The sequence below is a fragment of the Paracoccus sp. SSK6 genome (assembly GCF_039770665.1).
Taxonomy (GTDB): domain Bacteria; phylum Pseudomonadota; class Alphaproteobacteria; order Rhodobacterales; family Rhodobacteraceae; genus Paracoccus.
Genome location: NZ_JBDPNJ010000010.1, coordinates 1 through 106,897 on the forward strand (window position 1 = coordinate 1; position 106,897 = coordinate 106,897).

125 protein-coding genes, 1 tRNA gene and 1 pseudogene (1 of these 127 cut by a window edge) are annotated in these 106,897 nt (G+C 65.6%); 53 read left to right on the forward strand and 74 right to left on the reverse strand.

Annotated elements, in window-relative coordinates; genetic code table 11:
* Positions 1-516: 516 nt before the first annotated feature.
* A complete protein-coding gene (locus AAIL68_RS08865) occupies positions 517-1,383 on the forward strand; it encodes a DUF6232 family protein (RefSeq protein WP_347139416.1) in 867 nt (288 codons plus the stop codon).
* Between the two features lie 239 nt (positions 1,384-1,622).
* Here AAIL68_RS08865 and AAIL68_RS08870 read toward each other — a convergent pair whose 3' ends face one another.
* The 3 genes from AAIL68_RS08870 to AAIL68_RS08880 form a co-directional block, all read right to left on the reverse strand.
* Complete coding sequence (locus AAIL68_RS08870) at positions 1,623-1,940, reverse strand: hypothetical protein (protein WP_347139417.1); 318 nt, start codon at positions 1,938-1,940, stop codon at positions 1,623-1,625.
* Between the two features lie 174 nt (positions 1,941-2,114).
* Entirely contained in the window at positions 2,115-2,648 is a 534-nt protein-coding gene (locus tag AAIL68_RS08875; RefSeq protein WP_347139418.1) for a hypothetical protein, read from the reverse strand.
* A 2-nt stretch (positions 2,649-2,650) separates the two neighbouring features.
* Positions 2,651-3,274: an N-acetylmuramoyl-L-alanine amidase gene (locus AAIL68_RS08880; protein ID WP_347139419.1), complete on the reverse strand. Its 624-nt coding sequence runs from the start codon at positions 3,272-3,274 to the stop codon at positions 2,651-2,653.
* An 11-nt stretch (positions 3,275-3,285) separates the two neighbouring features.
* On the opposite strand from AAIL68_RS08880, the gene AAIL68_RS08885 reads away from it, so the two are divergent.
* Complete coding sequence (locus AAIL68_RS08885) at positions 3,286-3,609, forward strand: hypothetical protein (protein WP_347139420.1); 324 nt, start codon at positions 3,286-3,288, stop codon at positions 3,607-3,609.
* Positions 3,610-3,690: 81 nt separating this feature from the next.
* Here AAIL68_RS08885 and AAIL68_RS08890 read toward each other — a convergent pair whose 3' ends face one another.
* The 3 genes from AAIL68_RS08890 to AAIL68_RS08900 are packed head-to-tail and all read right to left on the reverse strand — an operon-like array spanning position 3,691 to position 4,528.
* On the reverse strand, positions 3,691-4,089 hold the full coding sequence (locus AAIL68_RS08890) for a hypothetical protein (RefSeq protein WP_347139421.1): 399 nt from the start codon (positions 4,087-4,089) through the stop codon (positions 3,691-3,693).
* Positions 4,080-4,259: a hypothetical protein gene (locus AAIL68_RS08895; RefSeq protein ID WP_347139422.1), complete on the reverse strand. Its 180-nt coding sequence runs from the start codon at positions 4,257-4,259 to the stop codon at positions 4,080-4,082. The genes AAIL68_RS08890 and AAIL68_RS08895 overlap by 10 nt, the downstream gene beginning before the upstream one ends.
* Positions 4,256-4,528 (reverse strand): hypothetical protein, encoded by a 273-nt coding sequence (locus AAIL68_RS08900; protein WP_347139423.1) that lies wholly within the window; start codon positions 4,526-4,528, stop codon positions 4,256-4,258. The genes AAIL68_RS08895 and AAIL68_RS08900 overlap by 4 nt, the downstream gene beginning before the upstream one ends.
* 599 nt (positions 4,529-5,127) lie before the next feature.
* On the opposite strand from AAIL68_RS08900, the gene AAIL68_RS08905 reads away from it, so the two are divergent.
* Positions 5,128-5,490 (forward strand): hypothetical protein, encoded by a 363-nt coding sequence (locus tag AAIL68_RS08905; protein WP_347139424.1) that lies wholly within the window; start codon positions 5,128-5,130, stop codon positions 5,488-5,490.
* 16 nt (positions 5,491-5,506) lie between these two features.
* Here the strand turns inward: AAIL68_RS08905 and AAIL68_RS08910 are convergent, their stop codons facing one another.
* From AAIL68_RS08910 to AAIL68_RS09050, 29 genes are all read right to left on the reverse strand, one after another.
* On the reverse strand, positions 5,507-6,652 hold the full coding sequence (locus tag AAIL68_RS08910) for a glycosyltransferase family 61 protein (protein WP_347139425.1): 1,146 nt from the start codon (positions 6,650-6,652) through the stop codon (positions 5,507-5,509).
* A 263-nt stretch (positions 6,653-6,915) separates the two neighbouring features.
* Complete coding sequence (locus AAIL68_RS08915; protein WP_347139426.1) at positions 6,916-9,336, reverse strand: metallophosphoesterase; 2,421 nt, start codon at positions 9,334-9,336, stop codon at positions 6,916-6,918.
* A gap of 58 nt (positions 9,337-9,394) precedes the next feature.
* Positions 9,395-11,449, reverse strand: coding sequence for a hypothetical protein (locus AAIL68_RS08920; RefSeq protein WP_347139427.1), 2,055 nt, complete (start codon positions 11,447-11,449; stop codon positions 9,395-9,397).
* Positions 11,449-11,841 (reverse strand): hypothetical protein, encoded by a 393-nt coding sequence (locus tag AAIL68_RS08925; protein WP_347139428.1) that lies wholly within the window; start codon positions 11,839-11,841, stop codon positions 11,449-11,451. Before AAIL68_RS08925 ends, AAIL68_RS08920 begins: the two co-directional genes overlap by 1 nt.
* Positions 11,838-12,425, reverse strand: coding sequence for a hypothetical protein (locus AAIL68_RS08930; protein ID WP_347139429.1), 588 nt, complete (start codon positions 12,423-12,425; stop codon positions 11,838-11,840). The genes AAIL68_RS08925 and AAIL68_RS08930 overlap by 4 nt, the downstream gene beginning before the upstream one ends.
* Complete coding sequence (locus AAIL68_RS08935; protein WP_347139430.1) at positions 12,425-13,084, reverse strand: hypothetical protein; 660 nt, start codon at positions 13,082-13,084, stop codon at positions 12,425-12,427. The genes AAIL68_RS08930 and AAIL68_RS08935 overlap by 1 nt, the downstream gene beginning before the upstream one ends.
* Positions 13,081-15,507 carry a hypothetical protein gene (locus AAIL68_RS08940; RefSeq protein WP_347139431.1) on the reverse strand — a complete coding sequence of 809 codons (2,427 nt, stop codon included), beginning with the start codon at positions 15,505-15,507 and terminating at the stop codon, positions 13,081-13,083. The genes AAIL68_RS08935 and AAIL68_RS08940 overlap by 4 nt, the downstream gene beginning before the upstream one ends.
* Entirely contained in the window at positions 15,500-15,670 is a 171-nt protein-coding gene (locus tag AAIL68_RS08945) for a hypothetical protein (RefSeq protein ID WP_347139432.1), read from the reverse strand. The genes AAIL68_RS08940 and AAIL68_RS08945 overlap by 8 nt, the downstream gene beginning before the upstream one ends.
* 35 nt (positions 15,671-15,705) lie before the next feature.
* Positions 15,706-16,092 (reverse strand): gene transfer agent family protein, encoded by a 387-nt coding sequence (locus AAIL68_RS08950; RefSeq protein ID WP_347139433.1) that lies wholly within the window; start codon positions 16,090-16,092, stop codon positions 15,706-15,708.
* Positions 16,092-16,544, reverse strand: coding sequence for a phage tail tube protein (locus tag AAIL68_RS08955; RefSeq protein ID WP_347139434.1), 453 nt, complete (start codon positions 16,542-16,544; stop codon positions 16,092-16,094). Before AAIL68_RS08955 ends, AAIL68_RS08950 begins: the two co-directional genes overlap by 1 nt.
* Positions 16,531-16,725, reverse strand: a complete 195-nt coding sequence (locus AAIL68_RS08960) for a hypothetical protein (protein WP_347139435.1) — start codon at positions 16,723-16,725, stop codon at positions 16,531-16,533. The genes AAIL68_RS08955 and AAIL68_RS08960 overlap by 14 nt, the downstream gene beginning before the upstream one ends.
* Positions 16,726-16,737: 12 nt before the next feature.
* Complete coding sequence (locus tag AAIL68_RS08965; protein WP_347139436.1) at positions 16,738-17,157, reverse strand: HK97-gp10 family putative phage morphogenesis protein; 420 nt, start codon at positions 17,155-17,157, stop codon at positions 16,738-16,740.
* Between the two features lie 2 nt (positions 17,158-17,159).
* Positions 17,160-17,546: a DUF3168 domain-containing protein gene (locus AAIL68_RS08970; RefSeq protein WP_347139437.1), complete on the reverse strand. Its 387-nt coding sequence runs from the start codon at positions 17,544-17,546 to the stop codon at positions 17,160-17,162.
* On the reverse strand, positions 17,543-17,872 hold the full coding sequence (locus tag AAIL68_RS08975) for a head-tail adaptor protein (RefSeq protein WP_347139438.1): 330 nt from the start codon (positions 17,870-17,872) through the stop codon (positions 17,543-17,545). Before AAIL68_RS08975 ends, AAIL68_RS08970 begins: the two co-directional genes overlap by 4 nt.
* Positions 17,859-18,209: a head-tail connector protein gene (locus tag AAIL68_RS08980; RefSeq protein ID WP_347139439.1), complete on the reverse strand. Its 351-nt coding sequence runs from the start codon at positions 18,207-18,209 to the stop codon at positions 17,859-17,861. The genes AAIL68_RS08975 and AAIL68_RS08980 overlap by 14 nt, the downstream gene beginning before the upstream one ends.
* Positions 18,206-18,562, reverse strand: a complete 357-nt coding sequence (locus AAIL68_RS08985) for a hypothetical protein (protein ID WP_347139440.1) — start codon at positions 18,560-18,562, stop codon at positions 18,206-18,208. Before AAIL68_RS08985 ends, AAIL68_RS08980 begins: the two co-directional genes overlap by 4 nt.
* A 53-nt stretch (positions 18,563-18,615) precedes the next feature.
* A complete protein-coding gene (locus tag AAIL68_RS08990; protein WP_347139441.1) occupies positions 18,616-19,923 on the reverse strand; it encodes a phage major capsid protein in 1,308 nt (435 codons plus the stop codon).
* 11 nt (positions 19,924-19,934) lie between these two features.
* Positions 19,935-20,777, reverse strand: coding sequence for a head maturation protease, ClpP-related (locus tag AAIL68_RS08995; RefSeq protein ID WP_347139442.1), 843 nt, complete (start codon positions 20,775-20,777; stop codon positions 19,935-19,937).
* Positions 20,774-22,024 carry a phage portal protein gene (locus AAIL68_RS09000; RefSeq protein WP_347139443.1) on the reverse strand — a complete coding sequence of 417 codons (1,251 nt, stop codon included), beginning with the start codon at positions 22,022-22,024 and terminating at the stop codon, positions 20,774-20,776. Before AAIL68_RS09000 ends, AAIL68_RS08995 begins: the two co-directional genes overlap by 4 nt.
* Positions 22,024-23,754 carry a terminase large subunit gene (locus tag AAIL68_RS09005; protein WP_347139444.1) on the reverse strand — a complete coding sequence of 577 codons (1,731 nt, stop codon included), beginning with the start codon at positions 23,752-23,754 and terminating at the stop codon, positions 22,024-22,026. Before AAIL68_RS09005 ends, AAIL68_RS09000 begins: the two co-directional genes overlap by 1 nt.
* Positions 23,754-24,251 carry a hypothetical protein gene (locus tag AAIL68_RS09010; protein WP_347139445.1) on the reverse strand — a complete coding sequence of 166 codons (498 nt, stop codon included), beginning with the start codon at positions 24,249-24,251 and terminating at the stop codon, positions 23,754-23,756. Before AAIL68_RS09010 ends, AAIL68_RS09005 begins: the two co-directional genes overlap by 1 nt.
* 198 nt (positions 24,252-24,449) lie before the next feature.
* Positions 24,450-24,698, reverse strand: coding sequence for a hypothetical protein (locus AAIL68_RS09015; protein WP_347139446.1), 249 nt, complete (start codon positions 24,696-24,698; stop codon positions 24,450-24,452).
* The gene (locus AAIL68_RS09020) at positions 24,679-25,026 is read right to left on the reverse strand and encodes an HNH endonuclease signature motif containing protein (RefSeq protein ID WP_347139447.1); all 348 of its coding nucleotides are present in this window, start codon (positions 25,024-25,026) and stop codon (positions 24,679-24,681) included. The genes AAIL68_RS09015 and AAIL68_RS09020 overlap by 20 nt, the downstream gene beginning before the upstream one ends.
* A 637-nt stretch (positions 25,027-25,663) precedes the next feature.
* Positions 25,664-26,374, reverse strand: coding sequence for a hypothetical protein (locus AAIL68_RS09025; protein WP_347139448.1), 711 nt, complete (start codon positions 26,372-26,374; stop codon positions 25,664-25,666).
* A 612-nt stretch (positions 26,375-26,986) separates the two neighbouring features.
* The gene (locus AAIL68_RS09030; RefSeq protein WP_347139449.1) at positions 26,987-27,313 is read right to left on the reverse strand and encodes a hypothetical protein; all 327 of its coding nucleotides are present in this window, start codon (positions 27,311-27,313) and stop codon (positions 26,987-26,989) included.
* Entirely contained in the window at positions 27,306-29,102 is a 1,797-nt protein-coding gene (locus tag AAIL68_RS09035) for a phage/plasmid primase, P4 family (RefSeq protein ID WP_347139450.1), read from the reverse strand. Before AAIL68_RS09035 ends, AAIL68_RS09030 begins: the two co-directional genes overlap by 8 nt.
* A 25-nt stretch (positions 29,103-29,127) precedes the next feature.
* Positions 29,128-30,291, reverse strand: a complete 1,164-nt coding sequence (locus AAIL68_RS09040; RefSeq protein ID WP_347139451.1) for a hypothetical protein — start codon at positions 30,289-30,291, stop codon at positions 29,128-29,130.
* Entirely contained in the window at positions 30,288-30,488 is a 201-nt protein-coding gene (locus AAIL68_RS09045; protein WP_347139452.1) for a hypothetical protein, read from the reverse strand. Before AAIL68_RS09045 ends, AAIL68_RS09040 begins: the two co-directional genes overlap by 4 nt.
* A 3-nt stretch (positions 30,489-30,491) precedes the next feature.
* Positions 30,492-30,749 (reverse strand): hypothetical protein, encoded by a 258-nt coding sequence (locus tag AAIL68_RS09050; protein WP_347139453.1) that lies wholly within the window; start codon positions 30,747-30,749, stop codon positions 30,492-30,494.
* A 459-nt stretch (positions 30,750-31,208) separates the two neighbouring features.
* On the opposite strand from AAIL68_RS09050, the gene AAIL68_RS09055 reads away from it, so the two are divergent.
* A complete protein-coding gene (locus tag AAIL68_RS09055; RefSeq protein ID WP_347139454.1) occupies positions 31,209-31,496 on the forward strand; it encodes a hypothetical protein in 288 nt (95 codons plus the stop codon).
* A 376-nt stretch (positions 31,497-31,872) separates the two neighbouring features.
* On the opposite strand, the gene AAIL68_RS09060 is transcribed toward AAIL68_RS09055, so the two are convergent.
* Entirely contained in the window at positions 31,873-32,151 is a 279-nt protein-coding gene (locus AAIL68_RS09060) for a hypothetical protein (RefSeq protein WP_347139455.1), read from the reverse strand.
* A gap of 16 nt (positions 32,152-32,167) precedes the next feature.
* Positions 32,168-32,431 carry a hypothetical protein gene (locus tag AAIL68_RS09065; protein ID WP_347139456.1) on the reverse strand — a complete coding sequence of 88 codons (264 nt, stop codon included), beginning with the start codon at positions 32,429-32,431 and terminating at the stop codon, positions 32,168-32,170.
* Between the two features lie 882 nt (positions 32,432-33,313).
* Between AAIL68_RS09065 and AAIL68_RS09070 the strand changes: the two genes are divergently transcribed.
* The 15 genes and pseudogenes from AAIL68_RS09070 to AAIL68_RS09140 all read left to right on the forward strand — a co-directional run bounded on the left by AAIL68_RS09070 (position 33,314) and on the right by AAIL68_RS09140 (position 38,830).
* Positions 33,314-33,583: a hypothetical protein gene (locus AAIL68_RS09070; RefSeq protein ID WP_347139457.1), complete on the forward strand. Its 270-nt coding sequence runs from the start codon at positions 33,314-33,316 to the stop codon at positions 33,581-33,583.
* Positions 33,580-33,828, forward strand: coding sequence for a hypothetical protein (locus AAIL68_RS09075; protein ID WP_347139458.1), 249 nt, complete (start codon positions 33,580-33,582; stop codon positions 33,826-33,828). Before AAIL68_RS09070 ends, AAIL68_RS09075 begins: the two co-directional genes overlap by 4 nt.
* Before the next feature lies 1 nt (position 33,829).
* Positions 33,830-34,549 carry a TerB family tellurite resistance protein gene (locus tag AAIL68_RS09080; protein ID WP_347139459.1) on the forward strand — a complete coding sequence of 240 codons (720 nt, stop codon included), beginning with the start codon at positions 33,830-33,832 and terminating at the stop codon, positions 34,547-34,549.
* Positions 34,549-34,707: a hypothetical protein gene (locus AAIL68_RS09085; protein ID WP_347139460.1), complete on the forward strand. Its 159-nt coding sequence runs from the start codon at positions 34,549-34,551 to the stop codon at positions 34,705-34,707. Before AAIL68_RS09080 ends, AAIL68_RS09085 begins: the two co-directional genes overlap by 1 nt.
* Positions 34,708-34,762: 55 nt before the next feature.
* Positions 34,763-34,993 carry a hypothetical protein gene (locus AAIL68_RS09090; protein WP_347139461.1) on the forward strand — a complete coding sequence of 77 codons (231 nt, stop codon included), beginning with the start codon at positions 34,763-34,765 and terminating at the stop codon, positions 34,991-34,993.
* Positions 34,990-35,283 (forward strand): hypothetical protein, encoded by a 294-nt coding sequence (locus tag AAIL68_RS09095; protein WP_347139462.1) that lies wholly within the window; start codon positions 34,990-34,992, stop codon positions 35,281-35,283. Before AAIL68_RS09090 ends, AAIL68_RS09095 begins: the two co-directional genes overlap by 4 nt.
* A complete protein-coding gene (locus tag AAIL68_RS09100) occupies positions 35,280-35,519 on the forward strand; it encodes a hypothetical protein (RefSeq protein ID WP_347139463.1) in 240 nt (79 codons plus the stop codon). The genes AAIL68_RS09095 and AAIL68_RS09100 overlap by 4 nt, the downstream gene beginning before the upstream one ends.
* On the forward strand, positions 35,516-36,154 hold the full coding sequence (locus AAIL68_RS09105; RefSeq protein ID WP_347139464.1) for an HNH endonuclease: 639 nt from the start codon (positions 35,516-35,518) through the stop codon (positions 36,152-36,154). Before AAIL68_RS09100 ends, AAIL68_RS09105 begins: the two co-directional genes overlap by 4 nt.
* On the forward strand, positions 36,151-36,549 hold the full coding sequence (locus tag AAIL68_RS09110; RefSeq protein WP_347139465.1) for a hypothetical protein: 399 nt from the start codon (positions 36,151-36,153) through the stop codon (positions 36,547-36,549). Before AAIL68_RS09105 ends, AAIL68_RS09110 begins: the two co-directional genes overlap by 4 nt.
* 10 nt (positions 36,550-36,559) lie before the next feature.
* Positions 36,560-36,772: pseudogene (locus AAIL68_RS09115) on the forward strand (repressor LexA); the annotation flags it as partial.
* Positions 36,773-37,010: 238 nt separating this feature from the next.
* Positions 37,011-37,280, forward strand: coding sequence for a hypothetical protein (locus AAIL68_RS09120; protein WP_347139466.1), 270 nt, complete (start codon positions 37,011-37,013; stop codon positions 37,278-37,280).
* Between the two features lie 125 nt (positions 37,281-37,405).
* Entirely contained in the window at positions 37,406-37,876 is a 471-nt protein-coding gene (locus AAIL68_RS09125; protein ID WP_347139467.1) for a hypothetical protein, read from the forward strand.
* On the forward strand, positions 37,876-38,091 hold the full coding sequence (locus tag AAIL68_RS09130) for a hypothetical protein (RefSeq protein ID WP_347139468.1): 216 nt from the start codon (positions 37,876-37,878) through the stop codon (positions 38,089-38,091). The genes AAIL68_RS09125 and AAIL68_RS09130 overlap by 1 nt, the downstream gene beginning before the upstream one ends.
* Positions 38,088-38,264, forward strand: a complete 177-nt coding sequence (locus tag AAIL68_RS09135) for a hypothetical protein (RefSeq protein WP_347139469.1) — start codon at positions 38,088-38,090, stop codon at positions 38,262-38,264. Before AAIL68_RS09130 ends, AAIL68_RS09135 begins: the two co-directional genes overlap by 4 nt.
* Positions 38,261-38,830 (forward strand): MT-A70 family methyltransferase, encoded by a 570-nt coding sequence (locus tag AAIL68_RS09140; protein ID WP_347139470.1) that lies wholly within the window; start codon positions 38,261-38,263, stop codon positions 38,828-38,830. Before AAIL68_RS09135 ends, AAIL68_RS09140 begins: the two co-directional genes overlap by 4 nt.
* A gap of 361 nt (positions 38,831-39,191) precedes the next feature.
* Here the strand turns inward: AAIL68_RS09140 and AAIL68_RS09145 are convergent, their stop codons facing one another.
* The 4 genes from AAIL68_RS09145 to gltX all read right to left on the reverse strand — a co-directional run bounded on the left by AAIL68_RS09145 (position 39,192) and on the right by gltX (position 42,041).
* Positions 39,192-39,620 carry a hypothetical protein gene (locus AAIL68_RS09145; protein WP_347139471.1) on the reverse strand — a complete coding sequence of 143 codons (429 nt, stop codon included), beginning with the start codon at positions 39,618-39,620 and terminating at the stop codon, positions 39,192-39,194.
* 441 nt (positions 39,621-40,061) lie between these two features.
* Positions 40,062-40,241 (reverse strand): hypothetical protein, encoded by a 180-nt coding sequence (locus AAIL68_RS09150; protein ID WP_347139472.1) that lies wholly within the window; start codon positions 40,239-40,241, stop codon positions 40,062-40,064.
* Between the two features lie 262 nt (positions 40,242-40,503).
* Positions 40,504-40,580 (reverse strand) — tRNA-Met (locus tag AAIL68_RS09155).
* A gap of 135 nt (positions 40,581-40,715) precedes the next feature.
* Entirely contained in the window at positions 40,716-42,041 is a 1,326-nt protein-coding gene (gene gltX, locus AAIL68_RS09160; RefSeq protein ID WP_347139473.1) for a glutamate--tRNA ligase, read from the reverse strand.
* Positions 42,042-42,119: 78 nt separating this feature from the next.
* On the opposite strand from gltX, the gene AAIL68_RS09165 reads away from it, so the two are divergent.
* Together AAIL68_RS09165 and AAIL68_RS09170 are read left to right on the forward strand one after the other, a co-directional pair.
* Entirely contained in the window at positions 42,120-42,527 is a 408-nt protein-coding gene (locus tag AAIL68_RS09165; RefSeq protein WP_347139474.1) for a metallopeptidase family protein, read from the forward strand.
* Entirely contained in the window at positions 42,524-43,492 is a 969-nt protein-coding gene (locus AAIL68_RS09170) for a 1-phosphofructokinase family hexose kinase (protein ID WP_347139475.1), read from the forward strand. Before AAIL68_RS09165 ends, AAIL68_RS09170 begins: the two co-directional genes overlap by 4 nt.
* Positions 43,493-43,549: 57 nt before the next feature.
* Here the strand turns inward: AAIL68_RS09170 and AAIL68_RS09175 are convergent, their stop codons facing one another.
* On the reverse strand, positions 43,550-43,876 hold the full coding sequence (locus AAIL68_RS09175; protein WP_042251710.1) for a DUF6280 family protein: 327 nt from the start codon (positions 43,874-43,876) through the stop codon (positions 43,550-43,552).
* 349 nt (positions 43,877-44,225) lie between these two features.
* On the opposite strand from AAIL68_RS09175, the gene efp reads away from it, so the two are divergent.
* Both efp and AAIL68_RS09185 read left to right on the forward strand, forming a co-directional pair.
* Positions 44,226-44,789, forward strand: coding sequence for an elongation factor P (gene efp / locus AAIL68_RS09180; protein WP_347139476.1), 564 nt, complete (start codon positions 44,226-44,228; stop codon positions 44,787-44,789).
* Positions 44,790-44,860: 71 nt separating this feature from the next.
* The gene (locus AAIL68_RS09185; RefSeq protein WP_347139477.1) at positions 44,861-45,421 is read left to right on the forward strand and encodes a hypothetical protein; all 561 of its coding nucleotides are present in this window, start codon (positions 44,861-44,863) and stop codon (positions 45,419-45,421) included.
* A gap of 146 nt (positions 45,422-45,567) precedes the next feature.
* Here AAIL68_RS09185 and AAIL68_RS09190 read toward each other — a convergent pair whose 3' ends face one another.
* Together AAIL68_RS09190 and AAIL68_RS09195 are read right to left on the reverse strand one after the other, a co-directional pair.
* A complete protein-coding gene (locus AAIL68_RS09190; protein WP_347139478.1) occupies positions 45,568-46,287 on the reverse strand; it encodes a folate-binding protein in 720 nt (239 codons plus the stop codon).
* Complete coding sequence (locus AAIL68_RS09195) at positions 46,284-48,032, reverse strand: ABC transporter ATP-binding protein (protein WP_347139479.1); 1,749 nt, start codon at positions 48,030-48,032, stop codon at positions 46,284-46,286. Before AAIL68_RS09195 ends, AAIL68_RS09190 begins: the two co-directional genes overlap by 4 nt.
* A 142-nt stretch (positions 48,033-48,174) precedes the next feature.
* On the opposite strand from AAIL68_RS09195, the gene AAIL68_RS09200 reads away from it, so the two are divergent.
* Positions 48,175-49,347: an aminotransferase class V-fold PLP-dependent enzyme gene (locus AAIL68_RS09200; protein WP_347139480.1), complete on the forward strand. Its 1,173-nt coding sequence runs from the start codon at positions 48,175-48,177 to the stop codon at positions 49,345-49,347.
* Between the two features lie 196 nt (positions 49,348-49,543).
* Here AAIL68_RS09200 and AAIL68_RS09205 read toward each other — a convergent pair whose 3' ends face one another.
* From AAIL68_RS09205 to AAIL68_RS09215, 3 genes are all read right to left on the reverse strand, one after another.
* The gene (locus AAIL68_RS09205; protein ID WP_347139481.1) at positions 49,544-49,915 is read right to left on the reverse strand and encodes a DUF305 domain-containing protein; all 372 of its coding nucleotides are present in this window, start codon (positions 49,913-49,915) and stop codon (positions 49,544-49,546) included.
* A gap of 79 nt (positions 49,916-49,994) precedes the next feature.
* Positions 49,995-50,582 carry a 16S rRNA (guanine(966)-N(2))-methyltransferase RsmD gene (rsmD, locus tag AAIL68_RS09210; protein ID WP_347139536.1) on the reverse strand — a complete coding sequence of 196 codons (588 nt, stop codon included), beginning with the start codon at positions 50,580-50,582 and terminating at the stop codon, positions 49,995-49,997.
* Between the two features lie 118 nt (positions 50,583-50,700).
* On the reverse strand, positions 50,701-51,903 hold the full coding sequence (locus AAIL68_RS09215; RefSeq protein ID WP_347139482.1) for an FAD-dependent oxidoreductase: 1,203 nt from the start codon (positions 51,901-51,903) through the stop codon (positions 50,701-50,703).
* A 90-nt stretch (positions 51,904-51,993) separates the two neighbouring features.
* On the opposite strand from AAIL68_RS09215, the gene AAIL68_RS09220 reads away from it, so the two are divergent.
* Positions 51,994-52,479, forward strand: a complete 486-nt coding sequence (locus AAIL68_RS09220) for a peroxiredoxin (protein ID WP_347139483.1) — start codon at positions 51,994-51,996, stop codon at positions 52,477-52,479.
* Between the two features lie 28 nt (positions 52,480-52,507).
* On the opposite strand, the gene AAIL68_RS09225 is transcribed toward AAIL68_RS09220, so the two are convergent.
* From AAIL68_RS09225 to AAIL68_RS09240, 4 genes are all read right to left on the reverse strand, one after another.
* Positions 52,508-53,638, reverse strand: a complete 1,131-nt coding sequence (locus AAIL68_RS09225; protein WP_347139484.1) for a GNAT family N-acetyltransferase — start codon at positions 53,636-53,638, stop codon at positions 52,508-52,510.
* A gap of 189 nt (positions 53,639-53,827) precedes the next feature.
* Entirely contained in the window at positions 53,828-54,580 is a 753-nt protein-coding gene (locus AAIL68_RS09230) for a glycerophosphodiester phosphodiesterase family protein (protein ID WP_347139485.1), read from the reverse strand.
* Positions 54,580-55,035: a RidA family protein gene (locus AAIL68_RS09235; RefSeq protein WP_347139486.1), complete on the reverse strand. Its 456-nt coding sequence runs from the start codon at positions 55,033-55,035 to the stop codon at positions 54,580-54,582. Before AAIL68_RS09235 ends, AAIL68_RS09230 begins: the two co-directional genes overlap by 1 nt.
* Positions 55,036-55,078: 43 nt before the next feature.
* On the reverse strand, positions 55,079-58,531 hold the full coding sequence (locus tag AAIL68_RS09240) for an AAA family ATPase (RefSeq protein WP_347139487.1): 3,453 nt from the start codon (positions 58,529-58,531) through the stop codon (positions 55,079-55,081).
* Positions 58,532-58,672: 141 nt separating this feature from the next.
* On the opposite strand from AAIL68_RS09240, the gene AAIL68_RS09245 reads away from it, so the two are divergent.
* The 4 genes from AAIL68_RS09245 to AAIL68_RS09260 all read left to right on the forward strand — a co-directional run bounded on the left by AAIL68_RS09245 (position 58,673) and on the right by AAIL68_RS09260 (position 60,327).
* Positions 58,673-59,050: a CidA/LrgA family protein gene (locus AAIL68_RS09245; protein WP_347139488.1), complete on the forward strand. Its 378-nt coding sequence runs from the start codon at positions 58,673-58,675 to the stop codon at positions 59,048-59,050.
* Positions 59,047-59,766 (forward strand): LrgB family protein, encoded by a 720-nt coding sequence (locus AAIL68_RS09250; RefSeq protein WP_347139489.1) that lies wholly within the window; start codon positions 59,047-59,049, stop codon positions 59,764-59,766. Before AAIL68_RS09245 ends, AAIL68_RS09250 begins: the two co-directional genes overlap by 4 nt.
* A gap of 211 nt (positions 59,767-59,977) precedes the next feature.
* Positions 59,978-60,139: a hypothetical protein gene (locus tag AAIL68_RS09255; protein ID WP_347139490.1), complete on the forward strand. Its 162-nt coding sequence runs from the start codon at positions 59,978-59,980 to the stop codon at positions 60,137-60,139.
* The gene (locus tag AAIL68_RS09260) at positions 60,136-60,327 is read left to right on the forward strand and encodes a DUF2513 domain-containing protein (protein WP_347139491.1); all 192 of its coding nucleotides are present in this window, start codon (positions 60,136-60,138) and stop codon (positions 60,325-60,327) included. The genes AAIL68_RS09255 and AAIL68_RS09260 overlap by 4 nt, the downstream gene beginning before the upstream one ends.
* Positions 60,328-60,422: 95 nt before the next feature.
* Here the strand turns inward: AAIL68_RS09260 and mog are convergent, their stop codons facing one another.
* Positions 60,423-60,959: a molybdopterin adenylyltransferase gene (gene mog, locus AAIL68_RS09265; RefSeq protein WP_347139492.1), complete on the reverse strand. Its 537-nt coding sequence runs from the start codon at positions 60,957-60,959 to the stop codon at positions 60,423-60,425.
* Between the two features lie 100 nt (positions 60,960-61,059).
* A complete protein-coding gene (locus AAIL68_RS09270; RefSeq protein ID WP_347139493.1) occupies positions 61,060-62,286 on the reverse strand; it encodes an argininosuccinate synthase in 1,227 nt (408 codons plus the stop codon).
* Positions 62,287-62,656: 370 nt separating this feature from the next.
* Here AAIL68_RS09270 and ilvA point away from each other — a divergent pair, with 370 nt between their 5' ends.
* A complete protein-coding gene (gene ilvA / locus AAIL68_RS09275; RefSeq protein ID WP_347139494.1) occupies positions 62,657-63,916 on the forward strand; it encodes a threonine ammonia-lyase IlvA in 1,260 nt (419 codons plus the stop codon).
* A 48-nt stretch (positions 63,917-63,964) separates the two neighbouring features.
* Entirely contained in the window at positions 63,965-65,254 is a 1,290-nt protein-coding gene (locus tag AAIL68_RS09280; protein WP_347139495.1) for a fused response regulator/phosphatase, read from the forward strand.
* A 300-nt stretch (positions 65,255-65,554) separates the two neighbouring features.
* Here the strand turns inward: AAIL68_RS09280 and AAIL68_RS09285 are convergent, their stop codons facing one another.
* A complete protein-coding gene (locus AAIL68_RS09285; RefSeq protein WP_347139496.1) occupies positions 65,555-65,998 on the reverse strand; it encodes an NUDIX hydrolase in 444 nt (147 codons plus the stop codon).
* 240 nt (positions 65,999-66,238) lie between these two features.
* Here AAIL68_RS09285 and AAIL68_RS09290 point away from each other — a divergent pair, with 240 nt between their 5' ends.
* The 6 genes from AAIL68_RS09290 to AAIL68_RS09315 all read left to right on the forward strand — a co-directional run bounded on the left by AAIL68_RS09290 (position 66,239) and on the right by AAIL68_RS09315 (position 72,634).
* Positions 66,239-67,255: an Hsp33 family molecular chaperone HslO gene (locus tag AAIL68_RS09290; protein ID WP_347139497.1), complete on the forward strand. Its 1,017-nt coding sequence runs from the start codon at positions 66,239-66,241 to the stop codon at positions 67,253-67,255.
* Positions 67,255-67,845, forward strand: coding sequence for a CoA pyrophosphatase (locus AAIL68_RS09295; RefSeq protein WP_347139537.1), 591 nt, complete (start codon positions 67,255-67,257; stop codon positions 67,843-67,845). The genes AAIL68_RS09290 and AAIL68_RS09295 overlap by 1 nt, the downstream gene beginning before the upstream one ends.
* Entirely contained in the window at positions 67,842-68,981 is a 1,140-nt protein-coding gene (locus AAIL68_RS09300) for a CCA tRNA nucleotidyltransferase (RefSeq protein ID WP_347139498.1), read from the forward strand. Before AAIL68_RS09295 ends, AAIL68_RS09300 begins: the two co-directional genes overlap by 4 nt.
* The gene (locus AAIL68_RS09305) at positions 68,978-70,822 is read left to right on the forward strand and encodes an ABC transporter ATP-binding protein (RefSeq protein WP_347139499.1); all 1,845 of its coding nucleotides are present in this window, start codon (positions 68,978-68,980) and stop codon (positions 70,820-70,822) included. The genes AAIL68_RS09300 and AAIL68_RS09305 overlap by 4 nt, the downstream gene beginning before the upstream one ends.
* Complete coding sequence (locus AAIL68_RS09310) at positions 70,819-72,057, forward strand: class I SAM-dependent RNA methyltransferase (protein WP_347139500.1); 1,239 nt, start codon at positions 70,819-70,821, stop codon at positions 72,055-72,057. Before AAIL68_RS09305 ends, AAIL68_RS09310 begins: the two co-directional genes overlap by 4 nt.
* Positions 72,058-72,118: 61 nt before the next feature.
* A complete protein-coding gene (locus tag AAIL68_RS09315; protein WP_347139501.1) occupies positions 72,119-72,634 on the forward strand; it encodes a L,D-transpeptidase family protein in 516 nt (171 codons plus the stop codon).
* A 58-nt stretch (positions 72,635-72,692) separates the two neighbouring features.
* Here the strand turns inward: AAIL68_RS09315 and AAIL68_RS09320 are convergent, their stop codons facing one another.
* On the reverse strand, positions 72,693-73,205 hold the full coding sequence (locus tag AAIL68_RS09320) for a CAP domain-containing protein (protein WP_347139502.1): 513 nt from the start codon (positions 73,203-73,205) through the stop codon (positions 72,693-72,695).
* Between the two features lie 217 nt (positions 73,206-73,422).
* Between AAIL68_RS09320 and AAIL68_RS09325 the strand changes: the two genes are divergently transcribed.
* On the forward strand, positions 73,423-74,082 hold the full coding sequence (locus AAIL68_RS09325; RefSeq protein ID WP_347139503.1) for a L,D-transpeptidase: 660 nt from the start codon (positions 73,423-73,425) through the stop codon (positions 74,080-74,082).
* Between the two features lie 51 nt (positions 74,083-74,133).
* Here AAIL68_RS09325 and hemH read toward each other — a convergent pair whose 3' ends face one another.
* Positions 74,134-75,174: a ferrochelatase gene (gene hemH / locus AAIL68_RS09330; RefSeq protein WP_347139504.1), complete on the reverse strand. Its 1,041-nt coding sequence runs from the start codon at positions 75,172-75,174 to the stop codon at positions 74,134-74,136.
* Positions 75,171-76,013: an SAM-dependent methyltransferase gene (locus AAIL68_RS09335; protein WP_347139505.1), complete on the reverse strand. Its 843-nt coding sequence runs from the start codon at positions 76,011-76,013 to the stop codon at positions 75,171-75,173. The genes hemH and AAIL68_RS09335 overlap by 4 nt, the downstream gene beginning before the upstream one ends.
* 31 nt (positions 76,014-76,044) lie before the next feature.
* Between AAIL68_RS09335 and AAIL68_RS09340 the strand changes: the two genes are divergently transcribed.
* The 3 genes from AAIL68_RS09340 to AAIL68_RS09350 all read left to right on the forward strand — a co-directional run bounded on the left by AAIL68_RS09340 (position 76,045) and on the right by AAIL68_RS09350 (position 77,662).
* Positions 76,045-76,782 carry a double zinc ribbon domain-containing protein gene (locus AAIL68_RS09340; protein ID WP_347139506.1) on the forward strand — a complete coding sequence of 246 codons (738 nt, stop codon included), beginning with the start codon at positions 76,045-76,047 and terminating at the stop codon, positions 76,780-76,782.
* A 29-nt stretch (positions 76,783-76,811) separates the two neighbouring features.
* Positions 76,812-77,081: a glutaredoxin 3 gene (grxC, locus tag AAIL68_RS09345; protein ID WP_347139507.1), complete on the forward strand. Its 270-nt coding sequence runs from the start codon at positions 76,812-76,814 to the stop codon at positions 77,079-77,081.
* A gap of 110 nt (positions 77,082-77,191) precedes the next feature.
* On the forward strand, positions 77,192-77,662 hold the full coding sequence (locus AAIL68_RS09350; RefSeq protein ID WP_347139508.1) for a MarR family transcriptional regulator: 471 nt from the start codon (positions 77,192-77,194) through the stop codon (positions 77,660-77,662).
* Positions 77,663-77,950: 288 nt separating this feature from the next.
* Here AAIL68_RS09350 and ubiG read toward each other — a convergent pair whose 3' ends face one another.
* Positions 77,951-78,697 (reverse strand): bifunctional 2-polyprenyl-6-hydroxyphenol methylase/3-demethylubiquinol 3-O-methyltransferase UbiG, encoded by a 747-nt coding sequence (gene ubiG, locus AAIL68_RS09355; RefSeq protein WP_347139509.1) that lies wholly within the window; start codon positions 78,695-78,697, stop codon positions 77,951-77,953.
* A 47-nt stretch (positions 78,698-78,744) separates the two neighbouring features.
* Between ubiG and pip the strand changes: the two genes are divergently transcribed.
* From pip to infB, 5 genes are all read left to right on the forward strand, one after another.
* Positions 78,745-79,731: a prolyl aminopeptidase gene (pip, locus tag AAIL68_RS09360; protein WP_347139510.1), complete on the forward strand. Its 987-nt coding sequence runs from the start codon at positions 78,745-78,747 to the stop codon at positions 79,729-79,731.
* A gap of 124 nt (positions 79,732-79,855) precedes the next feature.
* A complete protein-coding gene (gene rimP / locus AAIL68_RS09365) occupies positions 79,856-80,470 on the forward strand; it encodes a ribosome maturation factor RimP (RefSeq protein ID WP_347139511.1) in 615 nt (204 codons plus the stop codon).
* 3 nt (positions 80,471-80,473) lie between these two features.
* A complete protein-coding gene (gene nusA / locus AAIL68_RS09370) occupies positions 80,474-82,090 on the forward strand; it encodes a transcription termination factor NusA (RefSeq protein ID WP_347139512.1) in 1,617 nt (538 codons plus the stop codon).
* A gap of 18 nt (positions 82,091-82,108) precedes the next feature.
* Positions 82,109-82,729 (forward strand): RNA-binding protein, encoded by a 621-nt coding sequence (locus AAIL68_RS09375; protein ID WP_347139513.1) that lies wholly within the window; start codon positions 82,109-82,111, stop codon positions 82,727-82,729.
* Positions 82,730-82,737: 8 nt separating this feature from the next.
* Positions 82,738-85,344 carry a translation initiation factor IF-2 gene (infB, locus tag AAIL68_RS09380; RefSeq protein WP_347139514.1) on the forward strand — a complete coding sequence of 869 codons (2,607 nt, stop codon included), beginning with the start codon at positions 82,738-82,740 and terminating at the stop codon, positions 85,342-85,344.
* Positions 85,345-85,428: 84 nt separating this feature from the next.
* Here infB and AAIL68_RS09385 read toward each other — a convergent pair whose 3' ends face one another.
* The 4 genes from AAIL68_RS09385 to AAIL68_RS09400 all read right to left on the reverse strand — a co-directional run bounded on the left by AAIL68_RS09385 (position 85,429) and on the right by AAIL68_RS09400 (position 88,204).
* Complete coding sequence (locus tag AAIL68_RS09385; RefSeq protein WP_347139515.1) at positions 85,429-85,557, reverse strand: hypothetical protein; 129 nt, start codon at positions 85,555-85,557, stop codon at positions 85,429-85,431.
* Between the two features lie 121 nt (positions 85,558-85,678).
* The gene (gene mutT / locus AAIL68_RS09390; RefSeq protein ID WP_347139516.1) at positions 85,679-86,077 is read right to left on the reverse strand and encodes an 8-oxo-dGTP diphosphatase MutT; all 399 of its coding nucleotides are present in this window, start codon (positions 86,075-86,077) and stop codon (positions 85,679-85,681) included.
* A 22-nt stretch (positions 86,078-86,099) separates the two neighbouring features.
* Positions 86,100-87,353: a bifunctional glutamate N-acetyltransferase/amino-acid acetyltransferase ArgJ gene (gene argJ / locus AAIL68_RS09395; RefSeq protein WP_347139538.1), complete on the reverse strand. Its 1,254-nt coding sequence runs from the start codon at positions 87,351-87,353 to the stop codon at positions 86,100-86,102.
* Complete coding sequence (locus AAIL68_RS09400) at positions 87,353-88,204, reverse strand: peptidylprolyl isomerase (protein WP_347139517.1); 852 nt, start codon at positions 88,202-88,204, stop codon at positions 87,353-87,355. The genes argJ and AAIL68_RS09400 overlap by 1 nt, the downstream gene beginning before the upstream one ends.
* Positions 88,205-88,403: 199 nt before the next feature.
* Here AAIL68_RS09400 and secA point away from each other — a divergent pair, with 199 nt between their 5' ends.
* The gene (gene secA / locus AAIL68_RS09405; RefSeq protein WP_347139518.1) at positions 88,404-91,121 is read left to right on the forward strand and encodes a preprotein translocase subunit SecA; all 2,718 of its coding nucleotides are present in this window, start codon (positions 88,404-88,406) and stop codon (positions 91,119-91,121) included.
* A gap of 50 nt (positions 91,122-91,171) precedes the next feature.
* Here the strand turns inward: secA and fmt are convergent, their stop codons facing one another.
* From fmt to def (AAIL68_RS09420), 3 genes are all read right to left on the reverse strand, one after another.
* The gene (fmt, locus tag AAIL68_RS09410) at positions 91,172-92,065 is read right to left on the reverse strand and encodes a methionyl-tRNA formyltransferase (protein ID WP_347139519.1); all 894 of its coding nucleotides are present in this window, start codon (positions 92,063-92,065) and stop codon (positions 91,172-91,174) included.
* Positions 92,066-92,130: 65 nt separating this feature from the next.
* A complete protein-coding gene (gene def, locus AAIL68_RS09415) occupies positions 92,131-92,631 on the reverse strand; it encodes a peptide deformylase (RefSeq protein WP_347139520.1) in 501 nt (166 codons plus the stop codon).
* Complete coding sequence (def, locus tag AAIL68_RS09420; protein WP_347139521.1) at positions 92,628-93,152, reverse strand: peptide deformylase; 525 nt, start codon at positions 93,150-93,152, stop codon at positions 92,628-92,630. Before def (AAIL68_RS09420) ends, def (AAIL68_RS09415) begins: the two co-directional genes overlap by 4 nt.
* Positions 93,153-93,227: 75 nt before the next feature.
* Here def (AAIL68_RS09420) and AAIL68_RS09425 point away from each other — a divergent pair, with 75 nt between their 5' ends.
* From AAIL68_RS09425 to AAIL68_RS09435, 3 genes are all read left to right on the forward strand, one after another.
* Positions 93,228-94,412 (forward strand): MalY/PatB family protein, encoded by a 1,185-nt coding sequence (locus AAIL68_RS09425; RefSeq protein WP_347139522.1) that lies wholly within the window; start codon positions 93,228-93,230, stop codon positions 94,410-94,412.
* Positions 94,409-94,963, forward strand: a complete 555-nt coding sequence (locus tag AAIL68_RS09430; RefSeq protein ID WP_347139523.1) for a L,D-transpeptidase — start codon at positions 94,409-94,411, stop codon at positions 94,961-94,963. Before AAIL68_RS09425 ends, AAIL68_RS09430 begins: the two co-directional genes overlap by 4 nt.
* A 129-nt stretch (positions 94,964-95,092) precedes the next feature.
* Positions 95,093-96,055, forward strand: a complete 963-nt coding sequence (locus AAIL68_RS09435; protein ID WP_347139524.1) for an acetyl-CoA carboxylase carboxyltransferase subunit alpha — start codon at positions 95,093-95,095, stop codon at positions 96,053-96,055.
* Positions 96,056-96,070: 15 nt separating this feature from the next.
* On the opposite strand, the gene AAIL68_RS09440 is transcribed toward AAIL68_RS09435, so the two are convergent.
* The 4 genes from AAIL68_RS09440 to AAIL68_RS09455 are packed head-to-tail and all read right to left on the reverse strand — an operon-like array spanning position 96,071 to position 99,045.
* Positions 96,071-96,673: a pyridoxamine 5'-phosphate oxidase family protein gene (locus AAIL68_RS09440; protein WP_347139525.1), complete on the reverse strand. Its 603-nt coding sequence runs from the start codon at positions 96,671-96,673 to the stop codon at positions 96,071-96,073.
* Positions 96,645-97,454, reverse strand: coding sequence for a lysophospholipid acyltransferase family protein (locus tag AAIL68_RS09445; RefSeq protein WP_347139526.1), 810 nt, complete (start codon positions 97,452-97,454; stop codon positions 96,645-96,647). The genes AAIL68_RS09440 and AAIL68_RS09445 overlap by 29 nt, the downstream gene beginning before the upstream one ends.
* On the reverse strand, positions 97,451-98,377 hold the full coding sequence (locus AAIL68_RS09450) for a cell division protein FtsX (protein ID WP_347139527.1): 927 nt from the start codon (positions 98,375-98,377) through the stop codon (positions 97,451-97,453). Before AAIL68_RS09450 ends, AAIL68_RS09445 begins: the two co-directional genes overlap by 4 nt.
* The gene (locus AAIL68_RS09455) at positions 98,374-99,045 is read right to left on the reverse strand and encodes an ATP-binding cassette domain-containing protein (RefSeq protein WP_347139539.1); all 672 of its coding nucleotides are present in this window, start codon (positions 99,043-99,045) and stop codon (positions 98,374-98,376) included. Before AAIL68_RS09455 ends, AAIL68_RS09450 begins: the two co-directional genes overlap by 4 nt.
* A 108-nt stretch (positions 99,046-99,153) precedes the next feature.
* On the opposite strand from AAIL68_RS09455, the gene AAIL68_RS09460 reads away from it, so the two are divergent.
* Positions 99,154-99,912, forward strand: a complete 759-nt coding sequence (locus AAIL68_RS09460) for a zinc-ribbon domain-containing protein (protein WP_347139528.1) — start codon at positions 99,154-99,156, stop codon at positions 99,910-99,912.
* On the opposite strand, the gene AAIL68_RS09465 is transcribed toward AAIL68_RS09460, so the two are convergent.
* The 4 genes from AAIL68_RS09465 to argH all read right to left on the reverse strand — a co-directional run bounded on the left by AAIL68_RS09465 (position 99,913) and on the right by argH (position 105,252).
* Entirely contained in the window at positions 99,913-102,366 is a 2,454-nt protein-coding gene (locus AAIL68_RS09465; RefSeq protein ID WP_347139529.1) for a DUF4175 domain-containing protein, read from the reverse strand.
* Between the two features lie 74 nt (positions 102,367-102,440).
* Complete coding sequence (gene lysA / locus AAIL68_RS09470) at positions 102,441-103,706, reverse strand: diaminopimelate decarboxylase (protein WP_347139530.1); 1,266 nt, start codon at positions 103,704-103,706, stop codon at positions 102,441-102,443.
* Complete coding sequence (locus AAIL68_RS09475; RefSeq protein WP_347139531.1) at positions 103,706-103,852, reverse strand: hypothetical protein; 147 nt, start codon at positions 103,850-103,852, stop codon at positions 103,706-103,708. Before AAIL68_RS09475 ends, lysA begins: the two co-directional genes overlap by 1 nt.
* Positions 103,849-105,252 (reverse strand): argininosuccinate lyase, encoded by a 1,404-nt coding sequence (argH, locus tag AAIL68_RS09480; protein WP_347139532.1) that lies wholly within the window; start codon positions 105,250-105,252, stop codon positions 103,849-103,851. The genes AAIL68_RS09475 and argH overlap by 4 nt, the downstream gene beginning before the upstream one ends.
* 23 nt (positions 105,253-105,275) lie before the next feature.
* Between argH and AAIL68_RS09485 the strand changes: the two genes are divergently transcribed.
* Positions 105,276-105,824, forward strand: a complete 549-nt coding sequence (locus AAIL68_RS09485; protein WP_347139533.1) for a TlpA disulfide reductase family protein — start codon at positions 105,276-105,278, stop codon at positions 105,822-105,824.
* Here the strand turns inward: AAIL68_RS09485 and AAIL68_RS09490 are convergent.
* On the reverse strand, positions 105,799-106,377 hold the full coding sequence (locus AAIL68_RS09490; RefSeq protein WP_347139534.1) for a DNA-3-methyladenine glycosylase I: 579 nt from the start codon (positions 106,375-106,377) through the stop codon (positions 105,799-105,801). The two genes, AAIL68_RS09485 and AAIL68_RS09490, sit on opposite strands and share 26 nt — an antisense overlap.
* A gap of 102 nt (positions 106,378-106,479) precedes the next feature.
* Between AAIL68_RS09490 and AAIL68_RS09495 the strand changes: the two genes are divergently transcribed.
* Positions 106,480-106,897 carry part of the coding region annotated (locus tag AAIL68_RS09495) for an EAL domain-containing protein (protein ID WP_347139535.1) on the forward strand (this coding region is incomplete at its 3' end). The annotated region continues 298 nt past the right edge of the window, so 418 of the 716 annotated nt are shown.

Genomic DNA, 106,897 nt, shown 5'->3' on the forward strand with positions numbered 1-106,897 from the left:
GCATTGTCGCGGCGTGACGTTAGTGCGGTGTTCGGCAGGTCAACGTTGATATGTGGCAGGGTGCCCACCGCCCAGGTGAACCCCTACTCCTATCAAGCGACTCCTACCGATAAGGCGAGGCGGATGAAATACTGAAGCTGCTGAAAGCCTCCGAGCGCCATGCCAGCGACCACTATTTCGATGCTCTTGCGCTCGCCCGGCCCGAGCACCCACAGGAGATGCAAAGGTGTCTATCGGCGCTGCTCGATCCTGCCAAGCCAAGAAAGTTGCGCCGAGCCTCAAAGGCAGCCTGCCAGTCTGTTGTGGACGCTCTCATCACGGCACCTCCCGTGAACACCACCTAAAACTAACCCATTCTACTGGCAGAGTAGCACTACAAGTAGCCTCGGGGTGGACGCGATCGCCGCACCAAAAGCATCTAACCCGTCCCAAACTGGACATTTATTAGAACCTGTTGCTTTCACACAACTAAAATGCTTCATCGACTAAGAAGCTCAAGAAGAGAGGTGCTCGTCCATGCAGATAAACAGCGAAGCAATTGTTTACAATGATCGCATATACCCAATCAAGAATATCTCGTCGGCGGGGCTGATAGAGCGTCGACAGGATTACTACATGGCAAGTTCGGAATATAAGAAGCGTCGGAAGAGGCACAACCGTTTGGCGCTGATGTTGCTGGTTCTTCCGGTCCTATACCTTGTCCTAATTAACGGACCGCATGTGCTTGGCATTCCAGAATTCTACTGGATTGCATTATTTCCTGGTTTCGAGGGGTATTATTCAGAAAGCTACTCTTTGATAGCGTGGGGGATGCGCGCCATTGCAATAATTGTCTGGCTTCGCGGGCGCAAGCGTCCAATCGAGCAAGTTACAGAATACGGATTGGAGCTTCAGACAAACTCTGGCAGCGTCTCGCTTCTATGGTCGATCGACAAAGAATTCATGAGCAAACTAAAGGACGTAGTGTTTAAAGCACTATCCTCCACTGGCACTGCGATCAACTACAGCGTTAACATCGATAACAGGCAGTTTCAGGACAACAGTCACAATGTCCTAAATTCTACTACAAACATTACCCATGATTACTCGATAAACTTTGCCGAACACAAGGGATTGACTTCGGAGCAGATCATCTTTCTAACGAACGACTTCAATAAAGCTCTTCAGGAACTCGCTCGCATTTCGACCGAAAAAAATAACGAGGATGTGGTTGCCGAGCTGAAGGAATTGCGTGACGCAATTTCAAAACCCGACCCCGATCCGAACCTGGTGAAAAAAACCTATGGCCGTTTGAAAGGCGTTTGCGACGTTTACGACACATCGGACAAGGTCATGAGCCTGTTCAAAGTCATCGGTGCAGGAGTTGCCTATTTTCTGACGTGATATAGGTCACTTCGAGCGGTTATTCTGCCCATGGCCAAAAGGCGGGTGAATAGTCTGACGGAAAGCGCATTGAATCAGCGTGTGCTGATACGGCCCGGACCGCTACTATGCGATCCGGGCCACTTACATTTGGCGATGCAGTTGCCATTATAGTCAAGAATCCAGTTATAGCCGATGTCGCTCCGGCCATTATACGATGCCAGTGCCGAACCGCCGCGCGGCCTCTTTTTCAGACGGATTTATTCGCGGCATTCGTGCTGCACCACTTCATCAAGAAAAGTTTGGCCATGACTCATTTCCGCAACCTCAAATCGCTTTACAAACCGGAACAGGTCAGCGGCAGTTAGATCAAGTTCGACCTCCCTAATATAACTGGGATTGCCCGCCTGATCCGGTTCACAGACGTCCACAAAGATGCGGAGTCGTTGATCAGATTGACCATGATCTTCCGGAGTTTCGAAGCACACCTCCAGGATAAGGTCACTCTCGCTGATGCTGCCTTGCTTTCGCAAATAGCTTTCCAGAGACTCGTAATCGTCGCGTTCATGAGCGCGCATATGATTTACACGGCTATCCTGAGTAGATGTTACAAGAAGTGTCAATCTGACCTCCAGCGTCGGGTACAGAGACTAACTAAGCTTGCTGAATCCTGGAGTCTAGGATGCAGACCTCCCCTTGCTATCGGCGCCGCCGGCAGGACCAGCGGCGCCGATCGTGTCGTTGCCTACATCCTACCGCGCAGCCACCTCGGCCTTGACCAACGGCAGCGCCAACCCGGATGCCCGCGCCCGTAGCGCCCCTTCCACAATCGTGGCCAGCCGATCCTGGGTGATCTTGCTCTCGGCCACCGCATCCGGGCTTCCTGTCGTCACGTGCGCGATGCCGTCGGCGATCAGATCGCGAAGGTCCGGGTTCTGCGCATCCAGGTATCGGGCCTGCAGCAGATCGATGTTCGCGTTCGCGAAGTTGGTCACGGCCCTCAGGATGGCATCGCGGTTGAAGTATTCCACGACCTTGATCCGCAGCGTCTTGGCGATCCAGGCAAGAAAGCCGAAGAAGGCGGCGACGATGATCTCGGTCAGATAGGCCACCAGGATCCCTTGCGTCTGGTCGATCACGGTATTGGCCACCGGCGCGATCGACTGGGCGGCCGCCGGCAGCGCGGCCGCCAGCACCAGGATCAGGGACAGGACGGCCCCCGGCCGCCACAGGAACAGCACCGCCGCGACCAGGGCGGCGAACAGAAGGCATGCGAGGACGGTCATACTCACTTTCCTTTCATCCATGCGGGAACGTTGAAGCCAGGGCAGGCCTTGGCGGCGTATTCGTTGTGGCCGCTGACCCGCTCGATCTGCGTGCGCGCGCTGATCCCGTCGATCATCTGGCGCAGGGTCATGTCCTGTTGATGCGTGAAGTGATCGCCGAAGCTGTCGGTCTCGGCCGAGCCGTGGCCGCCGATCAGGCAGACATGGATCACGCCGCTGTTGTGGCCGGCCACCCCGGCGCCGATCACCGTCTCGGCCCGGCCCGCCAGGACCTTGCCATCGCGATCGATGATCCAGTGATAGCCGATGTCGCTCCAGCCGTTGGCCAGGTGCCAGCGCCGGATCTCGGCGACCTTCTCGGCGATCGGACGCCCTTCCATCCAGTCGGGCCGGGTCGCGCTGCAATGCACGACGATCTCGTGCACCGGGTGGCGCGCCGCACCCTGGTAGATCATCGCCGTGGTGGTGGGCTTGATCACGCCAGCCTCGGGCTTGGCCGGGGTCCCCTGCCCGAAGGCTAGGGCGGCCGCGCGGGTCTTCGGCCCGTCGATCCCGTCGATCGGCCCGGGCGCATAGCCAAGCGCGTGCAGTCCGGTCTGGATCGACCGGAAGGCTTCCTTCGTCATCTCGTTTCTCCATGAAAAAGCCCGCCGGTCAGGGCGGGCAGGTGATGCCATCAAAATTCGTGACTCGGCCGCTTTGTCGGCCTAACAGGCGGCAGACCCTGTTATCTGGTACGCACTTGTCCGAACGTTCTCTCTGCGCTGTGATCGAGCAACTCTTCGATCTGCTTCTTACTTCAGCTTCACCCGAGCAATTTCCGGGATCTGAAGGCGAACTTCAGCTTGCCTTGCTGATCAATGCTCGACGGTTGGAGCATCAAGACGACATGAAGGCCAGCCAGATCTTGCGGGAGCTTGCGGGACGGATCGAGGTTCCGACGAAACGGTTGATCCAATAGCCCATGTAGGTCAGCACCCTAGCTTCGGCCTTGTCCTGCCTGTGAGGCCAGACCGCGACCTGCCCTACGAAGTCGTCTTGGTCACCGGTACCACGGCAGCAGCTTGATCGCCTTGGGGTGCATCCACGCCTTCCACCAGGGCCACAGGTGGCGCTCCTCGGGCGGGATCAACTCCTTGCGGCACTTCAGCGCGCAGAGGAAAGCCGCCATCTTCATGAGGCTGAAGACGATGTTGATCGCCCGTCCCCGCGTCGCATCGCTCCACTGGACGGCGGTTTCGGGATACCAGAGCCGCAACAGCGGCATGCCGACATCCCAGTACATCGCGCGCAGGATGATGGCGCCTGCGAGGATCGCAAAGCCCATCGCGAACCACCAAGTGGCGCTTCGCAGTTCGCGAAAGCTCGCGCGGAAGGCATAGATCACGGCCAGATAGCCAAGGGTGATGATGATGGCCAGAAAGCCGCTGATCAGTGCCATGCCGTTACGTCCTCTTCCAACTTCCTCACGAGGCGCTCGACAGCTGCGACCCGCGCCTTGATGGCGCGCTTCTCAGGCGCGGTCTCGGCCTCATACTCGCGCATGATCTCGTCGGCCTTGGCCTCGCGGCGGCCATGGCCGGTCAACTGTCGGATGAGCCGCCCCATCATCGCCGATCCTCCAATAGCCGGCGCTCGTCCCGGCGATCTTCGAGCAGTTGCACGGCGCGCCGCATGATCTCGGTATTGGCACTGGTCGTCCGGTTGGTGTCGGTCAGCAGATCGCGGCTTTCCTTGACCGAGGTTTCAGCCATGGCCAGCATCTTGTCCTGCAGCTCGCTGTTGCGCTTGTACTGGATCCAGTTGAACCAGCCCTGCACCACGATGACGACGCCAGCCAAGCCGCCGCCGACTTCCTTGATGAATTCAGCGAGGTCCATCAGGCCGCGCCTCCGATAGTGGCGCACAAAAAGGCAATCGACGGCTGCGGCGTCGGACCATCCTGCATGATTTTATCCTGCTATTTGCTTGATTGGGCTACATGATCATCCGCGAGGAGAAACTTGCCAGGCAGTTTCACCGAGACGGCCCGGCATACGTTTGCCTAGCCTCTAAGAGCCCGACCCGCTGATTCGTCGCGGCGGGTGGTTCGGTTTCCGAGTACCTGGTTGTTTTTGCCCCGCCGCGACGATGACTATCCCGGATGATGCTGAAGAACTGGCCTGCTAGGCGCTTGGGCCGCTTGATTGCCATGCGTTCGACAGTCCGCCGATGGCATGGCGCGGATCGTCTCTGCCTGATGGCTCATACGGCGGCGCGCATGCGGATGGAGACAGGTGTCACGTTCCCGACCAGATCGGTTTCGGTGAACCGCCAGGGATCAGGGGCAGGAGCGTTAGATGCCGAACAGCAGCCCTTCAGGCCACCCTTCGGCCGTTGCAGAGTAGACGTAGATTCGTCCGGCTGCTTGGGCCGGATGACACGCGGCTCCGACCCGTCGAGGTGGAAGGGGTTGAGGGCCCGTATTCAGGAGAACTCAATGAACAACTCAACTGTGGAAAATGTGGCGATCGCCTTCACGAGCATTCTCGTCACCACTGTGGCGGCACTAACGCTTTTGCCCTCCGAGAAGCTGCTGCTCAAACCGCTCTTCAACGACAAGATCAACCACATGCTCGCCTGGGGCGCCTTGACCGTTCCTATTGCGTCAGCGCGGCCTAGCGCGATCCGATGGCTCTTCCCCGCAGCGGTGGGTGCTGGGGCAGCGGTTGAACTGATCCAGCCATCTGTGGATCGTGAACGGGAAGCAGGTGATCTTTTAGCTGATACATTCGGCGCAGCCTTGGGATGCCTAGCCGGCTGGCTGGTGCATCGAGCCTGCAGCCACCAAGCCAGCCTGTAACGCGAAAAGAAAGGCTTTATAGCCCGAAGTGCTCTATAGCCCCAGATTTAACATCCTCAATATCGACCGACCATGCACCGCTAGTGCGATGCCCATCGGTTGCAGGCTCGAATGGATCACCGAAAACGTATCCAAGCCTCCCCTCAACGGGAGAAATGAATATATCCGCAAGGTGCAACCATCCGGAAGATCCAATGATCAATATTTTCGTTTCTGGAGGAGAGAATACTGCGTTGTGCATAGCTGACCCGGCAGTACCGGCAATCATCTTAGCACCCGAAAACAAGGCAATTTGATCTTCTATCTTTAGATCCTGCGGATGCACGATTGAGAATCCGTTATCGGAGAACCAACGTTCAATTTCCGGTTCAACCCCCAGCTTCCTTCCCTTCGTTTTTGTTCTGGAAATGTAAAGTCGCTCAACTTTAGGCACATCAGAAAGATGCCTCAGGCGACAAATCTTATCATAAACCTCTAAAGCTTGCGGATAGACGCCGTCCCTACGCCCGAATGTTATTCCTGGGAAATAAGCAGACTGAACGACAGTTGGACGATCAATATGAATGACATTCCAAGGATCCATTCCTAGTGCCTCAAGCATCATTGCATAGGTTCGGTTCATCTTAACGGTGGTCGCAAGAGGTGTATTTTTAGGCACATGGTCGTAAGCCCAACATTTGGCAATAACATCGAACAAAACGTGTCCGTATACTTTTGGATGATCAGCGTCAGCAAAGTATACTGGATGAGGGACATGACGAACTTCTGCAGGAATATTTTTCAAGTATGAGTATGAATCCTCATCTTTCGAGGTTCGCTTCATGTACCCATGCCATTTATGCCTACCAAAATAGAAGCTGGGGTTGAGAACTGTGGGTGGGTCACCATCCTGAAGGACCACGTTGCCAGGGAGCAAAATACAGCCCTCAAATTTATTCAAATCAAGAGGTTTTTGCTCATATATATCTTTGATTGGCGCATCCGCCAAAGGCAATTCTTTCCTGCCATACACCTTAGGCATGGTAATCTTTTGTGGCGGTGGCGGAGGCATGCGAAGGACTCTTGTCACCCTGTCAGATTTCCCCCAGGAAAGGTATGGCCAAGGCTGCTTATGGATGCGGCAAATTAGTTCGATATCCTCATCCTGAAAACCATCATTCATTCTACATCCCTCTTTCCACAGTTTGTATGGATAGTTCAGCCGTTATCAATTACCTCAATGAATCTTGGAGATCACTGATGCCGTTCATGAGCGATCTGCGTTAGGACGCATTCGAGACAATCTTACTTTGGCGTGATCCATCTTGCCCCATCAAGAAGTACGGGACATTAGCTGCCACACCTCGCGTGTCAACCAAGCAGGCTTCAGGTGTGTCTATGAAATAGTATAGAGCCTATTAGGCGCAACCAGGTGCGCCGTTAGCCTCACCCCACTTTGATCAGAACGAACGTGCGGCTTCCTTCAACAGTATCCACAATGCCGCAGGAGTCGATGTAGTCAGCCAAGGTTAGTTCCGCTTTGGGAACCAGTTTGCAGGCAATGCCGTCTTCTGGCCCTTCGATCGGCACCACATACTTCCCCACATCTTCCGTCGTAGCGTTGATAAGCGTCGGAACTACGCCGCAAAACGCTATGCGGTCGTATTTGATGCGCTCCTGTTCCAGAACATCCGCCATAATTGCTCTGCGGCGTTCACGCGCGGCACGAGCTTCTTCAACCTGCGTTTCTCGCATTGCCAGTTCAGCTTTCCACTCAGCCAGCGCAGCTTCACGCTCCTCGTTGTAGATGAGAAGCGCCGCCTCTTGTTCAGGGGTCAACGGGCCCTCGGGAAGATCGGGGCCATCTGGGAACCGGAATGGCGGCATCGCTTCGATAACAGGTTCTTCGCCCACAGGCTCGACGCCATACTTGATGAAAAGCGCGTCTTCCGTCCCCCATCCATCATTCCCTACCAAGTTGGGATTGGTAGATTTGAAGAACACCCGACCCACAACCTTAGACCAGCGGTCTGTGAGCAAACCGTCAGCCGCCACCCCAAGCATCGCGCCTTTGGTAACCGCTCCGTAGAGGTGCGGCTTTACTTCACGGTATTCGGCATAGTCCGCACCGCTGGCGTTGATGGTGCCCCCGGCGTTGATTGATCGGCCTGCGGCAGTTCTGCCGATGCCCATAATTGCGAAGGCACTGTTCCATCCGGTCGTACCGCCTTCACCGCGAGGCATAATCGCACAGGATACGCCCCCAGTGCTCTGCGCGAAGTTCACACCGTGTTCGCCCGCGTTGCTGTGCGCCATGCGGAACGAGTAGTCAGTCCATTCAAGACGTGCATGATCGGCGCGGAACGTGATCGACCTGCGCAAGCTGTCGTAGTTCTTTCCTGCCGTGGATGCGTATATCGAGAAGCCTGCTGAATAGTCGGTGTCGTTGTCAGACTGCCGCTCGGCAGCCCAGCCTGCGCCGACACCATAGGCGTGGTTCAGGTCTGGAGAGATTTCACTTGCGCCGCCTCCAATGTCAGAACCGGGGACATGAACCAGAAAGCCGCCGCCCGATCCGGCATTGACGTCTTGGTTCAAGCGATCTTCCAGGATTGCCTCGTAAATCCAAGCGGGCGTGGTGTTTTGCACAACAGCACCTGCAGCGACCTGCTTCGGGATGTTGTATGCCTGCTTGATCGGCCCCTGCACGATCCCGTGTTTCGGATCGAATGCAGTCCGCCCGTCGAACTCGATCACCTCAGTCAGTTGCAGTGGGCGCTTGACCACTTTCGTCCAAGATTTAGAGGGACTTGGTTGACCGACCGCCCACCGATGAAATTCAACCGTATCACTGCCCTCTGTAAACTCCATCGTGACATAACTGGCTGGATAGTCTGGAAATCCAGTTTCGGCATCAAATGCGCCGCTGTTCATGTCCACGCCGATAAAGTGGCAGTTGAACCAGTCGCCGTGTCCGACAATTTCAGGGTCGTTGAAATTGCCGCCAGTATGACCTGAGAACCACAGGTCAGACTTGAACGCCGCAGAGGTCAGGATGTCGGTGAAGCGAGAAGACCCGATAAGGGAACCGCCGCTAGTGGTTGAGCCTGCCGTGGTATTCTGGATAGGGTGATGTGTGACATTGACGATCACGCAGTCCTGGTGACAGCGGACCAACTCTTTCCACCAATCAACAACATAGTCTGCAATGTGCCCACCAGTCGCGCGCGACATGGGCGACATGAAGACAAAAAGAATGTTGCCCATCTTGACGTGGTAGAAGTGCCGGTCAAACCATTTCAGAAACTCGTTCCAGGTGAATTCTTCCGGGACGCCGCCGCTTCCATAGTTAATGTCATGGTTTCCGGCGATGTAGAACGTCCGAGACTTCGGCGTCGGCAATGCCTCCAGGTCGCGCAACAGTGTATCATACAGGATCGGCGCTTCAGACCACCAGCCGTCACCCGTAGGCACGTTCCCCCGATGTGCGATGTCGCCCGCGTAGATCGTCGCGAAGGCGTCAGGATGCTTGGCGGCAATATCTGCAATGAGTCCAGTGACTCGTTCCCGCTGCATAGAAGTGGCCGGCTGGCCGTCTGCCATGATGACCCACTTCTGTTTGGCGGGCTTTCGCTTCAGCGCATTTCCTAGAACACCATTGGCGGCTGCAGCCGCAGCTGCAGCGTCGGCTGCAGCTTGGGTTGCACTTTCTGTCGCCGTCTCGCCTGCGAGGAAAGCCTCACGCAGATCGCGGTTGTAAATAGGCTTGCGGGCCGTGGACCGATCCCCCATAGGGTAAGTTGACGGATCGCCACCTTCGTGATCGCGCAAGATGCGATTGATGAATTCGCGATAAGTCTCGGGCATATCGGCCTCATGCAAAAAGACCCGCCTTGAGCGGGCCTGTGGTGTGTTAGTGCGGAGTTCAGGTCGTGGTAATCTGCACAGGGCCAGCAGCAGGCCCCTCAACGCCCGACACGTTGGCGGCGCGCACCCAATAGTAATAGGTGCCCGGCTCGACCGGATCGTTGTATTCCGAAAGTTGCCCCGACGCCCCGCCTGTCACGGGGTGGATGAAGGCTGCATTCGCCAGGTTATTCGTCGCACCGCGATAGATGCGGATGGCGTAGAAGCTGCCTGCCGGGTTGCGCCAACTGATGCCGCTGGTCCCGGCGGGCATGAGTTCGGTCGGCTGGCCCGGCGGCGTGGCGTCGATCTGGATCGTGATCGGTCCAAGCGGGATGCGCGGGGCCACGCCGTCAAAGACGCCCTTCCACCGGACCTGCACCTGATAGGTTGCCCCATCCTCCACGGCGCCGGATTGTGCCCGCAGATCGGTCGTCACCATCTTCTGCCAAGCGCTGTCACCGGCCTTGCGATATTCCGCCTCGATGGTCAGGTCTTCCCGCTCCGGGATGGCTGCTGCCTCCACTTGCAGGATGGCCTGCCGCGTCCCTGCGCTGACCTGGACGACGCGCTGCGTCAGGGTGGCAGTCATCAGCGGGGCCGGGTTGCCTTCGTCGTCAGGCAGATCGGCAGTGCTTTCGCCCTCATCGGCTGGCTCCCATGCTTCGGATGCCCGACTGACGCGCCCCAGTTCGATCCGGCACTTCATCTCCACCGGGTCAAATTCGTGATCCAGCACCTCGTATTCGCCCTGAATGATGCGGCCCGACCCATCCTCGGGCTGATAGTCCAACAGGATCGTATGGCGCTGCCCGTGGAAACGGGGCCAGCGTGCCTTGAGGCCGACAAGGTTGGTGATGATCGTGATCTTCTGGCGGTTGTCATCGTGCATCTGCCGCTTTGCCAAGCGCCGGGCTTGTGACAGGTTCGGGCACATCTCCAGCCGGTATTCCTGCGGGATTTCACCCTCGACTGCGAGGCGGCTTTCATCCCGCCATTCCGCCACTTCCATGATCTCGTAGTTTTGCTTCGGATCCAGGTGGAAGATGCGCAGGACGTTGTATCCCTCGCGTTCGCTGATAGCCTCGCTGGTCTGGATTTCCTCGATGTCCTTGGCCGTCAGCGTGCAGGCAGGCTCACCGAACGGCCCGCCGATCAGGCCAATGCGCCCATCCTGCATCTCATAGGGGCGGATGCCGCTGCTGGTGTGCATCCGGTCCAGAACCTGCGACGGCTCCTCGTCCAGCGTCCAGTAACCCCAGAGGCGCAGGTTGGGGGCAGTGCCTCCCTTCTTCTGCGGGATCGGGATGTCCGAAACATCAGCCATTGCCGAAAAGCTGGCCCAGTTCATTTCCGCAGGAGTCAGCCGGTATCCGTCTTGGTGGGTAAGATAGAATGCTTCGACAAGCGCCGCATTGTCCTTGTAGGCCGTCTGCCCGGTGCGAGGGTCATAGACCGCAGAACTGTCAAACTCCCACTGCCAGGACGTGTTATAGGACTTCGGAAAGACCTTCATGAAGTCCTCGGCCTTGGGCATCCACATCCGCACCAGGAACGTGGCCTGCCCTTGAATACGCCGGTTGGCGCTCCAATACCCGAAGTTGGCCGTCAGAGGCGTGTAGTTGCCGCCGAGCGCCGCGCCGTCGCGCGTATAGACCCGCGTCCAGTTGGCCGCATTCCCGCTGGTGACGTTGCCGTCCGAGTCTAGGCTGACCTTCTTCCCGTCCATCCAGAAGCTGATGAAGCGGTCGATCCGCCCGTGGTTCAGCAGGATCAACTGATACAGCGCCGCGCCCTTCACGTCGAAGAACGCCCGAATCCCGCCCGCCATGTAGCGGCCGACGTAGATACGCCGGGGCGCATCCACCTGATTGATGATCGCCTTGATTTCCGTCTGCGGAATGGTCGGCTTGGGGGCAAGTGCCCGTGCCACCAGGTTGAGAGAGACGGACCCGATGACGTTCGTGGCGACAGTGGCCAGCGACAGGATCGTGGTTGTCGATAAGCCCGCAGCGGCCCCGAGAAAGCCCACGGTGTAGCCGATGCCGTAGGCAATCGCGGAAAAAATCGCCATTACTTCACCATTGCCGTTTCCGCCGCCCGATATCCGGCCCGTTCAAGGATGCGTTGCGCTGTGCCGCCCTTGCAGGACATTTTCTTGAGGGTCGCGCCCTTGCGGTCGGCCCACTCCTCGAAAGCCTTGAGCAGTGACAACCCGTCGCGCTCGGCCCACCATCCTAATTCGACAGCGCACGGGTCGGGGCTGATAACCGTCTGCGTGATGGTTGCGGCGATGAAGCCGTGATCCGATACCGCTAAGAAGCCGTCAGGCGATGTTATAAGCCCCGCGAGCGTCTGGCCTGTCCTGATGCGACAAAGCTTCTGCGGGCCGTCCACAGCCGCCACCAGCCGCGCTACCATGTCCACGATGCGCGGAATGTCTGCTTCTGTTGCGGGCCGGATCACGACCCAGGAACCCAGACAACCGATTTATCCCGCAAGCTTGCCAGCAATCCCAGCCCCGTATCGCCGGGATACCGCGCCCGCTGGTCCGCATCGGTCCACCGGCCATAGGCAGGCTTGCCCTGCCGGGAGAGCCGCCCATAGGCTTCCAATTCAATGCTGCGGCTATCCGGCGTGGAGGTGCTGCGCATATCCCGCATCCGGCCTGTGAAGATGCTGATCGGGTCGCCAATCAGCCGCCCGGCGTGGTCATCGCCCCGCTCAATCGTGCTGAACAGCTGGTAGAAGATCCGGCACAGGCGATTGTTGACCTCGACGGCCTGGTTGTCGCACCGCGCCACCATTTCCGGTGAGGCATTCGGGATGCTGAATCGAACCATGCCAGCCGACATCCCGTAGGTGATGTTCATGGCGCTGATCTTGATCACGTCTCCCGTGCCCTGGTATTCCACGCCCCCGGCCGTCAGCGGCCCGTAGCCCAGCCACCACCGCTGCGGGTTGGCACGGAAATCCATCTGGCACAGGATCGTGCAGGCAATGTCGCCCCGACGCAGCTGCTCGTCAGGGATGTCGTGGATCGCAGACATCAGAAGGCCTCGATGAACGACAGCCGCGCGGTCTTGATGGGCGAGGTATCCAGCCCGATCTGGTCCCCGCTTTCCATTGCGCAGAGCAGCTTGAGTTGATCCACGACCACAACCGTTCCGGCGTCATGGTTGCCCCGGATCGGTGGCATGACGGACACGCGGCAGGCTGTGTCGCTTTCGTCAATGGCGCTGACGTTCACGACCTGGTGCAGCCGCTCCCCGATGGTGACGAACATGCCCGGCCAGAGATGCGACAGGGCGGGCTTGTTCACGTCGATAAAGCTGTCACGGCGCGACGCCGGGGCGCGCAGGGTGAAGCCGTCGAACGGATCGTTCACAAAGCCTACGTGATCCAGCGTGTATTCCGGAGCCACCCCGCCACGGGCCAGCGGACGGCCGTTCGCGTCATTCGGACGCCACGGCGTGCAGATCGGCACGACGCAGCAGGCATGGCCGGACATCGCCGTGACGAAGGACGACAGTGCAAGGTGGGCCTGCTTTTTTCGCGCCACGACCGACATCTCCACACGCCAGAAGCCGTTCAACGAGGGACGCGCGAAGGCCTCGCCGTCGATGTTCGTGAACGTGCCGAGCCGCTGGCCCTCCAGCCGGGGCAGCGAGGATTGCAGCCGGACGGGATAAGGGAACGCCACTCTCATCGGCCGTTCCGCAGATATTGGCTGTCCTGTTGCGCGCGGCTCGCACCTGCGACACCTTGGGCGACGATCAGGCGAACCCGATCTTCGGTGACGTATTCGGGTGTCACCTGAACGCCGGGGGCATTATTGATGATCTCGATCTTGGGGACGCTGCCGACTGATCCGCCCCGGTGCAGAGCTTCTAGCGTCGGCAAGCCTATGCGCTTCACTGCTGGAGCGGACATGACGTATTCCCCGCCGTGAACCACCCCTGCGACGGCGCTGCGAGGCATGTTTCCCGTATAGCCCCCAGCCTGGAAACCCAGAAGCCCGCCAATGCTTGCGGCCACACCGCCCATGCCGGGCAGGCCCATCATGCTCTTGATGAACTGCATCTTGGCGATTTCCATCAACAACTGGCCGACAGCTTCCTTGGCCGACATGGATCCGTCGAAGATCGAGCCGAATAAGTCGGTCAAGGCATCCTTGCCCGCGCGACTGCGTTCCTTGATCTGGTCCAGCTTCTCGGCGGCGCCTTCCGCCTTCAGACCTGCCTGGACATAGGCCTCTGCCATCTTGTCGATCTCTGCTTCCAGTTCAGGCGTGATCTCCTTTCCCGCCTGCGTTGCCGCGTGCAGCAGCTCTGCCTTCTTGCGGGCGAACTCCAGAGCGTCGCCGTATTCCTTTCCGGACGCCGCCACCGCCACCAGAACTGCCGCTTCAGCTTCGAGGGCTGCGGTGCGGTCGCGGATAGCCTGAACTTCCTTCGTGAACTCGTCGGCCTTGGCCTTGCCTTCTTTGCCGCTTTTCGAGCTGCCCTTCTTACCCGCAGCGCTACGGGCTGCGGCGCCCGCCAGAGAGGCTGCAGCAAGATCATTGGCCTGCTGGTGGGTCAGGGTGACTCCTGCCTCGCCTGCGCGCTTCCTGACGGCCTCGATCTCGCGTTGCAGGGCAAGCTGTTCCGCCGTGGCGCTGTTGCGAGCCTCCTCGGCTGCGGTGAAGCCTTCCAGGGCCTCGCGCTGCGCCTCCATGCTGTCCATGCTGGCAGCCTCGGCCGCATGCCGGTCGCGCATGGCCTGCGTGGCCTTCTGGTCCGGCGTTGTTCCTGCCGCCCGGGCAATGGCCGCGCCCATGCTGTTGGCTAGGCTGGTGACAGAAGCAATGACGCTCCCCAGACGGCCAAGCTGCGAAATGACGCCCTCGAACGTGGTGCGGTCACCTGCCTCCAAGGCACCGAAGGCATCAACCGCCGCCGCCTCAATCTCGCCCAGCTTGACAGTGAAATCCTCGCCGCTGATCTCGCCATCACGGAAGGCCTGGACGAGGTTCTGCATTTCCTCATAGGCCACGCGCAGGGCATCGGCTGCCGTGTCATAGCCCAAGCTGTCGAGCCTGCTGATGGCGTCGATCATCGCCACGCCTGCCCGGCCTGCTTCTTCGGCCAGGGTGGCATAGCGCTCATCGAGGCGGGCAAGCGCCTCTTCGTTCTGTTCCACCAGGTCGCGGTTTGCCGACAGGGCGTCATAGACTTCATCGCCCAGGATGGCCCTGCCTTCATCCTCGTTGGCAAAGATGCCATCGAGTCGGGCGCGCAGGTCGGTCAGTTCCGCTCCAGCCGCCACCAGGTTGACCACCGCAGCCTTGGCGAAGGTTGCCGCGCTTGCCGTCAGCTGGCTGAACTTGCGATCGATCTCATCCGCCTTGGCGATCAGTTCGGCGTCGAGGACAGCGCCGGTCTCATGCGCTTTGTCGATGGTCGCTTGCAGCGCGCCCTGACCTTGGCCCAGAAGTTCCACAAAGCGTTCGCCGCCGGTGCCGCCAAAGATTTCATCTGCGATCCGGATCTGCGCGGCCTTGTCGAAGCCTTGCAGCCGCCCCAAGATTTCCAGCATCAGGGCTGACGGATCCTGAAGCTTCTCCTTCAGATCTTCGGCACGATAGCCGAGGCGTGCAAAGGCTTCGGCAGCTGGTCCCGCCCCGGTCACGATCAACTCGTCGGCGCGCAAGGACAGCTCTTTGAAGCCGTCGACCAGGGCATCGACCCCGATCCGGTTTTGGTCGGCCACGAACTTCCATTCCTGGAACGCCTCAGCCGAGAGGCCCGCCCGCTGCGCCTCGTTGCCGATCTCGGCAATGCTGCGCACAACCTCCCGCGAACTGCGCACGATCTCGCCCACGCTGCCGACCGCAAACCCGCCGAGGAACGCCCCGCCAAGCCCGCCAAGCGCCGTCATTGCCTTCGGCAGGGCGATCTTGGACAGCGAGGCATTGGCACTGTCCCGCAGCTTGTCGAAATCCTTGGCGATCCGGTCATTGGCACGGGCGAATTCACGCTCCTGCTTTCGTGCCGCCTTCTGGAAATCATTCTCGACACGTGCGAGCTGCCGGTTCAGCTTCTGCATGGCCACGCCGATATCAATCGCCAGATCGCTCTGCTCATTCATCAGGGGCCTCGTTGAACATGTCGGTCAGTGCGCAGAGCGCGCCATAATCATCGGAGTTGAGGTCCGGTGCGGGGCCGGTCCCCTGGGCGCGGTTCCATCCCGCAACGCAAGCCGCGAACTCGTCCAGCGTCATCTCCTGCACCTCGCGCGGGGTGAACCCCATGACGGCACCGTTGCCGTAGAGCTCTTCCGCGTCGATCAGGGCTGACGGGTCACTTTTTTTTTCTGCTTGCTGTCCGCAGTGTCTCCGTCGTCTTCCTCTTCATCCCCGTCTGACTTGAGCGAGGCAAACAGGACGGACATGGCGGTCGGAGCAAGCGCCATAAGGCCAACGCGATCCACCGTGACGCTGACAATCTCCTGCGCCTCCTGCCGCGGGATGCCGCCCCCGATCATGCCAAGCCGCAGGGTCTCGGTGATATCGGCGACATGCCAAGTGGGCGCACCGGTCAGTGACGAACGCAGGCGTGCGAACACAGGGGCAATGCCCGAGCCGCAAGCCTTTTCCAAGGCGATCATCTCGCCGATGCGCAGCAGAAAGGGATGTTCCCCCCCTGCCCAGTTCAGGACGATCGGCTCACGCATCAGGCCGTGATCTCGTGATAGGTCATCTCGCCATCGGATGCGGCAGTCAGCGAGACCTGTGCCTTCTCGCCGCGATTGCCGGAGATCTCCAACTGCGAGACATGGATGTTGCCTGCCCAGTATCGACCGTTCGCGATGTCATCGATCTTGCCGATATACATTCGCGCCCGCACCGACTCGCTTCGGTTGAAGATGTCCCACCACTTGTCCACTGCGTCGGCAGCCAGGACCCCGGAGCCTGTGACCGAGAAGTCCAGTGACGACACCTCGCGTTCGATCCATGACGGCAGATCCGGATCATCGCAGTCCGGGACATCCACCTCGTTCATGTTCTTGGTGAACGTCGCCGTGTGTTCCGTCAGCCCGCAGGGCTTCAGGAACTGGCCGGCGCTATCAGGGTCTTCGAAGTACAAGGCGACGAGCGACCCACGGAACGTCTTAGGCTTTGCCATTGGTCTCTTCCTTCAGGCTGGGAATTTCCTCGAGTGCGCCCAGCTGCTGGCCACGTTCGATCATGGCGGCGGTAAGGCCCTCGTATTCCTTCCCGGCCTCGAACGTCTTCACGACGTTTGGGCGTGGGATGAAGTCAAACGACTTTGTCGCGCGAAAGCGCGTGCTCTTTGGCTGCGGCATGTGCTGCTCCTGTCAGATGGTTTTCACGGCATTGCGGACCGCCCGGTTGATGCCCGAGCGAAAGCTGCGGCGGTTGGCCCGCCAGACCACAAAGAAGAACGGGTTCGCGGGCATGTTCTTGGTGCCGAACTCCTGCCAGCGGGCATAATAGGCGTCCTGGTCTCCCAACGACTTGTCTCGCGTACCGACATAGATCGTGATGAACAGACCGGCGACTCGCCCCTTGACTGAAGCGATCGACAGCGAGCCTTTCGGCGCGTTACCCCACGTCCAGCCGATGCTGTCGCGTAGGGCGCCAGTCTCGTAAGGCGCAAGAGCCTTCATCTCGCGCACGATCAGGCTGGCCCCGTCTTCCATCTGCGCCCGGACGGCCTTCAGAACCACGTCCGGGACGGCGCGCAGCTTCCGCTTCAGGCCGCGATCATCGACCACGATCAGGCCTCTTCCAGCGAAACTTCGATCTGCACGACGCCATGCACATCACCGGACGGATCGTCCATGACGCGAACAAGCGTCACCCCGATCGGGTGCATGGCAAAATCGCCCTCCGCCTCGAAGTCACCAAGGGCGGCGCTGATCTCGTCGCACAGATCTTCAACCCGGCTTTTGCGCGAGCCTTCGTCCCAGACATCAATCTGCAAGGACCAGATCTTGCCTTTGATGCAGTCGCCATCGTCCGGACGCCAATCCGAGGGCCCGAGCGTGCAGTAAGGGTGCTCGTCCGTCGCGGTCGCCTGGTCGTAGACCTTGCCGGCCAGATCCGGCACCTGATCCTCGATCCGCGCGATCACCAGGCGGCGCAGGGCACGACCCGATTTCATTTCCGATGCCCCTCGACCTGCATGATGAGGAATTGGCGATCCTGCGAGAGAAACGGATTACCTTTGACCTCGTAGCGCCTGGTAGGCGTCTCGATCCGCCATTCCGAGGTGATGCGTTGTGTCAGCGAATCAACCTCAACAGCAATCGTGGCCGGGTCCTTCGCCTCCATGCGCGCCTGCTGAAAGGCTTCACTTCCGGGGCGATGCTGAATGTTCGCCCAGACGGCGCCGCGCTCCTGATAAAGCTGAATGACGCGACCGTCCTCGTCTTTGCTCTTGAACGGCTCGAGCAGGATCACGCGATCGCAAAGATCATTGCCCGTCATCACAGGTCCTCGCGAAAACACGATGGCCGGCCAGGAGCGCCTGTACGTCGGCTGGTGGAACCGCTGGCGCAACCACATCGCCATTGCCGCCGCGGCTCCAGTAGAGAGTGAAGGCGATCTTCATGATCGCCACCTTGATCGCCCCATCTGCGACGATCTGCATAGGATCGTATTCAGGATCGCCAGGCTGCGGCAGATCTTGCGTCTTTTCGTAGAAGGGCCGGCCAATCCAATGCCGCACCTGAACTTCAGCAGCTTCGCCGATGGTCTGCACCAGCATCAACTGGTCATCCGAGGCACGCAGATGGCGCTGTAGGTCAGCCGCCCCGACGATCATTTGTCAGCCTTCGCCGTCTTAGCCTTGCCCGAGGTTTCAGCTTCAGCCTTGCCCGGCGCCGCGGCGGCCGCATCAGCATCTGCCTTGGCTTTTTCCTCCTCAGCCAAGCGGGCAGCTTCTGCATCGGCTTGTGCCTGCTCCTCAGCCCGGACCTTGGCCGCGGCCTCATCGGCGACCCGTTGCGCCACGCCCTCTTGAAGGCGCTTCGCTTCATCGGTCAGGCCCTTCACCCAACGACCGGTCTTCACCAGCTGCTGAGCCTGTTCGGCATCGAGTTCCACAGGCTGGTGCGCGCGGACGGTGCCGTATACGCCGGTCTGCTGGCGCAGCGGCGTGATCGTGATCTTCGACATGGGATGTTCCTTCTGCCAGAGGGAGAGAGCGGGCGCCGAAGCGCCCGCCTGGATCACGCGCCGGCCGCGCTGAACTGGCCGTAGATCAGGGCCTTGGCCCGCTTGATCGCAAGGGCCAGGCGCTTCTCCGCACGAACCGTCAACATGTTCTTGACGAAGTTGTCGCGGTCCTCGCTGGAGATCAGCACTTCCGTGTCCATCCGGTCATAGATGGTCGCGGCAACCTTGAAGGCGCCGGTCAGGAAGTGGTCGGCAGCAATCTCGGTGGTCGGCACGACCGGACGGCCCCAGAGTACAGGCCCCGCCAGTTGCAGAGGATTCGCGAAGATGTAACGACCTTCGTTGTCCTTGGTGGTCTCGATCAGCGCCCAGTCGATCTCGTTGAGCACCATGCCATCGGCAGGATAGCCGGCAAGGCTGGCTTCCAGCAGCGAGAACCGCAGACGGTCGATCCGGCTCGACCCGGCAGGCTCGTAAGTGCCGAGATAGTCCGAAGCGTTGGTGATCAGACCGCTCAGGTTCTGGTTGGTGCCGTCGCCCGACAGGATCTGGTTCTCCTCGACCAGGTCGAGGCCATAGACCAGTTCGTTGTCGATCTCGCCCTGCAGCTGCGGAATGTCGTCCATCGTCTGACGGGCGACATGGATCCAGTGCGCGATCGTGCGGACCGCCGCCTCGGCCAGTTCCCATTCCAGGTTGCTTTCGGGCTTCAGGCCGCCTTCGGCGACCATGCCGGCGTTCAGGGTTCGCGTCTTCAGCTTCGCGTACTGGATCAGGTCGGTCGTGGTGGTGTTGCGGCTCAGCAGGTCGCGCACGAAGAACTGGCGACGCGGCAAGCCGACAATCTCGGTATCCCTCTGCGGCACCTTCAGCGTTCCGGCAGAGGCCGAGCCCGAGGTGATCGCATTCTGCACCGTGAAGGACATGGTGCCTTTGACGAAGCCTTTGACCCCCTCGTGGTTTGCGACGGCCATGCCGAGCGTCTGGCGGGGATCATCGCCGCCACCAGGACGGCGGCTGCCAAGGCGCTGCTCGATATCGAGGTTGCTGGCGTCCAGGTCTTCGACCTTCTTTTCCAGCTTGTCGAAGGCCTGCTTCAGCGCGCCTTGGGTGTTCAGCAGCTGATCGACGGCGGACTTGGTCTCGGCCGAGACCTCACCCGCCTTCTTGGCCTCGTTCATGGCCGTTTCGGCGGTCTTGTTCACGTCGCTGGTGATGCGATCGAGCTGCGCCTTCACGTCCTTCATCAGCTGGGCGACATCAGAGCCGCCAGCATCGGCGCGGACCGAGCCGATCACGGCGGCCGGGCGCGCAGCCATCATTGCTGCCAGCGAGGGCAGCATCATCAAGTGTTTGGACATTGCCAGTTCCTTCAAAGGGTTTTCAGGGAGGCGAGGAAGTTGCGAACCTCCTCCTCGACGGCAGCACCCGGCTTGCCATCGGGGGCAGCGCCAGGCTTGCCCCCTTTCAGTGCGGCCAGAAGCTCGCGAGCTTCCGAGCGCGAGACGCCCGCCTTGTGGGCCAGGACGTCAAATTTCTTCTCGGCGCGGGTTTCTCCCCCGCGCTGCTGGGCATCGCCGCCCGCGTCGATCTCGTCGGCGGCAAGGAGGGCATTGGCGAAGCCCTGTTCAACCGCGGCCGACCCGGAAATCCAGGTCTCGCGATCCAGCATGCCTGCGATCTTCTTCGCCTCGATGCCAGACCGGGCGGAATAGATGTCCGCCGACACCTCGTCGAACGGCTTCAGCCATTCCGCGACCTCGGTCAGAGCGTGGCGATCGCCGGCCGCAACGACCCAGGTGTTGTGGATCATCAGGAAGCCTGCCCGGGCGATCCGGATGTCATCGCCCGCCATCGCAATGACCGAGGCCGCCGAGGCAGCGACACCAAGGATCCGGACGTTGATCTTCGCCTTATGCTCGCGCAGGGCGTTGTAGATCGCCAGCCCCTCGAAGAAATCGCCACCCGGCGAGTTGATGTTGACCGTCACCTCACGATCACCGATCGCGCGCAGCGCGGCAGAGATGCGCTTCGCGGTGACCCCCTCGCCCCAGTAATCCTGCCCGATCACGTCGAGGACGGAGATGGTGGCATCCGAGTCACTGGCGGCGGAGCGCACATCCGGGTTCCAGCGGGTCAGGGCCTTCGGCGTCACATCGCTGCGAAGCCCGGGCCGGGCCGCAATGTCCGCCTTGGGCAGGTTCAGCAGCGTCATGGCGTGTTCTCCTGTTGGCCAAGATCCTGCACAGGGGCCATGGCCGTCTGTGCCGTGAGATCGTCCGCCCCGTCGCGGCGGGCGAGGTTCAGCTTTTCGCGGGCTTCGTTGCGCGACATGATCCCGTTGCTGACCAGCTTCGTCAGGAACTCGGCCTTTGCCTTGCTGTCCATCTGAAGGATGCCCTCGCGGTTGAACTCGGCGTATTGCTTTACACGCTGGCCCGCCGGGATCAGGTCTTTGCGGATCCGCCCCTCGATCCTGCGAAGGATCGGGTTCAGGCCCGTGTTCATCCAGGCGATCATGATCTGCTCGACGCCCGAGCCCCACATCGTCTGGCCCTCGCCCGCGTGGCCGATGACGATCGGCGGCGTGCCGAACCAACGGCAGATGTCCTCAATCGCGAAGCGGCGCGTTTCCAGCATCTGCGCGTCCTCGGGGTTGAGGGTCAGCGCCTGGAAGTCCATGCCCGCTTCCAGCAGCAGAACCTTCCAGGCGGCATCCGATCCGCGATAATCGCTGAGCATCTTGCGCATCTGGACGCGCTGCTCCGGTTTCAGCGTCTGGTTGGTCTTCATGAAGCCGGAGATCTGCATGCCGTTGCTGAACAGCTTGCCAGCACTCTCTTCCGCTGCGATCGCAGCGCCCATGCCTTGGACGCCGAAGGAAATGGCGGACAAGCCCATGTCGCCACCAAAGCCGAATCCCCGGACGTGAAAGACCTTCTCGCGAGGCAGAACCTCGACCTTGCCGCGGTCAGTTGTGCGATACATCAGATCGCCGTCTGCGTTCCGGAACGGGCTTGTGACGTTCGCGGGCAGCGTCCTCAGGCTGGAAAGTCCCCGCGGCGTATCAAATCGTTCCGCATAGCAGTTGCCGTTGGTCATCAGCCAGGCCGTCTGGCCTTCCCAGTGTTCCTGGGCGGTCTGGTCGATGTTTGGCGACACGGTCAGCACCTCGGCCAAGCGGTCCGAAATCGGTTCGCGCGATCCGTCTGTGCGCTTTTCGTAGACGCCCATCGGCAGCGAGGAAATGACCAGGGCAGTCTGCCGGACGCAGGCCCATACCGCTGACAGCTGCATGGCGGTGTCTAGCGTGACCCGCTTGCCCGCAGCAGACTCGCGGCCGAACAGGCTTTTCCATCCCCAGCTATCCGCAAGGCGCAGGCGCTTCTCTTTCTCAAGCTCGTAGGCCTCCGAGCGCACGCGCGCCGGAAGGGATGCGGCAAGCCGGGTCAGGAGCGACATCAGATTGCCATCACGGGGTCAGAGAGGAAGTCGCTCAGCGAGGCCGAGGCTTCGGGATGCCCTGACATCAACATTGCGGCGTTGAAGGTCGCCATCAGGGCGTCGATCTTCGCGCTTCCGGCTACCTGCTTGGTCACGATGTAGTTGCTCCCCTTGAGCTCTGTTTTGGCGTTGCTCACGGTCCACGCCATCATCTCGCTGGCCGCGTGGATCAACTTCCGGTCCTTCAATCGACGCGGAAGAGACAGCATCGCTGGTTGAAGCTTGTAGCCTTGTCCGACGCCGATCCAGCGATCGTCCCCGAACCCGGCGACATCGAGGCCGTCCAAAAGTTCGGCAATCCCGTAGACATCCAGCCCGATTGCCGGACTTGCTGTAGGCAGCAGGCCCGCTTCCTCAAGCCGCTCGATGATCGCGACGGCGCCAGCCACGTCGTCACCCACCGCCTTGCACCTGGTCAGGTCTCCGGCCTTCTCGAAGTCCAGCAGGCGCGGCGCGATGTCCTTGCGCTGCTCGAAGACCTCGTCGAAGGCCCAGACATGCGCCCAGTGCAGCCACTTCCGCGTCTCGCGTTCGCGGCCGATGACGGCCAAGCCGAAGAGGTCATCCAGGCCGCCGCCGTCCACGCCGACGACACAGACCTCGGACCGCTCGATCAGCGCATCCAGCGTCAGCGTCTTGTCGCCGCATTTCGTCCAGTGATCCGCCCCGGGCCAGCGGTTGGCATGCAGCCCCAGCCCGATCTCGATATTGAGGTGCTGGGAAGCCCAGCGAATCTCTTCCTCAATCCCCTTCTCGACCGCGCCTTGGTAGTCCTGCACCAGGCGCTCGATGGTGATTGACCGTCCGAGGTTTGGCAGGACCATCGGCCAGACCTTGGGATCGCGCCAGACCTTCGCCTCGGAGCGCTGCATCTCCTCCGGAAACTCGTAGAGGATCGGCAGCATCCGCACGCCGTTCGTGATCGAGCCGTCCCGCACCCCGCGAGCATATTGCAGCTCAGCCTTGAAGACGCCGGCCGGCGCGATCTCCGACTGGGTGGTGATGATGATCAGCAGGCTTTCATCGTTGGTGATCATCCCGCCCCTGATCTGACCGATCACACGGGCGGCGTGGTTCATCTCGGCCATCAGGTGCAGCTCGTCGATGATCGCAAACGCCGGGATGGAGCCGGTCACGACCTTCGGGTCGAAGCTCTTGATCTTCAGCTTGGCGTTCATGCGAACGCCGGTCTCCTCGTCCTTGTGCAGGTCGAGGATCGTCTTCTTGTGCTCGATGACCTTGAATCGCTTGCGCAGATAGGCATCGGCATCGATCATGCCGGCCGCCTGGGCGAAGCACTTCTCGGCCACCTCCTGGGTCGGCCCGATGATCACGCCATCGATGTTCGGGCGGCGGTTCATCAAGAGCGCGATCAGCCCCAGGGCAGCCGCATTGGTGGTCTTCGAGTTCTTCTTGGGGATGAGGTTGAAGATCTCACCCACGAAGCGCTTGCCGGTTACAGGGTCGATCGAGCCGAAGGCGGCCCGCACGATGTCCCGGATCCAGTCGCCCCCTGCCTCGGCCATCGTCGGCTGGCCCGGAATGTCCGGGACTCGCAGCAGGTTGAACAGATCGACCGCCGCATCCGCGACCACATCGTCGAGCGGCAAATCCGGGATCGGCGTCTGACCCTGGCGCAGCTTGTCCGCCCAGTCCAGGCAGGCAAAGGACACGGCGTCGAGCGGCATCAGTGCCGGCCCTTCAACCGGTCGAAGATGTCCCCGTAATTGTCAGGCACCTTCTGGGCTTCCAGGACGGCCTGTTCCTTCTTGCCCAAAGGCAGGTCTGGCACCTGGTCATCATCCTCGTCGCTGTCATCATCCTGGTTGGGTCTGTTGCGCGGCGCCTTGGTTCCCGCATCCTTCAGCTGCTCGCGCAGCTGGCGAACGGACGGCGTATGGCCCTCGCGCACCTTGCGGATCAGGACGTCCAGCATGACGCCCTCGATGAACGTCGCACCCATCTCCAGCTCACGGGAAAAATGTTTGCGCAGCGTCTTTTCGTCGATGCCCATATCCTCGGCGATCCGCTTCTGCGCCCACCCAGCAGCAACGCGGACCATAACAAAATCCTGATTTTCCTTATCTTTCCTGAAACACGGCCGACCGCGCCGATCCCGGATCGGCAGCAGCGGCTGACCGAACAGGTCGACCTCCTGCCCGTCTCCAGAATTTTTGCTTTCCACAGGAAAAAAATCTCCGACTGAGGGGGACGCGGGTCCAGCGCCAACCGACCCCCTGACTTTCGACCCACCCCCCCTTTCGGGGTTTTTCGGGTCGATCTGCCCGATTTTCGGGCATTTCGGGCCGAACCGCGCCGCTTTCGAGGGCGGATCGAGGTGACCCGCTGGATTTTTCGGGGATCTCGCGCCCGACGCGCGGGATCAGGCGGGCGGCTGCCCGACTTCGAGCATCACGGGCGGATGCTGGGTGCCGATCACCCGGAGGTGCACCGAGGCGCCTGCGTTCAGGCGGGCCAGTTCGTCCGGCGTCGGCTGCCATGCCGACACCATGGCCGGGGGGCCCTCGCCCGTGACGGCGCAGTTCAACACCTCGTCGCGCAGCGGCAGGCCCAGATAGCCCTGCGACTTGCCGATGATGCGGGTCACGCCTTCAATCATCGCGATAAGCATTGGCGCGCTCCTCTCTCTGCTTGTCCCGGCTGTGGCAGGCGGCGCACATGCACTGGACGTTGGTCCGGTCGAAGAACAGGTCACGATCACCCCGATGCGGGCGGATGTGGTCCCCGACCAAGTCGGCGCTCTCGAAGATCAGCCCGCACCTGACGCAGGTGAAGTTGGCATCCACCAGGACATCCCACCGGATTGTCCGCCATTCCGCCGTCTTGTACCAGGCCCGCCATGTATCGACACGATCCCGCGTGCGCACCGGCGCTGGACCCGACTGGCCGCGTGGCTTCAGCTGCCGCCCGCGCGGTGCGAGTTGCTTCATCCGTGCCATGACTGCCCTTCGCTATTCGTTGTGCTTAGGCTTGCTTGTCACCGGCTGCGACGCTTTGGGCTGCAAGGTCCCACAGCTAGACCCGCCTCGAGGAAGCGGCCCGTAGATGCCGGGCGTGGCCTGATAACCATCGACGATCATCCTCGGCTGCGCTCGCTCAGTTTCGGGATGTGACCGCCATGGACCACATCGACCGCACACGCACTCAAGACGCCAACCGCGAAACCATCTCTTGCGGTATTGCATCCGGTCACCGCACTGGCATGGGTGACTGACACGAACGATGGGTCCGGGCGGCATACCGTTCCTTTCTGCTGATGCGGGCATCCCACCCGCCTGGCTGCCGGGGCCCACCACCTCTTGAGGGATAGGCCTGTGCGTGGGCCGGGGCGCGGCAGCTTCCCCTGGTATCTCACGGGCCGCCCGAGGCGCGGCTCTTGCTCGGCGCTGTATTAGTCCCTCAGCGGCGCAGGCGGGTCGATTTGGCGTGCCCTCTGCCATTCATTCGGGCCGGTCGTTACATGGCCGCCTCCCTGAAATAGGAAGCGCCCGCGAGGGTGATGATCCCTGCGGGCGCAATTCCGGATAATATCCAGACGACTCGCACAGAGCGCCATAAGCGGTCAAGAACTTTTTTTTACCCTCGATATCCGATCATGGCGTCCAAGGCCCCTGCCAAGGCCTCTAGGGCGGCTTTGCCATTGCGACCATTGTCCTGCCAGTCGAACATGATCAGCGTCTGCTTGATGGTCTTGCCCTTGAGGCACACGGCATCGACCAGATCGCGCCTGGTGAAGATATGAGGAGCCCTTTCCTCAGGCATCAGCGCCCGCTTTCGCTGCGAGGGCCTGACGCGGCGCAGCACCATGGCCGGGCCCGAGCCGATGCGCCGCCGCAGACCTTCCAGTTCAGCCGCGAACTCCAGGCGGCGGTCCATCCAGTCGCGCCCTGCCCCACCGCCGAACGACGACTGCAGGCTGGACAGCTTGGTGCCGTCGGCCGACAGCAGCTCGGCCAGATCATGATATCGCCGCCCGATGGCGATCTGACCCGGCGTCAGCGGCACAGGGCGCTTGGCGCGCAGGGCGGCGGCGATCATGGCGTCGAAGACATCGGCCCGCCGGATGGCCGCGCGCCCGCCGAACCCGCGATGCACGGCCTCGACCTTATCGGTGCCCACCGGCAGCAACTCGACGTTGCGGACCAGGACGAAGCCACCGCGCGCCGGGGCTGGGGCGATGTCGGGCCCGCACTCTTCAGGGATCTGGGCCGCATCCTTGACCAACTGGACGCCAAGCTTCTCGGCATGCAGGGCAATTTTCCCGCTCCACTCGCCTTCAATCAACATCTTGTGGCCCCTTTCTTTCATTCTTCTATCCGTTGTTTTCGTTCGTTTCAGTTCAGGGACCATAGGGAGGATGACAAAGAGGAAGGGAGGTTAAAGGGAGGATGATAGGAGGTGATAAAGGGAGGAAGATCAGCAGGTTGAGAGGATCAGGGAGGATAGGGAGGATGTTTCCCAACCACCGCACATGAGAGGCTTACCCCCTGACCCCCTGTTGTCGCGCGCGCGCATACGCGAGGGTCCGCATTTATCCTCCCTATGCTCCCCATGATCCCCAAGCGCCCCCTAACCCCCTGATTTGTCGCGACCGGCCCCCGCACCCCGTATTCTCCCCATGCTCCCCACAGGGACGATGATCCTCCCTGATCGCAGCAAGCGAGAGAGGGGTGCGGGGATCCGCAAAGGCGCGGTCGAAGGCAGGCCAGTACCAGCGGCAGGCATCCTCCCTCGTGCGCCGGACGATCTCCTCGGCCGAGAGCGGCAGATAGCCCAGGCCGTGGCACTGGTTGCAGGGGATCGGATCGCGGAACACGGGCGCGGTGTCCTGTGCCTCGCGTCGCAGCTCGCAGGCTGGGCAAGGATCGTGGTTGCCATGAAGGTAGGGGGTTGGGGTAGTCATGCGTCGGGCTCTACCCTCGGCAGTGATCCTAGAAACGTATTGGCCTCGTCGGCCGAGATGATCGAGGCTGGAACCACATAGCCCCGCTCGCCGACACGCACGATACGGTCAGGTGACAGCGGCACGCCCGCTCTTCCAGCGTGTCGCTGGCTCCAATGCTCATCCCGGCGCCGACGTATAATCGCAATCAGGTCGGCCTTGGTGCCTCTCCAGTCTTGCCAACGCGGATGATCGGGATCCGCTTCCTGGGCAATCGACAGCAGAGCACCCTTTGTCATTCGATCGATAGGCGCGACAAGCCAGCGCTTGAAGTCATCACCCATTCCGCGCGCCCTTCCAGTTCACCCGGCCGGTGGTCGCGTCGATCGGCAGGTCGCGATAGAACACGTCGCTGAAGCGGATCCCGTCATAGCGCATGATCCCGCTCGACTTGCGGTCGGTGAAGCCCTTGCCGGTGACAGCGCTGCGCCAGGTGCGGGACTTGTCCTTCAGCCGCAGGCTGATGGTGCGGTCCTTCCACTGGCCCTCGCCCCGCTGGTCCATCCAGAAGTTGAAGGCGAGCACCAGGTCCTTCGTGGGCAGGCTGTCGGTCGGCTCGCCTGTGACGACGCAGGCGCTGTCCAGAAACAGCCCGATCGGATCGGACTGCTCGCGGTACTCTCGGGTGGCGTCCAGGACGACGTCAGGCTCTCGCAGACCGTCCTCCAGGTAGTTCAGCAGCCCTTCGATCATCCAGTTGAAGATGCCCGACCGTTCGGCCCACAGTTTCTCGCCCAAGGACTGGTCGCGTTCAGCCTTGGGGATCTGGACACCGAAGGGCACCAGCAGGACACGGCGCCAGATACCGTCATCGAGGCCGCGGATATCGGGCTTGTGGTTTCCACTGATCGTCAGCTTGAAACGGGGAAGGAACTCGAAGAAGTCCTTCTGGAACCCACGCGCCAGCATCGGCTCTCCGCCGGTCAGTTCTTTGACCAGGCCTTCTTTCAGCCTCTCGCCTTCATCCGGTTCCGACGCTCGAACGAACCGCGCAGCGACAAGCGGCAGCAAATCAGGGGTCGCGTCCGAGGCATTCCGGCGTCCAGAACCGGTCAGGGTCTCGATCTTGGCGGTGCTGGCATAGTCGCCCATAATCCGGGCGATTAGGTCTACCAATACTGATTTCCCGTTACCCCCGCCCCCATGGAAGAAGCACAGTTTTTGCTCCCCCGTCAGCGCTGTCATGGAAAGACCGAACCACCGCTGCAGAAAGGCGCGCATATGTTCGTCTGGCTGGATGCGGTTCAAGAAGGCGTGGAACAATGGTGCCTTGGCAGAAGGGTCGTATTTGACCGCCATCATCTTGGTCATCAACTGGTCACGGGCATGATCTAGCAGATCGACTTTCGCTGTGCGGCTGAACCCCTCACCCGCGCCACCTTCGACCGTGAAGCGCAATACCCCGGACCCGCAGTTCACGTCCAGGGCCGCAGCATCCAGCAGTTCCAGCTTGCGTGACAGATCGACGGTTGATTCCTTCATGGCCGCATCGATCTTGCCGCTGTTGCCCGACGACTTGGCGAACTTGCGGTGCTCGCCCTTCTTCGAGGACAGCAGGCGCTTCGTGGCCTCGATCTGGGACAGCTTGGATTCGAGCTTGTCGCGCTCGGCCCTTGCCTCCTCGGCCCCCTCGCCGCCTCCCTCGATCAGATCCTCGACCTCGCGCAGGCGGGTGCGGACCTGGGGCGCTTCCGCCAGAAGCAGGTTCTGCCATTCGTCCAGGGCCAGATACGGGATCTCCTTCTCGATCAGCCCGCCAAGGCGCTGCGCATGGCGCCGCACCTCGATCTCGTCGGGATCCTGCTCCCACCGCTGACCAGACCAGACGAACCAGCCGACGCGCGGCACATAGATCACGTCGTCCCCGAAATGCCGGACGAACCGCTGGCCGTTGCCGAAATCGTTCAACGGCAGGCCGGCGCAGTCTCGGGGCAGATCGTCGCCCTCGGCATCAGGGGGTGCGGGGGAGCCGTCATCCGGCGCCCGATCGTCAGGCTGGAACCCAGGATCGCCGTGATCGTCGGCGGGGATCTCCATGCCCTCGGGCAGGTCGACACTTTCCGGCTCGGCCATGACGGCCCGGATTTCTTCAATTCCATCAGTCATTGACAGATACGCTTTCCGTGCCATGGGCCGCGCCCATCAGCAGATCGTTCATGTCCCGCCCCTCGCCGGGGTGGACGATGCTGGCTTTCAGGCCGGGCCGCAGCGCCATGGCCCGACGCAACCCGGCCAGCAGCTTGGCGCGGGTCAGCCGGGGTTCGCTGTCCCCGTCCTGGATGAAAATCAGGTGACGCACCCACACGGGCGGCACGAAGGCGTCCCTGTCCGCCATGTCGGGAATGCCCGCATAGCGAAGACCGCGGCCCATCTGGCGCTGCCCGGCCATGTTGCCCAGATCGACCCCTGCCCAATAGGCGGTGCCCGGCATGGGCGCGCCGCGCAGAGCGGACAGGGTGGATTCGATCCCCTCGCCCATGACCATGATGTCGGCGCCGCGCGGCGTGAACAGGCGGATCGCGCCGCCCTTCTTGGAGCCATAGACCTTCTTGGTCGATACCGTCTCGTCATCCTTGAACGGATGGCGGATGAGCGGCCTGCCCTTGCGCTGCGACAGGTCGATCCAGGTGCGGTGCACCCCGGTCAGCTGGCCATCGGGCCCGTGGATCGCCGACAGCATCGCCGGGCCTTCATGGACCGTCTGGAATTCGTTCTGCCGGTTGGGCAGCGGCACGACCAGGCGCGCGGATGGCTCGAACCTGCACCACGATGGCATCGGGATGCCCGTCTTGGGCGGCAGGCCGCGCAAGGTCAGGTAATCGACGACGACGGTATCATCCGAAGGTTGCGAAGCGTCCCAGATGGACCGCGCCCGCCTGATCGCCTCCAGGCGGTGCCGGTCGGCGTCGGCCTCGCGCCTCCGCCTGTTCTCGTCCTCGCGGCGGCGCGCCTCGGCGCGCTGTTCGGGCGTCAGTTGCTGGGCGGGGCCCGCCAGCCATTCCAGCGCGGCGGGAAAATCCATCCCCAGCACCAGCTGCACCAGAGCGATCTGGTCGCCCTTAGCGCCGCAGATGCGGCAGTTGAAAATCTGCTTCTGCAGGTTGATCCCGAACCGGTCATTCCCACCGCAACCGGGACCAGGGCATGGCCCGACCAGCTCGCCCGAGGTCCGCACCAGGCCGCCGATCTGCAAGCGATCGACCAGATCGGCCATCGGGACGCGATGCGCCTCGGCGATGCGGGGGTCCGTCTCGCGCATCATCGCACCTGCAGGTAGCCAAGCGCGCGGGCCAGCTGCTGCCTGATGCTAGCAGTGCTGTTCGCCTTAGGCGCGCGGCAGGGACATTCTGCCAGGGCGACACGATAGCCATGCACTTCGTGCAGGGGGATGCGGATCACGGCGTAGCCCGCTTCGATGCGGACATCCGGCAGCGGAAGCTGTTCGTCGATCGACACCATGGATCAGCCCTCCAGGTCCGCACGGGCTGACGGCGCGGGCCAGCTGGCCCGCATCACGGCGCCGAACAGATCCTCTCCGGCCTGGCGCAGCATCGCCGGATTGCGGCGGGCCAGCGGGAAGCGGTCGGAAAAGCCCTTGATCGCCAATCGCATCGGATCGTCGGTCGGGAATGTCTCGCTGATCGCAATGACGGCCTGCCCGAGGATGCCCGGATCGGGCTCCTCCAGCTTGGCCTTCATGGCCAGGCCCAGAGCGATCATCAATGCCCCCTGTCTGCGTCTGTCATGTGCCATGGAAACTGTCCCTCGTGTCGTGATGCACGGGGCGCCTGAGAGGAGTTCGGGAGAGGCGCCCCGCGCGACCGCCTGCGTCGTGGGCAGGCGATGGCGGAATGAAAAGGACGGGGCGGCGGACATGGCCGCCCCGCCAAGTCAGGGGCAGCGGTCGTGACAAAACCGCCCCAGGGAACATGTGTGCCCCGCCGCCACAGGACGGCTCTCGGCCGGGCCAGCCGCAGGTTCCGCGATCGGGGTCGTGCAAGCCCGCCCGAGGCGGGCCCCGATCGCAGCGGGGTGGCGCCAGGTGCTGCGCCCCGACGTGTATCCCCCGCCCCGGGCAACCTGATACCCGTGTGCCATCACGCGCCCCGCATCCGGGATTTACGAATCCCGTCAATGCCGCGAGACTGCCGTGCGACCATCGAACCTGAAAGGAAGCCGATGCCGAAGATCATGAGCAGCGCCGAAGCGCTGGCTATCCAGGATGAATTCATCGCCCTCTCACCCGACACGGCAACGACAGAGGAAGTGCGCGCCGCCCTGGATGTCGTCTCGATCGGTGTGCAGCAGGGATACGACGGATTGTTTGTTCGGTTCGTCGGCCGCGACGGCCGAACGTCCGACGTCCGGTTCAACCCTGCAGCAGCGATGCTCATCAACGGCACCCTCGGCCAGGCCTTGTCGGAGGCAGGATGGGTTGATGATGAAGGCTTTGTCACCTCTGGATGATCGGCGGAGGCGGCATTGCTGCCCGTCTGCCTATCCCGGAAACGGATACCTTCGAACCACAGCACACCTTGAGACCTGCGTATCTGGAACGTCGCGCCGGTGGCACCGCTCCGCCACACTCCGGCCCTGCTCTTCAACCGATTGTGGACGGTTCTGTCCATCCAGCGGCTCTCACCCCGCTGCGCCAACCAGGCGTTGAAGCCGTCGACCAACTCTCTGGCGGAAAGGCTGTCAGAAGGATTGCCTGACACCTCGCACGCGCCGTCCAGGAACGCGCTAATGGGGTCTAAATTTTGGCAAGACTCATCAGCATCGGGCTCGATCGGTTCGCTTGTACGGACAAGCCTGGCGCCGTCGAGTTTCGTCAGAATGCCTGTCATTTCGACCCCCTCATGATTTCGGCGTAACGCGGCAGGCTTGCCTGCGCGAAATCGACGTGATCGCCGGACGGGCGGTGCAGCCCGTCGCGCCAGTTGCAGGCCGTCTGCAGCGTGACACCGAAGTGATCCTTGCAGGCTTCGGCCGTTGCGAAGCTCGCGATCATCAGCATCGACCAGCGGCGCAGGAATTCGTCACGATCCAGCCGATGGACATGGGCGCGGCGGATCGAGACGACGTTCCGCCCGCGACCGCCAGCAGGCGGGATCAAGGACATTGGAGCGGCCAAGCCGCTATGCCGCGTCTGTGGCGCGGTTCTTGGTGGGGTTGTCATGGGGATACTCTTGGTTGGAGTTGTCGGCCGGAATGGGCCAGTTCTGATCGAACCAAAGCATCGCCGCATTGAACCGACGAACGGTGATGTCTCCGCCTTCTCTCAGGGAAGTCAGTTTCTTCGAGTCACCAAACACACGATGAGATACCGTCTTATCCTCAAGGACACCGGCAGCCACCTTGTATTCGTCGGCACGATTAAGAAGGGCTTGTGTATCGATCATGAGGATTGTTTGCGGTTATTTTACCGCACTGTCAACGGTTTTCTAACCGCTAACCCTTCCGGCCTTACTTCGGTAATTTCCCCGCATGGACATGACCTCAGTGCTTGATCGCATCAATGATCGCATCGACCAACTTAAGGCGCAGGGCCAAAGCGTCAGTGAGCGTTCAATCTCTATGGACGCCACCGGATCGCCAGACACCATCAGGAATTGGCGTCGAGCTGCACAGTCCGGGAAGAGCGCGGGCGCTACTACAAGTAAGCTTCTGCAAGTTTCCAAAGCTCTAGGCGTTTCCCTTGAATGGCTTATGTCTGGTCAGCCTGAACACGAAGATTCGCGCGCTGAAACCATTGCAGAGATCGTGGGCCTTCTTCGTGAACTAGATCACGCAGAGCTGGAGATGCTGCGAGCTGCCGCACATGGCGTTCACGCTCGGCGCCGCGGGGAAGGCTAACGATCACCTGGAGCGATTTAAGTACTTGCAGCTCTACTTTCATTCTTCCCCCCTATCGGAACATTAGGAGAACAAAAAGGGCAGTTTCAACCCGCAAGTTGCGGCGACAGTCTGGCAGGGCAGAAATGCCGTGACCTAACTTTACGGTTAATTTACCGCACAACGTATTGACTACGGTTTTTTTACCGCATTATGGTGGCACATCGCAACCCGATGGAGCCACGCGCCATGCGCCCCAGCCTTACCGTCTCTCTTCCCGATGCGCCCGCCGCCTTGACCGACGCGATGGCGCTGATTGCCTCCCCTGACATCGCCGCCCGGGCACCTGAGCCGATCCGCCGTCTGGCCTGGGCTATCCTCGCTAGCCGTCATGGCATGACGGTCAGCCAGCGGCATCGCCCCGCCAACACCAGCAGGAGGCCCCGCTGATGCGCCCCGCCACCATGGCCCTCGCCTATCGCATCTGGGGCGACTGCCGCCTGCACGGCTGGTCGCGCACCGTGGCCGAGATCGCGGACAGCCTGGGCGAAGACCCGGCCCGCGTCCGCCGCGTGGCCCAGGTCAAGAACTGGCTGCCCCGGATGCGGATGACCACCGACCGCAGCTGCGACACGCCGCTGCTGACCGCCGACATGGACGGCCAGATCGACCGCCTGGCCGGAGACCGCCGCTACGGGGCCGAGGAGATCGCGGCATGATCGCGCGTCAAGCAGGTTACTGGGGCGTCGAGGCCTATGTCGGCCAAGCCCATAACGACCGCCGCATCCTGGTCCTTCTGGTCGCCGATGACGGCGTGACCATCACCGGGACCATGGACCTCAAGCCCTCCGAAGCCCGGCAGATGGCAAGCGCACTGCTGCGCGAGGCCGAGCGCGCCGAGGGCCAGGGCGCCCTGCGCACGGCATTCGAGGTGCTGCCCGCCCAGGCTGCAGGCAGGGCCTGACATGATCCCCTCGGCCGACATCACCGGCGACACGCGCGACATCACCGCCCTGTGGCGCCGGATGACCGGCAACAAGACCGAGCGGGCCACGGCCCATCTGCGCGGCGGCTCCCTGACCGCCGTGACGGTCAACACCAGGCCCCGGCTGGTCATGTGCCGGGCCGGGGCCTGCGCCCTGATCACCGGCGAGGCCGTGGCCGCCATCGAGGCAGGCACCACGCATTCCCCCCGCCCAATCTCATCCGCGCCCGGCGGCACCGGGCAATCAACCACAGGACATCACCGCATGTTTGGAAAACTTTTTGGCAAGAAGGCCGAGGCTGCCGTTCAGAAATTCTCGGGCCGCACGGACTTCCTTGAGGCCACCTGTGCCGCCGCCGCTCTGATCGCCGCCGCCGATGGCGAGATCGAGGATGCCGAGGTCACGGCGACCGTGAAGGCCGTCAAGGCCAACAAGTCTCTCGCGGCGGGCTTCGACGGCCCCACCATCGAACGCACCATCAACGCCATGCTGGACCGCGCCGGCGGCGGGCGCGTCGGTCGGGCCGGGCTGCGCAAGGAGATCATGGAGATCGCCAAGGATCCCGAGATGGCCGAAGGCGTGATCCTGACCGCCCTGGACGTGGCCGAGGCGGATGGCGAGATCGAGCCCGAGGAGCAGAAGATCCTGGACTCGCTTGCCAAGGAACTGGGCATCGACCTGGCGCGGCTGGCCGCCTGATGGACGCCATCCGCCGCCACATTCTTGGCTATGCGACCAGTGCCGCGATCACCCTGGCCGCGCTGCGCCTGATCACCCCGAACATCGTGGATCTGATGATCGACGGCCTCAGCGTCGGCCTGGTCTGGGCGGCGGTGCGGCTGGCCCGCCACGACTGACGCTTCGGTGTGCAGCCCTGCGGGGCTGCCATCCCAAGCGACAGAGGAGCACATCATGCACCGCTATCCCCTTACTGATTACGAAAAGCACGTCGTCCGAGAGACGCCGGAGCACGACTGGGGTGCCGAGAGACTGACCGAGGCACACGACGAAAAGCCGCTGCCGATCGACATGCCCGCCATCGATGACATCGCGCCGGCGTCTGAGGCGGTCAGCGTGGCCGTGTTCCGCGTCGTGATCGGGGCGGGGCTGCTGATCGCCCTGTTCGTCTGGGTGCTGTCATGACCGACCTGCGCACCATCATCGACGACCTGCGCGCCCGCCTGGTCGCGCTGCCCCGGATCGATAGCTCCCGCCGTATCGACATCATGGACCAGCACCGTGCTCTTGATGCTGCGGCAAAGGCTTTGGGCGAATACCTGGTCAAGACCTACGGAGCCCGGATCCAGGACAACTACAACGGCAGCGTCGTCTCCATTCTCAAGGTCAAGTCCTCCAGCACCATGGGCCTGCCCTACGCCCTGCAGAACTGGATCGCGGCGGCCGAGCGCTGCCTGGCGGAGGATCGGGCATGAAGAACAAGCTGGGCGACCTGAACAATCACCTCTTCGCTGCCCTGGAACGGCTGAACGAAGAAGGCCTGTCAGCCGAGAAGATCGAGAGCGAGGCCAGGCGTGCCGAGGCCATCGTGTCGGTGGCGGACCAGATCATCGGCAATGCTGACCTGCAGCTCAAGGCCGCGAAGCTGTTCGCGGAACACGGGCAGGCGGTCCTGCCCATGCTGCCCCAGATCGGAAAGTCGGACCAATGAAGGGCCAGGCAATCTACTACCTGCCCCAAGAACTGGCCTGGATCGAGGCGCACAGGTCGATGCCGCGCCGCGAGGCTCATGCCGAATTCTGCCGCCGCTGGGAACGCGACGACGTGTCCCTCTCGAACTATGCCGCGCTGTGCAAGCGTCACGGCTGGATGACCGGACGGACGGGACGTTTCGAAAAGGGACAGGCGGCGCACAACAAGGGCAAGCCCATGCCCTTCAACGCGAACAGCGCCGCCACCCGGTTCAAGGCGGGCCAGCGGTCTGGCAGGGCCGCGGCCCTCCACAAGCCAATCGGCACCGAACGGATCAGCAGGGATGGCTATGTCGAACGCAAGGTCAATGACGGCCTGCCCATGCAGCGTCGGTGGCGGGGCGTCCACCTGATCAGGTGGGAGGAGGCGAACGGCCCCCTGCCCCAAGGCCATGCCCTGAAGTGCCTGGACGGCGACAGGGCGAACACGGATCCGTCGAACTGGGAGGTCGTCCCCCGCTCGATGCTGCCCTTCCTGGCGGGCACCAAGGTCGGGCGCCACTATGACAGCGCGCCCGCCGCCCTCAAGCCAACCGTCATGGCCGTCGCCAAGGTCCGCCATGCCGCCAGCAAGGCACGAAAGGCGCAGGCATGATCCCCGCCGCCACCATTCCCCAGGTGCCGCAAACCCCCTGCACCTTAGAGAAAGCCTGCTGGATCCCCGGCACCGGCTTTCGCGTGATCGACGACACCGGCGCCACCTGCGCGCTGATCGACACACCGATGGAAGGCAAGGCGGCGTTCTACGCCAGAACAGATGAACACCACCCGCTGCGAAGCCTTTTCATCAACTGGAAAAGCGTGGGGGCGGCGGAGGCGGGAACGCTGCACATCACCGCGGCCGACAGCCCGGCGCCCGCACCGGTTCCGCTGCCAGGCGCAGGGGGAATGCTGGGCGCGGCCCTGATCACTGCCGCGCTGATCGCGGCCTTGCTGAAATTCGTCGCTGCTGACGAGGCCGTACGCGGGCTGGACAGCGGCAGGCCTTGAGAGGATCTCAATGACCGGCATCACCCTGACCGAACAGCAGCAGAAGCTGCTGGACATCATCAAGGCGCACATCGCCAACCATAACCGGGCGCCGACCTGTCAGCAGATGGCAGACGACATGGGCTTCACCTCCAAATCCGGCGTTCACCGCCTGCTGCTGGGTTTAGAGGAACGCGGCGCCATCCGCCGCCTGCGACACAAGCCGCGCGCGCTCCAAGTCGTCGATCGCAACAATGCCGCCGTGGCGCTATCAGCGCTGAAACAGATGTCTGCTATGACCGGCGCATTGGTGGCGAGCTACCGCTTCCTGGCCGAACTTCGCAATGACCTGCTGCACGACTTCTGCGCGGCCAACAGCGGCTTGGACCGATCGACCATGGACGCGGATGACGCCGCTTATGTTGCCGAGATCGAGGCGGTGATCGCCCAGATCGACGCTGCGCTGCCGGATGGGGTGTCCCATGACTGACCCCATCCAAGCGCAATACCTGGCGCGCATGAACCGGCTTGCCAGGCAGATCGACGAGGAACTCAACGGACGGCGCAAGCCGGGCAAGAAGCCAAAGCTGGGCTTCATCTTGCTGACGGCCGAGTTCGGCAAGATCGACGGCGGTCGGGTCAACTACATCAGCAACGGCGAACGCGCCGACATGATCGCGATGCTGCGGGAATATCTCGCGCGGGTTGACGGCCGCTATGTCGAGCCCAGCCAATCGGAGCAGCAGCAATGACGGTTTATGTCGATGACATGAAGCCTGAATGCCAAGTGCGGCTACGGCTGGCATCCGAACCCGTGGGTTGTCGCCGTCACTTTCGCGGTCCATCGGTGCAACATCGATCGGATGGAGGCGGCAGCATGAAGACCCGACAACCAATCAAGCACGGCACGTCCAATGCCTACAAGTGCGGCTGCCGCTGCACCCGATGCACCAAGGCAAACAGGGATGCTTGCCGCTCGTACCGGCGGAAGAAGGGCATCAAGGACATCGCCGAAACGGGCAATCCCTGCAAAATAAACTCTAAAGTCTACCAGAGCCAGACACAGGCAGCGGTCGCCGCAGGTGTTTCGCAGAGCACGATCAGCTGGCACCTCAACAAACACGGCAATCTTGATCGCCTTGGCGGCAAGCGCGGCAATCCGAACAACAGTCGCCGCAAGCCGGTTCAGATCGGGGAGCGGGAATGGCCCTCACGGTCAGCGTTGGAACGATACCTCGGCGTTTCGTCTGGGAGAGTTCACCGGTGGATAAAAAAAGGTCAAATGGATCTCCTGCTCGCCGCGCTGCTGCGCGCGGATGGGAAAAGAGGGACGGGGGAGACAAGCTGATGCCGATCCTGATCGATATCTGGGGCGGTGATCTGCATCAGAGGCTCATCGAATCGAAGCTGACCGACGACTGGGATGAGGTTCAGCGGGTGACCCGCGATGCCGTCGATACGGGCCTCTTGGTCAATGTCGTGCATACCGACTTCATTCCTCCAGACGCCCTTGCGGATGAAGCCCTTGAAGAGATTCTTGCTGTCGTGAGAAGTCCGAAATGACCCCACGCGACCCAATCGCCGACGCCGCCATGGTCCTGCTTAAAGCCCACATGGCAGCCAAGAAGAAGCCCGCAACAGAACGTAGCCCGCGCGAGACCGACCTGGCCTATCTGGGCCGCAACCGGCTGATCCGCATCGGCAAGGGGAAGTATCCGGGCGAGGTGGCGGAATGACCCCGCTGCAGCAGTTCATCGCCCTGCGCCCGTTCGGCGGCTTCGACATGATCATGGCCGACCCGCCCTGGCTTTACGAGCTTCGCTCGGAGAAGGGGGAGGAGAAGGCCCCACAGGCGCAATATGCCTGCATGACCTTGGACGAGATCGCCGCCCTGCCCGTCTCGGCTCTCGCGGCCGAAAACGCGGTGCTATGGCTTTGGGCCACCAACCCGCTGCTGCGCGATGCCTTCAGGATCGTCGACGCCTGGGGCTTCCAGTTCAAGACGGCCGGCCAGTGGGTCAAGACGACCAGGAACGGCAAGCTAAACTTCGGCACCGGTTATATCCTGCGTTGCGCGGGCGAACCCTTCCTCATCGCCACGCGCGGCGCGCCGAAGACCACCAAGAGCACCAGGTCCGTCATCATGGGCCGGATCCGGGAACACAGCCGAAAGCCCGAAGAAGCCTTCACCGCGGCCGAGCAGCTGATGCCGGACGCCCGCCGGATCGAGGTCTTCAGCCGACAGAAGCGCCCCGGTTGGTCGAACTGGGGCCACGAAGCCGAGAAGTTTGGAGCCGTCTGATGCACCACCCGCGAATCATAGACACGGGCGACCATGGCAGCACAATTGGCCGCGACTTCTGGGAAGTGGCGCGGGCCTATGCGGCGAAATGCAAGGCCAGGAAAGCCGCACAGGACAACAAGGATACGGAATGCCCCGCGCTGCGCTCTACGCCCGCTTCTCGACCGACCTGCAAAGCGACCGATCAGTCGATGACCAACTGTCCCTCTGCCAAGAATTCGCGGGCAAGCAGGGCCTCGACATCGTCGCCCGCTACAGCGACCGGGCGCGGTCGGGCGCAACCGTCCACGGACGCGACGGGCTATGGAGCCTTCTGGACGACGCCCGCGCCGGACGCTTCGACACGGTCGTCGTCGAGGCGCTAGACCGCCTGAGCCGCGACCAGGAGGATCTCGCCGGCATCCACAAGCGGCTGACCTTCGCGGGCATCGACATCGTGGCCGTGCATGACGGGCGCGCCGACGCCATCCAGGTGGGCATCCGGGGCCTGGTCTCGACCCTGTTCCTGACGGACCTGAAGCACAAGATCCGGCGCGGCATGACTGGTGTCGTGGCGGACGGCCGCATCGCCGGCGGCAAGGCGTATGGCTACCGGCCCGTGCCCGGCCGACCGGGCGAGCCCGAGATCAATCCGGCCGAGGCGCAGGTCGTCCAACGGATCTTCGAATCCTATGCGAACGGCACGTCCCCGCGCGACATCGCCCGCGCCCTGAACGATGACAGCATCCCTTCCCCGCGCGGCACCGGGTGGAACGCCAGCACCCTGAACGGCAACGAGGGCCGCGGTCATGGCATCCTGACCAACCCCATCTATGCGGGCGAGATCGTCTGGAACCGCGTGCGGATGGTCTGCGATCCCGACACCGGCAAGCGTGTCAGCCGTCCAAATCCCCCCTCGGAATGGCGCCGGTCCGAAGCACCGGAATTGCGAATCATCGTTCCCGCGCTATGGGAGGCTGTACAGGCCCGGAAGCAGGGAAGAATCATCGTGCGCAAAACGAAGCAATCCGATCCTCGAACACGGCGCCTGCTGACGGGCTTGGTGAAGTGCAGCCATTGCGGCGGCGGCTTGACGATGCACGATCGGCGCGGCGGCGCGATCCGTGTCACCTGCTCGACTGCGAAGGAAAGCGGCTCATGCGACAACCGCCGGCGCTACCGCCTGGACAAGATCGAGCGCGCGGTGGTCAATGCCGTGATCGCCCGCCTTCGGCAGCCGGACGCGGTCAAGTCATGGCTGGAAACCGTGCAGGCCGAGGCTCGCGACGCATCGAAGACGCGGGCGAAGGCGGAACGGGCCTTGGCCGCAGCGCAGGGCAAGCTGGACCGGCTGCAGATGAACCTGGTCGAGGGCCGCATCGATGCCGATTTTTTCGACCGTCAGGTCGGGCCGATCCGGGCCGAGGTTCATGCGGCCAAAGAACTGCTGGAGCGGGCGCCATCTGCCCAAGTTCTGACATTGCACCCGTCAGCCATGGCCGAGATGACCGAGTTGTTGACGTTATTGGCAGAGCACCTGCCGGACCTCGACCCGCGCGAAGACCGCGCGATGTTCGACGCCTTCCGGTCGCTGATCGACCGCGTCGTGATCCACGACCGCGAGGACAACCATGTCGATTGCGAGATTATTGGAACCGTGGCGCCCCTGTTGGGGGGTAAACCGGGGGTTTCGGTGGTAGCGGAGGAGGGATTTGAACCCCCGACACAAGGATTATGATTCCTCTGCTCTAACCAGCTGAGCTACTCCGCCACGGGTGGGGGCGATTTACGGGCTGGCGCGGGGGGCGTCAAGCGGTTTTCGCGGGTTTTTGCCGACGAGGTGGCGGTAATGAAAAACGCCGCCCTTGGGGGTGGGGCGGCGTTCCATTTCAAAGGGGATCGCAGGTCAGCCGCGCGCCTTGACCACCTGCAAGAGCGGCATCACCTGCGCCATGTCGGGACCATGGGCCTGGCCGGTGACGGCCTTGCGCAGGGGCATGAACAGGCCCTTGCCCTTGCGGCCGGTGGCCTCCTTCACGGCTGCGGTCCATTCGCCCCAGGTCGCGTCCGTATAGGGCGGCGGCGGCAGCAGCGGCATGGCCTGGGCGATGAAATCGGCGTCCTCGGCGTCGATCTGCGGTTCGGCGCCTTGGGCGAAGATCGTCCACCATTCCGCCAGGTCGTCCAGCCTGGTGATGTTCTGCGAGGCCACGGTCCAGAAGCGTTCGGCCAGATCGCCCGGTACGCCAAGTGCGGCGATCCGGTCGCGGACCGCGTCGAAGGGCAGCGCCTGGTTGCGTTCGCGGGTCAGCGGCCACAGATCCTCGGCGTCGAATTTCGTGGGCGAGGCACCGAATTGCGACAGATCGAACCCGTCCGCCAACTCGTCCAGCGTCATCTTCAATTCGACCGGCTGGCTGGAGCCCAGGCGCGCCATCATCGACAGCAGCGCCTCGGGGGCGACGCCTGCTTCACGCAGGTCGCGGATCGACAGGGCACCGATACGTTTCGACAGTTCCTCGCCCTTGGCGCCGCTCAGCAGGCTGTGATGGGCAAAGGCCGGGGGCGTGCCGCCAAGGGCGCGGATGATCTGGATTTGCGTCGCGGTGTTCGTCACATGGTCCGCGCCGCGCACGATATGCGTGACCGCCATGTCCACGTCATCCACCGAGGACGCGAAGGTGTAAAGCACCTGCCCGTCCGCGCGGATCAGCACCGGATCCGACACGCTGGCCGCGTCGATGGAGATGTCGCCCAGGATGCCGTCGGTCCATTCGATCCGCTCCTGGTCTAGCAGGAAACGCCAGTAGCCTTCGCGGCCTTCGCCGCGCAGGCGGTCCCTGTCGGCTTCCGACAAACCGTGGCCCGCGCGGTCATAGACCGGCGGGCGGCCCATGTTCAACTGCTTCTTGCGCTTCAGGTCCAGCTCGGTCGGGGTCTCGAAGACCTCATAGAGGCGCCCCGCGCCGCGCAGCTGGTCGGCGGCCTCGGCATAGCGGTCGAGGCGCAGCGACTGGCGTTCCTCGCGGTCCCAGTGCAGGCCCAGCCAGTCCAGGTCGCGCTTGATGCCGTCGGCATATTCTTCCTTCGACCGTTCCTGGTCGGTATCGTCCAGCCGCAGGATGAAGGTGCCCCCGGCCTTCCGCGCGATCAGGTAATTGAACAGCGCGGTCCGCAGGTTGCCGACATGGATGTGGCCCGTGGGCGAAGGGGCGAAGCGGGTGGTGGTCATGGCAGGTCTCCTGTTCGCCTTGCTCTTTCACAGACAACGATTCTTGTCCATATCAGGGCCGACATGCAGGAGAAGCGGATGACCGACTGGAAAGACCTGACCGCCCCCGACGCGGCCCGGATCGAGGCGATGGCGCATGACGCCGTGGCGGCCCTGCCCCCCGAATTCGCCCGCCATGCCCAGGACATCACCATCCATGTGGCCGAGTTCGCGCCCGAGGAGGTTCTGGACGAACTCCAGATCGACGATCCCTTTGAACTGACCGGGATTTACGACGGCGTGCCCCTGACGGAAAAGTCGGTGTCCGACCAGCCGGGCCAGCCGGACATCATCTGGCTGTATCGCCGCCCGCTGCTGGACGAATGGGCAGCGCGCGGGAACGTCACGCTGGGGGAACTGGTCGCCCATGTGGTCACGCACGAGATGGCGCACCATTTCGGCTGGTCCGACGACGACATCGCCAGCATCGACAGGTGGTGGGAATGAGTGCGCAGGCAACGGTGGGGCAAGCCCCCATCCTGACCGTCACGCTGAACCCGGCGCTGGATCTGTCCACCCATGCGGACGAGGTGCGGCCTGAATTGAAGCTGCGCTGCGACAAGCCGGTGGCCGATCCGGGCGGGGGCGGCATCAATGTCAGCCGCGCGATCCAGCACATGGGCGGGCAATCCACCGCGATGGTGGCGCTTGGCGGGGCCACGGGGACGCGGATCGCGGACATGCTGAAGGCCGACGGGCTGTCGCTGGTGCGCCTGACCGCGCCGGGCGAGACGCGGCAGTCGCTGGCCGTGACCGACCGGTCCACCGGGGGGCAATACCGTTTCGTCATGCCCGGCCCCGAATGGCACAAGGCCCATGTCGCCGACATGACCCAGGCCATCGCCGAAAACGCCCGCGCTGGGGGCTGGGTGGTCGTGTCGGGATCTAACCCGCCCGGCGTGCCCGCAGGCTTCGAGCAGATGCTGACCGTGCGGCTGAAGAACAGCGGCGCGAAGCTGCTGGTCGATACCTCGGGCGAGGCGCTGCGGGTGCTGGCGGGATCCTCGACCCCCGTCGATGTGCTGCGCATGGACAGCCACGAGGCCGAGGAACTGGCGGGCCGTCCCCTGCCCAAGCGGGAGGACAGCGCGGGTTTCGCGGCCGGCCTGGTCAAGGACGGCGCGGCGCGGTCGGTGATCGTGGCGCGGGGCGCCGACGGATCGGTCATCGCCGGGCCGGACGGCGCCTGGCACGCGGCTGCCGCGAAGGTCAAGGTGGTCAGCGCGGTCGGCGCGGGCGACAGCTTCGTCGCGGGCTTCGTGCTGGCCATGGCGCGCGACTGGCCGGTCGAGGAGGCGCTGGCGCTTGGCGCCGCCGCCGCATCCGCCGCCGTGATGACCCCCGCGACGGATCTGTGCCGGGCCGAGGACGTGGACCGATTCTATGCCGAACGGATCATCTCGAAGCTGTAGCCCCGAACGAAAAAAGCCGCCCCGGCGGGCGGCCTTTCCATGCGCCTTGCGCGGCCCTCAGGCGGCTTCGGCTTCCTCGGCCTCGGCGGCCATGCGACGCTCGCTTTCCTCGCGCGACAGCGCGACCGAGGTGCGCACGCCCTTGGACACGAATTCCATCAGGCCCTTGACCACGCGTTCGTTGGGGTCGATGCCCGCGCAGGACAGCACCTCGCGCCCGTCGCGCGACCGCGCCCAGCGGGCGATCTGTTCGGGGCCGTTGCCGTATTTCTTGTCGTCTGCAATCGCATCATCCAGCGCGGCCAGGACCACGGCTGCGAAAAGCTTGCGGGCCCGCTGGCCCTGTTCGAAATTGAAAGCCGATCCATCGACAAAATCGCGCATACCATTCGTCCATCTTCTTGGGCCGCAAAAGCGGCCTTGTGGGAGGCATCATGCCAACCCATCGTTATTGTTTCCGTTTCTCTGACGGTGCTGCTGCTTAGCCCAGAAGCACGTCGATTCGTTATTCCCTTGCCTGCATATCACCCATGCACATACTGCATGTCGTGTAAAAAACAGGTGAAATCTGCACATACCCCTTGCGATTGGTGCCGCAGCATCCGGGTTCGCGCCTTGACAACACGGCAAAGCCGATTTGGTTGCCTCGGTCCGAAGGTGTCGATATAGGGACGCCACAGCGCCGTTCAAAGCCGAACGGCAGGAATTTCCCAGATCCCGATAGGTTTCCCCAATGCCCAAGATCAACGGCAACGAAATTCGCCCCGGCAACGTGCTGGAGCATGACGGAGGCCTGTGGGCCGCCGTGAAGGTCAGCCATGTCAAGCCCGGCAAGGGCGGCGCCTTTGCCCAGGTCGAGCTGAAGAACCTCCGCGACGGCCGCAAGCTGAACGAACGCTTCCGGTCCGAGGACAAGGTCGAACAGGTCCGGCTGGAACAGAAGGACCAGCAGTTCCTGTACGAATCCGACGGCAAGCTGGTCTTCATGGACAGCGAGACCTTCGAGCAGACCGAACTGGACGCCGACCTTTTGGGCGACCGCCGCCCCTTCCTGCAGGACGGCATGACCGCCACCATCGAATATTACGGCGAGGAAGCCCTGTCGGTGTCGATCCCGCAGAAGGTCACCTGCACCGTCAGCGAAACCGAGCCGGTGGTGAAGGGCCAGACCGCCGCCAACAGCTACAAGCCCGCGATCCTGGACAACGGCGTGCGCATCATGATCCCGCCCTTCGTGGGCGAGGGTGAGAAGATCGTCGTCAACACCGAACTGTTCGAATACAGCGAACGGGCCTGATCGCCCGTCCTGCCGATCACGCGCGCCCCGGTCCGACCGGGGCGTTTTCATGCCAGCCGGACGGTTTTTCCATGACCAGCCCCATCCAGGCCACGCCCGAAGATCTGGCCCGCGCCCTGCCCCATGTCCTGGCCGCGCCCAGGGATGATGCGGCGGTGGAATGGCTGTGCTTTCGCCCCGGCTTCAACAAGCGGATCTTTCCCCACCGGCTGACCCTGACGCGGGCCGAGGGGATTCCCGGCGAACGCTGGCTGAAGGCCCCCTGGCTGAAGCTGGCGGACGGTTCGCCCGACCCGCGCATCCAGGTCTCGATCCTGCCGCGCCGGGTGATGGACGCCGTCTGGCTCGACCGCGAGACCACGCTCTATCCCGGCGACACGATGGTCTGCGACCTGGACATGAGCCACGCGAACCTGCCGGTCGGCACGCTGCTGCAGGCGGGGACGGCGGTGCTGCGGGTGTCGGATGTCTTCAACGACGCCTGCGTAAAATGGAAGATCCGCTATGGCAAGCCCGCCAAGGACTGGATCGTGGCGCCCGGCCACCCGGACCTGCGCCTGCGCGGCATCCTGTGTTCGATCGAGGCGGACGGAGAGGTCGCCTTGGGCGACCGCATCCGCAAGCTGGACTAGGTATCTTGCCTGCCGGTTCTGCGGCAGCGAGCCCGTAGGGTGGGGTTTCCCCCCACCTTTGCCGAAGGTGGTGGGGTGAACCCCCACTCTACAAGCGATCCCGCCAGTGCTGCCGATTGTCCTGGATCGGAAGTAGTCGATCCGCCCTACTCCGCCGACAGCCGCGCCGCGCCAGCCTGCATATCCGGCCCCAGCCGGTCGAACCGCACATGGGCCAGGGCATGGCCGCCTGACTGGGTGAACAGCGTGCCGACCTCTTTCCCCTCCGCGGTGATCGGGGTGCCGACCGGCGCGCTCCCCTCGATCCGCAGGCGGGTCAGGCCCTTTCGCAATTCGGTCTTGTGCTTCATGCGGGCCGTGACCTCCTGCCCGACATAGCAGCCCTTGCGGAAATCGACGCCGTGCAGGCGTTCGAACCCGGCTTCCAGGATGAAGGTCTCGTTCGGGATCAGTTCGACCAGGGTTTCGGGGATCACATGCTCCACGCGGATGGCGTCGAAATCGGTGCCGTCGTCGCCCGTCCCGCCATACAGCCGCCAGCCGAGCGCCGGATGGCGCGGATCGGCGATGGCCCCGTCCGGCGCCGGGCCGGTGCCGCGCGCCACGGTCATGTCAGTGGGCTCGATAGCGGCCTTCGAGCGCAGCTTGTACATCGCCAGCCGCCGCATCAGGTCATCCGCCAGCCGCGCATCCACGTCGATCAGCAGCGCCTCGCCATCGGGAACAATCAGGAAATCGGCCAGATACTTGCCCTGCGGCGTCAGCAGCGCGGCCCAGCAGGGGGCGCGGGTCACATCGTTGCTGACCAGGCCCTGCAGGAAGGCCAGGCGATCCTCTCCGGTGATGCGGATGATCTGGCGGGTCATTGGCTTTCTCCGAATTGCAGGGCGACAAGGCGGGCATAGGCGCCGCCTTGCGCCATCAACTGGGCATGGCTGCCTTCCTCGACAACCCTGCCCTGTTCCAGGACGACGATCTTGTCGGCGTTGCGGATGGTGGACAGCCGATGCGCGATCACCAGCGTGGTGCGCCCCTGCGACAGGGTTTCCAGCGCCGCCTGAACCAGCCTTTCGCTGGCGGTGTCCAGGGCGCTCGTCGCCTCGTCTAGCAGCAACACGGGCGCGTCGCGCAGGATGGCGCGGGCGATGCCGATGCGCTGGCGCTGCCCGCCTGACAGGGCCGATCCGCGCGGACCGGCGCGGCTGTCCAGGCCGCCGGGCATCGCGGCCACGAAATCGCTGACATGGGCCGCCTCCATCGCGCGCAGCAAGGCGGCGTCATCGGCATCGGGCCGCCCCATCAGGATATTGTCGCGCAGGGTTTCGTCGAACAGCGCGGAATCCTGCGCCACGGTGGAAAACTGGTCGCGCAGCACGCCCAGGTCGAAGTCCTGCACGGGCACGCCGCCCAGGGTGACACGGCCCCGGTCGGGGTCGGCCATGCGCGTCAGCAGGTTGAAGACCGTGGACTTGCCCGCCCCGGACGGCCCGACAAGCGCGGTGGTCCTGCCCGCCTCGGCCGAAAAGGTCAGCCCCTGCAGCACCGGCTTGCCGTCATAGGAGAGCCACACATCCTCCAGCCGGATCCCGGTGTCGGCGGGCGGCTGCGTCCGCGCGCCCGACCGGATGTGCGGCTGCGTGTCGATCACCTGATAGACCCGTTCAAGGCTGGCCGCCGCCGTCTGCCAGGTGCCCGCAAGCCCGCCAAGCCGCCGCATCGGCTGGAAGGCCAGGGCCAGCGCGGTGAAGAAGGACATGAAGTCGCCGACGCTGCGCTGGCCCTCCATCACCTCGCGCCCGCCCAGGGCCAGGACGGCGACAAAGCCGATGCCGGTCACGATATCGGTCAGGGCGGGGACCAGGCTGCCGATGGCCGCGACCTTGACCTGGGATTTCTGGATGCGGTCGGTGATGCGGGCGAAACGCTCGGTCTGGTGCGCCTCGGCCCGGTTCAGCTTGATCGAGGCGATGCCGTGCATCACCTCGTCCAGGCGGGTCGCGCGGGCGCTGGCATCGGCGCGGTTCTGGCGCACCTTGCGGCGGATATATCGCTGCACAAGGGCGGCGGGCGCAATCAGGATCGGCGCGCCGATCAGCGCGGCCGTAGTCCAAAACGGGTCGATGCTGACGGCCACCGCGAACAGCATGATCAGCGAAATCGCGTCCCGCGTCGCACTGGTGATCAGGTTCGCCCAGACGCCTTGGACGGCGATGGTATCGCCCTGGATCCGCTCGATCATCGCGCCGGGGGGGTTGGCTTGGAAGAACCGCCCGTCCAGTGTCATGATATGGGCCAAGAGGTCGCGCTGCATCGTGGTGGAGATCCCCAGCGAGATGCGCGACAGAAGCGAACGGCTGGCGATCAGCGTCGTGGCCCGCAACAGGAAGATCCCCATGATCGCGCCGCCGACCCACCAGATCGCGCCGGCCTCCTTTCCCACGAAGACCCGGTCGAACAGCGGCTTCAGCATCCAGGAGATCAGCGCCAGCGTCGATCCCTCGGCCGTCATCAGCAGGAAGGCCCCGACCATGGGAAAGCGATGGATGCGCAGATAATCGGTCCAGAACCGGCGCAGCAGGCTGGCGGCCGACGGGTGCGGGCTGCGGGGCATGATCACGGGGCGCGGCGTCTTTCCTGTCTTCGTGCTGGCCCAGCCTTAGCCCGTCCCGCCCTGCCGCCGCAAGGCAGGGGCGTTGACCTTGGCCCGCGCGGGCACTAGCGATCCTTGCAGGATGTGAAGGACAGATAACGCCATGAGCCTTGCCGCAGGTCGCCCCGTCATCGCCATTCCCGGCCCGTCCCCGGTGCCGGACCGGGTGCTTGCCGCCGCCCACCGCGCCTCTCCCGACATCTATGGCGAGGAAATGGCCGAGTTGAACCTGGCCGTGATGGCGCAACTGAAGCGGCTGGCGGGCACGCAGGCGCATCTGGCGCCCTATATCGGCAATGGCCATGCCGCGTGGGAGGCCGCGGGCGCCAATATCTTCAACGGGGGCGACCGCGCGCTGGCGCTGACCTCGGGCCATTTCGGACGGTCCTGGGCGCAGCAGATGGAGGCGATGGGCGTCGCGGTGGAACGGCTGGACTTCGGCAGCCTGCCCGCCGACCCCGACATGCTGGCCCGCCGCCTGGCCGAGGACAAGGCGGGCGCGATCAAGGCCGTGATGGTCTGCCAGATCGACACGGCGACCGGCGTGATGGCCGACATTCCGGCGCTGCGCGACGCCATGGGCGATCACCCGGCGCTGCTGGCGGTGGATGCCATCGCGTCGCTGGGCTGCGCGCCGATGATGATGGACGACTGGGGCGTCGATGTGCTGATCTCGGCCAGCCAGAAGGGGCTGATGTGCCCGCCCGGCACCTGCTTCGTCTGGTATTCCGACAAGGCCGCCGCGCGCGGGCGCACGCAACTGACCACGCCTTACTGGGATTGGCACGCCCGGGCGGGTGCCGAGGCCTTGTGGCGCTTCTGGGGCGGCACGCCGCCGGTCCAGCAGATCTTCGCCTTGGACGAGGCCTTGCGGATGATGCTGGACGAAGAGGGCCTGTTCGCCGTCTGGGCGCGTCATGCGGCGCTGGCCCGCGCGGTCTGGGCGGCAGTGGAGGCCTGGGGCGAGGGCGACACCGGCATCCGGCTGTCGGTCGAGGATCCCATGGCGCGCGCGGCCTCGGTCACGGCGATGGCGCTGCCGGGCGCGGATGCGCTGCGGGCCTGGACGGTCGCGAATTGCGGCGTGACGCTCGGCATCGGCCTGGGGGCCGAGCAGCCGGAAAACGCGCTGCGGGTGGCGCATATGGGCCATGCCAATGCGGGAATGATCCTTTCGGCGCTTGGGGCGATGCAGGCGGGCATGGTGGCGCTTGGCATCCCGCATGGGCCGGGCGGGTTGGACGCGGCGGCGCGGGTGCTGGCGGAACCGGCGTGAGGTGATCATTCGGCTTGGCGAAGGCCATCGTCTTCGCCAAGCGAGGCGGGTGACACAAGCGCCGCCGCGCCCCAAAGCCCGTTGGGTGGGGTTTTACCCCACCGTTGCCGAAGGTGGTGGGGTAAAACCCCACCCTACGGGCTGGCCAGTCTTGGAGGGGCGGCCCCTAGCAGGCAACGGCCTTCGCCAGTCACCCCTACTCCGCCTGCCCGTGTTCCTTCAGCCAGTCTTGCATCACCTTGATCTCGGCTTCCTGCGCGGTGATGACCTCCTCGGCCAGCTTGCGGATTTCGGGGTCGTCGCCGTGTTCCAGCACGACCTTGGCCATGTCGATGGCGCCCTGGTGATGCGGGATCATGCCGCGCACGAAATCCACATCGGCATCGCCGGTCGATTCCATCGGCATGTCGGCGTGCATCTTTTCCATCACGGCGCCATAGGCCGTCGCGGCGTCGCCCCCTGCACTGCTATCCCCGTGGTCATGCGCGGCGTCCTGGGCATAGGCCCCGAAGGCCAGGGCGAACAGGATCGGGGACAGGCTGAAGCCCCGGCGGATGGATGCGGTCATCGGTTTCTCCTTCGCGGTTGCCGGGTCAGGCTGGCGCAATGCAGCAGCCAAGAAAAGCCGCCACGCCATCACATCCGCGCTATGCCTCGGGCAGGCGGGCCAGCGTCACCAGCGTGTCGCCATAACGCCGCTGGTCGATGGGGATCAGCGGTGCGGAAACGACGGGCGGGCGGCTTTCCTCCCATACCACCATTGCCCCGGGGGCGATCCAGCCCCCCGCCAGGGCCGAGGCGATGGCGCGTTCCCCCAAGCCCGCCGCGTAAGGCGGATCAAGAAACACCAGCCCATAAGGCCCGGCGCGATTGTCGCCCAGCCGGACCGCGTCGCGCCGCAGCAGATCGGTCGCATTCCCCGCCCGCGCCTTGCTGATGTTGCTGCGGATCAGCGCCTGAGCTTTGGCGCCGTCATCGACAAAGGTGACATGGGCTGCCCCGCGCGACAGGGCCTCCAGCCCAAGCGCCCCGGTGCCCGCGAACAGGTCCAGCACGCGCGCGGCGGGGACGGGGTTGCCATGCGTGCCGTTGACCAGCAGGTTGAAGATCGCCTCGCGCACCCGGTCGGTGGTGGGGCGCAGATGGGCGGCGGAGTCGCCCGTCCCCACCTCGGCCAGCTTCAGGCCGCGCAGGGTGCCGCCGACGATCCTCATCTTTGCGTCCCGCGATTGCAGGGGGTGCTTCGCCCCCCCTGCCTGCCGGAAGCGGCAGGCGTTCGCCGCTGAAAAAGGTCCACTGGACCTTTTCCCGGGTGCGTCTCACACCAGAGGATATTTGTGCACAGAAGATATATCATGCGAGAAGCGCCTTGAGGTCGGGAGCGGTAGAGATCGCGTCGGGATCGGGGCTGCGCCCGGCCTCGATCAGGCGCTTGCCGATCATGTAGGCGCGCGCGTCGTTCAGCGCATCGACGGCGATCAGGCGGCCGTCCCGGAAATACCAGACCGAGCCGCCGTGCTGGCCGTCGCCCGCCCGCGTCACGATCCGGTCGTGGCCGGTCCCCAGGCCGGCGATCTGCAGCTTGGCGTCGAACTGGTCCGACCAGAACCACGGCTTCGGCTGATATGGCTTGTCCGCGCCCAGCATGTTGTCGGCCACCGCCTCGGCCATGTCGATGGCATTGCCGACGCTTTCCAGGCGCAGCTGGTTGTCTTGCCAGGGGAAGCTGGCGCAATCGCCCGCAGCCCAGATCGCCGGGTCCGAGGTCCGGCCCAGGGCGTCGGTGGCGATGCCGTTGTCCAAGGCCAGCCCGGCACTCTGCGCCAGCGCCGTTTCCGGCAGCACGCCGATGCCCGTGACGATCAGGTCGGCGGGAAGCTCGCGCCCATCGTTCAGCGCCACGCCGGTCGCGTGATCGCTGCCAGTGATGCGGGAGATGCCGGTGCCTTCCAGGATCTGCACCCCATGCGCCAGATGCAGGGCGCGGATCATGTCAGCCGTTTCCGCCGCCGCGACCCGGCCCAGGATGCGCGGCGCGGCCTCGATCAGCGTGACGGTCAGATCCAGCTTGCGGGCGACGGCTGCGGCCTCCAGCCCAATATAGCCGCCGCCGATCACGATCAGCCGTCGGCCTGCCCGCATCTGCGGGGCAAGCGCGTCCACGTCGGCCAGGCTGCGGATCGCGTGGACGCTGGGCAGATCGCCTCCCATGGCGGCGGGAAGGCGGCGGGCTGACGCGCCCGTGGTCAGCGCCAGCGCGTCATAGCCGACCTCTTCCTTGTCGGTCGTCACCACGCGGCGGACCGGGTCGATGGCCTGCGCCACCTCGTCCAGCCGCAGGGGGATGTTCTGGTCGTCCCACCATTCCGGGGACCGAAGCATCAGCCGGTCCAGACCCATCTGGCCCAGCAGATAGGCCTTGGAGAGCGGCGGGCGCTGATAGGGGGCGGCGGGCTCGGCGCCGATCACGGTGATCTCGCCGCCATGGCCCTTGGCGCGCAGCCGCGCCGCCATGGACGCCGCCGCCTGCCCTGCCCCCACGATCACGATCTTCATGGCCGTCCCTGCCCGTTGCGGCCCGCTGGCCCGTCACCGGCCCGCACCCTATAGTCGCGGCGAATCCGTTGCAATTCCAAGGAGGACAGGATGACCATCACCGTCGGAGACAAGCTGCCCGAAGGCAAGCTGCTGCGCGTAGGCGCGGGTGGCCCCGAAGCCGTGGATACTGCCGACCTGGCCAAGGGCCGCGTCGCCCTGTTCGGCGTGCCCGGCGCCTTCACCGGCACCTGCACCAATGCCCATATGCCCAGCTTCGTGCGCAATGCCGATGCCTTCCGCGACAAGGGCGTGGACCGGATCGTCTGCATCACCGTGAACGATCCCTTCGTGGCCGATGCCTGGGCCAAGGCCACCGGCGCCGATACCGCCCGGATCGAGGTTCTGGCCGATGCCGATGGCAGCGTGACCCGCGCGCTTGGCCTGAACTTCGACGCGCCCCCCGCCGGCCTGCATGGCCGCTGCAAACGCTTTGCCGCGCTGCTGAAGGATGGCGTCTTCGAAGCGGTCGAGGTCGAGGACAGCCCCGGCCAATGCACCGTCAGCGCGGGCGAGGCGCTGCTGGAAAAGGTCTGAGCGATGCGACCGGCGGGACGCCCGCCGGTCAGCCCCCCTTGCGGAAGGGGGTAAAATCCGCAAGCGCCTCGATTTCCTCTCCCATGGCGTCGCGTTCGCGGTCCAGATAGTCGGCCAGGGCGCGCAGGAAGCCTTCGTCCGCGACCCAGTGCAGGGAATGCGTGGCGACGGGTTCGTATCCCCGCGCCAGCTTGTGTTCGCCCTGCGCGCCTGCCTCGACCCGCGCCAGTCCTCGGGCGATCGCGAAGTCGATGGCCTGGTGATAGCAAAGCTCGAAATGCAGGAAGGGGTGGTCCTCGATGCAGCCCCAGTATCGGCCGTAAAGCGCATCCGGCCCGATGAAGTTCAGCGCCCCGGCGATGGGCCGCCCGTCGCGTTCGGCCAGGACCAGCAGGATGTCGTTGCCCATGGTCTGGTGAAGGCAGTCGAAGAAGGCCCGCGTCAGATAGGGCCGCCCCCATTTGCGGCTGCCGGTATCCTGGTAGAAGGCCCAGAAAGCATCCCAGTGATGCGGCTTCAGGTCATCGCCCGTCAGGTGCCGGATCGTGCCGCCGAAAGCCTGCGCCTTGCTGCGTTCCTTGCGCAGATCCTTGCGCTTGCGCGAGGAGAGCGCCCCCAGGAAATCGTCAAAGCTGCCATAGCCACGGTTCAGCCAGTGGAATTGCTGCGTCACGCGGGGCAGAAAGCCGATGTTCGTTCCGGCCTCGGCCTCGGCTCCCGTGCAGAAGGTGACATGGACGCCCGAGGCGCCAACACGTTCGGCCAGCCGCGTCATCCCGGCCAGCAGCGACTGACGCATGGCAGGATCGCGCGTCAGCAACCGCGCGCCCGTCACCGGGGTAAAGGGCACCGCCGCCTGCAGTTTGGGATAATAGCGCCCGCCCGCACGCGCGTAAGCCTCGGCCCAGGCATGGTCGAAGATGTATTCGCCCTGGCTGTGCGACTTGGCGTAAAGGGGCGCGGCGGCGACAACCTTGCCGCCATCCTCAAGCGTCACATGCAGCGGCTGCCAGCCGGTCCCGCGTCCGACCGAGCCGGACTCCTCCAGCGCCAGAAGGAAGCGGTGCGTCGTGAAGGGGTTGCCGTCGCCAAGCGCATCCCAGGTGTCGGCCGGAATCGCTGCGATGCTGGGATGGGTGGACAGGGTCAGCGCGTTCATGGCTGGCAAGCTAGGGGGTCGGAGCCGGTTTGTCAGCGGCCCCGCCCTCACAATCACGCAGGCGTTTCACCTTTGTCCAAATATCCCGCAAAGGCTTCCGAGCGCCCGGAAAAAGGTCCAGTGGACCTTTTTCAGCGAGGAAGGGGCCGGCAGGCCCGAATGGGGGACACGAAGTCCCCCGCCCCGGTTTCAGCGCGCGGCGTGGTAGCCTTCGAAGGTGATGTTGTCCGCGACACGCCGGGCCAAGGCCTCCTCCTCCGCGCTGCGGATGGTCCAGCACAGGATCGGCACGCCCTGAGCCTTCAGCGCATCGACGCGCGGATTGGCGAGATCCTGCTTGTCATGCGAGATGAAGCAGGCGCCGCTGCGGTCGAAGTCGTTGATCCCGGCCAGATGGCTGCGGGTTTCCTCGGGGATGCCGGGCCAGTCCTGTTCCGCATAACCGCAGGTCGTCAGTCCGACCGGGATATGCGGCGCGATCCGGTGAAAGGCCTCGACCACATGCGGGTTGAAGGACATGACCGCGACCGGGCCGTCATAGCCTTGCAGGACAGCCGCGACCCGTTCGTGCAGGGTGCCGATGTCGGGGCCAAGGCGCATGTCCTGGTCCTTGATCTCGATCAGCAGGGGCACGCGGCCCGCGACCAGATCCAGGAACTGCCGCAGGGTCGGGACCGGCTGGTCGGTGCCCAGCAGCCGCATCCCCGACAGCGCCGCCGGATCAAGACCTGCGATGAAGCCGTCCGCGCCGGTCAGGCGGCGCAGGTCATAGTCGTGGAACACCATCGCCTCGCCATCGCTGGCAGGCTGGATGTCCAGCTCGATCGCATAGCCCGCGTCAATGGCGGCCTGGGCGGCGGCAAGGCTGTTTTCCGGGATGCCGGGGCCGTGCAGGCCCCGGTGCGCCACCGGCATGGTCAGGAAGGCCTGCGGCAGCGTCATCACGCGACCTCGAAGATCGCTTCGACCTCGACCGCGACGCCCAGGGGCAGGGCTGCGGCGGACACGGCGGCGCGGGCATGGCGACCGGCGTCGCCGAAGACCTCGACCATCAGGTCGGAACAGCCGTTGATGACCTTCGGCTGGTCGGCAAAGTCGGGGGTCGAGTTCACGAAGCCGGTCAGCTTGACCACGCGCTTCACGCGGTCCAGATCGCCCACGGCGGCCTTCAGTTGCGCGATCAGCGACAGGCCGCAGCGGCGCGCGGCGGCGGCGCCATCCTCGACCGACATGCCGTCGCCCAGGCGGCCCTTGATCAGGCCGTTGTCGTCCTGGCTGATCTGGCCCGACACGAAGACCAGGTTTCCGGCCTGCACGAAGGGCACATAGTTCGCCGCAGGCGCGGGCGCCGCGGGAAGGGTGATGCCCTTCTGGGCCAGGGTGGCTTCGATGCTCATGCTGTTCTCCTGTGATTTGGACCGGACCCTAGCGTGCCATCCGTCACGCGACCAGAGCTTCGGCGCGCTGCAGATCCACGCTGACCAGTTGGCTCACACCCTGTTCCACCATGGTGACGCCGAACAGCCGGTCCATGCGCGACATGGTGACGGCGTGGTGGGTGATGATCAGGAAGCGTGTGTCGGTGCGCCGCGTCATCTCGTCCAGCAGGTCGCAGAAGCGGCTGACATTGGCGTCGTCCAGCGGCGCGTCCACCTCGTCCAGAACGCAGATCGGGGCGGGGTTGGCCAGGAAGACGGCAAAGATCAGCGCCATGGCGGTCAGGGTCTGCTCGCCCCCCGACAGCAGCGACAGGGTGGAGAGCTTCTTGCCCGGCGGCTGGCACATGATTTCCAGCCCCGCGTCCAGCGGATCGTCGGATTCGACCAGAACCAGCCGCGCCTCGCCCCCGCCGAACAGCGTGGTGAACAGGGTGGCGAAATTGGCGTTCACCGTGTCGAAGGCCGCCAGCAGCCGTTCGCGCCCTTCGCGGTTCAGGCTGGTGATGCCCGCGCGCAACTTGCGGATCGCTTCCTCAAGGTCGGTCTTTTCGGCGGCAAGTCGGTCGCGCTCGGCCTCGATCTCGCGCTTGTCCTCGTCGGCGCGCAGGTTGACGGCGCCAAGCCCGTCGCGCTGCGTGCGCAGCCGGGCGATCTGATCCTCCAGCGCGGCGGCGGGCGCATCGGGCGGCCGGTCCCCCAGCGAGGCCAGCAGCGCCTGCGGCGTCGTTTCGGTTTCCTCAAGGATGCGCGCGCGGGCGGCGGCCTCTCCGTCGCGGGCGGCCTCGGCGCGGGCCTCGCGCGTGGCGCGGGTTTCGCGGGCCTCGGATGCCGCACGCTCGGCCTCGCGCTCGGCATGGGCGGCGCTGCGGGCGGCATCCTCGGCCACCGCCAGCGCATCGCGGGCCGCAGCCAGGCGTTCCCCGGCATCCGCCTCGCGGTCGCGCAAGCTGGCGCGGCGGTCGGCCAGCAAGGCGGGCTGCGCTTGCGCCTCGGCCAGTTCGGCACTGGCGGCATCGCGGCGGGCGGTCAGTTCGGACGCGCGCGTGCCCGCCTGCTGCAGGCGCAGCTTCCAGCCGGATTCCTCCTTGGCGATTTCCTGCAACCGCTTCGTCCGCGCATTGGCCTCGCGCTTCAGCTCATCCAAGGCGGCGCGGCGGGTCATGGTGGCGATGCGCGCGGCCTCGACGCCGGTGCGGGCATGGTCCAGCGCCATGGCGGCGTCGGCCCTGTCTGGCAGTTCGGCCAACGCCGCTTCGGCCTGCGCCAAGCGGCCCCGCGCATCCCCCGCATCGGCCTGATGCCGCGCCAGTTCCCCGGCAGCCGATTCGGCGCGGCTGCGGGCCATCGACAGGTCGGATTCGGCCCGCGTCAGGGCACGCGCTGTATCGGACAACTGCCGTTCCGCATCGCGCCGGGCGTCGCGGGCGGATTTCTCAGTCGCCGTGGCATCCGACAGGGCGGCGCGTGCCTCGTCGTGGCGTTCGATGGCGACAGCGGCCCTGGCTTCTGCCTCGGCGGTCTGGTCGGCCAGTTCGGCCAACTGGTTCACCTTCTGCAGGTGCAGGGCGGCGGCCGAGGACGCCTCTCCCGCCACCACCCGCATCCCGTCCCAGCGGAACAGATCGCCCGCAGGCGTGACCAGCCGCTGGCCGGGCTTCAAGGCGGCCTGCATCGCGGTCCCTGCCACCGCATCAGGGACCAGCCCGACCTGCGACAGCCTGCGCGCCAAGGCGGCGGGGCCATCGACATAAGGGGCCAGAGGTGCCACACCATCGGGCAAGGGCTGCGGATCGTCCCAGCCAGCCAGCAGATGCCAGCCGCTTTCGCCCTCCCCTGCCAGTCCCGCGCGCAGGTCGTCGCCAAAGGCCACGCCAAAGGCAACCTCATGGCCCTTGGCCACCGTCACTTGGTCCAGGATCGCCTTGCCCCCGGACCCGCCGCGTTCCACCAGCCGACGCAGGGCGGCCATCTCGGCGGTCAGCGCGCCAAGCTCGCCCTCGGCCTCGGCGCGCGCGATGCGGGTTCCGGTCTCGGCGGCTTCGGCCTCGGCGCGGGCGGATTCGGTTGCGGCCAGCGCCTCCTCGGCGGCCTCGGCCCGCTCGGCGGCGGCCTCCTGCGCCTGCTCGGCTGCGGCAAGCGCGCCTTCGGCGGATGCTCCCGCCTCGGCGGCACGGTCAACGGCGTCCTGCGCCTGGGCCGCCGCGCGTTCCGATCGGTCCAGCATCGCGCGCAGGTCTGCCACCAGCCGTTCTGCCGACTGGTGCCGCGCCGCCAGCCGAGCCGCCTCGTCCGTCAGTTCCGCCAGCCGCGCCTCGACCTCGCGCAGCGCCTCGGCAGCCTCATCGGCAGCCTCGGCGGCAGCGTCCAGCCGCGCGTCATGCCCCTGCCCGGCCTTGTCCAGTTCAGCCTTTTCCCAGGCCAGCCGCTCGACCACCTCTCCGGCGTCACGGTTCAGCGCCTCCTCGCGGTCAATGTCGCGGGCAAGCTGGCTGATGCGCGCCTGCAGGTCGGCGATGGCCTGGGCCGCGCGGGCATCGGCCTCGTCCAGGGCCTCTCGCTCGACCACGATGCGCGACAGGATGGCGGCGGCGACCTGCTCCTCCTCGCGCAACGGGGGCAGCGCGCCATCCGTGGCCTCTCGCCGGTCGGACGCCTCGCGGGACGCGGCTTCGGCAGCATGGGCATCGCGGATCGCGCCGGCCAGCGCCTCGGCTGCGGCCAGCCGCGCGGCCTCGGCCTCGGACCAGCGGCGATAGAGCAGCGCGCCCTCGGCCAGCCGCAGCGCCGCGCCGATCTCTCGGTATCGCGCGGCGGCGCGGGCCTGCCGGGCCAGGCTGACCGCCTGCGTGGACAACTGGTCCAGCGTGTCCTCGACCCGCGTCAGGTTCGTCTCGGCCGCGTTCAGCTTCAGCTCGGCCTCGTGCCGCCGCTGATAAAGCCCGCTGATCCCCGCCGCTTCCTCCAGGATCCGGCGGCGCGACCGCGGCTTGGCGCTGATCAGTTCGCTGATCTGGCCCTGCCGCACCAGCGCCGGGCTGTGCGCCCCGGTCGAGGCATCGGCGAACAGCATCTGCACGTCGCGCGCCCGCACGTCCTTGCCGCCGATCTTGTAGGCGGACCCTGCGTCCCGTGTAATCCGGCGCACGATGTCGAACTGGTCGTCATCGTTGAAGCCCGCAGGCGCCAGCCGGTCGCGGTTGTCCACGGTCAGCACCACCTCGGCATGGGCGCGGGCGGACCGGCGGGCGGTGCCCGCGAAGATCACGTCCTCCATCCCCTCGCCGCGCATGGCGGTGGGGCGGTTCTCGCCCATCACCCAGCGCAGCGCCTCCAGCAGGTTCGACTTGCCGCAGCCGTTCGGGCCGACCACGCCGGTCAGCCCCTCGCGGATGACCAGGTCGGTCGGGTCCACGAAGCTTTTGAAGCCGTTCAGTCGCAGCCGGTCGAAGCGCAAGCGGGGTTCCTTTTTGTTCCTGCGTGGATTGTCCCATCGCCGGGCGGCAAGTCAACCATCCGGCCCCATATCTGGAATACTGCAAGGCATTTTCTACAAGATCGGCATGGTTGGCCGCCGGATTTCCGCTACCATTGCGCCATGATCGTCGCCCTGTCCCTGATTCTGGCCTTCGAGCTTGTCGGAGAGATCCTGTCCCGCGTGGGGAACCTGCCCCTGCCCGGCCCGGTCGTGGGGCTATGCCTGCTGGTCGCGTCCTGCGTGCTGCGGCCTGCCCTGGCCGACCGGTTGCGTCCGACCGCCCAGGGCCTGCTGGCGAACCTGTCCCTGTTCTTCGTGCCTGCGGGCGTGGGCATCGTGTCGCACTGGCCCACCCTGCGCGACCAGGGCATCGGCCTGGCGGTGGCGATCCTGGGGTCAACCGTGCTGGCCATCGCGGCGGGCGCCCTGGCCTTCCAGGCCGTGGCCCGCTGGACCGGATCGGTCGATCCATCCGACCTGAAAGGGGACGGCGAATGACCAGACCGGCGCTGATCTGGTCCTATCTGGCGCAAGGGCCGCTGCTGTGGCTGACCGCGACGCTGGTGGCCTATGTGATCGGAGACGCCCTGTTCCGCGCCGCGGGACGGCAAAGCTGGGCCAACCCGGTGCTGATCGCGGTGATCCTGCTGGCGGTGCTGCTGGGCCTCACGGGCACTGATTATCCGACATATTTCGAGGGGGCGCAGTTCGTCCACTTCATGCTTGGCCCCGCGACGGTCTGCCTGGCGCTGCCCTTGTACGACAACCTGCCTCGCGTCCGCCGCGCTTTGTGGCCAATGCTGGCGGGGCTGTTCGTAGGGTCCGGGATGGCGATCGTCTCGGCCCTGCTGATCGCGCGGGCGTTCGGGATTTCGGGCCCGGTGCTGGCGTCCCTCGCGCCGAAATCGACCACGGCGCCCGTGGCCATCGGCATCGCCGAACGGATCGGCGGCCAGCCGACGCTGACGGCGGCCCTGGTGCTGCTGACGGGGATCTTCGGGGCGATTGTCGTGACGCCGCTGCTGAACGCGCTTCGGGTGAGGGACTGGCGCGCGAGGGGCTTTGCCGTGGGGGTCGCCGCGCATGGGATCGGGACGGCGAGGGCGTTCCAGGTGAACCAGACGGCAGGGGCGTTCTCGGGGATCGGGATGGGGATGAACGCGGTCTTGACGGCGGTGATCGCGCCGATGGCGATGCGGCTGTTCGGAGGGTGAGGCGTCCGCGCAACGGCTGCGGGCGTTGCATGGCGCAACAGTCGTGGGCGGAGAGAGAAAGGGCCAGCAAATGCTGGGGTTTTGGCTGTGCCGAGCGTGCACCGGGGAGGCACAGGGCGTACACAGGGTGTGCACCGATTTTACTCGAACCGTTGGTATGTTGGGGGCTGCTACACTTTACCTTTCTGATTACCTGGAATGGAGAACACAGTTGAAACGAGACGACGATTTTATTCGCAGCCTGCTTTTCGAAGCTGAGGAAAGCCGCCAGCCATTTCTTCTTGCGCCCTTACACATGAACCCCTCTGAAGAAGAACTGAAGCGGCATATGCATGCCAAGTGGCTTACTGACGCAGGTTTTTTCACGAGGTGAATAAAGACGTATTCCGCATCACCAACCAAGGCCACGACTATCTGGCGTCGATCAAAGATGAAGGAATCTGGCGCAAGACCAAGGCCTCCGCGGCAAGCGTCGGGGGAGTTGGTTTAGGAGTCATGAAGGACATTGCAGTAGCCTACGTAAAGCAAGAATTGTCTGCCAAGCTTGGAATCCAAATTTAACGTGGCTGCGGCAAAACTTGTCTCACGCGCAGGCCCTGCAATCCAAGGAAGCCATCAAGCGTTCACATGCGGGACGCCGCTTTGGCGAAGCGGCATCATTTTCCCCCCGGCCGAAACGCCTTCACCTTCCGCTCATCCGTCTCCACCCGCGCCGCGCCGATCAGGTCCAGGCAATAGGGCACCGCCGCGAAGACCGCGTTCAGGCATGTCGCAATCGCCCCCGGCTTTCCCGGTAGCGTGATGATCAGCGTCTCGTTCCGGATCACCGCCGTCTGGCGGGACAGGATGGCGGTCGGAACCTCGGCCATCGAGGCGCGGCGCATTTCCTCTCCGAAGCCGGGCAGTTCCTTGTCGGCCACGTCCATCAGCGCCTCGGGCGTCTGGTCGCGCGGCGCGGGGCCGGTGCCGCCGGTGACCAGGATCAGGTCGGCGCCGCCTTCGACCAGTTCGCGCAGCTTCATGGAGACGTTCTCGCGGCCGTCGGGGATGATCACGCGGGTGATCTCCATGGGCGAAGTCACCACATCGCGCAGCCAGGCCTCGGCGCCGGGGCCGCCCTTGTCCTCGTATTCCCCGCGCGAGGCGCGGTCGCTGACGGTGACGATGCTGATGCGGGCGGGGCGGTCGGTCATGGGGCGGGCCTTTCGATGGTCCGCGACACTGTGGAACGGGCCGGGCCAAAAGAAAAGGCCGCGGGGATGCCGCGGCCTTGTCGGTCGTCACGGGGGCGGCTTACTTCGCCCGTGCGTTCCGGTTCGCGACCAGCTTCAGGCGCAGCGCGTTGAGCCGGATGAAGCCCGCCGCGTCCTTCTGGTCATAGGCGCCCGCGTCATCCTCGAAGGTCACATGGGCTTCGGAATAGAGCGACTGGTCCGACCAGCGGCCGACGCAGGTGGCAAGGCCCTTGTAGAGCTTCAGCCGCACCGTGCCCGAGACATGCTCCTGCGACTTGTCGATCAGGGCCTGCAGCATCTCGCGTTCCGGGCTGAACCAGAAGCCGTTGTAGATGAGTTCCGCATAGCGCGGCATCAGGCTGTCCTTCAGATGCCCGGACCCGCTGTCCAGCGTGATCTGCTCGATCCCGCGATGGGCTTCCAGCAGGATGGTGCCGCCGGGGGTTTCATAGATGCCGCGCGACTTCATGCCGACGAAGCGGTTTTCCACGAAGTCCAGGCGGCCGATGCCGTGCTTGCCGCCAAGCTCGTTCAGGCGGGTCAGGATCGTGGCGGGCGACAGCGCCTCGCCGTTGATCGCCACCGCGTCGCCGCGCTCGAAGGTCACTTCGATGAATTCGGGCTGATCCGGCGCATCTTCGGGGTTCACGGTGCGCTGATAGACGTAATCGGGCGCGGGTTCGGCGGGGTTTTCCAGCGCCTTGCCTTCGCTGCTGGTGTGCAGCAGGTTCGCGTCCACGCTGAAGGGCGCCTCGCCCCGCTTGTCCTTGGCGATGGGGATCTGGTTCTGTTCGGCGAATTCGATCAGCTTGGTGCGGCTGGTCAGATCCCAGAGCCGCCAGGGCGCGATGACCTTGATCGAGGGGTCGAGCGCATAGGCCGACAGTTCGAACCGCACCTGGTCGTTGCCCTTGCCGGTCGCGCCATGGGCCACCGCGTCGGCCCCGTGCTGGTGCGCGAGTTCCACCAGACGCTTCGAGATCAGCGGGCGCGCGATGGAGGTGCCCAGCAGATAGAGCCCCTCGTAGACCGCATTGGCGCGGAACATCGGGAAGACGAAGTCGCGCACGAATTCCTCGCGCAGATCCTCGATGTGGATGTTCTCGGGCGCGATGCCCAGCAACTCGGCCTTCTTGCGCGCCGGTTCCAGCTCCTCGCCCTGGCCCAGGTCGGCGGTGAAGGTGATGACCTCGCAGCCGTACTCAGACTGCAGCCATTTCAGGATGATCGAGGTGTCGAGCCCGCCCGAATAGGCAAGGACGACTTTTTTCGGCGCGTCAGACATGCGGTTAACCCTTCGGCAAAGTTTCCGGGGCAATAAGGCAGAAGGCGCGTTGTCACAAGGGCCGGAGGGAGGATAGGATGGTGTTGCTGGTCAGGCGTATTTGATGCAGGCATTCGCTGTTTGCCGCCATGCTGATCCTGGGGACAGCCCTGGCAGGTGCGGCCGTCGGTGCGCCCAATCCCCTCCACGCATGCACAAGCTTGACGTGCCACGCCTTGTCCAAAGGGCGGCCATGAACGTGCTTTGGTAGTTGTCCCTGTTGTCCGGGCTGTCCGTCTTGATACTCGGGGGCCATTACGTCGAAGGCCGCCTCCTGCGCTGAGGCTGCGTCCCCTTGCCAAATGCCCGCTTTCGCGTCATGCGCTGGCGCATGGAAAACTCCACGCCCCCCTTTGCCGCCCTTGTCCGCAACGCCGAAGCCGCGATCCGCGACCTGTTCGAGCCGACGCCCTTGCAGCGCAACGACCACCTGTCGGCCAGGTTCGGCGCCGAGATCTGGCTCAAGCGCGAGGATCTGACCCCCGTGCGCAGCTACAAGCTGCGGGGCGCCTTCAACGCCATGCGCAAGCGGGTGACGCCCGGACAGGCGACGAACGCGCATTTCGTCTGCGCCAGCGCGGGCAACCATGCGCAGGGCGTGGCCTATGCCTGCCGCCATTTCGGCGCGCGCGGCACGATCTTCATGCCGGTGACGACGCCCAAGCAGAAGATCGACAAGACCAAGGTCTTCGGCGGTGATGCCATCGAGATCGTGCTGACGGGCGACTATTTCGACCAGACGCTGGCGGCGTCCCAGGCCTTCGCGGCCGAGCATGGCGCGCAGTTCCTGGCGCCCTTCGATTCGGCCGACGTGATCGAGGGCCAGGCGACCGTGGCGCTGGAGATGCTGGAGCAGCTTGGCGGCGCGCCGGATCTGGTGGTACTGCCGGTGGGCGGCGGCGGACTGGCCGCCGGGGTGACGCGCTATCTCGCAGAAGCGGCGCCCGATGTGGCTTTTGCCTTTGCCGAGCCGCTGGGCGGGGCCAGCCTGCAGGCCGCGCTTCAGCAGGGCGCGCCGGTGGCGCTGCCCGCGGTGGACAACTTCGTCGATGGCGCCGCCGTCGCCCGGATCGGCGCCCTACCCTTCGAGGCGCTGCGCCGCTTCTCGCCCGCAGACGTGCATCTGGCGCCCGAGGACCGCATCTGCATCACCATGCTGCAGATGCTGAACCACGAGGGCGTGGTGCTGGAACCCGCGGGCGCCCTTGCCATCGACGTGCTGGAAGACCTGGGCGACCTGGAAGGCAAGCGCGTGGTCTGCGTCTGTTCGGGCGGGAACTTCGACTTCGAGCGCCTGCCCGAGGTCAAGGAACGCGCGCAGCGCTTTGCGGGCGTGAAGAAGTATTTCGTCCTGCGCCTGCCGCAGCGTCCCGGCGCCCTGCGCGATTTCCTGGAGCTTCTGGGCCCCGACGACGACGTGGCGCGGTTCGAATACCTCAAGAAATCGGCGCGCAACTTCGGCTCGATCCTGATCGGCATCGAAACCTCGGCACCGCAGAACCTGACCGCGCTGAAGGCGCGGCTGGACGGGGCGGGCTTCGTCTATCGCGACATCACCAACGACGAAATCCTGTCCGAACTGCTGGTCTGAGTTTTCGCGTTTACCGCGCCTTTACTGCCAGGGGGTTATCACCTTGGCATGAAACGCGCGAATCGACAGCCCCCTCCTTCCCTGAAACAGGCCGCGACGCGGCTGGTGCGCCGCGTCCTGATCGTCAGTCCCAATGCCGCGCAACGCCGCATCTTCGCCATCCAGCTAAAGCGCGCCCATTACGAGGTGCTTGAGGCAGGCTCGGTCCAGGAGGCGCTGCAGCTGTGCCAGAAAGCCGAGCCGGATATCGTTCTGTCGGACTGGGCCCTGCCGGGCGAGACCGGGCTGGATCTGTGCCGCGCCTTCCGGGCAAGCCAACGCAGCAACTATGGTTATTTCGTGCTGCTGACCTCGGCCCGCGACGCGGAGGACATTTCGCGGGGGCTGGAGGCCGGGGCGGACGATTTCCTGACCAAGCCCGTGACGCAGGGGGAACTGCTGGCGCGCCTGGCCGCGGGCGAACGCATCCTGCGGGTCGAGGAGGATCTGCGGTCCAGCAACGAACAGCTTCGGGCGGCGCTCGACCGGCTGCGCGAAACCCAGGCCGCCATCGACCGCGACCTGCGCGAGGCGCGCAAGCTGCAGCAGGGGCTGGTCAAGGAACGCTCGGGCCGGTTCGGCCCGATCCAGCTGTCGCTGCTTCTGCGCCCGGCGGGCCATATCGGCGGCGATCTGGTGGGCTTTTTCCCGATCGGCGATGACCGGGTGGGCATCTATGCGCTGGACGTGTCGGGCCATGGCGTCACCGCCGCGCTGCTGACGGCGCAGCTGTCGGTGCATCTGTCGGGATCGGCCGACCAGAACGTGGCCCTGCGCGCGGCCCAGACGGGGACCGATGCGGTCAGCCCGGCGGCGCTGGCGCATTTCTTCAACAACATGATGCTGGAGGAGATGGCGACCGACACCTATTACACGATGATCTATGCCGAGTTGAACCATGTCTCGGGCCGGCTGCGCATGGTGCAGGCGGGCCATCCCCATCCGGTGCTGCAGTGCGCCGACGGCTCGGTCCGGCCGCTGGGCAATGGCGGGATGCCGATCGGCGTCTTCGAGAAGCCGGTTTTTGATGAGATCGACCTGGTGATGAAGCCGGGCGACCGGCTGCTGATCTGTTCGGACGGCATCACCGAGGCGACGAACCCCGCTGGCCGCCTTCTGGGCGATGACGGGGTCGAGGCGATCCTGCGCACCAACGCCTTCCTGGGGGGCCATGTGTTCCTGGAATCCATGGCCTGGTCGGTATCGGAATATTGCCGGGGCGAACGGCAGGACGACATGTCCGCTGTGCTGATCGAATACCTGGCCCCGGCCGAGATGGTGCCCCTGCCGGGGCGCTAGATGGAGAGGATGTTCTGCCTTTGCGTCAGGGCGGAACGCATTCATCATAATGCCGCCGCATGGCTGGCGAAGGCTATCGCCTTGGCCGCCGCGCGACATGTCGAACTGAACCGCCGGGCCTTCAGGGCCCGGCCGGCGCCCGTCCCGCCCCCAGGCGGGCGCCGGCCTTGTGTGGTCATGGGACGGCACCGTCTCTGGTTGTGATGGCGCGTAGCGGGCGGGGGAAACGCAGTGCGTTTCCTGTTCCCGCCCGATCAGGGAAGCGGCACATAGCCCTATGGCTGCTGAACCCCGATCCGCCTAGACCAGCGCCCGGAACCGCGCCAGAAAAGCCCGCGCGCCGGGGTCGGCCAGCAGGTCCATCGCCGCAGGCGGGCTGGCCCAATGGGCGCTGTGATGCGGCTCGGTCGGGTCGGAGAGGCGGCGGACCGGGCGGGCGATCCAGACATGGCACAGCTTTTCGGCCCACCGGCCGTATTCCGGCATGAAGGCAAAGCGGCGATAGGCGCCGAGGTGGCGGGCATTGCCGATGGTCCAGCCGGTTTCCTCGAAGACCTCGCGGTGCAGGGCGCGAAGGCCGCTCTCGCCCGCGTCGATGCCGCCGCCGGGAAGCTGGTATTCCGGGTCCGGTTCGGACTGGTGGGTCAGCAGCAGCCGCCCGTCGCGCACCAGCAGGGCATAGGCTCCCGGCCGCAGGTGGTGGCGCTGTCCCGGCTTCGGGGGATTGCCGTATCGGCGGATCATGGGGCCTCCGGTGCTTCGGCTGGCATCCTTAGGGCGGATCGGCAATCCTCACAATGCTGCCCGTCTGGCGAAGGGCATCGCCTTCGCCACGTGGCGCAATCGCAATCCATCCCGCCGGGCCTCAAAGGCCCGGCCAAGGCGGCCGGAAAACCCGCCCCTTGGGATCGCTGGCAAAAGCCCTATATTGTCCCCGACCTGGCCTGCCGCGCGCGGGCCTGCCCCGGATTTCAGGAATATCGCATGAGCAAGATCAACCAGATTGCGTGGGACGACACGGTGTTGCCGTTCCAGTTGGACCGTTCCGACATTCGCGGACGCGTCGTCCGCCTGGACGGGGTGCTGGACCACATCCTGTCGCGCCACGACTATCCGGCGCCGGTCAGCGCCATGGTGGCGGAACTGGCGCTGCTGGTGGCGCTGATCGGTCCCACGGTCAAGCTGCGCTGGAAGCTGAGCCTGCAGGTCCGCGGCAATGGCGCGATCCGCACGCTGGCCGCCGATTACTATGCCCCCGAAAGCGACGGCGCGCCCGCCCGCATCCGGGCCTGGGCCAGCTTCGATGCCGACCGGCTGGACACCCGCCCGCCCTTCCAGCAGATCGGCGAGGGCTATTTCGCCCTGCTGATCGACCAGGGCGAAGGCACGCTGCCCTATCAGGGGATCACGCCGCTTGCGGGCGGATCGCTGTCGGCCTGCGCGCAGACCTATTTCGCGCAATCGGAACAGTTGCCGACCCGCTTCCAGCTTGCCTCCGGCTATTCGCGCCTGTCGGGCGAGGGCGGCCATTGGCGCGCGGGCGGCATGATGCTGCAGACGCTGCCCGCCACCCCCATGCAGTCGGGCGAGGGCGGCAGCGGCGAGGGTGGGCTGATCGAGGCCGCCGACATCCTGCAGGGCGCCGAATCCGAGGATTGGAACCGCGCCAACCTGCTTCTGGACACGGTGGAAACGCTGGAGCTGATCGGCCCCTCGGTCGGGCCGACGGACCTGCTGCTGCGCCTGTTCCACGAGGAAACGCCACGTGTCTTCGATGCGCAACGGGTGGAGTTCGGCTGTTCCTGCACGGCGGACCGGGTGCGCGGCACCTTGTCGATCTATTCGGCCAAGGACATCGCCCACATGACCACGGATGCGGGCATCGTCACCGCCGATTGCCAGTTCTGCGGGGCGCATTACGAATTCGACCCGCAAAGCCTGGGCTTCGAGGCGACGGTGGACGCCGACGGCCAGCCCCTGGCCGACAGGGCGGCCGAGTGATCGCGGACTGGTCTGAAGACCTTTTGCGCCAGGCCCTGTCCGTCGCGGCGGGGCCGACATCGGACTATGACCTGAACCCCGATGTCGCCCCGCCTGCGGGCAGCCTGCGGGCGGCGGGCGTGCTGGCGGCGTTCCACGAGGATGACGGGCGGCTGGTCCTGACCAAGCGCGCCTCCGGCCTGCGCCACCATCCGGGCCAGATCGCCCTGCCTGGCGGCAAGGTCGATCCCATGGACGCCGATGAAATCGCCGCCGCCCTGCGCGAGGCGCGCGAGGAGGTGGGCCTGGACGGCGCGCAGGTCGATCTTCTGGGCACGCTCCCCGCGCATCGCACCGTCACCGGCTTTGCCGTGACGCCGGTCATCGGCATCATCCGTGGCCCCTTCGCCCCGCGCCCGGAACCCGGCGAGGTCGAGGAAGCCTTTACCCTGCCCTTCGCCCATGTCGCCGACCCGTCCCGCTATCGCGTCGAACGGCGCCGCTGGCGCGAGGGCTGGCGCAGCTATCACGCGGCGCCCTTCGGCCCCTATTACCTGTGGGGCGCGACGGCGCGGATCCTGCTGGGCCTTGCCAGAAGGATAACGGCGTGACGCAACTTCCCCCCCGGCTGTTGCAGGATTTCGCCCTGCAATCGGTCCTTGATGCCCTTGAGGCGGGCGGCCAGCGCGCCTGGCTGGTCGGCGGGGCGGTGCGGAACGCGCTGCTGGAGATGCCGGTCGAGGATGTGGATCTGGCGACCGACGCCTTGCCGGAAACGGTCATGCGGCTGGCGCAGGCGGCGGGGCTGAAGCCCGTGCCGACGGGCATCGACCACGGCACCGTCACCGTTGTGGCCGAGGGGCGCGGGTTCGAGGTGACGACCCTGCGCCGCGACGTGGAAACCGACGGGCGCCATGCGGTCGTGGCCTTTTCCGACGATCTGGCGCAGGACGCCCACCGGCGCGATTTCACGATGAACGCGCTTTACGCCGACCGCAGCGGCACGGTCATCGACCTTGTCGGCGGGCTTGACGACCTGCGCGCCCGGCGCCTGCGCTTTGTCGGCGATCCGGCGCAGCGTATCCGTGAAGATTACCTGCGCATCCTGCGCTTTTTCCGCTTCCTCGCCTGGTATGGCCGCGATGCCGACCCGGACGCGGTCGGGGCCTGCGCTGCCCTGCGCGACGGGTTGGACGGCATTTCCCGCGAACGCATCGGGCAGGAGTTGCGCAAGCTGCTGATGGCCCCCGATCCGGTGGCTGCGGTGCGGCTGATGCAACACAGCGGCGTGCTGGACAAGGTGCTGCCCCAGGCGACGCCGGAGCGGCTTTATGCCCTGCAATCCCCCGCCCCTTGGCTTGCGCGGTTGGCGGCGTTGTCGCAGGCTGATCTGACGGATGCCCTGCGGCTGTCGCGCTCTGACGCCCGCGACCACCGCATCCTTGTCACTGCCATGGCGGAAAACTGGTCCTTCAACCGCATCGTCTATCGCCTGGGGGGCGATCTGGCGGAAGGCGCGGCGGCCCTGGTCCAGACCAACCCGTCCGGCCCCCGAGACGGCTGGCCTGACGCGCGGGACGCCGCCTGTCCCCTGCCCATTACCGCCGCCGACCTGCAGCCGCGTCTGCAAGGCCCGGCGCTTGGCCGTGGCCTGAAGGCCGCCGAGGAGGCCTGGATCGACTCGGGCTTTGCCCTGCCGCCGCCTGCCCTGATCGACATCGCCTGTCTCGCCGGAGAGACCCCATGACATTTCATCACCATCTTGGCCGCCTGATCGATGCCTTCCGCCCCGCCGAAGGCCCGCCGCCCGCCACCCTGCTGGCCTTTTTCCGCTGGTGCCTGTCGGGTGCCTGGGGCGGGCTGGCGCTTGCGGCCATCGCCTCGGCCTTGGGCGGGGTCGCGGATGTGGTGGCCGCCGTGCTGCTGGGCTGGGTGGTCGATGCCATCGCCACCGGCGATCCCAGCGCCTTCTGGGGACAGAATGGCCTGCTGATCGCGGCCTTCGTGGGCTTCTTCCTGCTGCTGCGGCCCGTGATCTTCGGGCTGTCCACCGCGACCTCCAGCGTGATCATCGGGCCGAACGTGCTGCCGCTGGTCCTGTCGCGGATCCATCGCTGGACCATGGGCCATTCGGTCGCCTTCTTCGACAACGACTTCGCCGGGCGGCTGGCGCAGAAGCAGATGCAGACCGCCCGCGCAGTGACCGATGTGGCGTCGGAAATGGTGAACGTGGTGGCCTTTGCGCTGGCATCCGTGCTGGGATCGGCGGCCTTCCTGGTGTCTGTCGACACCTGGGGCGCGGTCGCGCTGATCCTATGGATGCTGGCCTATCTGGGGTTGATCCGCTTCTTCCTGCCGCGCATCCGGGCGAAATCGGGGGCCCGCGCCTCCGCCCGCGCCATGATTACCGGCCAGGTCGTCGATACCATCACCAACATCAAGACCGTCAAGCTGTTCGCCCATGCGGAACACGAGGACCGCGCGGCCCTGGGCGCCATGGCGGGCTTCCGCGACCGCGCGCTGGATTTCGGCGTGGTGAGCAGCACCTTCCGCATGTCGCTGATGGTGATCGCGGGCGTGTTGCCGGTGATCCTGGTCGGCGGGTCCATCATGCTGTGGCGGCAGGGCGCGGCCACACCCGGCGACGTGGCGGCGGCGGGGGCCATCGCCATGCGGCTGAGCCAGATGACCGGCTGGGTCAGCATGGCGCTGATGGGCATCTGGGGCAGCGTGGGCGAGGTCGAGGACGGCATGAAGACCCTGTCCCCCGCCCATGCCCTGACCGACGCGCCGGGTGCCATGCCCCTGGACCGGGTTGCGGGGCGCATCGACTTCGACCATGTGGGCTTTGCCTATGGCCGCGACGAAGGGGGCCTGGACGGCATCGACCTGCATATCCGGCCGGGCGAAAAGGTCGGCATCGTCGGGGCGTCCGGCGCGGGCAAGTCCACGCTGGTGGCGCTGCTTCTGCGACTCTACGACGTGGAAAAGGGTGCCATCCGCATCGACGGGCAGGATCTGCGCCATGTCACGCAGGAAAGCCTGCGCCGCCAGATCGGCATGGTCACGCAGGAAACCGCGATGTTCAACAGGTCCGCCCGCGACAACATCCTGTATGGCCGCCCCGGCGCGCCCCAGGCCGAGGTCGAGGCGGCGGCGCGCGCGGCCGAGGCGCATGACTTCATCCTGACCCTGCAGGACCATCAGGGCCGCAAGGGTTACGACGCGCATCTGGGCGAACGGGGGGTCAAGCTGTCGGGCGGGCAGCGCCAACGGATCGCCTTGGCCCGCGCCTTCCTGAAGGATGCCCCAATCCTGGTGCTGGACGAAGCCACCAGCGCGCTTGACAGCGAGGTCGAGGCGCAGGTCCAGGACGCTCTGGTCCGCGCCATGAAGGGCAAGACCGTGCTGGCCATCGCGCACCGCCTGTCCACCATCGCCGAACTGGACCGGATCATCGTCATGGACGGGGGCCGGGTCGTGGAACAGGGCAGCCATGACCAGTTGCTGGCGCGCGGCGGGCTTTACGCGCGATACTGGAACCGGCAGTCGGGCGGCTTCCTGGGAACCGAGGAGGCGGCGGAATGAGCCTGTGGCGGGTCGAACGCCTTGGCCGGCGCGGCGACGGCGTGGCGACCGGCGACAGGGGCCGCGCGCTTGCCGCGCTGACCCTGCCGGGCGAGGAGATCGAGGGCGAGGCGGCGGGCGAGCGCATCGCCGCCCCGCGCATCGTCACGCCGTCGCCCGACCGGGTGCGGCCCGTCTGCGCCCATTACCGCGCCTGCGGGGGCTGTTCGCTGATGCACGCATCCGAGGGCTTCACGACCGCCTGGAAGCGGCAGGTGGTCGAGGCGGCGCTGGCGGCGCGCGACCTGCCCGCGCCGGTGGACGCTGTGCATGTCTCGCCGCCCCGGTCGCGGCGGCGCGCGGTGCTGTCGGGCAAGCGGACGAAGAAGGGCGCATTGGTGGGCTTTCACGCACGCGCGTCCGACGTGATCGTGGATCTGGCCGAATGCCATGTGATGCGCCCCGAGATCACCGCCGCCCTGCCCCTGCTGCGGCGCATCACCGTGGCGGGCGCCTCGCGCAGCGGCGAGCTGTCGATGACCGTGATCCACGGCCCCGCCGGGCTGGACCTGACCGTGACCGGCGGCAAGCCGATGGACCCCGCGCTGTTCCAGACGCTTGCCGGTCTGGCGGAAGAAGGCGACCTGGCGCGGCTGACCTGGCAGGACCAGACGGGGGACGCGCAGTCGATCACCCGCCGTTCCCCCGTCTTGCCCTTGGGCCGGGCGCAGGTCGTGCCCCCGCCGGGCGGCTTCCTGCAGGCAACGGCCGAGGGCGAGGCCGCACTGGTCGGCGCCGTGCGCGACTTCACCAAGGGCGCTTCGCGGATCGTCGATCTGTTCTCGGGCTGCGGGACGTTTTCCCTGCCCCTGGCGGAAACCGCGAGCGTTCATGCGGTGGAAGGCCTGGCAGCCCCGCTTGCCGCGCTTGATGCGGGATGGCGCGCGGCGCCGGGGCTGAACCGCGTCACCACCCAGAATCGCGATCTGTCGGCCCGGCCGCTTCTGGCGGACGAACTGGACCGCTTTGACGCAATCGTGATCGACCCGCCCCGCGCCGGGGCCGAGGCGCAAGCCCGTGAAATCGCGACCTCGCGCGTTCGGAAACTGGCTTTTGTGGCCTGCGATCCGGTGACTTTCTCAAGGGATGCGCGAATTCTTGCTGACGGTGGCTTCACGCTGGCGCGATTGTCCGTGGTCGATCAGTTCCGCTGGTCGCCCCATGTCGAGATCGTCGCGGAGTTCACCAGAACCTAGCCTTGTCATACGGGAATGTGGTATCCAGTGGCCACAAAAATCAGAAACGTCAGAGGCAGTGATGATCAAGGCAACGCGCCGCACCGTCACATTTTCGATGCTCGCCTTGCTGGCGGCATGTGGCAAACCCCCAAGCAAGTTCAGGGCCTATAACGGCCCCGCCGTGACCCAGGTCGTCGTGAACAAGGGCGCCCGCAAGATGTATCTCCTGCATGGCTCGACCGTGCTGAAATCCTATGACGTGGGCCTGGGCAACGTGCCCGTGGGCCACAAGCAGTTCGAAGGCGACGGCAAGACGCCCGAGGGCGTGTACTTCATCGACCGCTTCAACCCGCGCAGCCGCTATCACCTGTCGGTGGGCGTGTCCTATCCGAACGAACAGGACACCGCGCTGGCAACCGCCCTGGGCCGGCACGCGGGCGGCGACATCTTCATCCATGGCCGCGGCCCGGAAGGAAACCGCTTCGCGCCCAAGAACCGCGACTGGACCGCAGGCTGCATCGCCGTCAAGGACGAGGAGATCGAGGAAGTCTATGCGATGCTGCGGCCTGGCGTGCCGATCGTCATCAATCCCTGATCCCGCCCCGCCCCGAACGACAAGGCCCCGGTTTGACCGGGGCCTTTTGCCATGGCGGTCAGCTGCCCGTCAGCAGCGTCCACCAGACCTTGCCCGAGGGTTCCTGGTACCAGGCGAAGCCCAGGTTCGTGGCCGCCGGATCCATGATGACATCGCGGGTGTCGCGCGCGGCCATCCAGGCGGTCAGCGTCTGAATGTCGTTTTCATAGGTTTCCGAGATGTTCTCGCCGATCACGCTGCCGACGTACCCGGCCCGGCGGGCGCGATCCAGGGGCGAGGATCCGTCCGACCCCCAGTGCCAGGCGCGGTTCTGCGCCGACATGTCGCGCGAATGGGCCAGGGCCGCCGCCGACAGTTGCGGGTTCAGCGTCAGCGGCGGCACGGCGATGTTGCCGCGCAAGCTGTTGATCTGCTGCAACACCCGGACCGGAATCTGCTGGGCCTCGGCCTGGTTGATCTGGTTGGCGACGGGCATCGGCTGCCCGTCCGGCGCGACGGGCGGCAGGCTGCGCGGCTGGCAGGCGGCAAGCGCCACAAGCGCCGTCAAAGCGATCACCTTGTAATTCGGCATGTTTTCGCCATCCCTCGTTTTTTCTGGCGCAGATCTACAGAATGGCCGCAATCCGATCAAACCCACGAATCCGTGAAGGCCGCCCCTGTGGCAGGCTTGCCGCCCACAGCACTTTGAATTGCCGGAATCATCCTGCCCGCGTAAGGGTCGTCTTGCCCCATGAGGCAGAGTGGTCAAGGCCGCCTTCCAAGAACGGCCATCCAACGAAGGACATCTGATGATGAGCAAGTCATCTGGAATGAACCGCCGGGCCTTCCTGGGTTCGGCCGCAGCGCTTGGCGCCGCCGGTCTGGCGCTGCCGTCCCGCGCGCAGCAGATCGACCCCTATACCGGCCAGGTCCTGCAGGGAACCGCCGTGCCGGGCCAAGCCCCCGACATCGGCACCTATACCGTCGATCCGAATGCCGACGCGCGCCGCAACCAGTCGTCGTTCCACACCCGGCATTGGAACGATTACTATTCCGACCTGGGCAAGGGCGTGATCCTGGCCGACATCACCTCGCGCGCGATCTATTACTGGTCGGGGGACGGCAGCACGCAACTGGTCTTCCCCTGCTCGATCCCCATCAGCGAGGAGCTGACCAAGCGCGGCAAGACCGAGATCGTCCGCAAGGCGGAAAAGCCCACCTGGACGCCCACGCCCAGCATGCGCGAAAAGGATCCGAACCTGCCCCAGCAGGTCGCGGGCGGGGCGCCGGAAAATCCCTTGGGCATGTATGCGCTGTATCTGAGCTGGCCCGCCTATCTGATCCACGGCACCCATGACACCCGCAAGATCGGCCGCAAGTCGTCCAGCGGCTGTTACGGCCTTTACAACGAACACATCACCCGGCTCTACGCCGTGGCCGAGGTGGGCACGCAGGTGACGGTGTTCTGACCGGCACGCCCGCGATGCGGAAAGGGGCCGCTTGCGGCCCCTTTTTCCCTGTCAGACCCAGCCCGCGATATTGTCGCGCACGACGGCCAGCATCACCTCGACATGCGCGGGATCGTCGTTGAGGCAGGGAATATAGGTGAAACCCTTGCCCCCCGCGTGTTCGAAGCTTTCGCGGATCTCTCCGTTGATCTCCTCCAGCGTCTCGATGCAGTCGGCGGCAAAGGCGGGCGAGATGACGGCGATGTCGGTGATGCCCTGTTTCGCCAGTTCCGCCACATGTTCCACCGTATAGGGGCGCAGCCATTCCTCGGTTCCGAAGACCGACTGGAAGGTCGTGTCGATCACGCCGTCGGGCCAGCCCAGGGCCTCCTTCAGCAGGCGCGAGGTCTTCTGGCACTGGCAATGATAGGGATCGCCCTCCAGCAGGTATCGCCTGGGCATCCCGTGATAGCTGGCGACCAGCTTGGCGGGCACCTTGTCGCCAAGCGCGCGGCGCACCGACGCGGCAAGCGCCTGAATATAATCGGGCCGGTCGAAATAGGGTTCGCAGGTGCGGACCGAAGGTTGCCATTTCTGCGTCATCAGCGCCCGGAACAGCTGGTCGTTCGCCGTGGCCGAGGTCGCGCCCGCATATTGCGGGTAAAGCGGCAGGAACACGATCCGCTGGCAGCCCGCCTTGACCATCCGGTCCAGCACGTCCTCGGTCGAGGGGTTGCCATAACGCATGCAGAAATCGACCATCACCTGATCGCCCCATTCGGCGGTGGTACGGGCGCGCAGCGCCTCGGCCTGGGACCGGGTGATGGTCATGAGCGGGCTTTCGTTCCGCTCCTCGTTCCAGATCAGCTTGTAGTTCCTGCCCGAGGTGAAGGGCCGCTTGGTCAGGATGATGCCCTGCAACAGCGGCTGCCATTTCCAGGCCGGATAGTCGATGACGCGCTTGTCCGACAGGAATTCGTTCAGATAGCGGCGCATCGACCAATAGTCATAGCCGTCCGGCGTACCCAGGTTGGCGATCAGGATCCCGGTCTTCTTCGGCGGGATCGAGGGGTGGTCGGCGGGCAGTCGGGCGGGCACGGGGGCTGGCGTCATGATGTCTTCTTGGTCCTGAGTTCTTTCAGCGCGTCTTCAAGGCGTGTCATGGCCGATCCCGGCCGCAAGGGTCTGGGCTGGGTGTCCGAGGGCGCCCATCCGGTCAGGAAAACCAGATCGAAGGTGACGGCGATACGGGACGGATCGTCGCGGTCGGCGTGATGGGAGGCCATGATGGCGCCAGCATGGGCGAAGATGTCGCGGCGCGTGGGGCGGCGCAGGCGGGCGGCCATGGCGTTGCCCTCGCCCATGGCGCGCAGGTCGCGGGCCAGGTGGAGCAGGTCGCGATAGCTGGCCTTCTGGGTCAGCACATCGGCCACCGGCAGGGCCAGCCCCGCGCGGGACAGAAGCTGGCCCATGTCGCGGATCTCTCCCATCGGCAGGATGCGGGGCGAGAGGCCGCCCGTCACCTCGGCCTCGGCCTGGGCCAGGGCCGCGCGCAGTTCCTGCAGGGTCTGGCCGCCAAAGCAGGCGGCGATGAACAGGCCATCCTCGCGCAGGGCGCGGGCGCATTGCACGATCTGGCCCACCGGATCCTCGGCCCAGTGCAGCGCCATGGCGTGGATCACCAGGTCATGGGCGCCGGGCTCCAGATCCAGCACGGGGTCGTCGGGGACGATGCGAGCATCGGGAAAGGCCTCCGCCCAAGGGCCCGGAAAACCCGTCACCACGGCGGGCGCGGTAAACCTTCTGTTAACCTCGGACAGCCTATCCTGGATCTCGTCGGCGGCGATCCGGTGCAGCACGTCGGCAAAGCCTTGGCGAATCGCCCGGTCCCGCTGGCGCAGCAGCGCGGGGCGGTCGGTGAGGGCGGGGCGATCTGGTGCGGGCATCTTCATGAGGGTGGAACATAGGGTGCTTCAGGGGGCGATGAAAGGCGCGTTGCGCCTGCTTTATCCGCCGCAATGCGTGGCTTGCGGGGCGATCGTTGCGGAGGGGGGCGAGGATCCGGGCCAGCTTTGCCCGGCCTGCTTTCCCGACACGCGCTTCATCACGGGCGCGGCCTGCGCCCGCTGCGGAGTGCCGCTGCCCGATGACGGGACGGGCGCGGACGATCCGACGCTGAGCTGCGACGACTGCCTGTCGATCGCCCGGCCCTGGCAGCGCGGGGCGGCGGCGATGGTCTATGCCGGAACGGGGCGCAAGCTGGTGCTGGCGCTGAAGCATGGCGACCGGCCGGATCTGGCGCCTGCCCTGGCGGCCTGGCTGACCCGCGCGGCGGCGCCGCTGATCGGGCCCGACACGGTCGTGGCGCCGATCCCGCTGCATCTGCGGCGCCTGCTGAAGCGGCGCTACAACCAGGCGGCGCTGATATCCAGCCGGGTGGCGCGGGCGCACCGGGCGGCGCATCTGCCCGACCTGCTGCTGCGCCGCCGCCATACGCCGGGCCAGGACCATCGCGGCGCGGGCGAGCGTTTCGCCAATGTCGCGGGCGCCCTTGCGGTGAACCCGCGCCGCGTGGCGCAGGTCGCGGGGCGGCCGGTGCTGCTGGTCGATGACGTGATGGCATCGGGCGCGACGATGGCGGCGGCGGCTGAAGCGCTGCTGGCGGCGAGATCGGGGCCAGTTTCGGTCGCGGTTCTGGCAAGGGCGGTCAAGGATGACTAGGTAAGGGTCCACAGGAAAGGAACACCGCCATGACCCAGCCTTCGATCACCATCTACACCACCCGGACCTGCCCCTTCTGCATCCGCGCCAAGGGCCTTCTGCGCGAGAAGAACGCCCGATACGACGAAATCGACGTGGGCGCCGATCCGTCGGTGCGCGCGCAGATGACGCAGCGCGCCAACGGACGGCGCACGGTGCCGCAGATCTTCATCGGCGACCGGCATGTGGGCGGCTGCGACGACCTGTTCGACCTGGAGCGCCAGGGTAAGCTGGACGCGCTGCTGGCGGGCAGTGCCTGAACGCAGATAACGCAGGGTCCGGCAAAGGTCGGACTTGACCAAGGGGCATGGGGCGCGGCACGGTTCCGGCTTCGCCTTGCCCCGCCCTCTCTCCTGAAGTCCTTGGATCCATGACCTTATCCGCGACCACCGACCACCCGCAGGCCAATGACCGGCTTGCCGCAAGCCTCTTTGCCGAGGTCTTGATCGCGGAGCAATTGTCGCGCAACCTGATCGGCAAGGCCCTGCCGAGGGGAATGCAGATCTCGCATTTCTCGGTCCTGAACCTGCTGGCCCATGTGAACGAGGAACGCACCCCCGCGCAACTGGCGCAGGCCTTCCACGTCACGCGCGGGGCGATGACCAACACGCTGTCGCGCCTGGAATGGGCGGGCCATGTCCATATCCGGCCCGACTGGGACGATGCGCGGCGCAAGTTCGTGTCGATCAGCCCGGCCGGGCGGTCCGCGCGGGATGCCGCCATCGCCGCCTTCATGCCCCTGATCGCCGATGTCGTGCGAGACATCGGCGCCGACAAGGTCCGCACCGCCCTGCCCGTGCTGCGCGAACTGCGCATCCGGCTGGAGGGGGATGAGAATTGACTGTTCCCAGACCGGGCGGGACCAGCATGCGTTTCCCTGGCCCGCGTGAGCGGGATCCATCATAGACGGTGCCATCCTGCGACCCCGGTAGGCCAGTGCCCACATGGGGGGTGAGGAGCGCCCGGAAAAAGGTCCGGTGGACCTTTTTCAGCGACGAACGGGCGAAGCCCCGGCAAGGCGGACGCTGGCCGGGCCTTCGGACCCGGCGGCTTAAGTGGCACCGCATCACGTGACGAAGGCGATGGCCTTCGCCAAGCTTGTGACAGCGTTTCAGTAATCCGGTCCCTCCTACCCCTCGCGCCGCGCGGTCAGGATGTAGTTTACGGACAAATCCCGGTCCGACAGCGACCAGCCGAAGCTGAGGGGGTTGAAGACCATGCCCCTTCGGTCCGCGACAGCCAGCCCGGCATCCGTGGCCATCCCGGCCAGTTCCTCGGGCGTGAGGAAGCGCGCCCAGTCATGGGTGCCGCGCGGCAGCCAGCGCATGATCCATTCCGCCCCGATGATCGCCGCGCCAAAGCTGCGCGCCGTGCGGTTCAGCGTGGACAGGATCACCAGCCCGCCGGGTCGCACCAGGTCGCGGCAGGTGGCGATGAAGGCGGCAGGATCGGCCACATGCTCGACGATCTCCAGCGCCAGCACCACGTCGAAGCTTTCGCCCGCAGCCGCCAAGGTCTCGGCCGTGGTGGTGCGATAGTCGATGGCAAGCCCCTGCTGCCCGGCATGGACCCGCGCCACGGCGATGTTGCCTTCCGCCGCGTCCGCGCCCACGACATCCGCGCCCAGCCGCGCCATCGGTTCGGCCACCAGCCCGCCGCCGCAGCCGATGTCCAGCACGCGCAAGCCCCCGAACGGGCGCAGGTCGCGCCGGTCGCGCCCGAACTCGCCCGCGATCTGGGTGGCGATATAGTCCAGGCGCACCGGATTCATCAGGTGCAGGGGCCGGAACTTGCCACGGGGATCCCACCATTCGGCTGCCATCGCCTCGAACTTGGCGATCTCGGCGGGGTCGATGCTGGTGACGGGGGTGGTCATGGTCTGTCCTTCTGGCGGGCGCGTCAATCTGCGCTTATAGTAAGGCGATGGACCGATTGGCAGGACAAAACGCCGCAACCCACGGCCGCCTTCACCCGGGCGCCGAAGCCTTTGCCCGCCACATGCTGGACGTGGGCGACGGGCACCAGATCTATGTCGAGGAAAGCGGCAACCCCGAAGGCCGGCCCGTGATGGTCCTGCATGGCGGCCCCGGCGGCGGCTGCAGCCCCTTCATGCGGCGCTTCTTCGACCCGGCGGATTACCGCGCGATCCTGTTCGACCAGCGGGGCTGCGGACGCTCGCGCCCCCAGGCCTCGGTCCATGCCAACACGACGCAGCACCTGATCGCGGATATCGAGGTGATCCGGCAGACACTGGGCCTCGAATCGATGCTGCTGTTCGGCGGAAGCTGGGGGGCGACGCTGGCGCTGGCCTATGCGCAGGCCCATCCCGACCGCGTGACGGGGCTGGTGCTGCGCGGCGTCTTCCTGGGGACGCAGGCAGAGCTTGACTGGTTCTATGGCGGCGGGGCGGGCCGGTTCTTTCCCGACCTTTGGGCGCAATTCTGCGAGCCGATCCCCCAGGCCGAACGCGGCGACCTGATCGCCGCCTATCACAAGCGGCTGTTTTCCGAGGATTTCACCCGGCAGGGCCGTTTCGCGCAACCTTGGCTGATGTGGGAGAACGCGCTTGCCGGGCTGCAATCCTCGGCCGTCAGCCACGCGCCGCCCGATTACGCTCGCGCCTTCGCCCGGCTTGAGAACCACTATTTCATGCACCGCTGTTTCCTGGAGGAGGGCCAGCTTCTGCGCGACCGTCCCCGGATCGAGCACCTGCCCGCCGTGATCGTCCAGGGCCGATACGACATGGTCTGCCCACCCCTGTCCGCCTGGCGGCTGGCGCAGGGTTGGGAAGGCTGCGACCTGCGCCTGGTCCCGGCCTCGGGCCATGCGCTCTCCGAGCCGCGGATCTCGGCGGAACTGGTCAAGGTGATGGATGCGATCAGGGACGAGGACCGGGCAAAAGCACTTTAAACTTGATTATCACGTTTATTGTGCTATCTAGCGCCTCAACAGCGGCGCAGGCTTCCACCCCCTGCCCACCGGCGCTTTCCGCATGGCCCGCTTGACGGGCCTTTTTTACATCCGAAGGGATCTCATGTCGAACGATCTGATCGCCAAGACCGCCATCGACCGGCGTCTGGCCGAGATCATCGCCCCGGTCATCGAGGATCTGGGGTTCGAACTGGTGCGCGTGCGCCTGCAGGGCGGCAAGACCGCGACCCTGCAGATCATGGCCGACCGGCCCGAAGGCGGCATCAACGTGGACGATTGCGGCGACATCTCGGTGGCGGTCAGCGCCACGCTGGATGTCGAGGATCCGCTGGAGGACGCCTATCACCTGGAAGTCTCCAGCCCCGGCATCGACCGCCCCCTGACCCGGATGAAGGATTTCGAGACCTTCGAGGGCTATGAGGCGCGGCTGGAAACGAACCAGCCCATCGACGGGCGCAAGCGCTTCAAGGGCGTGCTGGCGGGGGTCGAGGGGGACGAGGTTCTGCTGAACATCGAGGAAGCGGGCGAGACGCAGACCATCGGGCTGCAGTTCGACTGGCTGTCGGACGCCAAGCTGGTCCTGACGGACGAGCTGATCCGCGAGATGCTGCGCCAGAAGAAGGAAGCGGGCGTCCAGATCGAGAACCTGGACGAAGCCGCCTTTGACGAGATCGAAACCGAAGACACCGACGGCGAGAACGCCGCTGACAAGGAGTGAGTGATGGCAATCACCTCTGCCAACCAGCTTGAACTGCTGCAAACCGCCGAAGCCGTCGCGCGCGAGAAGATGATCGAGCCCGAGCTGGTCATCGAGGCGATGGAGGACAGCCTCGCCCGTGCCGCCAAGTCGCGGTACGGGGCCGAGATGGACATCCGCGTCAAGATCGACCGCAAGACCGGCAACGCGACATTCACCCGCGTCCGCACCGTGGTCGAGGATGACGCGGTCGAGAATTACCAGGCGCAACTGACGGTCGAGCAGGCCCGCCCCTATCTGGACGATCCCAAGGTCGGCGACGTGATCGTGGACCAGGTGCCGCCGGTGGAACTGGGCCGGATCGCCGCGCAATCGGCCAAGCAGGTGATCCTGCAGCGTGTCCGCGAGGCCGAGCGTGACCGCCAGTACGAGGAATTCAAGGACCGCGCCGGTTCCATCATCAACGGCGTCGTCAAGCGCGAGGAATACGGCAACATCATTGTCGATGTGGGCCGGGGCGAGGCGATCCTGCGCCGCAACGAGAAGATCGGCCGCGAAAGCTATCGCCCGAACGACCGCATCCGCGCCTATGTCAAGGACGTGCGCCGCGAATCGCGGGGGCCGCAGATCTTCCTGTCGCGCACCGATCCGCAGTTCATGGCCGAGCTGTTCAAGATGGAGGTGCCGGAAATCTATGACGGCATCATCGAGATCAAGGCCGTGGCCCGCGATCCGGGCAGCCGCGCGAAGATCGCCGTGATCTCCTACGATAACTCGATCGACCCGGTGGGCGCCTGCGTCGGTATGCGCGGCAGCCGCGTGCAGGCCGTCGTGGGCGAATTGCAGGGCGAAAAGATCGACATCATCCCCTGGAACGAGGATCAGGCGACCTTCCTGGTCAACGCGCTCCAGCCCGCCGAGGTCAGCAAGGTCGTCTTCGACGAGGAAGCCAACAAGATCGAGGTCGTGGTCCCCGACGAGCAGCTTTCGCTGGCCATCGGGCGGCGCGGCCAGAACGTGCGCCTGGCAAGCCAGCTGACCGGCATGGATATCGACATCCTGACCGAGGAAGAGGAATCCAAGCGCCGCCAGGCCGAGTTCAACGCCCGCACCGCGCTGTTCATGGAAGCCCTGGATCTGGACGAGTTCTTCGCCCAGCTTCTGGTCGCCGAAGGCTTCACCGACCTGGAAGAGGTGGCCTATGTCGATCTGGACGAGCTTCTGTCCATCGAAGGCGTGGACGAGGGCACGGCCGAGGAATTGCAGGCCCGCGCCCGCGACGTGCTGGAAGCGCGCACCAAGGCCGCGCTTGAAAACGCCCGCGCGCTTGGGGCCGAGGACAGCCTTATTGAATTCGAGGGGCTGACCCCCCAGATGGTGGAGGCACTGGCCAAGGACGGCGTGAAGACGCTGGAAGATTTCGCCACCTGCGCCGACTGGGAACTGGCCGGCGGCTGGACCACGGTGAACGGCCAGCGCGTCAAGGACGAGGGGCTTCTTGAGCCCTTCGACGTGTCCCTGGAAGAAGCGCAGAACCTGGTGATGACAGCCCGCGTGCAACTGGGTTGGGTCGATCCGGCAGAACTGGAAAACGATGCCGAGGAAACCGAAGCCCCTGACGACGAGGAGGCCGGGGCGTGATGCCCCGGACTTGCCCGCTTGAGTCGCGGTGGTCTCATCAAGGAGCGTGACGAGCCTGAACGGCGCTGCATCGTCACCGGAGAGGTTCAGCCCAAGCGCGGGCTGATCCGTTTCGTCGCCGGGCCGGACGGCACGGTCTTCCCAGACCTGGCGGAAAAGCTGCCGGGTCGTGGCATCTGGATTGCCGCCGACCGCGCGGCCATCGACAAGGCGGCGGCGAAGGGGCTGTTTTCCCGCGCCGCCAAGGCCCCGGTCAAGGCGCCGGAAGGCTTGGCCGATCTGGTCGAGGCGGGGCTGGCGCGGCGGGTGATCGAGCTTGTGTCGCTGGCCCGCAAGTCGGGCATCGCGGTCGCGGGGTTCGAGAAGGTGAAGGGCTGGCTGGCCGAGGGGCGCGCAAAGGTGCTGCTGCAGGCCAGCGACGGATCGGAACGCGGCAAGGGCAAGCTGTGGACGCCAACCGGCGGCCGCTGGTTCGGCTGCCTGACCGCATCAGAATTGGGTTTGTCCTTCGGGCGCGATCATGTCATACACGGCGCGCTTGCGGCGGGTGGCCTGACGGACAAGGTGATCTTGGAAGCCGGCAGACTGACGGGTCTGCGCGGGCATGACGGCGGCAATACGGCGGCCGGGAAGGAATGAAGACGCAGATGAGCGACAAAGACGGAAAATCCACCTTGGGACTGGGCGGCAGCGGCCGTTCGGGACAGGTCAAGCAAAGCTTCAGCCACGGTCGCACCAAGAGCGTCGTCGTGGAAACCAAGCGCAAGCGCGTCGTGGTGCCGAAACCCGGCGCCGCGCCTGCCGTGGCCGACAAGGCCAAGACCCCGCTGACCGCCAAGGTCGCCAGCGATCCTTCGAAGCGCCCCGCCGGCATCTCGGACGCCGAGATGGAGCGCCGGCTGAAGGCCCTTGCCGCCGCCAAGGCGCGCGAGGTCGAGGAAGCGGCCCAGCGTGCCGCCGAGGAAAAGGCGCGCGAGGAAGAACGTGAACGCCGCCGCGCCGAGATCGAGGCCAAGGAGCGCGAGGACCGCGAGCGCGAGGAAGCCCTGCGCCTGAAGGCCGAGGAAGACGAGCGCCGCGCCCGCGAGGCCGAGGAACGCGCCCGTCGCAAGGAAGAACCGAAACCCGCCGAACGCCCCGCGCGTGCGGCCGAAGGGCGTGCCGCAGCAGGCGCCCGTCCCGCCGGCACCCGTCCGGCAGGCGGCGCGCGCCCGGCCGCACCCGACCGGGCCGCGATCGAGGCTGCGGCGTCCCGCGCCGAGAAGCCCGGCACTGCCACGGGCCCGCGTCGTCCCGACCGCGACCGCCGCGACAGCGGTGGCGACAGCGACGCCAAGGCCAAGGCCAAGGCCGAGGACAGCCGCCGCACCGGCCGCCTGTCCCTGAACCAGGCGCTTGACGGCGAAGGCGGGCGCCAGCGGTCGCTGGCCGCCATGAAGCGCAAGCAGGACCGCGCCCGCCAGAAGGCCATGGGCAGCGTGCGCGCCGAAAAGCAGGTGCGCGATGTGCAGCTGCCCGAAACCATCGTGGTGTCGGAACTGGCCAACCGCATGGCGGAACGCGCCGCCGACGTGGTGAAGACGCTGATGAAGATGGGCATGATGGTGTCCATGAACCAGGCGATCGACGCGGACACCGCGGAACTGGTGATCGAGGAATTCGGCCACAAGGCGGTTCGGGTTTCGGACGCCGACGTGGAGCAGGTCATCGACACGGTCGAGGACCGCCCCGAGGATCTGCAGCCGCGCCCGCCGATCATCACGATCATGGGCCATGTGGACCACGGCAAGACCTCGCTTCTGGACGCGATCCGTCACGCCAATGTCGTCTCGGGCGAAGCCGGGGGCATCACCCAGCATATCGGCGCCTATCAGGTGAAGACCGAATCGGGTGCCGTGCTGACCTTCCTGGACACGCCGGGCCACGCCGCCTTCACCTCGATGCGGGCGCGGGGCGCGCAGGTCACGGATATCGTCGTGCTGGTGGTTGCCGCCGATGACGCGGTGATGCCGCAGACGGTCGAGGCGATCAACCACGCCAAGGCCGCAGGCGTGCCGATGATCGTGGCGATCAACAAGATCGACAAGCCCACCGCCGATCCGCAGAGGGTCCGCACCGCGCTGCTGCAGCACGAGGTCGTGGTCGAGGCGATGTCGGGCGACGTACAGGATGTCGAGGTTTCGGCCAAGACCGGCCAGGGCCTGGACAATCTGCTGGAAGCCATCGCCCTGCAGGCCGAGATCCTGGAACTGCAGGCCAATCCGGGCCGTGCCGCCCAGGGCGCGGTGATCGAGGCGCAGCTTGACGTGGGCCGCGGCCCCGTCGCCACCGTTCTGGTGCAGAACGGCACGCTGAAGCGCGGCGACATCTTCGTCGTGGGCGAACAGTGGGGCAAGGTGCGTGCGCTGATCAACGACAAGGGGGAGCGCGTGGACGAGGCCGGACCTTCGGTCCCGGTCGAGGTTCTGGGCCTGAACGGCACCCCCGAGGCGGGCGACGTCCTGAACGTTGTCGAGACCGAGGCGCAGGCCCGCGAGATCGCGGATTACCGCAGCCAGGCCGCCAAGGACCGGCGCGCCGCAGCCGGTGCCGCGACCACGCTGGAACAGCTGATGGCCAAGGCCAAGGCGGACGAGAACGTGGCCGAACTGCCGGTGGTCGTGAAGGCCGACGTGCAGGGCTCGGCCGAGGCGATCGTGCAGGCGCTGGAAAAGATCGGCAACGAGGAAGTGCGCGTCCGCGTGCTGCATTACGGCGTCGGCGCGATCACCGAATCCGACATCGGCCTGGCCGAGGCCAGCAAGGCCCCTGTGATCGGCTTCAACGTCCGCGCCAATGCCCCGGCCCGCAATGCCGCCAACCAGAAGGGGGTCGAGATCCGCTATTACTCGATCATCTATGACCTGGTGGACGACATCAAGGCGGCGGCCTCGGGCCTGCTGTCGGCCGAAGTGCGCGAGAACTTCATCGGCTATGCCGAGATCCGCGAGGTCTTCAAGGTCACGGGCGTCGGCAAGGTCGCGGGCTGCCTGGTCACCGAAGGCGTGGCACGGCGTTCGGCGGGCGTGCGCCTGCTGCGCGACAACGTGGTGATCCACGAAGGCACGCTGAAGACGCTCAAGCGCTTCAAGGACGAGGTCAAGGAAGTCCAGTCCGGCCAGGAATGCGGCATGGCCTTCGAGAACTACGACGATATCCGCCAAGGCGATGTCATCGAGATCTTCGAGCGCGAGGAGGTCGAGCGCACGTTGTAAAGCGGCGCTTCGACCACCCGGAACAGGAAAGGGGCGGCCTGATGGGCCGCCCCTTCTGCGTTCGTCGTGGTGCCTTTGACCAGGTCAGCGCGTGACCGGCTTCCCTTCAAAGGTGCGTGTGCCGATGCGGACCACCATCTTCCCGTTCGGCGCCAGTCCTTCGAAAAGCCCCTGGACGAGAATATGGCTGCCGATCGAGATCGTGCGAATCATGTCGAGCCCTCTTGTATCCTCTGGAACCATTCTGCCACAAAAGAGTTACGAGGGGTTTAACGACGCTGCGATCTACGCCATTTGGCGGGCAGTTTTGGAAAATGAGCCCTGATCTGCGACTTCAAAGCCACATTTGCAGCATCGGGATCAGCGGCACATCCGCCGGCGGCATGGGGTAATTGCGCAAATCCCCTGCGCGAACCCAGGCCAGTTGCTGCCCTTCCCGCGGGTGGGCGATTCCCTTCCAGCGGCGGCAGGCATAGACCGGCATCAGCAGGTGGAAATCGGGATAGCTGTGGCTGGCAAAGGTCAGCGGTGCCAGGCACGAGGTCCAGGTGTCGATGCCCAGTTCCTCGTGCAACTCGCGGATCAGGGCCGCTTCGGGCGTCTCGCCCGGCTCCACCTTGCCGCCGGGGAACTCCCACAGGCCCGCCATCGACTTGCCCTCCGGGCGCTGCGCCAGCAGCACGCGCCCGTCGGCGTCGATCAGCGCCACGGCGGCGACAAGAACCGTTTTCACGGGCGCGTCTCCGACACGACCTTCACGACCGATAGTCGGCGTTGATGTCGATATAGCCGTGGGTCAGATCGCAGGTCCACACGGTCCGCGCACCCTGCCCCAGCCCCAGATCCACGGCGATCACCAGGTTCTGGTTCTTCATGTAGGCGCTGACCCTGGCCTCGTCGTAAGACGGCGAGCGCCAGCCGTTCTCGGCCAAGACCATGTCGCCGAAGCGGATGGTCAGCCGGTCGCGGTCAGCCTGCGCACCCGACTTGCCGACGGCGGCGACGATGCGGCCCCAGTTCGCGTCCTCGCCCGCGATGGCGGTCTTGACCAGGGGGGAATTGGCGATGGCCATGGCGACCTTGTGGGCATCCGTGTCGGAGGCCGCGCCCGTCACCTGGACCTCGACGAATTTCGTCGCGCCCTCGCCGTCGCGGACCACAAGCTGCGCCAGGTCGCGCATGACGCCGTGCAGGGCCGCCACGAAGGCGGCACCCGCGCCGCTGTCCAGCGACGTGATCGGCGCCGCAGGGCTGCGCCCCGTCGCCGCCAGGATCAGCGCGTCCGAGGTCGAAGTGTCGCTGTCCACGGTGATCGCGTTGAAGGTCGTGTCCAGCCCTGACGACAGCGCCTGCTGCAACAGTGGCGCGGGGATGGTGGCGTCGGTGAAGACATAGACCAGCATCGTCGCCATGTCGGGCGCGATCATGCCCGACCCCTTGGCGATGCCCGCGATGCGGATCGGACCGCCCTCGCCGTCGATCACCGCCGAGGCGCCCTTGGGGAAGGTGTCGGTCGTCATGATCGCGCGCGCCGCGTCGGCAATGCTTCCCGCGTCCAGCGAGGCCGCCAGATCATCGACAATCGCGACAATCCGGTCATGCGGCAGCGGCTCTCCGATCACGCCGGTCGAGGATGAGAACACCCGCCCCGCCGGAACGCCCGTCGCGGCGGCCACCGCCCCCGTCACCGCATCGACCGATTCCTGCCCCCGTGCGCCGGTGAAGGCATTGGCATTGCCGGAATTGACGATGATCGCCGCCCCTTCAGGCGCCTCGCCCCCCTGCGCCAGCTTGGCCTGGTTGTCCAGGATGCAGGCCGCGCGGGTTGACGACCGGGTGAAGGCCCCCGCCAGCGTCGATCCCGGCGCGATGCGGATCAGCGTCACATCGGTGCGGCCCTGGTATTTCACACCTGCGGCACCGCTGGCGAATTCGACGCCCGCAATGACCGGCAGGTCGGGAAAGCCGGCCGGCGCCAGGGGGGAAACGGGAAGCCCGGCCTTGCCCATCATTCGGTCTCCAGCAACTCGGTCTTGTTCAGAAGGGCGGGGTCGATGCCCTCGACCTTCTCGACCTTCGCGGCAGCGGTCAGGCGCCCGATTTCCGCCTGGACCCTTTCACGCAGCACCATCTGGGCGATCTGGTCGCGCACGTCCTCAAGCTTCGGGGCCTCGCGCATCCGGGTGTCGTTCAGCTTGATGACATGCCAGCCGAACTCGGTCTGCACGGGATCCGAGATCTGGCCCTTTTCCATGGCCGCCACCGCATCGGCAAAGGGCTTGACCATCTGGTCGGCGCTGAACCAGCCCAGATCCCCCTTGTTCGGCCCGCTGGGCCCGGTCGAGTTCTGTTCCGCCAGCGTTCCGAAATCCGCGCCGCCGTCCAGTTTGGCCTTGATCTCCTTGGCCTTTTCCTCGGTATCGACCAGGATATGGGCGGCGGAATATTCGGTCGTGGGCTTGGCATCCGCGAACAGCTTGTCATAGGCCGCCTGGATTTCCTGATCCGTCGGCTCGGCCTTCGTCACCTCGGCGATGGCGGCAGAGGCCAGGGTGTTGCGGCGCTGGATTTCCAGTTGCGCGCGCACGCCCGCGTTTTCCTTGCCCGCGCCCGCCACGGCGGTCTGCTGGACCAGCTGGTCCAGCATCATCTCGTACAGCGCGGGATCGGGCAGTTCCGCCATCTGCGGATCCTGGGATGCGGCCTGCTTCATCACGATCATCTCGCCCAGGGTGATGGGCGTGCCGTTGACGGTGGCCACGACCGTGTCGGCGCCCTTGTCCTGTGCCTGCTCCTGGGCCTGGGCCGCGAATGGCAGGGCCGTGGCCAGAAGGGCGGCCAGAATCGACATCTTCAGCATGGAAATCCCTTCGCTTGTTCCGCCCGCGCATCCGGGCCAGCGTTGACAGTGGGGCAGGCGAGGCATAGATCCCGGACCAACTCCGTGGAAGGCGCCGCCGCCGCTTTCGTTCAGGCTCCTGATACGGCAATGCGGCAGGTCGCGGCAAGTAGGCCCGGCTGGCATCGCCTTTCCCAACAACGTGATTGCGAAGGTTTGCATGCTCGGCATCGGTAATCTGGCGAAGAAGGTCTTTGGAAGCCCCAACGACCGCAAGGTCAAGGGAACGCGCGGGCTGGTGGCCCGCATCAATGCGCTGGAGGACCAGTTCCGCCCGCTGACCGATCAGGGCCTGATCGACAAGACCCGCGAGTTCCAGTCGCGCGTGGCGCAAGGCGAAAGTCTGGACGACATCCTGCCCGAGGCCTTCGCCAACTGCCGCGAGGGCGCGCGCCGCGCGCTGGGCCTGCGGGCCTTCGACACGCAGCTGATGGGCGGGATCTTCCTCCACCAAGGTAACATTGCCGAGATGAAGACGGGCGAGGGCAAGACCCTTGTCGCGACCTTCCCCGCCTATCTGAACGCCCTGACCGGCAAGGGCGTCCATATCGTCACCGTCAACGACTATCTGGCGAAACGCGACGCCGACTGGATGGGCAAGGTCTTCCGCCAACTGGGCATGACCACTGGCGTCGTCTATCCCTTCCAGGCGGAACCCGAAAAGCGTCAGGCCTATGCCGCCGACGTGACCTATGCCACCAACAACGAGCTTGGCTTCGACTATCTGCGCGACAACATGAAGGGCAGCGTCGAGGAGATGGTCCAGCGCGGCCACAACTTCGCCATCGTGGACGAGGTGGACAGCATCCTGATCGACGAGGCGCGCACGCCGCTGATCATTTCCGGCCCCAGCCAGGACCGCAGCGAGCTTTACGTCACGCTGAACCAGTACATCCCGCTGCTGACGGAAGAACACTACAAGCTGGACGAAAAGGCCCGCAACGCCACCTTTACCGAGGAAGGCAACGAATTCCTGGAACAGCGCCTGCAGGCCGACGGCATCCTGCCCGAGGGCCAGACGCTTTACGACCCGGAATCGACCACCATCGTCCATCACGCCAACCAGGCGCTGCGCGCGTACAAGCTGTTCAACAAGGACCAGCACTACATGGTCCGCGACGGCGAGGTGATGCTGATCGACGAATTCACCGGCCGGATGATGAAGGGCCGCCGCCTGTCCGACGGTCTGCACCAGGCGATCGAGGCCAAGGAAGGCGTGACCATCCAGCCGGAAAACGTGACGCTGGCCTCTGTGACCTTCCAGAACTACTTCCGGCTTTACAACAAGCTGGCTGGCATGACCGGCACCGCCGCGACCGAGGCCGAGGAATTCGCCGAAATCTACAAGCTGGGCGTGGTCGAGGTTCCGACCAACCGGGGCATCGCGCGCGTGGACGAACACGACCGCGTCTATCGCACCGCGAACGAGAAATACGCCGCCGTGATCGAGGCGATCAAGGAAGCCCATGCCAAGGGCCAGCCCACCCTTGTCGGCACCACCAGCATCGAGAAATCCGAGATGCTGTCGGAAATGCTGAAAAAGCAGGGCATCCCCCACAACGTCCTGAACGCCCGCCAGCACGAGGCCGAGGCGCAGATCGTGGCCGATGCGGGCAAGCCCGGCGCCGTCACCATCGCCACCAACATGGCCGGTCGCGGAACCGACATCCAGTTGGGCGGCAATGTCGAGATGAAGGTGTTGGAGGCACTGAAAGCCGATCCCGAGGCGAATCCCGACGAGGTCCGCGCCCGGATCGAGGCCGAACACGCCGCCGACAAGGAAAAGGTGCTGGCCTCGGGCGGGCTGTTCGTCCTTGGCACGGAACGCCACGAATCCCGCCGGATCGACAACCAGCTGCGCGGCCGTTCGGGCCGCCAGGGCGATCCGGGCCGGTCGCTGTTCTTCCTGTCGCTGGACGACGACCTGATGCGGATCTTCGGGTCCGAACGGCTGGACAAGGTGCTGTCCACGCTGGGCATGAAGGAAGGCGAGGCGATCGTCCACCCCTGGGTCAACAAGTCGCTGGAACGCGCCCAGGCCAAGGTCGAGGGCCGCAACTTCGACATCCGCAAGCAGTTGCTGAAATTCGACGACGTGATGAACGATCAGCGCAAGGCGATCTTCAGCCAGCGCCGCGAGATCATGGACAGCACCGAGGTGGGCGAGATCACCGCCGACATGCGCCATCAGGTGATCGACGACCTGATCGACGAATACATGCCGCCGAAATCCTATCCCGAACAATGGGATCTGGAGGGGCTGAAGACCGCCATCCGCGAACGCCTGAACATGAACCTGCCCGTGGCCGACTGGGCGGCCGAGGAAGGCGTGGACCAGGACACCCTGCGCGAACGGATCGAACAGGCGACCGACACCTATCAGGCCGACAAGGCCGCCGCTTTCGGCGCAGAGAACATGCGCCAGATCGAAAAGCAGGTTCTGCTGCAGATGATCGACCAGAAATGGCGCGACCACCTGCTGACGCTGGAACACCTGCGCTCGGTCGTGGGCTTCCGCGGCTATGCGCAGCGCGACCCGTTGTCGGAATACAAGACCGAGGCTTTCCAGCTGTTCGAAACCATGCTGGACGGGCTGCGCTTCGACGTGACGCAGCGCCTTGCGCAGATCCGCCCCCTGACCGAGGCCGAGCGCGAGGACATGCTGCGCCAGATGGCCGAACAGCAAAGGGCCGCGCAGGAACACCTGACGATGGAGCATGGGGCCGAGCACCATTCGGACGATGACGCGGACAAGCCCGAACCGCTGGTCCAAGGTTTTGACGAAAACGACATGAACACCTGGGGCAACCCGTCGCGCAACGACCCCTGCCCCTGCGGATCGGGCAAGAAGTTCAAGCACTGCCACGGCGCAATCTGACGCGCCGTATCCTGGGTGGGCCGTAGGGTGGGGTTCTACCCCACCAACTCTCAATCCAACCGCGCAGGAAGCCCCCACCCGCGCAGCAACTCCTCCGCCGCCATCGGCTTTTTCCCCGACCGCTGCGCTTCCAGAACCTCGACCGCGCCCTCCCCGCAGGCGACGGTGAAGCCCTCCAGCACCTCGCCCGGCGCCCCCTGCCCCGCGACGACGCGGCTGCGCAACAGTTTCACCCGCTCACCCGCCACGTCGCACCAGGCACCGGGAAAGGGCGACAGCCCCCGGATCAGCCGGTCCACCTCGATCGCCGGACGCGACCAGTCCACCCGCGCCTCGGCCTTGTCGATCTTGGCCGCATAGGTCACGCCTTCCCCGGCCTGCGGCACGGCGGGCAAGGGCAACCGCGCCAGCACATCGACGATCAGATCCGCTCCCAACCCTGACAGCCGGTCATGCAGGTCGGCGGTCGTCTCTTCAGCACCGATGGCAGTCCGCACCTCGGCCAGCACCGGCCCGGTATCCAGGCCCGCCTCCATCTGCATGATGGCGACGCCGGTCTCCGCGTCCCCCGCCATCACCGCCCGATGGATCGGCGCCGCCCCCCGCCAGCGCGGCAGAAGCGAGGCATGGATGTTCAGGCAGCCCAGACGCGGCGCGTCCAGCACCGGCTGCGGCAGGATCAGCCCATAGGCCACGACCACCGCCACATCGGCCTCCAACGCCGCAAACGCCGCCTGCTCCTCCTCGCCCCGCAGCCGCAGGGGCGTGCGAACCTCGATCCCCAACTCCTCCGCCGCCGCATGAACCGCCGATGGACGCGGCTTCTGCCCCCGCCCCGCCGCGCGCGGCGGCTGCGAGTAAACGGCCACGACCTCATGCCGCGCGGCAATCGCCCGCAAGGCAGGCACCGAAAATTCGGGCGTCCCCATGAAGATCACGCGCATCCTGCCTCCATCTTCTGTGCTCAAATATCCCACGGGGGTCCGGGGGTGTGAAACCCCCGGCCTTCTCACCGCCGCGCCAGCTTCGCCGATTTCGCGACCAGCATCTTGCGCCGCAAGGGCGACAGGTGATCGACATACATCCGCCCGTCCAGATGGTCGATCTGATGCTGCACGCTGGTCGCCCAGAGGCCCACGAAATCGCGCTCCTCGACCTCGCCCGCCTCGTTCAGGAACCGCACCGTCACCGCGCGCGGACGGCTGACCGGGGCGAAGACGCCGGGCAGGTTCGGGCTCGCCTCGTCATGGCTGCGGAACTGGACGCTGGCGTGCAGAACCTGCGGGTTGGCCATCCTGACCGCCTGCCCGCGCTTGTCGGACGCGTCCACCACCGCGAGCCGCAGCATGATCCCGATTTGAGGTGCTGCCAGCCCCACGCCCGGCATGGCCTCCATCGTGTCGATCATGTCGTCCCAGATCATCCGCACGGTCTCGGTCACGGCCTCGACCGGCTCGGCCGGGATGTGCAGGCGGCGGTCGGAATAGGGCAGGAAGGGCCGGACGGTCACGCGCGGCCCTTTTCCCGCTTCAGCTTGACCATGCGGCGGGTGATCATCTGCCGCTTGATCGCGGACAGGTGGTCGATGAACAGGATGCCGTTCAGGTGATCCAGTTCATGCTGCGCGCAGGTCGCCCAGAGCCCGTCGAACTCCTGCTCGTGCGTCTTGCCGTCCAGGCCCAGCCAGCGCAGCCGCACCTGTTTCGGACGCGTCACATCGGCATATTGGTCCGGGATCGACAGGCAGCCTTCCTCGTAGGTGTTCAACTCCTCGGATTCCCAGGTCACCTCGGGGTTGACCAGCACCAGCGGGCACCGCTCGGCCTCGGGGTCGCGGGTCGCGTCCATCACGAAGACGCGGGACAGGACGCCCACCTGCGGCGCAGCCAGGCCCACGCCCGGCGCGTCATACATGGTGGCCAGCATGTCATCCGCCAGCGCCTCGATTTCCGGCGTGATGCGGGCCACGGGTTCGCAGACCTTCTTCAGGCGCGGGTCGGGATGGATCAGGATGGGGCGCAGGCTGCTCATATCCGCGATGTAGGGCAAGGCTTCACCATAAGCAACAACCGGCATATGCATGGGAAAACAGCAGCAGGCAGGACCATGACCAGACCCGATTTCGATCAGATCATCGACCGCGTGGGCACGCGCTGTTCCAAATGGGACGACATGCAGGCGGCCTATGGCGTGGCGCCCGATCAAGGCGGGCTGGCGATGTGGGTCGCCGACATGGACTTCCGCCCCCCTGCCGCCGTGCAGCGCGCGGTCGAAGCCGTGGCCGCCCATGGCGTCTATGGCTATCCCGGCGCGAACAGGCCCTATCTCGACGCGATCCGCTGGTGGATGGACAACCGCCACGGCTGGCAGATCGACGCCGGCTGGATCCTGACCTGCGCGGGGCTGGTCAACGGCGTGGCGATGGCCTTGGACGCCTATACGCAGCCCGGCGACGGCGTGATCGTGATGTCGCCGGTCTACCACGCCTTTGGCCGGGTGATCCGCGCCTCGGGACGCGAGCTGGTGGAACTGCCGCTGGCGCAGGAGGGCGGGCTTTACCGCATGGACTGGCCCGCCTGGGAAAGCCGCGTGACTGGGCGAGAGAAACTGCTGATCCTCTGTTCGCCGCACAATCCCGGCGGCCGCGTCTGGACGCCCGAGGAACTGCGCGAGGTCGCCGATTTCTGCATCCGCCACGACCTGATCCTGCTGTCCGACGACATCCATTGCGACCTGGTGATGCCCGGCCACAAGCACCGCATGATCGCGACGGTCTGCCCCGATATCGCGGACCGGCTGGTGACGCTGACCGCCGCCACTAAGACCTTCAACATCGCGGGCGCCCATGTCGGTAACGCGATCATCGCGGATGAAGCCCTGCGCAACCGCTTCAAGGACGCGCTGATGGCGCGCGGCATCTCTCCGGGCCTGTTCGGAATGGACATGGTGGCGGCGGCCTATTCGCCCGAAGGCGCGGCCTGGGTGGATGCGCTTGTCGAATACCTCGCCGGCAACCGGCGACTGTTCGACGAAGGCATCCACACGATCCCCGGCCTGCGGTCCATGCCCTTGCAGGCGACCTATCTGTCCTGGGTCGATTTCTCGGGCACCGGGATGACGCCCGCCGAATTCACCGCCCGCGTGGAACAGACCGCCCACATCGCCGCCAATCACGGCGCGACCTTCGGCACCGGGGGCGAGAGCTTCCTGCGCTTCAACCTCGCTACTCCCCGCGCCCGCGTGGCCGAGGCGGTGGAGCGGCTTCAACAGGCCTTCGCCGACCTGCAATGACGGGGCTGGCCCGCCTGTTTTCCGCGCTGACGGCGCTGTGCCTGCTGGCTGCGGCCTGGATCCTGCTGGCGCCGCAGCCGCGATCCCCTGCACCGATCCCGCGGGTGCCCCCATTGACCGTGCCTTTGACGGGTCCGGTCGATCACATCGTGATCCACAAATCCGCCCGCCGCATGACGGCCTTTCGGGATGGCCAGCCGCTCAAGATCTATCGCGTCGCCCTGGGTTTCGCACCCGCTGGCGAAAAGCGCCGACAGGGCGACGGCAGGACGCCCGAGGGCCGCTTCACCATAGACCGCGTGAACCAGAAAAGCGCCTATCACCTGTCGCTGGGCCTGGATTACCCCCGCCCGCAGGACCGCGCCCGCGCGGCGGCGGAGGGGGCCGATCCCGGCGGCGACATCTTCATCCACGGCCAGCCGAACCAGCGACCGGATGGCGAAACCCTGCCCGGCGACTGGACCGCAGGCTGCATCGCCGTATCCGACGCCGAAATCCGCGAACTCTATGCCGCCGCCCGCATCGGCACGACAGTCGAGATCTTGCCCTAGCGCATTCACCTTTGCCTAAATACCCTCGGGGGGTCCGGGGGGCGAAGCGCCCCCGGCCTCCGTTGCAATCCCGCGCCTGGACGATCATATAGGGGCGCAAACCCGAACACACCCGAAGGCACACCCCGCATGGTCTATCTGGATTTCGAAAAGCCGCTTGCCGATATCGAAGGCAAGGCCGAGGAGCTTCGCGCCCTGGCCCGCAAATCCGAAACCGCCGTGGATGTGGAAAAAGAGGCGGCGGCGCTGGACAAGAAATCCGCCGACCTGCTGCGCGACCTGTATCGAAGCCTCGATCCCTGGCGCAAGACGCAGGTGGCGCGCCATCCCGACCGGCCGCATTGCCGCGACTATGTCGAGGCGCTGTTCACCGAATACACGCCGCTGGCGGGCGACCGCGCCTTTGGCGACGACCATGCGGTCATGGGCGGCCTGGCCCGTTTCAACGACGCGCCCTGCGTGGTGATCGGCCATGAAAAGGGCAACGACACCAAGACCCGCATCCAGCACAATTTCGGCATGGCGCGGCCCGAAGGATACCGCAAGGCGATCCGCCTGATGGATCTGGCGCATCGCTTCAAGCTGCCGGTGATCACCCTGGTCGATACGCCCGGCGCCTATCCCGGCAAAGGGGCCGAGGAACGCGGCCAGTCCGAAGCCATCGCCCGCTGCACCCAGAAATGCCTGGAGATCGGCGTGCCGCTGGTCAGCGTCATCATCGGCGAGGGCGGGTCGGGCGGCGCGGTGGCCTTCGCCACGGCCAACCGCATCGCCATGCTGGAACATTCGATCTATTCGGTGATCTCGCCCGAGGGCTGCGCCTCGATCCTGTGGAAGGACGCCGAACGGATGCGCGAGGCCGCCGAGGCGCTGCGCCTGACCGCGCAGGATCTGAAGAAGCTGGGCGTCATCGACCGCATCATCGCCGAACCCCTGGGCGGCGCGCAGCGCGACCCCGCCGCCGCGATCAAGGCCGTGGGCGAGGAGATCGCCGCCATGCTGGCCGAACTGACCGGCAGGAAGCCCGCCGACCTGATCAAGGACCGGCGCCAGAAATTCCTGGACATGGGGGCGAAAAGCCTGGTTGCCTGAAACGGGGCGGCCTTGTCACCACAGGGTCGCAGCGGCGCGCAAGGGCCAGTCGGCATCATAGGCCGACCCGCCCACTGTGCCCTCGGTCATGGTAGCGAGGATCTGTCCAGGCGTGGGCAGGCCCTGGCTGTCGTCCTGGCCCGACCACAGCCCGGCCCGGATCACCGCGCGGGCGCATTGGAAATACACCTCGGCGATCTGCACCACGATGACCGTGCGGGGCAGCTTGCCCTGACGAGACAGGCTGTCGCGCAGGGCGGGATCGTCCGTGACCCGCGCTTGGCCGTTCACCCGAATCGCATTGCCTGATCCGCGCACCAGGAACATCAGGCTGACGCGGCCGTCGCGCAGGATGTTGCGCAGCGAATCGATACGGTCATTCCCGCGCCAGTCGGGCAGCGCCAGGTGCCGGTCGTCCAGGGCCCGCACCACCGGGCCGTCGTCGCCGCGCGGGCTGCCATCGGTGCCCTCGGGGCCGACGGTCGTCAACACGCAGAACCGCGACTGGGCGATGAAGGCCGCATATTCCGGTGTCAGCCGGTCAGCCACCTTGCGCAGCGATGCCGCGCCGGGTGTTCCGTAGATCGTTTCAAGATCGCTCGGTTCCAGCCAGTTCATAGGTAAACCCTGCCTCGGCCATCAGCCGGTCTGAATGAGTTTCGACCTCGGCCTCCAGCCGGGGGATGAAGCCTTCGGTCGGGACTTCGGGGGACACAGGCGGCAGGAACTCGACCACCGCGCGCCCCGGACGGATCCCCCAGCCCTTGCGGGGCCAGAACAGGCCGGTATTGACCGCGACGGGCACCACCGGCAATCCGGTGGCCCCCCGGATCGTGCTAACCCCGTGCTTGTAGGGGCGGCGTTCGCCCGGCCGGGTGCGCGTACCTTCGGGATAGATGATCAACTGGCCCAGGCCTTCGCCCGACAGACGCTGGTTGATCTCGCTGGAAATGGCGCGCATGGCGTCGCGACCGCGATTGCGGTCGATGGGGATGCAGCCGACCTTGCGGGCATACCAGCCCATGATCGGCACATGCATCACTTCCTTTTTCATGATGAAGGCGCGGCGGGGGACGGCATGGGCGATGACCAGGATGTCCAGGAAGCACTGGTGCTTGGCCGCGATGATGCAGTCGCCGGTGGGCGGCGTCCCGCGAACCTCGCAGGTGACACCCAGATGCAGCCGCGCGGCCCAGAGCATATAGCCGATCCAGCGCGTCGCCACCCGGTTGGCGCCCGCGCGGCCATCGCGCAACAGCGCGGGCAGGCCGAACAGCCCGATCACCACCGTCGCCAGGGCGACATGCAGGTAGTAAAACGCGTTCTGCAGATATTGCCACGGCGTCAGCGGGCCGGGCACGGGCGATGCCGCCCGACCCGTCACGGCCCGGTCGCTCATCGCACGGCCCCCAGCATCTTCAGGGCCGCCCAGCGGGTCGCGAAAAAGCCCACGGCTGCGGCGATGACGGGGATCAGCAGCGGCAGCAGCCAGCCCCAGCCATGAAAGCCAAGCCCGGTCAGAAAGCCGCCCGCCGCATTCACCCCCGGCAGCATGGCGATGCCCGCCATACCGCAGAGCGTGCCGACCGTGGCGCCCACGGCCGCGCGCTTGGTGAAGCGGCGCACGAAGGCCGTGGCGATGGTGATGTCGCGCGCCCCGATCAGGCGCAGGACGCGGATCACCTGCCCATTCGCCGCCAAGGCCGCCTTGGCCGCTAGCGTGATCATCGATGCCGAGGCCGCCGCGATCAGCAGAAGCGAGACAATCCCAAGCATCCGCAGCCGGTTCGCCGCCGTGACCAGCGGACGGCGCCATTCGGTATGGTCGTCCAGAACCGCGCTTGGCGCCTCGGCCTGAAGGCGCAGGCGCAGGCCTTCGGCATCGAAGTCGTCGCCCGCGACGGGCAGGTCGATCAGGGCGGGCACGGGCAGCGCATCGACGGGCATGTCGGGGCCGAACCAGGGAACCAGCAACTGCGCCACCTCGTCCGGCGGCAGCAGGCGGGGCTGGCCCGTCCCCGGCGTGGTGGACAGAACCTGCATCGCGGCCTGGGTCGCGGCGGCCTGTTCGTCCAGGGGCGCGCTGACCCGGACCGTTACCGATCCCGCGAGTTCGCTGGACCAGCGTTCGGCCAGCCGCCCCGTCGCCAGCGCCAGCGCCAGGGCGAAGACCGCCAGAAACGCCATGGCGCCTGCCGAAAACAGCGTCAGTTGGGCGGTAAAGCCCGTGGGCGGCACGATCCGGTCGCCCGATCCGCCATCCCGCACCAGCCCCTGCCACAGCGCCGCAAGGTTCAGCCCGCGAAAATCAGCCCTCATCACAGATCGGCCCCCGCCAGAGTCAATGTCCCGTTCGCGATGCGCAAGACGCGCGCCGCCACCTGCGCCTTGGTCGCGCGGATCAGGTTCAGGTCATGGGTCGCGACCAGCACGGTCTTGCCCGACTTGTTCAGCTCGACCAGCAGCTGCATCAGGCGCATGGACATGTCCCAGTCCAGGTTGCCCGTGGGCTCGTCCGCCAGGATCAGGTCGGGCGACAGGATCACCGCGCGGGCCAGCGCCGCGCGCTGCCGTTCGCCCCCCGAGAGCGACGGCGGCAGGGCGCGGGCGTGCTGGGTCAGGCCCACCCAGCCCAGAAGGTCGCGCAGCGCCTCCATGTCCACCGCCTGCCCCGAGATCGTCAGCGGCAGGGCCATGTTTTCCGCTACTGGCAAATGGTCCAGGAACTGCGTGTCCTGATGCACGACGCCCACCCGCCGCCGCAGATCGGCGATGCCGTCGCGCGTGAGTTGCCGCACATCCTCGCCAAAGGCGGTCATCTGCCCCGATGTGGGCAGCAGATCCGCATAGCACAGCCGCAGAAGCGTCGTCTTGCCGGACCCGGACGGCCCGGTCAGGAAATGGAACATGCCGGATTGCAGCGTCAGCGTCATATTCGACAGCAGCTCGGTGCCCCCATAGCCGAAGCCGACATCCCGCATCTCGATCACGCGCCACCCCCTCATCTACTCGGGCCATTCCGCTTTCCGGCCCTGCCCGGCTTGGAAGCCGGCCCCGCGCTTGATAGAACAGCCACAAGGCGAATGCGAGGGGTCGGGATGGCGGAAATACGGTTGATCTGTCCGGGTTGCGCCGCGGAATACCGCCTGCCCGAAAATGCGATCCCGCCCGAGGGGCGAGAGGTCGAATGCAGCGCCTGCGGCAATGTCTGGCAAGCCACGGCCCAGCCCGTCGGGGTAACAGTTGCGGATGACCTGCCGTCTGCTTCCGCGTTGCCACCGCTGAACCGCCGCCTGCCCGACACCGTGCTGGACATCCTGCGGGACGAGGTCGAACACGAACGCCGCGCCCGCGCGGCCGAAGACGGGGCACCGCCCCTGCCCGCCCCTGCAAGCCCGCCCGCAGCCTCGCCGCGCGCGGCGGCGGATCCCGAATGGCCCGCCACGACCATCACCACGGCCATTACCCCGCATGTCGCCCCGGTGGCAGAGGTTTCGCCCCCCTTGCCGCAACCAAGCCCCGACCCGGCGTCCTTCCTGAAAAGGCCCGCCGCGCTGGGAACGACCACGTCGTTGCCGCAGGGGGAAACCCCCGTGCAGGACCAAGCCCCGCCCGCGCCCCGACAGCCCGCCCGCCCTGCGCCTGTCCCGGTGCTTGTGCCCCGGCCCAGGCGCGGAGGCTATGCGGTCGGCTTCGGCCTGGCCGCCCTGCTGGCCGCCGCCTGCGTGGCGCTGTATGCGCTGGCGCCTGTGATGGCCGACCAAGGTGCCTTTGGCGAGGGGCTGATGCAGCTTCGCGGGCAAGTGGACGAGGCGCGGCTGTGGCTGCAGGACCGCGCCGCCAGCCTGACCCGCTGATCAGAAGCGATCGAGCAACCGGCCCAGGTAATCGCGTTCCGCATCGGGCCGTTCGGCTTGCCCGCTGCGGCGGCGGATTTCGTCCAGCAGGTCGCGGGCGCGGCGGGCAGGATCCACGCCCTCGGCCAAGGGATCGCCCCCGGCGATGATATTGCCGCTGCCGTCGCGCTGCCGCCCCAGGGGATCCAGCGCGGGCCGCCGGTCATAGGCCTGTCCCTCGGCGCCCGCCCGTTCCCCGCCGCCGGGACGCTGGCCTTCCTGTGCCTGCTGGCCCTGCTGTCCTTGCTGGCCCTGCTGCTGGTTCAGCATGTCGCCAAGCGCGCGCATCCCTTCGCGCATGGATTCGATGGCATCGGCCTGCCGCTGCAGGGCGCCGCCGGTATCGCCTTCGCGCAGGGCGCGTTCGGCATCCTCCATCGCGCGGCCCGCCTGGTCCAGTTGGCGCCGCGCCTGATCGCCGCCTTCGGACCCCTGGCCCGGCAACAATCCCTGCTGCTGGCCCAGTTCCTCGCGCAACCGGCGCTGCTGGTCGGCCAGACCTTCGGCATTGGGCGAAGGCTGGCCCATCCGGCCCTGGCCGAACTGGTCCTGCATGTCGCGGAAGGCTTCGTCCGACAGGCGCTGCTGTTCGCGCAGCGTGTCGGCCAAGCGGTTCATCGGCTGGTTGCCGCCGCTGCCCTGCTGACCTTCGCCGCCCTGGCCCTGGCGGACCTGCAGGTTCTCCATCATGCGGTTGAACTGTTCCAGCAACTCCTGCGCCTCGGCCATGCGGCCTTCGTTCATCAGGCGCTGGATTTCGTCCATCATCTGCTGGATCTGGTCGCCGGTGATCTGCTGGCCCTGCTGGTTCTTTGCGAACCGCTCCGCCGGATCCTGCTGCCCCTGCTCCGCCAGCATTTGGGTATAGGCATCCGTCGCCTCCTTCAGCTCATCCATCAGGCGCTGGATTTCGTCGGGGCTGGCGCCGTTGCGGATCGCCTCGGACAGCTTCTGCTGGGCCTGGCGCATCCGTTCCAGCGCATCGGACAGCCCGCCATCCTCAAGCTGGACGGCAGCCTGCCACAGCGCCTCGGCCAGATCGTCGCGCGCCTTGTCGGTCAGCGTGCCGCCTTCCAGCAGCGTCACCGCGCCGCGCAGTTGCAGATAAAGCGGCTGTTCCACGAAGCCTTCCGGCTGCCAGGTCACGGCGCGCAGGATCTCGGCGCTGCGCCCGGCATTCTCGCGCGACCACAAAAGGTCGCGCCGCATCTCGATCAACGCTGCGGCCAGGGGGTTGAAGAAGCGCCGTCCCGGCAGGATCGTGTGCATGGGCTCTGCCTCGCCCACCTGCTCGATCCCGTCCAGGGCGCGCAGGGAAACGCTGACCGGCAGGTTCGCCCAGGGGTGGCGCGACAGATCCTCGGTCAACTGGCCCTTGACTTGATGGTGGTCGCCGCGCGGCAGCGGCAGGGCCAGTTCGACCGATGGCCGAGGCTCGGGGTCGATGGCAAGGCCGAAGCGGCGGTCAACGGCAGGCAGGTCCAGCGCGATCACAGCCTGGCCCGAGGCTATGCCATGATCGTCCTCGGCCTCGAAATCCTGCACCATCCTGCCATCCGCGCGCCGCACCGGCGCGGCCCCGGCGCGGATCACCGGCGCGTTGTCCGGCAGAACCGTCACGTCGAAGCGCCGCCCGGCAACCTCGATCGCGCCCGACTGCTCGGCCCTAAACCCTGGCGCCTGCGGATCGTCGCCCGCAGCCGGGCCGATGTCCTGCGTGACCGCCACGCCGTTGCCATAAAGCCGAAAAGTCACGGCGCTGCCCTTGGGCAGTTCCAGCACCTGCCCCTCGGCCAGGGCGTTCAGATAGATCGTCGGGCGGCGGGTATAGGCGGGGGGTTCCGCCCAACCCTCCCAGCTTGGTCCCGTCGCCACCGCATCGGCGGTCACGGGCCGGGACACGGTCGCGGCCAGGGCTTCGATCCCCTGTCCCACCTGGCCCAGACCACCAAAGACCAGTGCCATGACCAAGGCCACCAGCCCCGCCAGCCGCAAGGCAAAGGGATCGCGCCGCGCCAGTTCCGCATCCGGCCTGACCGCCTGGGCCAGGACGGCGCGCGCCTGCATCTGCGCCAGATGCGCCTGCCACAAGGCGCCTTCCCCGCCAATCGCCGCGCGGTCGGACAGCGCGGCCAAGGGGCGTCCCGGCAGGGTGCGGTCCAGCCGGTCCACGGCATCGGCCATGCGCACCCGCCGGAACCGCATCCCGCCCCGGATCGCCACGCCGATCAGCAACAGCAGCACGGTCCCTGCCAGCCAAGGCAGCACCGGCCCCGGCACCGCCGCCACGACGCCAAGCGCGAAGGCTGCGAAGACCAGCGCCAGCACGGTCGCCAGCGGCCAGAAAGCCCGCGCCGCCTGTTCCCACACCATCCCCCAGCGGGTCAGGCGCAGGGCGCGGGCAACCGGCCCCATCTTCTGTGTAAAAATATCCTCGGGGGTCCGGGGGCAGACAGCCCCCGGCTGCGACGGATCACGCTGGTGCCGCGTCAAAGCCATTCCGGGATGCTATCCCGGGCCAGCATTTCCTCATATGTCGGTCGCGCCCGGATGACGGCGAAGTGATCGCCGCTGACCAGCACCTCGGGCACCAGGGGCCGGGAATTGTATTCCGAGGCCATCACCGCCCCGTAGGCCCCGGCGGACCGGAACGCAATCAGGTCGCCTGCCGCCATTTGCGGCAGTTCCGCGCCCTTCTGGAAGGTATCGCCCGATTCGCAGACAGGCCCCACCACGTCGAAGGGCCGGACCGGGGCGCCCACCGCCGGTTCGCGCACCGGCACGATGTCATGATGCGCGCCATACATGGCCGGACGCGCCAGGTCGTTCATCGCCGCGTCCACGATCAGGAAATCGCGCCCCTCGCCCTCTTTCACATAGATCACCTCGGACAGAAGGATCCCGGCATTGCCGACGATGTTGCGGCCCGGCTCGATTTCGATCTCGCAGCCCAGATCGCCCACCGTCTCGCGGATCACGGCGCCGTATTCGATGGGCAGGGGCGGCGCGTTGTTGTCGCGGCGATAGGGAATGCCAAGGCCCCCGCCCAGATCCAGCCGGGTGATCGCATGGCCATCGGCGCGCAGCGTACGGGTCAGGTCCGCCACCTTGGCATAGGCGGCGCGGTAAGGCTCCAGATCCGTCAGCTGGCTGCCGATATGCACATCGACACCCACGACCTGCAAACCAGGCAAGGACGCTGCCTCGGCATAAACCTCTCGCGCGCGGGCGATGGGGATGCCGAACTTGTTCTCGGACTTGCCGGTCGCGATCTTCTCATGCGTCTTGGCATCCACATCCGGGTTCACCCGGATCGCCACAGGCACCGTCGCGCCCATGCTGGCGGCCAGCGCCGACAGCGCGCGCATTTCCGGCTCGCTTTCCAGATTAAACTGGCGGATGCCGCCCTCGATCGCCTGCCGCATCTCGGCCAGGGTCTTGCCCACGCCCGAGAACACGATCCGGTCGCCCGCCACGCCCGCCGCCTTGGCGCGCGCGTATTCGCCGCCCGACACCACGTCCATCCCCGCGCCCAGATCGCCCAGCAGCTTCAGAACCGCCAGGTTGCTGTTGGCCTTGACGGCAAAGCAGACCAGGTGATCGGTCCAGTCCAAGGCCTGGCGGAACAGGCCGAAATGCCGCGTCAGAGTGGCGGCGGAATAGACATAGACCGGCGTTCCCACCTCGGCCGCGATGCGCGACAGGGGCACGTCCTCGGCGTGCAGTTCCCCAGCGTGATAGTTGAAGTGGTCCATTACAGTTCCGTGATCACGCCCATCGTGGCATGGCCGGAAATGGAAACGTTGGATTTCGGTGCCGTCTTGGGCGCAGGCCGTTCGGGGGGGCCATCGACGCCGCAGGCTGCCACCGCCATCACCGCCAGAATTGCAATCCATTTCATGCCAGTTTCTCCTTCCAGCGGGTGATCTGCGCGCGCACCTGATCGGGCGCCGTGCCGCCATAGCTTTGCCGCGAGGCGACCGAATTGTGAACGCCCAAGACGCCGAAGACTTTATCGGTGATGCCCGCATGAACCCCTTGCATGTCGGAAAGCCGCAGGTCGGGCAGGTCGCAGCCCTTCTTTTCCGCCAGCGCCACCAACGATCCGGTGACGTGGTGGGCGTCGCGGAACGGCAGGCCCAGTTCGCGGACCAGCCAGTCGGCCAAGTCGGTCGCGGTGGAAAAGCCTGCCGAAGCCGCAGCCTCCATCTTCTCACGGTTGGCGGTCAGGTCGGACAGCATCCCGGTCATCGCGGCCAGAGCCAGCATCAGGCTGTCGGCGGCGTCGAAGACCTGCTCCTTGTCCTCCTGCATGTCCTTGGAATAGGCCAGCGGCAGGCCCTTCATCACCGTGAACAGCGCCACCGTCGCACCCAGGATGCGCCCGATCTTGGCCCGGATCAGTTCGGCAGCGTCGGGATTGCGCTTCTGCGGCATGATCGACGACCCGGTGGACCACTTGTCCGACATCGACACGAAGCGGAACTGGGCCGAGGACCAGATCACCAGCTCCTCGGCCAGGCGCGACAGGTGGACGGCGCAGATCGAGGAGGCCGACAGGAACTCCAGCGCGAAATCGCGGTCGCTGACGGCGTCCAGGCTGTTGGCCATGGGCGCGTCGAAGCCAAGCGCCTGCGCGGTGGCATGGCGGTCGATGGGATAGCCGGTCCCGGCCAGCGCAGCGGCGCCCAAGGGCGATTCGTTCATCCGCTTGCGGGCGTCCTGGAAGCGCGACAGGTCCCGGCCGAACATCTCGACATAGGCCATCATGTGATGGCCCCAGGTCACCGGCTGGGCGGTCTGCAGGTGGGTAAAGCCTGGCATCACCCAATCCGCGCCCGCTTCCGCCTGCGTCAACGCCGCGCGGATCAGCGCCCGCAGCGCCTCGATGGCCGCGTCGCACTGATCGCGCACCCACAGACGGAAATCGGTCGCCACCTGGTCGTTCCTGGACCGGCCCGTGTGCAGCCGGCCCGCCGGCTCTCCGATGATCTCCTTCAGCCGCGCCTCGACATTCATGTGGATGTCCTCAAGTTCGGTGCGGAAGGGGAAATCGCCTGCCTCGATCTCTGACAAGACGGTGAGCAGGCCTTCCCTGATCGCCTGCGCGTCGCTATCGCTGATGATGCCTTGTGCCGCCAGCATGGCGGCATGGGCCCGGCTGCCCCGGATGTCCTGGGCGTAGAGCCGCCGGTCGAAGCCGATCGAGGCGTTGATCGCCTCCATGATCGCATCGGGTCCGGCAGCGAAGCGCCCGCCCCACATGCTGTTGGCGGCATCCTGTTGCGGCCGGTCGGTCATTCTTGCGTCCTTCGGAGGTCTTCATGCTGCGTTCCGTCCTGCTTTATACGGCCCTGCTTTTCGGTGCAAACGCCGCCTTCGCGGGCGCGGTGGACTGGCAGGCCGCCAAGGACGCGGGTTTGGTCAAGCTGGTCCCGGCGGAAGAACCCGCGCCCGTGTCCGAGATCGAATTCACCGACCCCGACGGCGGCACGCACAGCCTGGCCGATTACAAGGGCAAGGTGGTGCTGCTGAACTTCTGGGCCACCTGGTGCGCCCCCTGCCGCGAGGAGATGCCCTCGCTGGATGCGCTTCAGGCGGAAATGGGGGGCGAGGATTTCCAGGTCGTGGCCATCGCCACCGGCCGCAACGCGCCCGAGAAGATCGACAAGTTCTACGCGGAAACCGGGCTGCAGAACCTGCCCGTCCTGCTGGATCCGCGCCAGCAGCTTGCCCGCGCCACCGGCGTCGTGGGCCTGCCCGTGACGGTCCTGATCGACCGCGAGGGCAGCGAAGTCGCGCGCCTTCTGGGCGAGGCCGACTGGTCCAGCGAACCCGCCAAGCAGGTCATCCGCCAGCTTGTGGCGGACTGAGCGCCGCATGGCGCGGGCAGGTGGTGACATGGTCGTTCACCATGCCCGTCGCCTGCATGAAGGCATAGGCGATTACCGGCCCGCAGAAATTGAAGCCGCGCTTTTTCAGCGCCTTCGACATGGCGGTTGATTCGGGGGTGGCGACGGGCACCTCGGCCATGCTCGCCCAGCGGTTCTGGACCGGCTTGCCGCCGACGAAGGACCACAGGAAGGGCGCAAAACCCTCCTGCGCCTCGATGTCCAGAAAGGCGCGGGCACCGCGTACGGCTGATTCGATCTTGCCGCGATGACGGATGATGCCGGGGTTCTGCAGCGCCCGGTCGATGCGCGCCGCGTCCCATCCGGCCACACTTTCGGGGTCGAATCCGTCGAACTCCGCGCGGAAGGCCCCGCGCTTGCGCAGGATGGTGATCCAGGACAGCCCTGCCTGAAAGCCGTCCAGCACCAGCTTTTCCCACAGCGCGCGTGGATCGTATTCCGGCACGCCCCATTCGGTGTCGTGATAGGCGACATATAGCGGGTTAGACCCGCACCAGGCGCAGCGGTCGGTCATGAATCGTTAACCCTTTATCCAGAAATCCCTGCCTGTTTACCGCAAATTAGGCGATGCTTGCTATCACGGAACACGGAATGATTGCGTGACAAGGGACCAGACGTGAGTGACGCGAACCCGCCCGCCAAGGGCTCTCCGCTGGACTATGCGGTGGACCAGCAAAGCCGGCTGACCCTGCCCTCGGTGCGCCTTGCGGTTGAAAAAGGCAATGGCCTGCTGGCCTTCCAGCCCGTCGTGCAGGCGCAGCGGACCAACCGCCCGGCCTTCTACGAAGGGCTGATCCGCATCATCGACGATTCGGGCCGCATGGTGCCCCTGCGCGACTTCATGCCGGTGGCCGAAACGACCGAACTGGGGCGGCAGATCGACTGCCTGGCCCTGTCGCTGGGCCTGAAGGCCCTGTCCGAGGATCCGTCGTTGCGGCTGTCCATCAACATGTCGGCCCGCTCCATCGGCTATCCCGAATGGATGCACATCCTGCGCGAAGGGGTCGCCGCCAATCCGCAGGCCGCCGAACGGC

Excerpts from the sequence above, each read along its gene's own strand:
- AAIL68_RS08865 (WP_347139416.1), top strand. The coding sequence starts at position 517 with ATGCAGATAAACAGCGAAGCAATTGTTTACAATGATCGCATATACCCA.
- AAIL68_RS08870 (WP_347139417.1), bottom strand. The coding sequence starts at position 1,940 with ATGCGCGCTCATGAACGCGACGATTACGAGTCTCTGGAAAGCTATTTG.
- AAIL68_RS08875 (WP_347139418.1), bottom strand. The coding sequence starts at position 2,648 with ATGACCGTCCTCGCATGCCTTCTGTTCGCCGCCCTGGTCGCGGCGGTG.
- AAIL68_RS08880 (WP_347139419.1), bottom strand. The coding sequence starts at position 3,274 with ATGACGAAGGAAGCCTTCCGGTCGATCCAGACCGGACTGCACGCGCTT.
- AAIL68_RS08885 (WP_347139420.1), top strand. The coding sequence starts at position 3,286 with ATGAAAAAGCCCGCCGGTCAGGGCGGGCAGGTGATGCCATCAAAATTC.
- AAIL68_RS08890 (WP_347139421.1), bottom strand. The coding sequence starts at position 4,089 with ATGGCACTGATCAGCGGCTTTCTGGCCATCATCATCACCCTTGGCTAT.
- AAIL68_RS08895 (WP_347139422.1), bottom strand. The coding sequence starts at position 4,259 with ATGATGGGGCGGCTCATCCGACAGTTGACCGGCCATGGCCGCCGCGAG.
- AAIL68_RS08900 (WP_347139423.1), bottom strand. The coding sequence starts at position 4,528 with ATGGACCTCGCTGAATTCATCAAGGAAGTCGGCGGCGGCTTGGCTGGC.
- AAIL68_RS08905 (WP_347139424.1), top strand. The coding sequence starts at position 5,128 with ATGAACAACTCAACTGTGGAAAATGTGGCGATCGCCTTCACGAGCATT.
- AAIL68_RS08910 (WP_347139425.1), bottom strand. The coding sequence starts at position 6,652 with ATGAATGATGGTTTTCAGGATGAGGATATCGAACTAATTTGCCGCATC.
- AAIL68_RS08915 (WP_347139426.1), bottom strand. The coding sequence starts at position 9,336 with ATGCCCGAGACTTATCGCGAATTCATCAATCGCATCTTGCGCGATCAC.
- AAIL68_RS08920 (WP_347139427.1), bottom strand. The coding sequence starts at position 11,449 with ATGGCGATTTTTTCCGCGATTGCCTACGGCATCGGCTACACCGTGGGC.
- AAIL68_RS08930 (WP_347139429.1), bottom strand. The coding sequence starts at position 12,425 with ATGTCTGCGATCCACGACATCCCTGACGAGCAGCTGCGTCGGGGCGAC.
- AAIL68_RS08935 (WP_347139430.1), bottom strand. The coding sequence starts at position 13,084 with ATGAGAGTGGCGTTCCCTTATCCCGTCCGGCTGCAATCCTCGCTGCCC.
- AAIL68_RS08940 (WP_347139431.1), bottom strand. The coding sequence starts at position 15,507 with ATGAATGAGCAGAGCGATCTGGCGATTGATATCGGCGTGGCCATGCAG.
- AAIL68_RS08945 (WP_347139432.1), bottom strand. The coding sequence starts at position 15,670 with ATGGGGTTCACCCCGCGCGAGGTGCAGGAGATGACGCTGGACGAGTTC.
- AAIL68_RS08950 (WP_347139433.1), bottom strand. The coding sequence starts at position 16,092 with ATGCGTGAGCCGATCGTCCTGAACTGGGCAGGGGGGGAACATCCCTTT.
- AAIL68_RS08955 (WP_347139434.1), bottom strand. The coding sequence starts at position 16,544 with ATGGCAAAGCCTAAGACGTTCCGTGGGTCGCTCGTCGCCTTGTACTTC.
- AAIL68_RS08960 (WP_347139435.1), bottom strand. The coding sequence starts at position 16,725 with ATGCCGCAGCCAAAGAGCACGCGCTTTCGCGCGACAAAGTCGTTTGAC.
- AAIL68_RS08970 (WP_347139437.1), bottom strand. The coding sequence starts at position 17,546 with ATGAAATCGGGTCGTGCCCTGCGCCGCCTGGTGATCGCGCGGATCGAG.
- AAIL68_RS08975 (WP_347139438.1), bottom strand. The coding sequence starts at position 17,872 with ATGACGGGCAATGATCTTTGCGATCGCGTGATCCTGCTCGAGCCGTTC.
- AAIL68_RS08980 (WP_347139439.1), bottom strand. The coding sequence starts at position 18,209 with ATGATCGTCGGGGCGGCTGACCTACAGCGCCATCTGCGTGCCTCGGAT.
- AAIL68_RS08985 (WP_347139440.1), bottom strand. The coding sequence starts at position 18,562 with ATGTCGAAGATCACGATCACGCCGCTGCGCCAGCAGACCGGCGTATAC.
- AAIL68_RS08990 (WP_347139441.1), bottom strand. The coding sequence starts at position 19,923 with ATGTCCAAACACTTGATGATGCTGCCCTCGCTGGCAGCAATGATGGCT.
- AAIL68_RS08995 (WP_347139442.1), bottom strand. The coding sequence starts at position 20,777 with ATGACGCTGCTGAACCTGCCCAAGGCGGACATTGCGGCCCGGCCCGGG.
- AAIL68_RS09000 (WP_347139443.1), bottom strand. The coding sequence starts at position 22,024 with ATGTCGCTCCTGACCCGGCTTGCCGCATCCCTTCCGGCGCGCGTGCGC.
- AAIL68_RS09005 (WP_347139444.1), bottom strand. The coding sequence starts at position 23,754 with ATGCCGCTCGACGCCGTGTCCTTTGCCTGCCTGGACTGGGCGGACAAG.
- AAIL68_RS09015 (WP_347139446.1), bottom strand. The coding sequence starts at position 24,698 with ATGCTTATCGCGATGATTGAAGGCGTGACCCGCATCATCGGCAAGTCG.
- AAIL68_RS09020 (WP_347139447.1), bottom strand. The coding sequence starts at position 25,026 with ATGGCACGGATGAAGCAACTCGCACCGCGCGGGCGGCAGCTGAAGCCA.
- AAIL68_RS09025 (WP_347139448.1), bottom strand. The coding sequence starts at position 26,374 with ATGTTGATTGAAGGCGAGTGGAGCGGGAAAATTGCCCTGCATGCCGAG.
- AAIL68_RS09030 (WP_347139449.1), bottom strand. The coding sequence starts at position 27,313 with ATGGGTGATGACTTCAAGCGCTGGCTTGTCGCGCCTATCGATCGAATG.
- AAIL68_RS09035 (WP_347139450.1), bottom strand. The coding sequence starts at position 29,102 with ATGGCCGAGCCGGAAAGTGTCGACCTGCCCGAGGGCATGGAGATCCCC.
- AAIL68_RS09040 (WP_347139451.1), bottom strand. The coding sequence starts at position 30,291 with ATGATGCGCGAGACGGACCCCCGCATCGCCGAGGCGCATCGCGTCCCG.
- AAIL68_RS09045 (WP_347139452.1), bottom strand. The coding sequence starts at position 30,488 with ATGGTGTCGATCGACGAACAGCTTCCGCTGCCGGATGTCCGCATCGAA.
- AAIL68_RS09050 (WP_347139453.1), bottom strand. The coding sequence starts at position 30,749 with ATGATCGCTCTGGGCCTGGCCATGAAGGCCAAGCTGGAGGAGCCCGAT.
- AAIL68_RS09055 (WP_347139454.1), top strand. The coding sequence starts at position 31,209 with ATGCCGAAGATCATGAGCAGCGCCGAAGCGCTGGCTATCCAGGATGAA.
- AAIL68_RS09060 (WP_347139455.1), bottom strand. The coding sequence starts at position 32,151 with ATGTCCTTGATCCCGCCTGCTGGCGGTCGCGGGCGGAACGTCGTCTCG.
- AAIL68_RS09065 (WP_347139456.1), bottom strand. The coding sequence starts at position 32,431 with ATGATCGATACACAAGCCCTTCTTAATCGTGCCGACGAATACAAGGTG.
- AAIL68_RS09070 (WP_347139457.1), top strand. The coding sequence starts at position 33,314 with ATGCGCCCCGCCACCATGGCCCTCGCCTATCGCATCTGGGGCGACTGC.
- AAIL68_RS09075 (WP_347139458.1), top strand. The coding sequence starts at position 33,580 with ATGATCGCGCGTCAAGCAGGTTACTGGGGCGTCGAGGCCTATGTCGGC.
- AAIL68_RS09080 (WP_347139459.1), top strand. The coding sequence starts at position 33,830 with ATGATCCCCTCGGCCGACATCACCGGCGACACGCGCGACATCACCGCC.
- AAIL68_RS09085 (WP_347139460.1), top strand. The coding sequence starts at position 34,549 with ATGGACGCCATCCGCCGCCACATTCTTGGCTATGCGACCAGTGCCGCG.
- AAIL68_RS09090 (WP_347139461.1), top strand. The coding sequence starts at position 34,763 with ATGCACCGCTATCCCCTTACTGATTACGAAAAGCACGTCGTCCGAGAG.
- AAIL68_RS09095 (WP_347139462.1), top strand. The coding sequence starts at position 34,990 with ATGACCGACCTGCGCACCATCATCGACGACCTGCGCGCCCGCCTGGTC.
- AAIL68_RS09100 (WP_347139463.1), top strand. The coding sequence starts at position 35,280 with ATGAAGAACAAGCTGGGCGACCTGAACAATCACCTCTTCGCTGCCCTG.
- AAIL68_RS09105 (WP_347139464.1), top strand. The coding sequence starts at position 35,516 with ATGAAGGGCCAGGCAATCTACTACCTGCCCCAAGAACTGGCCTGGATC.
- AAIL68_RS09110 (WP_347139465.1), top strand. The coding sequence starts at position 36,151 with ATGATCCCCGCCGCCACCATTCCCCAGGTGCCGCAAACCCCCTGCACC.
- AAIL68_RS09120 (WP_347139466.1), top strand. The coding sequence starts at position 37,011 with ATGACTGACCCCATCCAAGCGCAATACCTGGCGCGCATGAACCGGCTT.
- AAIL68_RS09125 (WP_347139467.1), top strand. The coding sequence starts at position 37,406 with ATGAAGACCCGACAACCAATCAAGCACGGCACGTCCAATGCCTACAAG.
- AAIL68_RS09130 (WP_347139468.1), top strand. The coding sequence starts at position 37,876 with ATGCCGATCCTGATCGATATCTGGGGCGGTGATCTGCATCAGAGGCTC.
- AAIL68_RS09135 (WP_347139469.1), top strand. The coding sequence starts at position 38,088 with ATGACCCCACGCGACCCAATCGCCGACGCCGCCATGGTCCTGCTTAAA.
- AAIL68_RS09140 (WP_347139470.1), top strand. The coding sequence starts at position 38,261 with ATGACCCCGCTGCAGCAGTTCATCGCCCTGCGCCCGTTCGGCGGCTTC.
- AAIL68_RS09145 (WP_347139471.1), bottom strand. The coding sequence starts at position 39,620 with ATGACCGCGGCCCTCGTTGCCGTTCAGGGTGCTGGCGTTCCACCCGGT.
- AAIL68_RS09150 (WP_347139472.1), bottom strand. The coding sequence starts at position 40,241 with ATGAACCTCGGCCCGGATCGGCCCGACCTGACGGTCGAAAAAATCGGC.
- gltX (WP_347139473.1), bottom strand. The coding sequence starts at position 42,041 with ATGACCACCACCCGCTTCGCCCCTTCGCCCACGGGCCACATCCATGTC.
- AAIL68_RS09165 (WP_347139474.1), top strand. The coding sequence starts at position 42,120 with ATGACCGACTGGAAAGACCTGACCGCCCCCGACGCGGCCCGGATCGAG.
- AAIL68_RS09170 (WP_347139475.1), top strand. The coding sequence starts at position 42,524 with ATGAGTGCGCAGGCAACGGTGGGGCAAGCCCCCATCCTGACCGTCACG.
- AAIL68_RS09175 (WP_042251710.1), bottom strand. The coding sequence starts at position 43,876 with ATGCGCGATTTTGTCGATGGATCGGCTTTCAATTTCGAACAGGGCCAG.
- efp (WP_347139476.1), top strand. The coding sequence starts at position 44,226 with ATGCCCAAGATCAACGGCAACGAAATTCGCCCCGGCAACGTGCTGGAG.
- AAIL68_RS09185 (WP_347139477.1), top strand. The coding sequence starts at position 44,861 with ATGACCAGCCCCATCCAGGCCACGCCCGAAGATCTGGCCCGCGCCCTG.
- AAIL68_RS09190 (WP_347139478.1), bottom strand. The coding sequence starts at position 46,287 with ATGACCCGCCAGATCATCCGCATCACCGGAGAGGATCGCCTGGCCTTC.
- AAIL68_RS09195 (WP_347139479.1), bottom strand. The coding sequence starts at position 48,032 with ATGCCCCGCAGCCCGCACCCGTCGGCCGCCAGCCTGCTGCGCCGGTTC.
- AAIL68_RS09200 (WP_347139480.1), top strand. The coding sequence starts at position 48,175 with ATGAGCCTTGCCGCAGGTCGCCCCGTCATCGCCATTCCCGGCCCGTCC.
- AAIL68_RS09205 (WP_347139481.1), bottom strand. The coding sequence starts at position 49,915 with ATGACCGCATCCATCCGCCGGGGCTTCAGCCTGTCCCCGATCCTGTTC.
- AAIL68_RS09215 (WP_347139482.1), bottom strand. The coding sequence starts at position 51,903 with ATGAAGATCGTGATCGTGGGGGCAGGGCAGGCGGCGGCGTCCATGGCG.
- AAIL68_RS09220 (WP_347139483.1), top strand. The coding sequence starts at position 51,994 with ATGACCATCACCGTCGGAGACAAGCTGCCCGAAGGCAAGCTGCTGCGC.
- AAIL68_RS09225 (WP_347139484.1), bottom strand. The coding sequence starts at position 53,638 with ATGAACGCGCTGACCCTGTCCACCCATCCCAGCATCGCAGCGATTCCG.
- AAIL68_RS09230 (WP_347139485.1), bottom strand. The coding sequence starts at position 54,580 with ATGACGCTGCCGCAGGCCTTCCTGACCATGCCGGTGGCGCACCGGGGC.
- AAIL68_RS09235 (WP_347139486.1), bottom strand. The coding sequence starts at position 55,035 with ATGAGCATCGAAGCCACCCTGGCCCAGAAGGGCATCACCCTTCCCGCG.
- AAIL68_RS09245 (WP_347139488.1), top strand. The coding sequence starts at position 58,673 with ATGATCGTCGCCCTGTCCCTGATTCTGGCCTTCGAGCTTGTCGGAGAG.
- AAIL68_RS09250 (WP_347139489.1), top strand. The coding sequence starts at position 59,047 with ATGACCAGACCGGCGCTGATCTGGTCCTATCTGGCGCAAGGGCCGCTG.
- mog (WP_347139492.1), bottom strand. The coding sequence starts at position 60,959 with ATGACCGACCGCCCCGCCCGCATCAGCATCGTCACCGTCAGCGACCGC.
- AAIL68_RS09270 (WP_347139493.1), bottom strand. The coding sequence starts at position 62,286 with ATGTCTGACGCGCCGAAAAAAGTCGTCCTTGCCTATTCGGGCGGGCTC.
- ilvA (WP_347139494.1), top strand. The coding sequence starts at position 62,657 with ATGGAAAACTCCACGCCCCCCTTTGCCGCCCTTGTCCGCAACGCCGAA.
- AAIL68_RS09280 (WP_347139495.1), top strand. The coding sequence starts at position 63,965 with ATGAAACGCGCGAATCGACAGCCCCCTCCTTCCCTGAAACAGGCCGCG.
- AAIL68_RS09285 (WP_347139496.1), bottom strand. The coding sequence starts at position 65,998 with ATGATCCGCCGATACGGCAATCCCCCGAAGCCGGGACAGCGCCACCAC.
- AAIL68_RS09290 (WP_347139497.1), top strand. The coding sequence starts at position 66,239 with ATGAGCAAGATCAACCAGATTGCGTGGGACGACACGGTGTTGCCGTTC.
- AAIL68_RS09305 (WP_347139499.1), top strand. The coding sequence starts at position 68,978 with ATGACATTTCATCACCATCTTGGCCGCCTGATCGATGCCTTCCGCCCC.
- AAIL68_RS09310 (WP_347139500.1), top strand. The coding sequence starts at position 70,819 with ATGAGCCTGTGGCGGGTCGAACGCCTTGGCCGGCGCGGCGACGGCGTG.
- AAIL68_RS09315 (WP_347139501.1), top strand. The coding sequence starts at position 72,119 with ATGATCAAGGCAACGCGCCGCACCGTCACATTTTCGATGCTCGCCTTG.
- AAIL68_RS09320 (WP_347139502.1), bottom strand. The coding sequence starts at position 73,205 with ATGCCGAATTACAAGGTGATCGCTTTGACGGCGCTTGTGGCGCTTGCC.
- AAIL68_RS09325 (WP_347139503.1), top strand. The coding sequence starts at position 73,423 with ATGATGAGCAAGTCATCTGGAATGAACCGCCGGGCCTTCCTGGGTTCG.
- hemH (WP_347139504.1), bottom strand. The coding sequence starts at position 75,174 with ATGACGCCAGCCCCCGTGCCCGCCCGACTGCCCGCCGACCACCCCTCG.
- AAIL68_RS09335 (WP_347139505.1), bottom strand. The coding sequence starts at position 76,013 with ATGAAGATGCCCGCACCAGATCGCCCCGCCCTCACCGACCGCCCCGCG.
- AAIL68_RS09340 (WP_347139506.1), top strand. The coding sequence starts at position 76,045 with ATGAAAGGCGCGTTGCGCCTGCTTTATCCGCCGCAATGCGTGGCTTGC.
- grxC (WP_347139507.1), top strand. The coding sequence starts at position 76,812 with ATGACCCAGCCTTCGATCACCATCTACACCACCCGGACCTGCCCCTTC.
- AAIL68_RS09350 (WP_347139508.1), top strand. The coding sequence starts at position 77,192 with ATGACCTTATCCGCGACCACCGACCACCCGCAGGCCAATGACCGGCTT.
- ubiG (WP_347139509.1), bottom strand. The coding sequence starts at position 78,697 with ATGACCACCCCCGTCACCAGCATCGACCCCGCCGAGATCGCCAAGTTC.
- pip (WP_347139510.1), top strand. The coding sequence starts at position 78,745 with ATGGACCGATTGGCAGGACAAAACGCCGCAACCCACGGCCGCCTTCAC.
- rimP (WP_347139511.1), top strand. The coding sequence starts at position 79,856 with ATGTCGAACGATCTGATCGCCAAGACCGCCATCGACCGGCGTCTGGCC.
- nusA (WP_347139512.1), top strand. The coding sequence starts at position 80,474 with ATGGCAATCACCTCTGCCAACCAGCTTGAACTGCTGCAAACCGCCGAA.
- infB (WP_347139514.1), top strand. The coding sequence starts at position 82,738 with ATGAGCGACAAAGACGGAAAATCCACCTTGGGACTGGGCGGCAGCGGC.
- AAIL68_RS09385 (WP_347139515.1), bottom strand. The coding sequence starts at position 85,557 with ATGATTCGCACGATCTCGATCGGCAGCCATATTCTCGTCCAGGGGCTT.
- argJ (WP_347139538.1), bottom strand. The coding sequence starts at position 87,353 with ATGGGCAAGGCCGGGCTTCCCGTTTCCCCCCTGGCGCCGGCCGGCTTT.
- AAIL68_RS09400 (WP_347139517.1), bottom strand. The coding sequence starts at position 88,204 with ATGCTGAAGATGTCGATTCTGGCCGCCCTTCTGGCCACGGCCCTGCCA.
- secA (WP_347139518.1), top strand. The coding sequence starts at position 88,404 with ATGCTCGGCATCGGTAATCTGGCGAAGAAGGTCTTTGGAAGCCCCAAC.
- fmt (WP_347139519.1), bottom strand. The coding sequence starts at position 92,065 with ATGCGCGTGATCTTCATGGGGACGCCCGAATTTTCGGTGCCTGCCTTG.
- def (WP_347139521.1), bottom strand. The coding sequence starts at position 93,152 with ATGAGCAGCCTGCGCCCCATCCTGATCCATCCCGACCCGCGCCTGAAG.
- AAIL68_RS09425 (WP_347139522.1), top strand. The coding sequence starts at position 93,228 with ATGACCAGACCCGATTTCGATCAGATCATCGACCGCGTGGGCACGCGC.
- AAIL68_RS09430 (WP_347139523.1), top strand. The coding sequence starts at position 94,409 with ATGACGGGGCTGGCCCGCCTGTTTTCCGCGCTGACGGCGCTGTGCCTG.
- AAIL68_RS09435 (WP_347139524.1), top strand. The coding sequence starts at position 95,093 with ATGGTCTATCTGGATTTCGAAAAGCCGCTTGCCGATATCGAAGGCAAG.
- AAIL68_RS09440 (WP_347139525.1), bottom strand. The coding sequence starts at position 96,673 with ATGAACTGGCTGGAACCGAGCGATCTTGAAACGATCTACGGAACACCC.
- AAIL68_RS09445 (WP_347139526.1), bottom strand. The coding sequence starts at position 97,454 with ATGAGCGACCGGGCCGTGACGGGTCGGGCGGCATCGCCCGTGCCCGGC.
- AAIL68_RS09460 (WP_347139528.1), top strand. The coding sequence starts at position 99,154 with ATGGCGGAAATACGGTTGATCTGTCCGGGTTGCGCCGCGGAATACCGC.
- AAIL68_RS09465 (WP_347139529.1), bottom strand. The coding sequence starts at position 102,366 with ATGGGGCCGGTTGCCCGCGCCCTGCGCCTGACCCGCTGGGGGATGGTG.
- lysA (WP_347139530.1), bottom strand. The coding sequence starts at position 103,706 with ATGGACCACTTCAACTATCACGCTGGGGAACTGCACGCCGAGGACGTG.
- AAIL68_RS09475 (WP_347139531.1), bottom strand. The coding sequence starts at position 103,852 with ATGAAATGGATTGCAATTCTGGCGGTGATGGCGGTGGCAGCCTGCGGC.
- argH (WP_347139532.1), bottom strand. The coding sequence starts at position 105,252 with ATGACCGACCGGCCGCAACAGGATGCCGCCAACAGCATGTGGGGCGGG.
- AAIL68_RS09485 (WP_347139533.1), top strand. The coding sequence starts at position 105,276 with ATGCTGCGTTCCGTCCTGCTTTATACGGCCCTGCTTTTCGGTGCAAAC.
- AAIL68_RS09490 (WP_347139534.1), bottom strand. The coding sequence starts at position 106,377 with ATGACCGACCGCTGCGCCTGGTGCGGGTCTAACCCGCTATATGTCGCC.